The following is a 115,343-nucleotide window of genomic DNA, read 5'->3' on the forward strand; positions in this document are numbered from 1 at the left end:
GCTCATTGAATTCTGATTTTGATACCTTTCGGTATCGAATTGACTGTGCTGAATAAACTATGTTTATTCTGTTGGTCACTCAGTTCAATTGAGACTCTAAATTTGTTTGCGTCATCTAGCGAACTAGAATCTGCTGTTAGAACTCAATCTGTACGAGTGCCCACACAGATGATTGCTTCATATTTTTAAAGAACATTTCGAAACATTTCGTTGCTTCGAGGGATGTGCATTCTAAGCATTCCCAATTTTTTGTCAACACTTAATTTTGAATTTCTTTATCAGAAGTTTCGAACTTAAGTTTTACTTGACGCTAACTCGCTGCTGCTTTGCTTTTCAGCGTAGCGCCCCGTGTCAGTGGGGTCGCATTATAGGGCGATCCGATTTTAGTGCAACCCTTTTTTTAAAGAAAGTTGCGAAAAAACGTTTGTTCGAGCAAAAATAGAGCGAAACGCTTATTTTTGACACTTTTACTTATCTATTTGCAGTTTTTTCGTACTAGAGTTTTACAATTCAACACTCTACACTAGTGACACAAGACACGAGAGATGAGTAATCTAGACATGCTTAGAAGTTATAAAGGTAAATTCCCGCGCTTGGCACAAGGCGTTTATATTGATGAATCATCCGTTTTGGTCGGTGATATAGAAATTGGCGAAGACAGCAGTGTTTGGCCATTGGTTGCAGCCAGAGGCGATGTGAACTACATCAAGATAGGTAAACGAACTAATGTTCAAGACGGCAGCGTACTGCATTTAACAAGAAAGAGCGCTTCAGTACCTGACGGTTACCCGCTTATTATTGGTGATGATGTAACTGTTGGTCATAAAGTCATGTTGCATGGTTGCAAACTTGGTAATCGTATTCTTGTGGGTATGGGTGCAATTATTATGGATAACGTCACCGTAGGAGATGACGTTATCATTGGTGGTGGTGCACTTGTCCCGCCTAATAAAAATCTTGAGTCCGGCTTTCTATATGTCGGTAGTCCGGTAAAACAAGCCAGACCCCTCACCGAACAAGAGCTACAATTTTTAAAAGTGTCCGCCCAAAATTACGTGGAACTGAAAAATGAATATTTAGAGGAAAGCTAAGCTTATCTCTCCCGCCTCATTAAATGAGTCATCCTCTATTAATTGCTCAGCCTGCATTTCATAATCGAATTGGTGCTGAGCAAAGTGCGCTATTGCGGCTTCCTGCTCAAGCTCGGTTGCAATTTTACAGCGGATCAGCTGACCACTGGCCATCGCCGTAAACGTTAATTCTCCCTGTTGATAACTGATGTCATCATTAAACAGTATTGCCTGGTTCATATTTCCCCTCTAATAAGCCTAAATGTTTCGGACGTATCAGGCCTCACCCCTCGCCATTGGTAAAACGCTTCTGCGGCCTGCTCAACTAACATACCTATGCCATCTATCAATTGCGTTTGTTGATTGTGTTGCGCCACCCAGTCTAAGAAACTTGTTTGCTGGTCGCTGTAGAACATATCGTAGGCAACTAAGCAGGATGTAATAACAGTAGGGCTAACGTCTGGTACTTGCCCTGTGATGCTCGATGAGGTGGAGTTAATCACAATATCGAAACCGATGTCGGGGGTATTGTTTAAGCCACACCCTGTAACCTCTCCATACGAGGCAAATTGCTTTGCTAGTTGCAATGCCTTTGACTCAGTACGGTTGGTCACGACGATCCGTTTTGCTCCGGCCTGAAGGAGCGGATAGATACAGCCTTTGGCTGCACCACCTGCACCAATCAATAGTACGGTAGCCCCCTCAAGTTTAGTTTGGTGTTTCACGAGATCTCGTACAAGACCTGCACCATCAGTATTGTCGCCTGTAATACTGCCATCTTGCTGTTTGATTAGGGTATTGACGGCACCAGCGAGCCTAGCTCGTTCGGTGAGGGTATCTGCAAAGGCAAATGCCTGCTCTTTAAAAGGTAAAGTCACATTCGCACCACAACCACCTTGGGCAAAAAATGTCGATGCAGTTTGAATAAAGGCATCTTCTGGTGCCAAAATAGCCTCGTATTCTAATTGCTGCTGGCATTGCTGTGCGAATTGCGTATGGATTGCTGGCGATTTAGAATGTTTTATCGGATTACCGAATACCGCGTATTTGTCCATCGTTATAAGAGCGCCTTGAAAGAGTCATTATGAAGCAGTTAATTAAACGTATCTTTAATAAAGATGCAACCGTAGAACAAACAAATAGTGCCCCCACTCCAGAAAAAACACCTTATGAAATCATTGGTGGAGAACAAGGCGCCCGCGATCTTGCCAACCGCTTTTACGATATTATGGCAACTGATCCCTATGCAAAGCCGCTTTACGATATGCATCCACAACCATTAGACAGGATCAGACAGGTATTTTTTGAATTTCTTTCTGGTTGGTTAGGTGGCCCAGATCTTTTTGCAGAGAAATATGGCCACCCACGTTTAAGAATGCGCCATATGCCCTTTCCTATCGACCAAGATTTACGGGATCAATGGATGCACTGTATGAATAAAGCATTAGACTTAGAGGTAGGAAATCCATTATTAAGAGAAGGATTAAGGCAGTCCCTCGCTCAACTTGCGACACATATGATTAATCAAGAATAAAACTAAAGTATTAGTTGATTAAAATTACACGGCTATTTTGCGCTAGGTCAAACCCCGTTCTTGAGTAGAGATGCATAATTACTGTTCTAATTATGAACAGGTGCGATGCGTGTGAAATCTATTCAACATAAAATTTATGCGTTACTGGCAGTGACGGGTGTCCTCGTTTTGATTGCCAGTATCCTCAGTAGTAGCAGTCAACAAAAGACTCTTGCTGAAGAAACAGTTGAAAGTAACATTAGGTTACTAGCAGATAATTACTTTGACTCTATCAATACTATGATGCTGACAGGCACCATGGCAAACCGTGAAATTTTGAGTGACAAAATTCGTAATCACCCTAATATCGAAGATGCTCACATTATCCGCTCCGAGCAAGTTAATAAGCTTTACGGTCCTGGTAATGCAAATCAAGCACCTAACTCTGAAGCTGAGTTTGATGCGTTGAATGGGAAAGAAACCTTAGTTATAGAACAGCGCGATGGTAGTCGTATCATGACTTACTTAAAGCCAATGATAGCCAAGGAGGACTATAAAGGAACCAACTGCTTGGGTTGTCATCAGGCACAGGAAGGAGATGTGCTCGGTGTTGTGCGGATCAGCTACTCTCTTGCTGGCATTGATAATACTGTACACAACAATACTTGGTTTAGTACAGCACTCCTCTCCGCCATTTTTATAACCACATTTGTGATTTTAGGCGTACTTTTTAGGAAACTATTTATTGTACGACTAAAAACACTAGGCCGAACCATGCGTCTCGCAACGACGAATAAGGACCTATCATTACGAATAGACGACCAAGTCGATGACGAGCTTGGACGCTTGGCGATTAACTTCAATAAAATGATGGATAGCTTTAAAGACAATATTGCGCAGTTATCCAACTCTTCGAAAATACTTATTCACTCAGCAGAATCTATATATGCTTCAGCGGAAACTACCGAGCTGGCCATTCAAGAGCAAAAACAAGGAACGGACTCTGTTGCAGCCGCAATTAATGAGCTTGAAAGCTCTTCAAGTGAAGTAAAAAATACCACCCACTTTGCATCAGAAAAGTCGGACAGCAGCAATCACCTCGCAGAGGAAAGCATGGCTGTTGCTAATCATACTGAGCAAAGTATCAACCAATTAGCACAAGATGTAAGGCAGGCTGCAGAACAAGTTTCTCAGCTTCAAGCACAAACTCTTGAAGTGGGTAAAGTACTCGAAGTGATCAGTAGTATCGCGGAGCAAACCAATCTCTTAGCGCTTAATGCAGCAATAGAAGCCGCACGCGCAGGGGAAGCAGGTAGAGGGTTTGCAGTTGTTGCCGACGAAGTCAGAACACTTGCTACACGTACCCACGACTCAACCGATGAAATCAAACGTACTATCGATAAGCTACAGTCCGAGGCACAGCAAACCGTGGCAGCAATGAGTGCTTCTTGCGAAGAAGCAGATGATCGTGCACAGCAGGTCAAGAAAGTAGCCCAAGCGCTTAAAGACATCTCGACGCAGATGCACGAAATTAATGCCTTAAACCTGCAAATTGCCGATGCCACTGAGCAACAAAACTTGGCCGCTGAAGAAATCAATCGTAGCGTAGTGGCGATTAGCGATAATGCTGAGCGCTCGTTAGTTGATGCCCATGGCTCTAAACAGATCAGTGAAGAGTTGCTCACCCTTGCACGCGATTTAGATGAGCAAGTACGCGGATTTAAATTAAACTAAGTGAACCGCTAAAAGCAAAAAAGGAGCCGAGGCTCCTTTCTAACTCTATTACATCGCCAGCCAATTCTTTGGGGTAAGATAATTATACAGCTCAGCTTCTTTCGACCCCGGTTCGGGCTGGAAGTCATACTCCCAGCGTGCCAATGGTGGCATCGACATTAAAATAGACTCGGTACGTCCACCCGTTTGTAGACCAAACAACGTACCTCTATCCCAGACCAGATTAAATTCAACGTAACGGCCTCGGCGATATAGCTGGAATTGACGCTCCTGTTCGCTATACGGCGTATCTTTGCGTTTTTCAATAATAGGCAGATAAGCATCAAGGAAGCCATTGCCTACAGCTTGCATAAACGCAAAGCTCTTCTCAAAGCCCCATTGGTTTAAGTCATCAAAGAATAACCCACCCACACCCCGAGTCTCATCTCGGTGCTTTAAATAGAAATATTCATCACACCACTTTTTGTAGTCACCGTATACTGCGTCACCAAATGGTGCGCACAAATCCTTTGCAACTTGGTGCCAGTGCTTCACATCCTCAAGAACTGGATAAAATGGGGTTAAATCAAAACCACCACCAAACCACCAAATCGGCTCTTCACCTTCTTTCTCAGCGATGAAAAAACGCACATTGGCGTGGCTAGTTGGAATATTGGGATTCTTCGGGTGGATCACTAAAGACACGCCACAGGCATGGAAACTTCTTCCTGCTAACTCTGGACGGTGCGCCGTCGCTGAGGCTGGCATAGAAGCGCCAAAAACATGTGAATAGTTTACCCCGCCTTGCTCAATAACATCGCCATTACGGATCACGCGAGTGCGACCGCCGCCACCTTCAGCACGTTCCCAAGCATCCTCAACAAACTGAGCGTTACCATCGGCAGCCTCTAAGCCTTGGCAGATATTATCTTGTAGTTGTAATAAAAAAGCTTTTACGGTATCTAGGTTTATTTTACTCATGGTACTTTTTATCCTCGGATCACTTGGCCAGTCATTGCATTTTTAATGACGCTTGGGGTCGTATTACCGCCTAACTCACCTTCAACATAATAGCCGACTTGTGAGCCGAACTGGCGACGCGCTTCCAACAACGAAACAACCGGAGTTTGACCTGTTACATTGGCACTGGTAGATACAATCGGCTTACCAAAGCGTTGACACAACTGCTTTACAATTGGGTGGCTAGTAACACGAATAGCGATAGTGTCGTGCCCCCCTGTTAACCAATGCGGCGTACTGGCTTTCGCCGGCAATAACCAAGTAATGGCTCCTGGCCATGACGAAAAAATATCAGCGCGCTTATCCATCGGGATTATATTGTCATCCACGTAGGGTAAACATTGACCATAATTGTCGGCGATTAAGATTAACCCTTTTTCTATGGGTCGAGATTTGATTGTTAGTAACTTAGTGACCGCATCTTGGTTATCAGGATCACAACCTAAACCATAAATGGCTTCCGTCGGATAACAGATCACTTCGCCGGCTTGAAGTGCTGACTCGGGCGTTTCTATTGCCACGGCATCCGCTTTATTGTCATTACTCACGGTATTTCCACTATCTTTTGACATGATTTCTGCGGGCATTGTAGCACAGCTTTACCCGCTCGGGTTTTCTCCACTAGCACGGGCCAATGACACTCAGGGCAAGCCTGCTCTACAGGCGTGGCGTTCAAGGTATACTTACAACTTGGATACGTGTCACAACTATAAAAGTGTTTACCATACTTATTTTTACGCTGAATTAGATTACCTTTTTGACATTTTGGACACGCGGGTAAGGCCACCGAGGGTGGTGCATCTTCATGACCAATATAGTGGCAATCAGGATACCCAGTACAGCCAATAAACATGCCATAGCGGCCATTTTTTATCACTAGATCTTTGCCACATTCAGGACAAGCCACATCTTCTAATACTTTAATTACATGGCTATCATGATGTGCCAGCGGGCGAATATAATCACAAGTTGGGTAGCTAGCGCAGCCAATAAATGGACCATTTTTACTGTTTTTGATTACCAGCTCAGAGCCACATTCTGGACATACTTCATACTCTTTTTCTAATGCATGTTTGTCTGCATTAAATAATGCATGGTCTATTTTACTCATCGCTTTACCACCGCCCCCTTGTGCAAGTATGCGCCTAATATAATCGCCTTGTTTTTAGGGTCAAGGAAATGATGGAAATTCCCCCCTGCGAATACTTGATATCCGCATTTTTAACGAAGTAAGAAGCGTTATTTGAAAGGCGGTAAGTTGAAGTTTTGACCTCAACTTACCGAGAGAAACTTATCGTGCTAGAGCAGAGCTAATGAACTACAGATGCAGGCTCGGTAAAAATCAGATCTTCCATCTGCGCATAAGCATGCTCTTTACCCGGTACATTAAATAGCACCATTAGTATCACCCACTTTAAATCATCAAGGCTAATATAGGTTTTATCCAAGGCGAATAAGCGATCCATCACCATTTCTCTGGTGGTACTGTCAATCACTCCGACTTGTTCCACAAACATTAAAAAACCACGGCTCTCAACATCTAGCATATTGCATTCGCTATCGGTGTAAATCCGCGTTGCATGGTCCGGTTTAGCATTTAAATAGGGGTTTTCGTCACTGTGCTGTAAATCTGCAAGTTGCTCAAGCCAATCAAGCGCTTTGTATATTTCGCCTTGATTAAAGCCGGCGCGAAGGAGTTCATCGGTGAGTTCGTTTTGTTCGACAAAGATTTCTGCCTCACTGTGAATATAGTTCTCAAATAAATACATTAGAATATCAAACATCTTCTTAACCCCTCGCGAGTTTTATGTAGCCGTCGAGTACACGCTCTACTTTATCTTCGAGTTCTAGGTCCAATAGTCTGGCAATCACCTGCTCTACTGGCCACTGGGTCCTTTGCGTTAAAGTGTCTACAGTCGTCACCTCAAAGCCAAGGTTTTCTAATACAGGACATTGCTCCTCTTTTTGCTCCCCTATTTCTATACTATATAGACTGTTTTCACAAAAAAAGCTCACTTCTTCCAAAATATCCTCAATATTTTCGGTGAGTTTTGCTCCTTGCTTAATCAGGTAATGACAACCGCTACTTAATCGATTTTTAATTGAGCCTGGGATCGCAAACACTTCTTTGTTTTGCTCCAGTGCATAGCGTGCGGTAATCAGCGAGCCACTTTTTATTTCGGCTTCAACCAACAAAACACCCAAAGATAAACCCGAGATTATGCGATTACGCCGTGGAAAGTGATTACTATTTGCTTGAGTGTTTGGTAAGAACTCACTGACTACCAAGCCATGCTGTACGATGTCTTCATAAAGTCGTTGATGGCGTTTGGGGTAAACAACATCAACACCAGTCCCTAGCACAGCAATAGTTGCTCCTTGAACATCAAGTGCACCTTGGTGCGCTGCACCATCAACCCCTCTTGCCATACCCGACGTTACTACCAGTCCCGAGCGACTTAGGCCCTGTGCAAATTCATGTGCAAGCCCAAGGCCGGTTCTCGTTGAACTACGACTACCGACAACTGCAATTTGTGGTTGCTTTAATAACGCAATATTCCCTCTGCAAAATAGCACTAAGGGAGGGTTACAGATCTCTTTTAATTGCTCAGGGTATTCGGGAGAAAACAAAGATACAACATGAATTTGCTGACGTTGACAGTAAGTCAATATGTGCTCGATACGAGACCAATCTGTACACGCTAAGTTGGCTGCAACATTTTCTTGTAGCCCAAGCTTACAAAGCTCAACCTGACTTAATGCGAATAATTGCGCAAGGGGGACTTGATTAAGTAATGCGGTGATAGTTTTGATACCCAGCCCCTGGCATAGGGTTAATGCAAGAGCTTGAGCTTGTTCAGTTTGTTTCATACTCTCTCCTTGAGTTCACTGACTCACTCAAGGAGATATACTACCACCTAGTTACTGGCGGTTTCCTTGAATGCTTGTACATAATCACCTACGCGGATCGGCTCTGAAGTTTCTACAACCATTGCATAGCTCAAGTCTCCGTATACTTTAAAGACCATTACTTCACCGACTTTTTCCTTTGGCATATGCCATACCACACTATCGTCATCGTTTTCCTCACCAAACCAAGATCCCATTTCGGTGATCATCTTGTCGAGTCGAGATGCGTCTTCAATATAGCGCGGACCGTGTTGGCTTTCTATAACTGTAGGCGACTGCCTTATAATATCAAGGACATGCCCCTCTTTTAACTGAGCTTTACTGCCTACATCAAGCACTACAACACTCATGGTACTAAACTCTCTGAGTTTATTATCGCTAGCAATAATACGTCCCGAAGTTTGCTGCTTTGGCCGTGTTATTGAAAACTGTGCTGGATAGCTTTGTCCCGTGGAGATGGGAAGGACAATATCACCAGCTCTAACTTCTTGTTTGGCAACTTCTAACTGTAGCTTTGCCGGACGTCCTGCTGCTAGATCACCTTGCTCGACCACATGGCCTGACCCAACTAACACGGCTTCCAAGCCAAGCTGTTGTTGACTGTCTAAGGTACGATAGGTTTCACCACGACGATAAATAGCATAGTGCCCGCCTTTAACTAAATCACCTTTGATATAAAGAAGGTGACCTGGAGTCGCATTTTTAATATTACGATTAGCCCCCAGCACAATTGGGCTCTCAGAAAACTTAGATTCAGAAAGTGCTTGCTCGAACCGCAAAAAAGGTTCCATGATGGGTAGCGGCAAGGTCGGAATGGCAGCCGCTTTTTGGTTAACAATACGTGTATGTGGTGAAAGCTTCTTCACCCCTTTATCCAGCACCAATATTGGATTACCATTTTCATCGTAAAGTAACTTAAGACTGTCCCCTGGATAAATCAGATCTGGGTTTTGTATGTTCGGATTCCACTGCCACAACTGCTTCCACTTCCATGGAGAACGTAAGTACATTTTTGAAATATCCCACAAGGTATCGCCTTTTTTCACCACATAGCGCTGGGGTGCATCTGCTTTTACAGCCAAAGTGTCCGCTTTCACAGAGAAAACAGAGCAGCTAGCGAGTATTAATGCAGCAATCGAATATTTCATGATGGCTTCCTTGTGGTTATTTTTGGTTATTATCCACCAAAACCTGTTAAAGGGGAACTTGAATGGCTAAAATAAGACCATACACTAGCTTACAACAGCTTACACGATAAATTGATTTAGGGTAATCATGGCCATATTAGAAGTTTTAAAGTTTCCAGATGAGCGTTTACGCACTGTTGCACAGCCTGTAGCAGAGATTAATGACGAAGTACGTCAAATAGTTAAGGACATGCTGGAAACTATGTATGATGAAAATGGTATCGGTCTTGCGGCTACGCAAGTTGATATTCATCAGCGCATTGTTGTTATTGACGTTTCTGAAGAGCGCAACGAACCGCGCGTCTTAATCAACCCAGAAATAACTAAGCGTGATGGTTCTACGGTGAGCGAAGAGGGCTGCTTATCTGTACCATATTCATATGCAAAAGTTGATCGCGCTGAGACAGTCACAGTGAAGGCAACAAACGAACATGGTGAAACATATGAGTTAGATGCTGATGGTCTACTTGCCGTTTGTATTCAACACGAACTAGACCACTTAGTTGGCAAGCTATTTATCGATTATCTATCGCCACTAAAGCGTAATCGTATTCGTAAGAAGCTTGAAAAAGAAGCTAAGCTCGCTGCAAAGCAAGCTTAACCAATGTCTAACTAACTGACTTTAGGATATTTCGTGAGTAATCCTTTGCGTATCGTTTTCGCAGGCACGCCTGATTTTGCAGCGCGCCACCTTGACGCTCTTATACAATCACAACATGACGTCGTGGCAGTATACTGCCCGCCAGACCGCCCTGCAGGACGCGGGAAAAAACTTAAAGCATGTGAAGTAAAAGTACTAGCACAAGAGCATGATCTTCCTGTATTGCAGCCACAATCTCTCAAAACACCAGAAGCACAAGCAGAGCTTGCAGCGCTTGAAGCCGATGTCATGATTGTTGTTGCTTATGGTGTACTTCTTCCGAAAGCCATTTTAGATACGCCTCGGCTAGGTTGTCTAAATGTACATGGTTCGATCTTACCAAGATGGCGAGGAGCCGCTCCAATCCAACGCGCCGTTTGGGCTGGAGACAGTGAAACCGGTGTGACGATAATGCAAATGGACGAAGGTCTAGATACTGGCGATATGTTACATATTGCTCGCTGCCCTATAACCGCAACAGATACGAGTGCGGATTTATACAACAAACTTGCGCTGCTCGGCCCCGATGCGCTTATTGATACGCTAGCACGCTTATCTGCAGGCGAGATCACGCCAGAAAAGCAAGACGATACACTAGCGAATTATGCTAAGAAGCTAAGCAAAGAAGAAGCCGACATTGACTGGCAGATGGAAGCTGCGCAAATTGAACGCAACATCCGCGCATTTAATCCATGGCCGGTTTGCTTTACCAATATGGCAGGTAACAGCGTCAAGATTTGGCAGGCGAAGGTAGTTGACGAACAAGGTGATGCAGGACATGTGCTACGTGCAGACAAGCACGGTATCGTAATTGCCTGTGGCACACAGGCATTGGAAATTCACACCTTACAACCACAAGGTAAAAAGCCCATGTCTGCACAAGACTTTTTGAATGGTCGAGCCGACTGGGTAGCAATTGGTGCTAAGGTTGGTGACGCGTGAGTAATGTACGCGCACTCGCTGCCCAAACCCTATTTCAAGTCGTCGATAAAGGCGCGTCGTTAAGTGCTCAATTACCACTTGCCACCAGCCAGTTAGACGGTAAAGACAGAGCTTTGCTACAGCAAATTTGCTACGGCGTATTAAGATATTTACCGTCTTTAGAGCATTACTGCCAACAACTGCTAGATCAGCCCTTAAAAGGTAAGCGACGTGTTTTCCAGTTTTTGTTGTATGTGGGTATTTACCAACTTCAGCATATGCGTGTCCCTGCTCACGCCGCGGTTGCCGAGACCGTAAACGCATTGACGCCTCTTAGAGCGCCCGGCATGAAAGGCTTGGTTAATGCGATTTTACGTAACTTCCAGCGCCATCAAGTCGAGCTAGAAACCAGTGCTACCGAGATCCCAGCTTGCTTATACAACCACCCTGGCTGGTTTATTAATCAACTAAAAGCAGCTTACCCAACGCAGTGGCAAGCTATTTTAGAAGCGAATCAACAGCAGGCACCAATGTGGCTACGTGTAAACCAATCGCAATTCTCTACTGTCGATTATGCAGCAATGTTAGATCGAGAAGGGATAGCCTATCAGCTTCATAATGAGTATCCAGACGGGATCTTGCTTGATAGCCCAATTGACGTTTATGCGCTTCCACAATTTGCCGCAGGCGCTTGCTCAGTGCAAGATGCAGCCGCCCAAAAAGCCGCGAGATTATTAGCACCACAATCAAGTGAAAATATTCTTGATGCTTGTGCCGCTCCTGGTGGTAAGACTTGCCATATTTTGGAGTTAGCAGACGCTAAAGTGACTGCAATAGATGCTGATGGCGCGCGCTTACAGCGTGTGGAGCAAAACCTTGAACGGATCGGATTGTCGGCCAAATGTCTCGAGGGCGATGCAAGTGACCCTGAAGCATGGTGGGATGGCGAGCTATATGATCGTATCTTGTTGGATGTTCCTTGCTCTGCAACAGGTGTTATTAGACGACACCCTGATATCAAGTGGCTGAGACGAGCTTCAGATATTGATAACTTGGTGACGTTACAGGCACAAATTATTGATAAAATCTGGCCATTACTCAAGCCCGGTGGCACACTAGTTTATGCTACCTGTTCAGTACTGCCACAAGAGAACCAGCAACAGATCAGACGTTTTCTTTCAGTGACTCCTGATGCGGCCCTTGTTCCTTTACATGATGCAGACACACAAACACAACCAGGCTTGCAGCTATTACCCGGATTAAGTGATGGGTTTTACTACGCAAAGTTGACAAAACAATAATAGAAAATCGACCGTAACCAATATGAAAATCATCATCTTAGGCGCCGGCCAAGTCGGCGGGACACTAGCAGAAAATCTCGTCGGTGAAGAAAATGAAATTACCGTTGTCGACATCGATGGCGAGCGCTTAAGAGAGCTGCAAGACAAATACGATCTACAGGGAGTCACTGGCCACAGTGCTCACCCTGAGATCTTGCGTCAAGCTGGTGCCGAAGATGCCGACATGATAATCGCCGTAACCAGCTCAGATGAAGTGAATATGGTTGCGTGTCAGGTCGCCTATAGTATTTTCAATACGCCGACCAAAATTGCGCGGATCCGCTCTGAGCAATACTTAAAGTACAAAGAAAAGCTGTTTCACAATGACGACCTACCTGTCGACCATTACATCGCACCGGAGCAGCTAGTAACGCAATATATTCGCAGGCTAATAGATTACCCAGGCGCTTTGCAGGTGCTGCAATTTGCCGAGGGCATGTTGTCACTCGTCGCGGTTAAAGCTTATTACGGCGGTTTACTCGTTGGCTATGCACTTTCAGCATTAAAAGAGCATATTCCAAACGTCGATACCCGCGTTGCCGCTATTTATCGTCAGGGCAAAGCCATCAAGCCACTCGGCACCACCGTAATTGAAGCTGATGATGAAGTTTTCTTTATCGCTGCGACTAAGCATATTCGAGCGGTCATGAACGAGCTACAAAAGCTTGAACGCTCTTACAAGAAAATTATGATTGCCGGTGGCGGTAACATAGGTGCGGGACTCGCCAGTTCATTAGACAAGAACCATAGCGTTAAGCTTATTGAACGCAATCAAGCTCGTGCCACGCAGTTGTCTGAAACGCTCGATAATACGGTGGTTTTTTGTGGCGATGCCTCAGACCAAGAGCTGTTATCAGAAGAACATATAGAGCAAGTAGACGTGTTCATCGCAGTGACGAACGACGACGAAGCCAACATTATGGCGGCGATGCTTGCAAAGCGCATGGGTGTACAAAAGACCATGGCGCTTATTCAACGTGGTGCCTATGTTGACCTTGTGCAAGGTGGCGACATTGATATTGCTATCTCACCACAACAAGCGACTATCTCAGCACTACTCACCCACGTTCGCCGTGGTGATATCGTTAACGTATATTCATTGCGTAAAGGGGCAGCAGAAGCCATTGAAGCTGTCGCACATGGTGATGAGAACACCTCTAAGGTTGTCGGCCGTGCAATTCGAGATATTAAATTACCACCAGGCGCGACCATTGGTGCCATTGTCCGTGATGAAGATGTACTGATCGCACATGACGATACCATTATTCTCTCAGGCGACCATGTGATTATGTTCCTGATCGATAAAAAGCAAATCGGTGTTGTGGAAAAACTCTTCCAAGTAAGCGCTTTATTTGTTTAAAGCGCCATATTCACTAAGTCTCTTGTTGATCTTGAAAAATAGACAAATCGATTAGGTAATCTTTTAATACACCACGGATTATGTCTGGAGCTGAAGTTAAGTGAATACCTAAAGAGACGATTTGATCATGGCTTTTTATGCGTCGAATATCCCCTTCAAGCGCGATCTGATTCCCTTCTTTGCCTTCAATGAAAACCTCACATTTCAGCCCCTCTTCCATATACTCAGCATCAATAGACGTTAAATCTAACTGTAACCCAGCAAGTGAAATGTCTTTTATCACACCAACATCTTTGCTGCCGTGGCAGTGAAACTTTGCGGGGATTAAGGTTGGTATCCTATTTTGCGAACGGAGTTTATAGGTTTGTACTTTTTCGGGTAGATAAAGAAAAATAAGCCGCGCGGGATGGACTGAAACCGCTTTGATTTGCGATTTGAATGCAATGACTTGGCCATCACTATTTTCGAGCAAAGCTCGAACAATAACCGACGTCCCTTCCATCACATAGTCCAGCGCCGCGCCTAATCGCTTAGGGTTGGGATGGTTAAGAATTAAAAACGCCCCTTGGAGCATACCGACATATTCTGTTTTTATTCTTTTGCTATTTGCCGGTAAGCAAATTTCCAAATCAACAATACTTCCTGCGCTGATTGCGGTGAGCAAAGCTTCTTGCCCAACCTCCTGAGTTTTTAACATGGCTCCAACCCTTCCTGAGTGCACTCTACTACTTTTTTATTGTAGCAGTTTTGGTGGAAGGCCATTTAAAACTGAATTAAGGTTAATTACAACTCTGCGCCTCTCAGTAATGCTAAAAAGTGATCATCATTTTATTAAAAAATGACTTCTTAGCATTATTGCACCGTCTCTTAACGTCATCATTCTACTCTGTATTTCAAGTGAGCTCTGCGCCATGGCAAGCTCTTCACCCTCAATAAACAACATCATAGGTTCGCTGTTTCGCTTAGCAACAAACAATATACCTGAGACATCATGTTTAAATAAGCAACCAGCACCTTCAGCTTCTAGGCAATCAACAATTGCCGGTATTTGGCGCTTTTGCCATAGCTCATTTTCTGAGATCACCTTCACAATAAATCGCGCACCGCTTTCACAGCCAATGTGATGAAACAAGTCATAGGATTGTGCACCACTATCTATGGTTGGTTGGTTGACTCGCAAATACCCAACTTCTTCGATCAAGCTGTTCAGCTGCATTACGCTTTGCTCTATAAGCTGCGCGCCAAAGCCCAGCTCATGGCTAGCAGCAAATCCTTTAATCACTTTAAACCCTTTATCTGAAAAGCGTGTGGCAAGCAAGGTAGTCACCTCCAAGTTAAATCGTTGTAAAAATACTGACACTTGAAAACCCCGAAAATCCGAGTTTTTGAAATTTTTATTAACTTTTTCTTTGCGAAGTTCAAAAATAAGATGACAATTCGTCACACTCAGAGAAGGGGGCTTTGTGCGTGGGCTTTCAGCAACGTAAGCCCACTCGATTTGGCGTGGTTAACCACGCCAGAAGGTAGGAGTAAATAGTACTAACAATGTGAAGATTTCTAAACGACCAAAGACCATAGCCAAAGTAAGGATCCACTTTGCAGCATCGCTAATATCGCCATAGTGCGCCGCAACATCTCCTAATCCGGGACCTAAGTTATTTAGGCAAGCCGCAGTTGCTGAAAATGCAGTAATGTTATCAAGCCCAGTCCCCAGTAATGCAATCATAATAATCACAAATACTAGTGCATAGGCTGAGAAAAACCCCCACACCGCTTCGACTACTTTGTCTGGTAGTGCCTTCCGGCCTAGCTTTATCGAGTAAATAGCGCGTGGGTGCACCAAACGATTCAGCTCACGGATCCCCTGTAAATAGAGCAAAAATACGCGTACAACCTTCATCCCCCCACCTGTAGAGCCAGCACAGCCACCAATGAAACTTGAGAAAATCAAGAGAATAGGTAAAAACAATGGCCACGTTGAGAAGCTATCAGTGGCAAAACCTGCTGTAGTGCTAATTGAAACAGCCTGAAACATCGCTTGATCTAAGGTCTCATCACCCGTTTCATAGACATTGTTTGAAGACAGTACCGCAAAACAAATTACCACCAACGCTAGTTGGATAAACAGAAAGACTTTAAACTCAGGATCTCGCAAATAAGCTTTAATATTACGGCTCGATACCGCAGCATAATGTAGCGAAAAGTTAATGGCAGCAATCAATAAAAAGACGACACAAATAACATTGATAAGTGGATTATCAAAGTAGCCCATAGAAGCATCATAAGTCGAGAAGCCACCGATGGCTATCGTGGCAAACGCATGGCAAATAGCATCAAACCAATTCATTCCCGCTATCCAGTAAGCCACTGTACAAGCCGCCGTTAGCGACACATAGATATACCAAAGGTGCTTGGCGGTATCAGCAATGCGCGGTGTCATCTTCGAATCTTTAACGGGACCTGGTGTCTCAGCACGATATAACTGCATACCACCAACCCCAAGCATTGGGAGAACGGCTACAGCCAAGACGATGATCCCCATACCACCGAGCCACTGCAACTGTTGGCGATAGAACAATACCGCTTTGGGTAAGTGTTCTATACCCGTCAATACCGTAGCCCCTGTCGTTGTCAGCCCAGAAAAAGCTTCAAAAACGGCATCTGCGAGGGATAGATTCGGCTTATCTAGGAAAATGAGCGGCAATGATGCAAACGACCCCAGTACCAACCAGAATAAGACAACGATTAAGAACCCCTCTCTGGCTTTAAGATCACCGTTTTCCTTGCGATTTGGGTAGTACGCAAACAGACCCATTAGCACACTAAAGATGAAAGCTAAAACAAAAGGTACACCACCACCATCTTTGTATATCAAAGATACAATGGCTGGTGGCACCATAGTGATACTAAATAGAGCGACTAACTGCCCGAGTATTTTTATTATGGTACGAAATTGCATTTTGTACGCTGCGCTTTTTGTTATTTAACCAGAGGTTAATGAGTGAATGTAAAGAAGTAGAGCCTACTCCTTGAGTTCCTTAAATAATACAACACCATTAGTTAATTCATAAATAGCATCAATGATTTGTTGTGTTTCACGACTATCTACTGCTATTTGCCAAGTAATATTAGCAGCGTATTCTTTATCTAAATTTAGCACTGTAAACTGACTTTGTAATAGCTGCTCTATCACACCCTGAAGATGGTAATCACTCTGACCAACAATGATAGAAGCCGGTACTTTTTTAGTCGTACTTAGCTGTGCTAGCGCGTTGTTAAGCGTGCCCCCATAGGCTCTGACTAACCCCCCAGTGCCAAGTTTTATACCGCCAAAATAACGCGTCGTCACCGCTGTGATCTCACCAATTCCAGATCCCATCAGTACATTTAGCATAGGCTTACCCGCTGTGCCATTGGGCTCACCATCATCAGAAAACCCTAATACATGACTGCCACCTGGAGCTCCAGCAATATGTGCCCAGCAATTGTGTCTTGCATCAGGATACGCATCATTAATCTGTTTTATGAACGCTTTTGCATCTTCGATGGTTGGCGTATGGGCCAAATGTACGATAAACGTACTTTTCTTAATTTCCTCGTGATGGCTTATAGACTCACTCGGAATGAAGTATTCAGACATAATGTTCCAAACTAAAAGGGAGCCAATCGGCCCCCAAATATACTTGTTTTCAGCGCTAGAAATTAGCTTACTCGAGACCGAAGTCTCGCGTCATGTTTTCTAATCTATCTTCATGCACAATGATATTATCTTCAATACGGATACCACCGTAAGGCTTCAGTGCATCAATCTTATCCCAATTGATATACTGCTTGTTATCTGTTTGCGCCAAGTCTTCTAGCAATGAATCAATGAAATATAACCCAGGCTCAATAGTGAACACCTGATTAGCCTCTATCTTACGAGTACAGCGCAAAAACGGGTGGCCTTCTGGTGGTGCTTGGTGCGTACCAGCTTCATCAGCCATAAATCCGCCCATATCGTGTACCTGCAGGCCAATATGATGGCCAAGACCATGAGGGAAGAAAGTGGAAGTAATCCCCTTCTCGACGATAGCCTGAGCATTAAGCTTAACAATACCAAAGTCACTCAGCACTTGCGCCACGCGATTGTGACAATCGATATGCAGCTCCCCGTACAGTTTGCCCGGTTGCAATGCTTTGCCTAACTCTATTTGGTGATCGTTCATGACTTTCACCAATTCGGCAAACTCACCTTGCTTAGCGAAATCATAAGTACGGGTAATATCTGACGCATAACCGTTAAAGTTTGCACCAGCATCAATTAAAAATGATAAGTGCTTGCTAGGCGCTTTACGCTCAAAATGGGTATAGTGCAAAATCGCACAATTTTCATTCAGGGCAACAATATTGCCGTATGGCGTATCGTTTTCCATATGCTGAGTCGCATTTAGATAAGCTTGTTGAATTTCAAACTCGGAGCCACCAGCAAAAAAGGCATCGCGCGCCGCCGTGTGACCAAGCACACCTAGACGGCTTGCTTCACGTAAACATGCCATTTCATACTGAGTTTTATATGCACGATGATAATGCAAGAAGTTCATCACCGGCTCTGGATTCACTTGAGTAAAGCCAAGTGCTTGTGCAACTTCTAAATATTCACCGATATAGGCATAGTTTGCTTTGTCGTACGGTAGTAACTGTTCGACCTGATCTGGCTTAACCAGCAGTTGAATATCAAAATATTCTGCCCAAAAATCTCTTGGCTCGTCAGGCACTTTATGCCAAAAATCAACCGGGCGATAAAAAATGAGTTTCGGCTTGTCACTACCATTGACCACAATCCAGCAGTGCGGGTTATCGATAACAGGCAACCAAGCTTTAAATTGCGGGTTAACTTTAAACGGGTAGTACATATCATCAAGGAATTGGCGCTTTGCTTGCCCCGAGTGGATCACAAGTCCATCCAGCCCTTCTCTATCTACTATCGTTCTTGTACGCTGTTGCAACGTGGCAATATGCTCTGCGTATAAATTTGCTAACTTATCCATGGTGTACCCATTTTCAAAAATTCACATACTTTCGAGTCTATCATAGCTGTTACCTAAAAACGACGAACTGAGTCTAAGCACCAGCCATGTGCGGTCATTTCACAATTTTCATATCCAAGATGCTTGCCAATATATTGCCATCACGACCAAGGCGAGTATGGTAAACCTGTCGATATGCCATCACATTTTTCACGTAGTCTCGTGTTTCTCTGTACGGGATCAGCTCAATCCAAAGCTCAGCAGGCATGGCCTCTGAAGGCAGCCAACGCTTAATTCTATGATAGCCCGCGTTGTACGACGCTGTCGCCAAAATCTCATTTCCGGCATTCTTACGCTTCAAGTATTCTAAATAACTAGTCCCCAAGCGAATGTTTGTAGCCGGATGATAGAGGCGATTTTTTGCCACGCGTTTGCGGTTGTTGACATATTTGGCGGTGCTTGGCAGCAGCTGCATTAAACCGTGGGCATTCGCACTCGAGCGTGCATCTGGTGCGAAAGAGCTTTCTCGGCGAGCAACCGCGATACTCCATGCGACATCGACTCGATTACGCTCACTATATTTAGTGAACAGATCTTTAAACGCCATCGGGAAACGCAAATCAACATAGTCCCATGCTTTGATCTGTGCAAGGGTAAAAATAGTGCTGTCATACCAATCAAACTCTGCAGCCAATATGGATGCAGCAAGCTTTTCTTCTTTGCTTGAGGTGTTAGTAAGGTAGTTCCACTCTCGGCGTGCTTGAGTATATCTTTCCAGCTCGTATAAAGCCTTTGCCCGCTTGAAGCCTGGCGCATGGGATACCCGTTCTACAATGCTAGGTTCAACATTTAACGGCGCTTCATTCAGTGAGACTGGTAATCCTAAACGTGCAGCAGCCAAAAAGCCGTAGTAATCACGCTCTTGTGCTAATTGCTGCCAAATCTCATTAGCTTTGGCCAACTCGCCACGCTTCGCGAGGCTATATGCAAGCCAGTATTGTTGACCATTACTAAGCTGCTCGTGACCCACGAATAAGGCCGAAATCCCTTCCCAATCTTGCTCTTTCAGCATGTTACTCATCAGCCACTGTAATAGCTTTTTGTCCTGCAACGATTTAGGCACTTTATTGAGCCAAAATCGTGCGTCTTCATGGCCTTTAGACGCAAGCGCCAGAGCAAAGCGATAAGCAACGCTATCCTTTTGCTGCTGAGTAAAGGTAAACATGTCCAGCATCTTCTGCCATGCACGCAGCGCTAAATCGGGGTCACGCCAAATCAGGCGCCTTACGCCATATACCGCTATTTCGGCTTCTTTTTCGGTGCGTTTACTAAAGCGATAAAGCCCAGCAGCCGCACTCGGATCTTGGCGAACCTTTTTATAAAGCTCGGCAAGATAAGCTTCATTTTTTGGTAATAGCTTCTCAAGATAATCTAGCAATGACGCTTGACCGGATTGCGCGGCATTAGTAATTCGCTGCCAGACACGCTCGGGCGTCCTATACCCTGCTTTTTGCCATTGTTTAAAAAGACCATCACAAGCTCTGGGCTGAGACTTTCCCACCGTCCAAATATCTGTCACCTGATCAAGAATCGCTTTTTTGGGGGCGCCCAAATCCAGCTGATACGCCAAATACGTACACTTGAGTTCAACATCACTGGTTTCACGATAAAACTCAATGAATCGTGCTTTCTTTTTATACCGCTTTAAATAATCGAGCCAAGCTGAGCGTACAGGCCATTCTAATGGAGTGTGCTCGTATACCGTTAAAAAATGCTGAATTTCCTGCTGGTACTTGAGCTTAGGATGACGCTTGTAAAACGCCATTTCAACATATGGCTTAAGTGGGTGATCGAGCTGCGCTACCGCAGCTTTAAAATTACTATAATTACCAGACCAAGCGATACGCTCAGCCTCTTTAAATTCGTCGAGAGTGCTGTCGGCTGCACAGAGCCAGCTCACCATACACAAGCTGCCCGCAGCTAAGCGGCGTAACCAATATGTCATGCAAACCCTTTTTTATTTGCCAAAAGAATACACACCTAAATTGAAATACAGCCAAATTATGCTTATCTAAAGATGGCGCTGAAGACCAAAAGCTCGGCCTGTCACTCGCGAGCACGCTCATAAATGACACTAAATGCGAGGTGTGTTAAGCCACCATAGCAAACCGACTCAGGTATTTCAGTAAATGTGCGGTAAATTTTTCATTGCAATTTGCCGCCAAAGGATCCACACTGATTGAAATTACAACTCATCGTACCAGTGTAAAGCACGGGAGAACATGTATGTTAATCAAACGCGAGTCCTTTGTAGTTGATTTTTGCAAAGGCAATATCGCTGAGTTTAAGTTTTGCCTACCAGGCTCAGTAAATAAACTATCTCAGCAAGTACTTAAGGAAAGCCACGAAGCGCTTATCGAATTGAGCCAGCGCGATGACATCGAAGGCTTAATTTTTACCAGTGACAAAGACCACTTTATTGTTGGCGCTGATATTTTCGAATTCCTTCCGACTTTCCAACGCCCAGAAGAAGAACTTGTTGGTTGGATTAAAAGCGCAACCGATGTCTTCGACGCAATAGAAGATTTACCTTTCCCTACACTATCTGCAGTAAATGGCCTTGCGCTTGGCGGTGGCTGCGAGTGGTTGCTCGCCACGGACTACCGTATAGCAACTGACAACGCAAAAATTGGCCTACCAGAAGTTAAGCTTGGCATTATGCCAGGCTTTGGTGGTACCGTAAGACTTCCTCGCTTAATCGGCGCTGACAACGCAATGACGTGGATCACCACAGGCCAAGAAAACCGAGCGAATGATGCGCTAAAAGTGGGTGCGGTTGACGGTGTAGTGCCTGCTGACAAACTCATGGCTGCCGCTATTCGTACCTTAGAGCAAGCTATTGCGGGTAAATTGGATTGGCGCGCAAAACGCCAAGTTAAGCTTGACCCATTGAAAATGAACCGTGTTGAGCAAGGCATGAGCTTTGGTATGGCAGAAGGCATGGTAATGGCAAAAACCAAGGGCCATTACCCAGCACCAATGATGGCGGTACAAACGCTTAAAGCAGCAGCTAACCTTAGTCGCAGCGAAGCGATGGCACTCGAAAATCAAAACTTTGCTAAGCTTGCCAAAACGGCAGAAGCCGCAGCACAAACTGGTATTTTCTTAGCGGATCAATACATCAAAACGGTTGCCAAGAAGCAAGCGAAGCAAAGCAACACCGAGATTAAGCAAGCGGCTGTGCTAGGTGCTGGAATTATGGGTGGCGGTATCGCTTACCAATCAGCCTACAAAGGCACACCAATCGTCATGAAAGACATCCAGCAAGGTGCCCTAGACCTTGGTATGGGTGAGGCTGCAAAACTACTTGGTAAGAAAGTACAGCGCGGCCACATGTCGATGGATAAAATGATTGCCACTTTAGGTAAAATCAAACCAACGCTTAACGACCAAGATTTACAAGGCTCAGATATTATTGTTGAAGCCGTTGTTGAGAATCCAAAGATCAAAAAATCGGTCTTGGCGAGTCTTGAATCGCAACTGCCTGAGGGCACAATTCTAACATCAAACACATCGACTATTCGTATTGATGAGTTAGCAACCGCACTTGAGAAGCCAGAAAACTTCTGTGGTATGCACTTCTTTAACCCAGTGCCAAAAATGCCATTGGTAGAAATCATTCGCGGCGAACAAACATCGGATGAAACCGTTGCCGCAGTGGTAGATTATGCCTTAAAGCTTGGCAAGTCTCCTATCGTTGTTAACGATTGCCCAGGTTTCTTCGTGAACCGTGTTCTATTCCCTTACTTTGCAGGCTTCAGCCAACTTGTTGTAGAAGGTGCTGACTTCGCAAAAGTAGATAAGGTGATGGAAAATGTCTTCGGCTGGCCAATGGGCCCTGCGTACCTACTAGACGTAGTGGGTATTGATACGGCAAACCATTGTACTGGCGTAATGGCTGATGGCTTCCCTACTCGTATGGCACGTAAAGACAAAGATCCTGTCGCTGTACTTGCGGCTGCCGAACGCTTTGGTCAGAAAAACCAAAAAGGCTTCTACCAATACGCACCAGATCGCAAAGGTCGTCTGAAGAAGAGCAAAGACGACAGCGCGCTTGAGTTGCTAAGCAGCATTTGTGACGCACCCACTGAATTTGATAAACAAACGATTATTGAGCGTTGTATGGTGCCAATGATCAATGAAGTATTACTGTGTCTACAAGAAAACATTGTTGCTTCACCGCAAGAAGCAGACATGGCACTGATCTACGGTATTGGCTTCCCTCCATTCAGAGGTGGTGCATTCCGCTATCTAGACCAAATCGGCCTTGCAAACTTTGTAGCAATGGCTGACAAGTACGCTCACCTTGGTGAAATTTATCAAGTTTCTGAGCAAACTAGACAGTGGGCAGATGAAGGTAAAGTGTTCTATCAAGTGGAGGGCCAGTAACATGGAAAACGCGGTAATCGTAGATTGTATTCGTACCCCAATGGGCCGTTCAAAAGGCGGTGTATTTAAGCATAAACGTGCCGAAGACCTCAGCGCACACTTGATGAAAGGCCTACTTGAGCGTAACCCTCAAGTAGCACCAGACTCAATTGACGACATTTACTGGGGTTGTGTACAGCAAACGTTAGAGCAAGGCTTTAACGTTGGCCGTAACGCTGCACTATTGGCAGGTATCCCTCATACTGTACCTGCGGTAACGGTTAACCGTCTATGCGGTTCATCAATGCAAGCATTACATGACGCAGCTCGCGCTATCATGACAGGTGCTGGTGACACTTACCTTATCGGTGGTGTTGAGCACATGGGTCACGTACCAATGACACATGGTAATGACTTTCACCCAGGCCTTGCGACATCAGTTGCACAAGCTGCTGGTGTGATGGGGTTAACGGCTGAGTACTTAGCGCTGATGCACGGTATCAGTCGTGAGCAGCAAGATGAATTTGCCGTACGTTCACACCAGCGTGCACATGCCGCAACCCTTGAAGGGCGTTTTGCAAAAGAAATCCTACCAATGGAAGGTCATGATGCCGATGGCACGCCAGTGCTTGTCGAGCATGACGAAGTTATCCGTCCAGAGACAAGCCTAGAAGGTCTAGGACAGCTACGTCCTGTATTTAACCCAGCATCAGGGACGGTAACTGCAGGTACCTCTTCAGCGCTGTCTGACGGTGCTTCTGCTATGTTGGTCATGAGCGAGTCCAAAGCAAGAGAACTCGGCCTTCCAATTCGTGCTCGTGTTAAGTCAATGGCAGTCGCAGGTTGCGATCCTTCCATCATGGGTTACGGTCCAGTTCCGGCATCACAAAAAGCCTTAAAGCAGGCGGGCATTACTATCGATGATATTGATGTTGCTGAACTAAACGAAGCCTTTGCAGCACAATCACTACCAGTGCTAAAAGACCTAGGTCTACTAGACAAGGTAGATGAGAAAGTAAACCTAAACGGTGGTGCAATTGCACTCGGCCACCCACTTGGTTGCTCAGGTTCACGTATTAGCACAACGCTTATCAACCTAATGGAAGAGAAAGGCGCGAAGTACGGCCTTGCAACTATGTGTATTGGTTTAGGCCAAGGTATCGCTACCGTATTCGAGCGCGTAGATAACTAATTCCAACCAGCTGGTACTGGGCTCTTTAAGACAATACCAGCGCACAACTTCAACTTGGTGACCAAGGCAAAACGGCACAGCTGTTTTGCCTTTTTTATTACCTGCATTTACCTCACCTCGGTTGGCTAAGACTTGAGTTATCCAAACTTGAGCTTACTTACAACATACGGTTAAAATAGCGGTTTTCGTAACTAACAAGGCCACCCACAATGAGTTTTGATAATACCGACCATACCTTAGATGCAGTAGGCTTACGTTGTCCGGAACCGGTAATGATGATTAGAGGCATGGTGAGAAGGATGAACTTAGGTGAGACTTTGTTAGTTATCGCAGATGATCCATCAACGACAAGAGACATTCCGAGCTTCTGTGAATTTATGGATCACACTTTGGTAGCCAAAGCAGTGGCTGAATCTCCCTACAAATATGTGATTAAGAAAGGTCAGTGATCTCCTCTTTAACACTATTTGTATTTGAACTCATGAGTCATAGACAATAAAAAAGCGGCATCTGCCGCTTTTTTAAGATTTTACAATCACCACCTTTGGTGAGCGAGGATTACGATAATCTAAGCGGATTTCGTACCAACCTTTTTTACTTGGCTTGAAACTAAAGTAGTTATACACCGTGTTACAATCCGCGACCAGCGGTTGTCCTAGCGTTAACTGCCCTTCACTCTTATAGCCACAGTTGTAGCCTTCACTCCACTGCTCATCAGCAATTTTAAATTCATACACCTTACCTGGGCTCATGAATCTTGCTTTTGTTGCGTAGATCCCCGGTTGTGTTTCTTCAAGGCGATACTGAGGTTCGGCATCCCACAGAGTGAAGTCACCGCGTAAATACATTGTCTTATCCAACTCGCCTGCAACAACCGGTGAAGTTGACGTTGTTGGCAATTGGAAGTTACTACTACAAGCGGTAAGTGCTAACAGCGCAATCGCCATTGCCCCTTGTTTTTTAATCATAGCTAGACAGCCTTTTACTTGCTTTTACCAATCAGCAAAAAGCCAGCAGTTGCTGGCTTTTGTATCAGCAATTAATTTTGTAACACTGAAATATCTGCAGTATTAAGGAATAGCTTACTCAACTGACTAAGTAGTGCTAAACGATTGGCTTTAACCGCTTCATCGTCCGCCATTACCATAACATTATCAAAGAAGTTATCTACTGCTTCACGTAGACTCGCTAAACGCGTCAGTGCAGTTTGATAATCACCTTCAGCGTAAACAGGTGCAAGCTCAGCAGTTAACGCAGCAACTTGTGCAGCCAATGTTTGCTCAGCTTCTTCTTGTAGGAGTGAGTTCTCCACCGCAGCTTCTGACGCGACGTTATTCTTCGCTAGAATGTTGTTTACACGCTTATTAGCAGCGGCTAACGCTTCAGCTTCCGTCAACGTTCTAAAGTGACTAACCGCTTTTACTCGGCGATCAAAATCAACTGGGCTCGTTGGACGTCTTGCAAGTACTGCTTGGATCACATCCACGCTGATACCTTCATCTTGGTACCAGGCACGGAAACGACCTAACATAAACTCAACCACTTCATCGGCAACATTTGCATTGCTTAGCTTATCACCGAATAACGTCATTGCTTTGGCAACGATATCCTGAATGTCTAATGGTAGTTCTTTTTCTACCATAATACGCAATGCGCCGATGGCAGCACGGCGAAGTGCAAACGGGTCTTTATCGCCTTTTGGTGTCTGGCCGATACCAAAAATGCCAACCAGAGTATCAAACTTATCCGCAAGCGCCACAGCAAAACTGATTGGGTTAGACGGTAGATTATCACCAGCAAAACGCGGCATATATTGCTCATTTTGTGCTAGTGCGACTTCTTCCGCTTCACCATCAATACGCGCGTAATGCATACCCATCACGCCCTGAACGTCAGTAAACTCCATGACCATTTCAGTCATAAGATCCGTTTTACTTAGCAAACCTGCACGCTCTGCTAGCGCCTTATCAGCACCAAGCAGCTCCGCAATAAAACCTGCGAGTGCCGAAATACGCTCTGACTTGTCTTTTAGTGTGCCAAGCTGCTTCTGAAATAACACTGAATCAAGTGACTCAAGACGGCTTTCCAGCGTTTTCTTCTTATCCGTTTCAAAGAAGAACTGAGCATCTGCCAGACGCGGGCGAACCACTTTCTCGTTACCCGAGATCACCACGCTCGGATCTTTACTTTCAATGTTAGAAACAAACAAGAACTTGTTGATCAAGTTGCCTTGCTTATCTAACAGTGGAAAGTACTTTTGGTCGTCTTTCATGGTGTAGATAAGTGCTTCATCTGGCACTTGCAAGAAGGCTTCTTCAAAAGAAGCAACTAAAGTGACTGGCCACTCGACTAGCGATGTAACTTCTTCAAGAAGGTCTTCATCCATCGCGACTTGCGCGCCGAGCTTTTCAGCTTCAGCTTCAATTTGGCCTCGAATTAACGCTTTACGTGCTTCGTAATCCGCAATAACGTATGCACCTTTTAGCACTGCATGACTATCATCCGCATGTTCAACACGAACACGCTCAGGGTGATGGAAGCGATGTCCCTGCAGCTCATTGCTGATAGCTTTACCTAGCACTTCACCTTCAACTTGTTGACTACCAAGTAGTGCAGCCACAGTATGTACTGGACGGATAAATTGCGTCTTGTTCGCACCCCAGCGCATCGGCTTTGGAATAGGTAACTTAGCCAGTGCTTTATTGATCACATCGCTTAGTAACGCTAAGGTCTGTTGCCCCTCTACTTTCGCTTTGTGTAGCAGCCAAGTGCCTTTATCAGTTTCTAAACGCTCAGCATCATTAATATCAATACCACAACCACGAGCCCAACCTAGCGCCGCTTTAGTCGCGTTACCATCGGCGTCAAATGCTGCCTGAATAGCTGGACCACGTTTTTCGACTACTTTGTCGGCCTGTTGCGTTTGTAATGCTTTAACTTGAATACCTAAGCGACGAGGTGATGCATACCAGCTCACGCCTTCATGACTAAGCTCTAATGCTTCAAGTTCTTGCCTAGTATTTTCTGCGAATGACTCAGCAAGGTTGCGTAACGCCTTTGGTGGTAGCTCTTCAGTACCAATTTCTACGAGTAAATTTTCAGTCGACATTATTTATCCTTACAAAGCGGGAAGCCAAGTGCTTCACGTGCATCATAGTAAGCCTGTGCACAGGCTTTTGATAAAGCACGAACTCTTAATATATAGCGCTGACGCTCAGTTACTGAGATAGCGTGACGTGCGTCTAACAGGTTAAATGCATGAGATGCCTTCATTACCTGCTCATAAGCTGGTAGAGGAAGCCCTGCTTCGATTAGCTTTTCGCTTTCTTTTTCACACTGGTCAAACTGCTTGAATAATGCCTCTACATCCGCATATTCAAAGTTATATGTCGACTGTTCTATCTCGTTTTGCATGAACACGTCACCATAAGTTACGCGTCCCATTGGACCATCTGTCCAAACGAGATCATAAATGCTATCTACACCTTGTATATACATTGCAAGGCGCTCTAAACCATAAGTAATTTCACCCGTTACCGGTGAACATTCAATACCGCCAACTTGCTGGAAGTAGGTAAACTGAGTCACTTCCATGCCATTCAACCATACTTCCCAACCTAATCCCCAAGCACCTAGCGTTGGTGATTCCCAGTTGTCTTCAACAAAACGTACTTCGTGCGTCAATGTATCAATGCCCAGCGCTTCTAGAGAGCCGAGGTAGAGTTCCTGAATATTCTCAGGCGATGGCTTCAATACAACTTGGAATTGGTAGTAATGCTGAAGACGGTTAGGGTTTTCACCATAGCGACCATCTGTCGGGCGGCGACAAGGTTGTACGTATGCGCTCGACATTGGCTCAGGACCAATGGACTTAAGGAAGGTCATCGGGTGGAATGTACCCGCACCAACTTCCATATCTAAAGGTTGAGCTACAACACAGCCTTGCTGCGCCCAGTAATCCTGTAAAGCCAGGATCAAACCTTGGAAGGTTTTGATATCGTATTTTTGCATAGTTGGCTTATTTTTATCTGGTACTTATCGTATGTAAACGCCTTCAGTAATTTGGCGCCCACGCTAGATTCAATGATTGAAAATTATGCTCAGTATACCGCGAGCGCAGAAGGGTTTTAAGCTTTAAAGCATAAAAAAAGGAGGGAAAATCCCTCCTTTTTACTAGATGTTTGAGTTTACACGTCTAAGTTAACAACTCTCAGTGCATTTGTTTCGATAAACTCTCGACGAGGTTCAACTTGGTCCCCCATCAAGGTTGCAAACAATTGGTCTGCAGCAATGGCATCTTCAATGGTCACACGTAGCATACGACGAGCATCTGGATCCATCGTTGTTTCCCAAAGTTGGTCAGGGTTCATCTCACCCAATCCTTTATAGCGTTGTGTATACAAGCCGCGCTTAGACTCTGAGATAAGCCATTCAAGACCAGTCTCAAAGTATTCGATTGCTTGAGTCTTCTCACCACGCTGTACGTAACCGCCTTCGCTGATCAAACTACCAATTTGACGACCAGTGTTCGCAATGCGGACATAATCTTTAGATGTAATAAAGTCGAAGTTCAAAGTATGCGCTTTATCAACACCGTGCTGACGAATATTGATCACTGGATAATACATGTGGCGCTCTTCATCAAATGCCACTTCCGCGTTAAAGATAGTAGCATCTTCGTCTTTCTTCACAAGATCAGCTACAAGGCTTTCTGTCCATGCTGTTACTTTTGCTTCATCAGATAAATCAGCCTCTGTCAGCTCAGGCTGATAAAGCAAACGGTTCATGATTGAAGACGGGTACTTACGCTTTAAACGTTCAATGATATCTATCGTATTTTGATAATCATGCACTAAGTTTTCTAACTTGTTACCAGAAATTGGCTCAGCACCTTCTGCTGGGTATAACGCAGCATCGTTAAGTGCCAATGTTGTTAGGTATGAAGTTAGTGCATTATCATCTTTAATATAGCGCTCTTGCTTACCTTTCTTCACTTTGTATAGTGGTGGCTGAGCAATATAGACATAACCGCGTTCGATGATTTCTGGCATTTGACGATAGAAGAAAGTCAGTAGCAGCGTACGGATGTGTGAGCCATCCACGTCCGCATCGGTCATGATGATGATGCGGTGATATCTTAGCTTTTCAGGGTTATATTCATCACGGCCAATACCACAGCCTAATGCAGTAATTAGTGTTGCCACTTCCTGAGAAGAAAGCATCTTATCAAAGCGTGCTTTTTCTACGTTCAGGATTTTACCTTTAAGAGGCAAGATAGCTTGGTTCTTACGATTACGACCTTGCTTAGCAGAACCACCCGCCGAGTCACCCTCCACTATATATAGTTCAGAAAGTGCAGGATCTCGTTCCTGGCAGTCAGCGAGTTTACCCGGTAGACCGGCTAAATCCATGACCCCTTTACGACGAGTCATTTCACGTGCTTTACGTGCAGCTTCACGCGCGCGCGCCGCATCAACGATTTTATTTACAACGGTTTTCGCATCGCCTGGGTTTTCAAGCAAAAATTCAGTTAGCTTTTCAGCCATCATTTGCTCAACAGCCCCTTTCACTTCGCTAGAGACGAGCTTATCTTTTGTCTGTGAAGAGAACTTAGGGTCAGGAACTTTAACACTAACAACAGCGGTCAAACCTTCACGGGCATCGTCACCCGTAGCACTGGTTTTATACTTTTTATTAAAGCCTTCTTTTTCCATGTAGGTGTTAAGCGTACGTGTAAGCGCTGCACGGAAACCTGCTAAGTGAGTACCACCATCGCGTTGAGGGATGTTATTCGTAAAACAGTAGATGTTTTCTTGGAATCCATCATTCCATTGCATAGAGACTTCTACGCTAATGCCATCGTCACGTTCCGTCGAAAAGTGGAAAACATTTTGATGAACTGGTGTCTTCTTACGATTTAGATACGCAACGAATGCTTGAATACCGCCTTCGTATTTGAAGTGATCTTGTTTATTCTCTTCGCGCTCATCACTCAAAATGATGCTCACACCAGAGTTAAGGAAAGATAGTTCACGTAGGCGCTTGGCTAGAATATCGTAGTGGAAATTTGTATCTGAGAAAGTTTCAGCACTTGGCCAGAATCTTAATTCAGTACCAGTAGATTCAGCTTCACCGATAACACCTAGCGGCGCATCTGGAACACCCATAGTGTATTTTTGCTGATGCACTTTGCCATCACGGCGGATTGTTAATTGTAGTTTTTCAGAAAGTGCATTTACAACAGAAACACCTACACCGTGCAAACCGCCAGATACTTTATATGAGTTATCATCAAATTTACCACCGGCATGTAGTACAGTCATGATAACTTCCGCCGCAGAAACCCCTTCTTCTTCGTGAATTGAAGTTGGGATACCACGACCATTATCTCGAACAGATACAGAGCCATCGGTATGAATTGTTACGAAAATATCGTCACAATATCCTGCTAGTGCTTCGTCGATTGAGTTATCAACGACCTCAAACACCATGTGATGTAAACCAGTACCATCGTCTGTGTCACCGATATACATTCCCGGACGCTTTCTTACAGCATCCAATCCTTTAAGTACTTTAATACTCGACGAATCGTAATTTTCCGACATGGTTTCTTCCAATTATTTTGTTATTAAGCTGCCATGTTCCACGTGGAACATTTTAATTTCACGTTCCATTGGTTCAATAACGGCGGCAATACTTTCTGGAGTGATAGCAGTGATAAACAGCTGTGACTGACATTGCGCCAACAGACGCGATACCGCCACCTTAGTATCTTCACTAAGCTCCGAAGGTAAATCGTCAATAAGCAGAATTGACTGCTTATTACTCTCTTGGTCAATCAAACTGTTTTGCATTACTTTGAGTGCATACAGTAATAACTTGAGTTGGCCACGAGAAAAAATATGTTCTACGCTGTTTCCTTGAGTATAAAAGTTAAAGTCAGCCTTATGCGGCCCTTTACTTGTATAGCCAAGTTTTACATCTCGCTCTAACTGATTCGTTAATACCTCAGCTAGTTCCCCCTTCCAGCCCGCTTGAAAGCGAATTTCAAGGCCTTTAAATATAGGGCTTATATCCCCTATCTTATCAAAAAAATGCGTCTGAAACCTACCTATATAAGCCTCTCTAAACATATTTATTTGCTCAGCAAGGCGTACAAACTCCTTATCCCAATAACTTAGCTGGGATTGGAGATCTCTCGGTTTAGATTTCAATAAAGCATTACGTTGCTTGAGCACCTGATTGAACATTTTCCATGTGGAATAGAACTGATGTTCCACGTGGAACACACCTAAATCAAGAAACTTACGACGCTCTTTTGGACCACCAAAAAACAGCTCATAGCTTTCTGGTGTAATAACTTGAACAGGTAAAACCTGCGCCAATTCTGCCACTTTCCGACTTGCCTGCCCCTGAATTCGAAGCTTAGTTTCACCACTGGTATATTTACTAATACCAAGCGGTATAGACAAGTTATGTAGTTGTTTTTTAGCATGAACAACGCAATGAGAAGCTTCATGCTTGATCATTAATTTTTGCAGATTGGTACGGAAAGATTTACCACTGGAGAGAAAGTAAATGGCTTCAAGCAGACTGGTTTTACCGCTACCATTTTCACCGAGAATGACATTAACGGCATTACTAGGTGAAAGCGCCATCGCCTCAATGTTTCGAAACGCATTGAGGCTAAGGTGAGTTAAACTCATAAATCTATAAACGCATCGGCATAACTACATACATTGCATGTTCGTCACCAGCGGCTTCAATAAGCGCACTGCTGTTTGCATCAGAAAGCGTAAATTGCACATCTTCAGACTTTATTGTATTTAACACATCTAATAAGTAAGAAACGTTAAAACCTACTTCAAGATCATCGCCTTGATAACCTACCTCAACAATTTCTTCAGCTTGCTCCTGCTCTGGGTTATTGGCACTAATTTTCAATTGCCCACTACTCAGATTCAATCGCACGCCGCGAAACTTCTCATTAGAAAGAATAGATACGCGCTGAAATGCACTACGTAGCCAATCGCGGTTTGCGGTAACCAGCTTGTCCCCGCCACGAGGTAATACGCGACGATAATCAGGGAATCGCCCATCCACCAGCTTACTCGTAAAAGTAAATTCGCTGTCGATGATACGCACATGATTAGCGCCAAATTGAATGGTGATAGTTTCATCATCCGCAGGCAATAAGCGCATGATCTCTTGTACGCCCTTACGAGGAATGATCAATTGACGTTGCGTTTGTAATGACTCAGGTAATTTTTGCTGCGCAATTGCCAGACGGTGACCGTCAGTGGCTACCGTTTTAATTTCACTATTATCTACTTCGAACGACATACCATTTAAATAGTAACGTACGTCTTGGTTAGCCATAGAGAAATGCGTTGCTTCTAGCAATTTTCTCAGCTCTAAACGCGTTATGGCAAACTCAACCTCACCGTCCCACTCTTCAAGATTAGGGAAATCTTCGGCTGCTAAGGTTGTCAAAGAAAAGCGACTTTGGCCGCTTGTCAGTAGCAATTGATGCTCTTGGCTACTCAGCACTAAATCCGAGTTATCAGGCAAGCTCTTACAAATATCTAGGAGCTTTTTCGCCGGTAAAGTGATCTTGGCGTCTGGCACATTTGTTTCAAGGGCAACAGATGCAACAAGCTCTATCTCTAAATCTGTACCTGTCATATGTAACGCGCCATTTTTCACTTCTAGCAATACATTAGACAAAATAGGCAGTGTATGTTTGCGCTCAATGGCACCCGACACCTGTACCAGTGGCTTTAAAAATAGTTCTCTTGGAATCGTTATTTGCATCATTTAACCCTTAAGAAGACAGCGTTCTAATTAAGTTTTGATAATCTTCTTTTACCTCATGACTTTCATCACGAAGTGCTTTTACTTTTCTACACGCATGTAACACGGTGGTATGGTCGCGGCCACCAAATGCATCACCTATTTCTGGTAAGCTGTGGTTTGTCAGTTCTTTAGACAATGCCATGGCAACTTGTCTTGGTCTTGCAACTGAACGGCTACGACGTTTTGACAATAAGTCAGAAACACGAATTCGATAATATTCCGCTACGGTGCGCTGGATATTATCGATGGTAACGAGTTTGTCCTGTAGCGCTAGTAAGTCACGTAGCGCCTCTTTAACAAAGTCGATAGAAATTGGACGACCAGTGAAGTTGGCATTAGCTATCACGCGGTTTAACGCACCTTCTAACTCTCGCACATTTGAGCGTAATTTCTTAGCGATAAAAAAGGCAACTTCGTGTGGCAAGTTAATATTACTTTGCTGCGCTTTCTTCATTAAAATAGCAACGCGAGTCTCTAATTCTGGTGGCTCAATAGCAATAGTTAACCCCCAACCAAAACGCGACTTCAGTCGGTCCTCAACCCCTTCTATTTCTTTAGGGTAACGGTCAGAAGTTAGAATAATTTGTTGGTTGCCTTCAAGCAGCGCATTAAATGTATGGAAGAATTCTTCTTGCGAACGCTCTTTGTTTGCAAAGAATTGGATATCATCAATCATCAATGCATCAACGCTGCGGTAGTAACGCTTAAATTCTTCAATGGCATTATTTTGAAGTGCTTTAACCATGTCCTGAACAAAGCGCTCTGAATGCATATAAACAATTTTTGCATCCGGTTTTTGTTCAATAATGCCATTACCTACGGCATGTAACAGGTGCGTCTTACCCAAACCTGTACCACCATAAATAAATACGGGGTTGAATGCAGAACCTGGATTATCAGCAACTTGTGTTGCAGCAGCCTTAGCCAACTGGTTAGACTTACCTTCTACAAAGTTATCAAAGGTGTAATTCTCTTTAATATTAGACTTGTGCGAAGATTTAGGAGCCGGCTCAACTTTTTCTGCCATTTTTGGCTGAGTGCCTTGCAGCATCGACATGTTATCCGCTGCATGACCTACACTTGCAGCCTTTTCGCTGGATACACTGGGTTGTGCAGCCAACACAGGTTTGCTACCTACATCAAAGCGTAGTTCTGGCGCTTCATCACCACAGATCTCAATCAGTAGTTCATTGATGCGGTGGAGATACTTTTCCCGTACCCAATCTAATACGAAACGATTTGGCGCATAGATAGTTAGCGTATCATCAGTACTTTCTGCCTGTAGTGGTCTAACCCACATGCTAAATTGCTGAGATGGCAATTCATCTTGCAAAACATATAAACAACTTTGCCAAACCGACAGATACACTCTGAACTCCAATAGGTTTTGATTCCCGGGAATAAAAAATAGAGCATTCAGATCTAGAATAGTCAGATCTAAATGAAAGGATCGCCGGAAATACTTAGTTTTTATTACAAAATCACTGGTGGAAGCGGGGTATTATGAAGTGATCTTATCCACAAGTTCAATATTGACATTTAGAAAAAGCAAGATCTCACCCTAGTAAAAAAATAAACGCATGAAATTTAAAGGTTTTTATTTTTTACCCACAAGTAAGATCATAGCAAAAAACTCTCCCGATCTCACCCCAAAATTAAGATCAAATTTAGTTTTCCAGAGCTTTTCCTATTCTTACTAAATGCTATAATGCCACCCATCAGATCAGATCTATGCAGATCGATTTCGTATTGATCCTACTTTATGTAGATCGTCTATGTTTGCTCGATAGCTTTGCCAAGTTTTGTCTATATAAAGGATATAGAAACCTCTCGCTGTGGATTATTTAGCCACAGAGAACAGATTTTGATTGACTTTAGACGCGCTCAGCTTTAATATCTCGCGCTCGCAATGGCACCTGTGCCAGGATCGCGACCTGCATAGGATGTTTTAACTTTTAACCGATCGGATGGAATTGTTATGAAAAGAACTTTTCAACCTAGCGTACTTAAGCGCAAGCGCACTCACGGTTTCCGTGCTCGCATGGCGACTAAGAACGGTCGTAAAGTATTAGCACGTCGTCGTGCTAAAGGCCGTAAAGTACTTTCTGCTTAATATTTAGTGGAAGACTTTAGCTTTAGCAGGGAGTTACGTCTGTTAACTCCCTCGCATTACTCCCGCATATTTCAAGAGCCAGCTCGCGCTGCTACGCCTTATTTTACTCTACTTGCAAAACCAAATGATGTTGGTCATCCAAGACTCGGTTTAACTGTAGCTAAAAAACGCTGCAAAAAAGCATGTCAACGAAATCGTATCAAACGACTAGCCCGAGAAAGCTTTCGATTAAATCGTCATAAACTTGATAACATCGATATTGTGCTGATGGTCAAAACTGGTGTTGACGAACAATCTAATGAAGAGCTAACTAAACAGCTCACTAAGATGTGGCGCAAAATAAATGAACGTTGTAAGCCAGGTGCGCCTAAACCACCTTTTAAGCCAAAGCCTCAGCACAAACGTTCAAAAAATCCTCAAGCTAACGCGAAAAAACAATAATCTGCTTTAGCCTTTCCTTTTTACGACGCATTTACCCTTGCTAGCATAGTAATTTTACGCCAATTAAGGTAAGGTTAGCTCACCTTTTAATCAGCTATATCAATGGAAAAATAGTCTGTTTTTTCCCACTTGGGTTGAAGCAGTAAATTGAGGAAATTGATATCTACAAAGCCATGAATTCAACTTCAGGGCGTAGCAAGATCAGAAATCAGTTCAAAGCAGTTTGTTCGCTTCCCAAGCACCTGCTTATATTGCTGATCCGCGGTTATCAACAATGGATTAGCCCCCTGCTAGGGCCTCATTGTCGCTTTAACCCGACCTGTTCTAGTTATGCAATTCAAGCAATTAATTTACATGGAATTGCAAAAGGGAGTTGGTTAGCGGTTAAACGCATATTAAAATGTCACCCTTTGAGCGCAGGTGGAGATGATCCTGTACCTGTGAAGTCGACTAAAGTTAAACAACACGAGAAATAAGAGCTGTTATGGAATCGCAACGCACGTTTTTATTTATCGGTTTGTTGTTGGTTTCGTTCCTATTGTTCCAAGAGTGGACACAAGAACAAAACCAGCCACAAGCTGATACCAGTGCCGTCACACAACAAGTGGCGAACTCAACCCCAACAGAAGAGCAAGCTGATGTACCAGCATCAAGCCAATCCGATGTCCCAGTTGTAGCAACTCAGGCAACACGTTCTGTCATTAGTATCACTACCGATGTATTTGCGGTAAAAATTGATACCAAGGGCGGTGACATCGTTGAAGCTAATTTACTACAACACGCAGAAACCCATGGCAGCGACACGCCTTTCATGTTACTTGGTGAATTTGAAGGCAAACAGTATGTTTCACAAAGTGGTTTAATTGGTTTAAACGGCCCAGATGCAAACAAAGCTGGTCGCCCAGTATACGAGTCTGCACAACAGCAATATGAGCTTAATGGCGATACATTACGTGTACCACTGACTTTTACTGATGAGAAAGGCGTACAGTACACAAAAACTTATGTATTTAAAGCAGGTAAATATGACGTTGACTTAGAATACCAAGTTAACAACACCACCTCATCACCTGTTCAAGTACAACTGTACACACAAATCAAACGTACACGCCAAGATAAAGGCAGCATGGTTGATCAGACCTACTTAGGCGCAGCCTATGGTACCGCTGAAGAACCTTATGAGAAATACAGCTTCTCTGATATGGCGGATGCAAACCTAAATAAAAATACCCAAGGCGGCTATGTTGCTTTCTTACAGCACTACTTCGTCAGTGCTTGGGTGCCAGATCAGCAAACCAATAATACGATTTATACCACGCTTAGAAATGGTAATGGTATTGTTGGTATGAAGAGCGAGCCAACTAATGTTCAAGCAAATAGCACGGCAACTATCCATGCGGTGTACTATATGGGTCCTAAAGACACAGAAGCGCTTGAGGCAATTCAAGAAGATCTAGATCTCACTGTAGACTACGGCTGGTTATGGTTTATTTCACAACCGCTACTGACATTGCTTAAGTTCCTTTACGGTATTTTAGGTAACTGGGGTCTGGCAATTATTGCTATCACTTTGATTGTGAAAACGGCGCTATACCCACTAACTAAAGCGCAATACACCTCAATGGCTAAGATGCGCATGCTACAGCCTAAGATGCAGGCACTAAAAGAGCGTTATGGCGATGACCGCCAGAAGTTCGGCCAAGCGATGATGGAAATGTACCGTAAGGAAAAAGTGAACCCAATGGGTGGCTGTTTCCCACTATTACTACAAATGCCAATCTTCCTAGCCTTGTTCTACGTATTCCTTGAATCAACAGAACTACGTCATGCTGAGTTTATGTTGTGGCTAACGGATCTTTCAGCTATGGACCCGTATTACGTACTACCTGTGCTTTTTGGTGCAAGTATGTTCCTAACACAAAAACTACAGCCAATGACGGTTACAGACCCAATGCAACAAAAGATGATGACTTATATGCCAGTCGTGTTCTCAATCTTCTTTATTTGGTTCCCATCAGGTCTGGTACTTTACTGGTTGGTTTCAAACCTTATCTCTATCGCTCAGATGCTTATCATCTACCGTGGCATGGAGAAAAAAGGCATGAAAGTACGCGGTTAATTCTGACGTAATATACTAAGAAAAACGGCTCTCCTCTGAGCCGTTTTTTGATCTTGCCGCTCTCACTATTGATACTACTCACTTATACCAATTGAATTAAGTAATACCAATTTTCCTAATTGATTGATCTATTCAGAGGCTAGAAAATTTTGTCGCTCACGAAGCAAAAGTTTGTCCAATTCGTCCTTCAAACAGATTAGAAATTAGTTTCAATTGGATTAGAAACAGTAAAATACACTAAAGCACTTCTCTCAGAGCTATTCACACATAGGAATAGAAAAGGTCTAAGAACTCTATTCAAACCCACTAATTCACTTATTGATACCACTTAAACTTACCTATATTTGTATAAACCTTAGTAAAGTGATTGGATTTTGTTCAGTTGTAAAACCAAAAAATAAAGGTAACCAAATGATTATTATAGTTTTATTAATTTTATATCTTTTTTGATTATATTTAAGCGGCTCTTGATAGCTTAATATCACCATTGCGCTACTTTGTTCTTAACCACTAGAACATAAGCTCGAAAATGTAATGGAAGAACAGCTTTTTTTATCCGCACTACAATATGAATCCCCCAATATCATTTGGTTATTAAGTGCCTTTTTGTTGGGTATTTTGACGAGCTTAACACCCTGCGTTTACCCAATAATCCCCATTACGGTTGCTACGCTAGGGCAACAATCAAAGTACTCAGTAAAAGTAAGAACCGTTTTATATTGTGTTGGCTTTGCAGTGGTCTATTCCGCTTTGGGCGCTATCGCAGCACTTACCGGCCAAATGTTTGGCGCGATAGCAAGCAATCCAATTGTGATGATTACATTTGCCAACCTACTATTACTATTCGCCTTTATTTTAAAAGGGTGGATCCCAGTTCCAACTAGATTGCAATCATTCAGTGGCCAATCTAGTAACTCAGCTTTCACCATGGGAGCACTGAGCGCTCTCGTTGCTGCACCATGTAGCTCGCCCGTTTTAGCAGCAATTTTACTTTTTGTAGCTGAGCAACAAAGTCCACTCTGGGGTACCTCTCTTTTATTTTGCTTTTCTTTAGGAATGTGTTTGCTGCTTTTTGTTGCGGGCATATTTAGTGGGTATCTCTCTAAGTTACCAAGGTCAGGCAAGTGGATGTCAACCATTCAGTGGCTGATGTTCCTATTACTCCTATTCATGGCCCAATACTACCTAATCAAAGCAGGGCAACTGATTTACTTTTAATAATACGAGGAAGTGAAATGAAATATCCAATCCACACCGTGCTCTTATGCACCACAATAGCATGTACCGCACCCGTTTACGCTAACTCACCATCTCCCGTTTCATTTGAAGCAACAGGCATGAATGGTGAATCTCTACCTGTTGGTGATAAACCAATTTACCTAAAATTTTGGGCAACTTGGTGTAGCTATTGCCTAGAAGAAATGCCGCACTTGCAGGAAACGTATGAAAAAACAAATGAAAAGTTAGAGGTGATCTCGGTCAATGTCGGATTTAACCAAAATGAGCCTTTAGTTCGACGTTTTTTGGATAGGCACAACTACACGATCCCGACCATTTTTGACCAACGAGGACAAATGGTTGAAAAGTTTAAAATTGTGGGCACTCCAACACACATTTTACTAGACGCTCAAGGAAACGAAGTGTTTCGCAGCGCCTTGTTAACCGATGAGCTCAAGGAAAAACTAAAGCGATTACAATAAGAAGGAAAGTTAAATGAGAACGCTAACACTCACTACATTGGCATTATTGGTAAATAGCTGCGCCACTTGGGCTGTAGACATCCCTCAACAGGGTAAGGCTGAGCTTATCTTTATAAACCTGTGGGACGAATATGCAGAGCCTATTAAATTACCAAAACCAAAAGATAATATTAAACGCGTATTATTGCAGCCCGATTTTAATGTCAACGCTGGTGCCATCGACGACTTTGTAGGCTACTACCCCCAGTTTGAAGGCCTCGAAATAGATACTCAGCAATCCTTAGCATTAAGATACAAGATCTGGCAAACACCAACGCGAGTACTTTTAAACAATGGAAAAGTAGAAAGTATCACGCCGCTACGGCCCCATTCTGACGCAAAAGTGAGTCATGAGAATATTATCAACAAAGTAGCAAAAAAGAGCGATACCTTCGCTTTGACAAAACCTGATGGTTCGACAGCGAGTATAACTCTTAATGGTAAAAAGCAGGTGCTGTTTTTCAGTGATGCATTATGTCCTTTTCAACACTTACCTAATTGCGAAGAAAAGATAAAACAAAACAATGGGTTGATAGAGAAAACAACGCTTCCGATCACCACAATAGTAAAGCCTTTTTACATTACTAACCATGAAGTCAAATCTTATCAACAAAGGTTCCACGTGAATCATCCTATCTTTATGGACTCAACTAATAGCCTGTTTCAGAAGTTCGAGATCACAAGTCTCCCTTATTGGCTTGTTATTAATGAAAAAGGTAACCCAACATATCGTGGTGAAAAACCCCCTACTTTTTTCTAACCTTAGTGGGTTAAGTAGCAGTGAGCAGCACCTCTACTTAACCCTCGGTCCTCAGAATTAGTTTACTCCACAACTCATTAATCCAAGCTACCCACTAACCGTGCAGCAACATGCTCCTCAAAGCCTGTGATTTGGTTTCCTCCACCCCACAAGTTACCTTCTTAAGCATGGACAGGTGTGATACCGTTCTCACTTTCACTAGCTCAAGTCAAAGCAGTAACTATGACCTCACAGCGAACGTGAATATCGGAATCTCACCGCTTATAGCAAGAAGTGGTAGCGGTGTTATTGACTAGATTTTCTAACCTCAAAATAGCTCACTTAATTAGCGTTTATTTTTGCGGCATAGCTCCACAGACCCAAATCGAATTACTATGTGATATGAGCAATAAATGAAACCGTTAGAAATAAAAAACCAGTGATGTAGAAACAATCACTGGTCTTTAGTAGCTATAGAGGTATGGATCTGTATCAACAATTAACCGATAACTTGATGACCTAAGTTTTCGGGCTTATTGCGATAAGAGCTTTCACTATTTTTAGGGAAACAGCGAGTAAAGCCATAGTCCGTTAACGCTAGAATTCTCAAAGGCTCAGAGCCAGTATTAACGGTATAGTGATCATACCAACGAGGCACGTATGCCAACTCTCCGGCGACAACATCAATGGCCTTTTCATCAATGTGTACACGGCCCTGGCCGCTGAGAATATAAAATACCGACTCATGGGCGTGATTATGTTTTTCATTGCGCTTGCCTACTGGGATCTCTAAAAGTCTAGGATCAATCACTTCACTGGCAACTTTAAAACGAGTTACTTCAAAGTTTACTCCACCAGCTTCGTCTTCTCGCTGGTATAAGGTTATCCCTTGTTTTTCTAGTACATTTGCATGTAATGCGCCAGAAGCCTCTAAATCTGCATAAGGTTTATCTGAAGTCACCAAATCAATTAACGATTTTGCTTTGGCCATTTTGAGCTCTTCATACAATTTCGTGAAATATGCATCTCGAAGTGATAGAGAGGTGTCAATTGCCTCTTCGATCGCCAGCCAATGCTGTTCAGTATCGCCGTCACATGCATCTAGGGCAATTTTTTCAATTACCTCAGAGTGTTCATCATCACACTCCATATGCAGGCTTAAATAGAGTAAGTCCGATTCGGCCACTCCTTGGTTTACCAATCCATTAAAAAGATAACTGTAAATCTTAGGCACAACCCCTTCGGTGCCCCAACCTAAGAATGCCGCCGCTCTGACAATGTCAGAATGCTTTAAGTAATTAAGACAATCGTTAAAGTACTGTACCGTGTAGTCTCTAAATCGAGTTTCATCTGGGGCAGTCACTCCAAACACATTACCAAGCATATTACGTAGCAAGTTCGAATGGCATTCTTGTTGCTCTTCTTCGCCCGCTTCTTCCCACAAGTTATGGGATAAAGCGACACGGTGCAGATCGTTTTCACACTGCATCATTAGTGCAGAGAGTAATCGGGTAAAACCACGCGAATAATAAAAATGTTGGGCAATTACAAAACCAAACTCAGAGATGGTTAATTGATTATTTTCACATGCTTTAAGCAAAGGGTTTTGCCAGATACGGTGTTGTTGGACAAAGTCTTCAAAGCGCGCACCAATGCGATTTTCCATTGATAAAACAGAGCTAGTTGATGTGTTCATTAGTTGTGTTCCTTACCTTTGTTGTGGTTACCAAGCGAGTTCATTACCATCAAGAATAAATTTGCGATGAAACTGTTTTCCATCGCCCTTAACTGCCATATAGATACTCTGTGCACCCTCAATCGCAGAACGAGGTGCTTTGTCTGTACCCATATCTGTTTTACACCAGCCTGGAGAAACAACCGTCACCGCTATCTGAGTATCATCACACTCTTTCGCTAATGCTAAGGCATACATATTCAACGCTGATTTAGAAATACGGTATGCTAACCCGTTGATAGGAAAATATTCATGCTCAGGATCTGCCGCATAATTCAGCGAACCTAAATCACTACTAAGGAAAATCACTTTGCCATTCTCAGACGCGAGTAACAGCGGCATGAGTGCTTTGGAAATTCGAGCAGATCCAATCACATTTGTCTCAAACGTCGCACTCAATTCACTCAAGTCGATTTGCGATGCACTGTTTTCCCAATCAAAGAAAATTGCAGCGTTATTGATCAGCACATCACACCGACCATAACGCGCCATTAGCGCTTTCATAAACAGATCAACACTCTCGTCCGAGGAAATATCCAATGGTAAAAAGTCAACTTCGGTACCGCTTTCAGCCAAAGCCAGCTGGGCTTGTTGGCCAGCTTTCTCGGACCTAGCTGTTAGTACAACTTGATGGTCTCTCGCCAAAAGCTTCGCAGCTTCTAACCCTAACCCCTTAGCACCACCTGTGATCACTGCTACTTTATTTAAGCTCATTGTTTGCTCATTCCTTTCTAACTAAGTTCAGGTTGTCCAGCAAACCCCATTAACTGCATCATTAGTAATGTGCCGTTATAGTGGAGTTTTTTAGTAATAAATTTTTCTGTTGATTGACGTGTGATATCCGAAACAACTTGTGCTGTCGCGTTCAAGTCTCCCTCATTTTCACTAAGCAATCGCGCAGCTCGAGATTTGAATTGAGTTAACCCCTGTAACGCACTGGCCGCAGCAACATTTGCTGGTTCACCATACAAAACACCGTGATGTCCTAATACGAGACAATTCACATCTAATGCTTGCAACTTTCGTAAAGAATCTTGATAGGCTTGATAATCTTGGAAGACAAGTGGTTCCCACTGTGTCGGTGATACCATTTCCCCCAAAGTATCTGAGACATACAGGCGCTTGAATTTCGGCTCATAAAAGCTCAGTAAACATTTTGCATGTCCAGGTGTGGCAACAGCGACCACTTGATGTCCTGCGCTCAGCGTCACCTTATCTCCATCAGCTAAGCTAATGATAGGGATATCAGCAAAATCTACTTTCTTTGCTTCCATTGCAGCAGGAGCATGCTCGGCTTCAGGTAAGATGTTATATAGACTGCTAGTTAATTTAGCAGTCACTGCATGCGCTTTGGGGTTTTTCAGCGTGTTACTCGTTGCCGCAGAGGCGTATACCTTGACCGCCGGTAACCACGGATAAAGCAGCGCTAAAGTGCCAATATGGTCATAGTGAGAGTGCGTTATAAACCAATGGGTAATCGTGGTTAGATCACCACATATCGCCTCTAGCTGCTGTAAAATTCGCGGCGCGAGAGGCTCCACGCTCGCATCTACCAAGGCCCATCCGGCATCATGTTTTATCAAGAACATAGGTATATCAATGGTACCCAATAAGTGTAAACCATCTTGCTGCATGCCCATTTTTTGTGACCAAGTCATCGCCCCGACTCCTAAAACTGTAATAGGGCACCAGCCCATGTCGCACCGGCACCATAAGAAAGCATCAATACTCTGTCGCCGGCCTTAATCGTTTTGTTGTGGCAGTTTTCGGCTAACGTAACCGCTGTTGATGCGGATGCCATATTGCCGTAACGCGTCACATTGATTGGTACTTTCGCAGGGTCAATATCTAACCTAGCCTGGATTTCCTCAAGCATTCTTAGATTTGGCTGATGCACAATAAATTTATCTATATCAGCAACCTTCAGATTGTTTCTTGATAATATCTGAGTCGCAACTTCACAAAATTTACTGACGCCATGCTGGAATACGTTAGGACCATTCATGCGCATATAAAAATGTCCTAAGTCACCATCGTCTGGTACATGAAATTGACGTTGTGCAGTACCTGGCGCACGTGTAACTAAGCTTTCCCACTGACGACCATCACCACATAACTGAATGTCTTCGATCTTTGCACTTGCCCGAGCGTCTGAATGCTGTTGTCCAACCACGGCAGCCCCACACCCATCTCCAAGCATCACCGCAAGGTTTCGCCCTGCATCACTGGTGTCCATACGCTTAGATAATAGCTCTCCTGCTACCACTAAAACGTATTTAGCTTCTCCCATTGCCACGAAGTTTTTCGCGATATTAACCCCATAAATAAGGCCACTACATTGAGCTCTAATATCAAAAACAGGTAGCTCGGCTAGACCTAGTTTGCTTGCCAACACACAAGCCTGTGATGGGTCATGAATATCAGGACTTAGCGTATTCACTATTAGCATATCGACCTGCTCTAAAGTGATCCCAGCGTCTGCTACAGCCTGCTGTGCAGCCATAAGCATGAGATCGCTAGTCGCTTCAGTGCTTTGTGCATGAAATCTCGTTTCAACACCGATACGTGCACGAATAAATTCATCCGAGGTGTTAATGACTTCAGAGATCATGTGATTATCAACTTTCCGTTTTGGCAAGTGATAACCAGTGCCAAGAATATATGTGTCCTTCATTAGGGTTGGTCCTTACGATTAAATTTGATAGTGAACATTGGATGAAAATTTTGGCACTTTACCAAGTTGCCAAATCTGTGCCCCAAATCCCCAGCCGATTGAAGGGCTAGCAATCACAATTTTGCTATTATCGGCGATGGCTTGTTGCTGTAGCGCGATATTAAAAGCAAGAGGCATTGCTGCCGCGACGGCGCAACCAAACTCTTCCATAATTTTTAACACCTTATGCTCAGGAATACGCAATAAGGCGCACCATGCATCAATTAACTTTCTTGCAGGTTGATGAAAAACAAAGAAGTCGATGTCGTTTGAGTCGAGCTCTACTTTTTTCATGGCTGCATTTACCAGTTTTGGTAAGGACTTTGGTACAAACTGCCCCATCACTCTAGCCCCTTGCTCGGGCATATCGAAACACAGACCAAAATAGGTATCTACTTTGTCGTTCCAACAGATAGTTGCTAACTTGTGGTGCTTAGGAAAACTTTGATAATGCTGCGAAACAATACCGAGAGTTGGATCTGATGATTTAGACACAATCATCGCAGCGTAGCCATCACCAAAATTCATTCCGTTTACACAGCTTCTATCCATGATGGCACTACTAATTTCTTGCGTAAGAATTAACACATGCTCAGCTTGACCAGTCATAATTGCGTTGGCCGCTAATTGCAGCCCGTCCATCATACTTGAACATTCATTTTGGATATCGAACTCGGCTGTCGCATTCTTTAATTGCAGTCTTTGCTTCAACGTATGACTGATCCGAGGATAAAATTGACGCTCCGGAATTTGCACAGCCAATGACGAAGAAGTGATAAAAAGATCGATATCATCGCTGTCTAATTCAGCCAACTGCAACGCTTCTTGTGCCACAGATACCGAAATATCCATTGGCATCGAAACACTTAAGTCTGTGTAATAACGCTGCTTGATTCCCCACTTTTGTTCCCACTCTTCTCTATCTGTACTACTAATCTTTGAGAACCACTGTGGATCTTCATTTTTTACTGCTAATGTTGGCACTTTGGCTGCCACAGCCTTAATCTCTACACCACACATATTCATCCCATTCTCCTAAAACATTGTTCGCGCTACTATTTTTGCCCTAAATGGACAAACACTTAGCCAAATTTGAGGCAATGCCTCTTTGAGCTGAGCTTGGGTGTCATTCCAACTTGACCAACGTAATTGGGGGGCATTGAATTGCAATGCTCTGATAAGTTGCGCCTCAAGATAGTGCGGTGCATCAATCATTACGGCTTGCCCATCACCTTGTAATGCTTCACAAAGTTGTACTATTTGACTTACCAAATGGTCGGTTAGCGCATGTTTCGCAGGGAGCTGAACAGACAACTCAAGCTTGCCCTCAGTAGATAGAGATAAAGTATTTGGCTGATATCCAGCGATCTCTTGTTGTACTATTTGACACTGAGACACTGCATCTGAAGCGCTTAACAGAACACTTCGTGCGCCAGCTTCCAAAGTTGGAAACTGCTTCACATCATGTGAATTTGCTTCGGCAATTAAAATATTTTTCATCCCGGCAGCGACAAAATAGCCATTCGCAACTTCTAGTGCCTGCGCCCAAGTTGTGTCTTGTAAATCAATTACAAATGCATTGTCTGCTTGTAGATGCTCTTGTAGTGCATACCCAACTCTTGGTGTCTGCTGCTCGTTACGTTCAATAATACGGTCGATACTGGTTGAGAGCGTAATAATCAAATCTAATGCTTGTGCATCAACTTGCTGATCGGAAAATAACGTGCCAGTCGAATCTCTTAGCCAGTCAATGCAACTAAGGCGCGGCTCATCAAAACTGCGCAAGTAGACCGACATTGCTTGTAGTTGTAATTTAGAGTTTATCTTTTTAATCATGCGCTTAACTGCTCCACTTTATGCTCGGAAGCGATTAAGTTTGCACAGTAGCCAGCGCGATTTATTAGTAATTCACGTAACTGCAACTCGTAATGATGCGGCAAAACTTTAGCTACGAGCTTTGCGACTGCAACACTACTTTTTTGATAATTTGGATAATTTCTGATCTGTGGTATCGCACTGCTGAGTGCTTTGTTTAGTGCGCAATCAAGGTTACGGATAACACTACATAACACCAGCTTCCACACATCAACGAGTGTCGATACGTGCGTAACTTCTTCACGCAGTTCTTGATGTAAAACGGGTAAAATAGTGCTGAGCTCATTGATCCCAGTCTGGAAACTTTGCTCGCTTTCACTGCGAATGATTGTAGAAACAGCACCATGAGCTTGTTCTATTAATTCCATAAGCTCTTGTTGCTTTGCTTTTTGCCAGGCATTACGAGATAACAATTGCTGCTCTTGGTATACCTCGGCTAACCAGCGAGCAATAACGCTAGACTCTGATAGCGACTCAATATCGACTAACAAAGTAGGAACTTTACCCATAGGTGAATGCTTTAATAAAGCAGCCGGTTTTTGAGTATAAACCTCAACGTTGGTATAACTGTAGTCTAAATGCAAGACCTCAAGTAACATTCTGATCCGAATAGAAAATGGGCAAATGTCATACCCATACAAATGTAGTTTTGGTGACATAGTGTGATCCTTACTTATGCAGCTTTTAGCTCACGTAATTGACGCTTTAATTTTTTTCCTGTTACTCCGGTATATTCATGACCGGACTGAAAGGTGAGAGAGACAACTTTTATCAAATCATGCTGTTGCAAAACGGTGTTAACTTTATCGAGCAAACAATCGGCCGCTATTTCAGATGCAGACCGTGATAATTCCACACAAACATGTGGTAGATAAAATTCTGGGTTTTGAGGGTCAGGCTTAGCAAAAACACTGCATTCAAAAATTTCAGGTAAATACTTCAGAATGACTTCTTCAGCCAAGCAGCTGTAAAGCACACCATCTTTGGTATAAACAGGATCAGTCGTACGATCGACGTGGAAAAATTTACCCGTTTCATCAAAATAGACTAAGTCGCCTGTTAACCAATAACCACTGAGCTTTGCATCCTCAGTTAGTTGGGGAGCATTCCAATATCCTGCCGTCACAGATTCTGATTTAACGCCCAGTAACCCCACTCGATTGGGGCCAAGCTGCTCTCCTTTATCGTTCAATACTGCTGCATCTACCCACTCAAACGCGCGACCGATACAGCGGTCAAATTGGTGCTGCTCCAAGCTATGAATATTTCTGAATATGGCGAACCCAAACTCTGATGACCCCAAGTTGTCAATGAATATAGAGCCTGATTTACGCTTACCATCAGCATAATGTTTGCCAAGCGCAATCAACTTTCTGATATGCGACTCATGATTTGCATCACCTGTAGCAATCCAATAACCCACTGAGGAAAACTGACGTTCATCTAAGGTTTCACGACACAAGTCGACATAGGTTTTAGGGAAAGCAACGATGAGTTCAGAGCGTTCTTGCTCGACTTTTTTTGCTAAGTTTTGCGCAGACTTATCAGATAAAATATAGGTGCTCGCGCCTCGCAATAAGCTCGACATCATGACGGAGATAGCAGAACTGTGAGAGTGTGGCAAAGCGCATAACACTCGCTCACCTCTTTGTTTTAATAATTGATTTTGCACACCAAAAAAGAAACTATGGTGGGTAAAAGTTACTGCTTTGGGCACACCCGTAGTGCCCGAAGTATGTGCTAGTAAAATCACATCATCTGCAGCAAACTCGGGCATTGCTGGCAATTCAGTATTAGCCAAAGAGAGTAACTGCGTTACCGTAAATAGCTTTATTGTTTTTAACGATAAATTGATAAAGCACTGTGCTTTATTATCCGAGTAAACAAGTCGCTCCACGGCAGCATTACGGCAAAAAGCAATGACAATTTCAGGGTCTAGCTTGTCATTAATACATACTGGAATAGCGCCAATTCTGTTTAACGCAAGGTAGTGAATGAAGTAGCTTAGATCATCGTTAAGATACAAACCTACCGTTTCTTTGGCACACACCCCCATCGCACAATATTTTCCCGCGATGAGTTCGCTCAAATACAGAAGATCTGCAATGGTAAAATGACGTTGAGTACAATATTCACTGATCGGCTGTTCAACCTTTATCAAGTCCTGATGTGTATCTGGCACTATCTCGTTTAAAACAGTAAGAAAGTTACCTGCACCAATTTTGGGATGTTGTTGAATAGCCTTGACAACTTGAGTGGAAAACATTGCTTTTTCTCCTTATGCAGCGACTTCATTAGCAGTATCAAGCTCTGGTGATACTAGCCCACTTTCTACCAACCAATTGCGCAGCATATCCAGCCCTCTTTCAGTTGCGATGGACTCTGGATGAAACTGTAACCCGAATATTGGTAAATACTTGTGTTGTAATGCCATAACTTCAGCTTGACCCGAAGGCGTTGCCACCGACAAAGCCGTGACTTTTAAGCATTCAGGTAATATGCTAGATACACATAAGCTGTGGTAACGCACGATGTCTAACGGAGAAGGTAACCCAGAAAATAGCCCTGAATTGTCGTGTGTAATTTGCTTCACTTTGCCATGCATTGGAGCCTGTGCATGACACACTACCGCGCCGAAAACATGGGCGATGGCTTGATGCCCCAAACAAATCCCTAGTATTGGGATTTTTCTTGAAAAGTATTCGATGGCTTCGCATGAAATGCCAGCTTGCTCAGGGCCGAAGGGCCCTGGTGAAATAATCAAACCACTTGGCTTTAACGCTGCCAATTCATCTATCGTGATTTCATCATTTCTCACCACTTTAACCGTTTGGCCTAACGCGAAGAAATAGTGCACAAGGTTATAAGTAAATGAATCATAGTTATCTATCATGACTAACATGTGGCAGCTTCCTTATCCTGAGATTCGGCAATGCCCAGTGCAACCAGCATTGCCCGACTTTTATTCATAGTTTCTTGCCATTCACTTTCAGGGTTTGAGTCGGTCACAATGCCAGCCCCCGCCTGAATGTTGAGATAGCCATTTTTGATGTACGCGGAGCGAATAATAATTGCCAGATCAAGTAGCTGGTTATTCAATATGCCAACCCCGCCACCATAAAACCCACGCCTGACTTGCTCGTATTTATCCAACAGCTGCATCGCACGTATCTTTGGTGCACCACTTAATGTACCTGCTGGCAATGTGGCTTTAATCAAATCAAAATTACTATGCTGTTTGTTTAGTGATGCACTCACCTGTGATGTGATATGCATCACATGAGAAAAGTGCTCCACAGTCATTTTGCGAGGAACACTGACAGTAGCAGGATCAGACACTCGACCGAGGTCATTTCTGGCTAAATCAATCAGCATCAAGTGCTCAGCAAGCTCTTTTTCGTCTTGCAATAGTTCCTGCTCTAGCCGCGCATTCTCGACCTCACAGGCTTGTCTGTGGCGAGTGCCCGCCATTGGAAAAGAAACAAGCTCGCCATTATCATTACGCACAAGCGTCTCTGGCGATGCGCCAAACAAACACCCAGCATTTAAACGAATATAGAATTGATAAGGAGAAGGGCTTACTCTTCTAAGCTGTGTAAAAAAATCCAGCCCACATCCAGACACAGGGATCTGCATTCGCTGTGATAAGACGGCCTGCATGATTTCGCCGTCTTTTATGTTTTGTTTGAGCTTATCTACTGTTTGCTTAAATTCGTCTTGCTTGAAATTAAACTGTACTGGGCCATCAACCGAATCTTGAGGCCAAGAGTGTAACCGCTCAATTAAGCCAGTATTACTGTGTTGTGGGACAGATGAAAAAGTGACAAGCTTGGCCTGCTTTTCCTTATGGTCAAAAATCGCCATCTGCTGTGGAAGCATTAACTCAACATCCGAAGATTGTGTTAAGTCTGGCAACTCTGGATCAGGTAACTTATGTGGCTCAAAGTAACGGATGCTTTCATAACCCCAAATACCTAACCAGCCAAACTCAAACAGCTCAATCTCTGGGTTAAGTACAAACTCTGTATTTGCAGTTAATTCCTCTAATTTGGTCCAAGCCTGTGTTACACAATCAAACTGCTGTTCGAAAATGACATCATTGCCACAGCAATACATTAACTTGTTATTTTTAAGTACAATTTTTGCCAAAGAGGATAGACCTACCAAGCTGTACCGAGGCGGAATAGCTTTGGTTGCGGCGTTATTAAACTCATATACAAACGAGTAGCTATCCGCTGCAAAGCGACGATAAAAGCGCATTACATCACCGTCACCATAATCAAGTGTATCGACTTGGCTATAAATTTTCTGCAACTCAGTCATGTTATGCCACTTCCTCTAAATGCATGAGGCGTTTGCGAACCACTTTGCCATTATCATTTCTTGGTAACGCATCAATCATCGTGATCAGGTTTGGACGTTGATAGCTTGATAGGTTTTGTGAACACCAGTGATTAACTTCGCGCTTCAAAGAGTGGCTATCGACCCCCTGGCGAGGCACCACCCAAAGGCTTGGTTTAATGAAACCATCGTCTGCTTCATAAGGAACCATGGCGAGTTCAAGAATGGTAGGAAAGTTATGCGCTAACTTAACTTCTATTTCAGAAGGCACAACCCAACGGCCATTTACTTTAAAGAGATCGTCCGAACGGCCTTTGAAATGCAGTTCTCCATTTTCGTCAATGGCAGCTAAATCACCAGAGTTATACCAACCATCAACGAACTTGTTCTGAGTGGCGGCCGAATTTTTCCAATAACCCAATGCCATACTGGGCCCTTTCACCCATAAGTTCCCTGTTTTCCCCTGCGCAACGGGCTGCTGATTTGCATCTCGGATAGACACTTCATATCCTGATAGCGGCTTACCTAGGCTATTACAACTCGCTGTTTGTGGCGTATGTGAGCAAAATATGTGGCACAACTCCGTTGAACCCAGACCGTCAACGATCCGAAGCCCAAACTGCTGATCCCAACTATTGAAAATACCAGAAGGCAATGCTGAGCCCGCTGAAATAGCTAATCGCACGGAGCTAACGATAGCATGGCTATTATGAAGTGAGGCTAAGCCGTGATATATAGCGGGAACACCAAAGAATAAAGTAGGCTGATAGCGACTCAAGTTTGCCGCTACACGTTCTATTGTTGGCCACTCACTATCGAGCACGACTGTCGCTTGAAGCTCTAATGGAAAAATCAAACTATTGCCCAAGCCATAACCAAAGAATGACTTAGCAAGCGAATAGAAAACATCTTGTTGGGTTGCACCCAGAGTGTTTTTGGCAAAATACTGTGCAATGTACAGTGCATTTTCGCTAGAGTGCATCACACCTTTTGGATTGCCTGTCGTGCCTGAAGTATATTGCATAAACGCAACATCACTGGGATCACGGAAAAAATAGTTATTCCAAGCTACATCCCCATAACTAAGCATGGTTTGGTAAGTAACTTTGTTGGTTTTATTGCCTTGATGAAAAAACTGGAAAGTGGTTCTGCCATTTTCCTCAGATACATAAATACTCGCATCGCTGTCGCCAATAATGTAAGTAAGCGCAGACTCACTCAGCTTCGGGTTGATCACGATAGGGATCGCGCCAAACGCCAAACTAGCTAGAAAACAAGTGTGTAGTATTGGACTGTCATTTAATCCGATAACGACACGGCTGTCTTTTTGTAGACCGATTTGTTCAAAGGCACTCGCCAACTTAGCCATCGAACTTTTTAATTGCTCATACGTAATTTCGCAGTCCTGATGAGCAATTGCTATTTTCTCTGGTACTTCACAATGGTGCAGCCAACGCTCGGCTAAGTTAATTGTATTACTCATCTTAACCATTCCTTCGAGTTGTCAAAGAAGGTTCTTATTACTGTCTTAACCACCCTGTTGTTGCCATTTAATGTAATCATTTCCCCGTCCTTTAAAGTTTCCGCTTCTATTGACCACCGCGCCAAAAGACACAAAAAATAAACAATAGAAACCTTCAACACACAAAATTTACAACACAACCTGTTGTTTATTACTAAACACCCTCATTCCCAGGCCATGTAAAGTGCGCACATAAAGTAGCGGAGAATGAACACCCATAGCGACAAAAAAGACATCAAAGATATCTAAAATAGATAAAAAGCCCATAACCATGATTAGTTAAAAACTAATAAACGCATGATTAAAAAGCTTTTATTTGTTTTTCTTTTTTGTAGCTAAGTTTTATTAAAAATCTAAAAAGACAGCCTAATGAAGCGCTGATTAATTCTAAGGGGAACTCACCAATACGCTTTTTTATATAAATTTACGCAAGAGATGACAATTAACAAAACACAAAACGAATTAACAAAAACAAAACATTGATAAGGTAACGATTGACTGGATAGTAAATGTCTAAAAATTTAGGAATGAGAAATTGAAATGCCAAATAGGCTACTCGAGTTAAAAAATGACACAGAGCAAGGAAGGCTAGTTTACGAAGAAAGAACAAGGTTTAGCGTACCAAGTCGATTAAGTTTCTGGTCAATTGAGAGAGTAAACCCGGTACTAGGCACATTAAAAAATGTCTTATGTAGAACTAAATTCCAAGCCTAAAAATAGAGCTGAGAGGATAAAACACAAAGACAATAACACTTTGACTTTATGTGTGTTTTTAGTTTTATAGGTGAAAGTGCGGAGCAATAAATGCGTGTTTTCACGATATCTAGACCTCAAGAAGAAAGCGCTCGATAGCACTCGCTTCTTGTTACCAGCTCATACCTATTCTGTAGGTAAAGCGGGCCTATAAATTTATCGTCAAACGCCCCCTTATCCAAAGCTTATGCTTCTAGAGGCATCACTAAAAACCAAGTGGGGATTACATTCCCCACTCTGATTCACAGTAAACGGAGTAAGGTTTTTGCCACTGATCTATCAAGGTACTTATTGAGTTGTCATTTTGGATCGGCATGACACGCGTTGCAAAGCCTAATAAGCGCTCATCTTGCTCTCTCCACAACCCAGAAAAGCTTGATTTACTTTGCAGCAACAGCTTTTCTGCCTCATCAAACTGCTCCAGCTGTAAGTGTGCGATCGCCGCATAATCAAATAATAACTTTTTATTCTTGCTATCATCAAACAGTTCAATAGCCTTGCTGTAATTACCTAGCTGCAAATAAGCGTACATTAAAGAATAATCCGCATACGCCTTAGAGTCATTTAATCCTAAAGATTGGTATTTAATCTGTGCTCTCGTTAATTTAGGTAATGCTTTTTGATACTCCTGCTTGATCAATAATGTCCACCCATGTAATAAGTGTGCGTCAGCCTGTATGTGAGGATAATCTCTGACATTGGATGATTCCATTTCAGTAAAGATACCGTCGGCAGCATCAAGTAAATCAGGATCGACTAAACTAATCCCCAGATCCATTTTCCCCATAGCTTCAAGCAGGCGATTGCGATAGTAAAGCGGCGAGTTTTCTAGTCCAGTATTAAACTCACTTTGCGCAATTTGCAGATACTTTAATGCTCGCTGCCCGTCGTGAAGCTGAATGTAAAAGAAGCCAAGATAATTTGCGATCTTAATCTTATAAATGATTTCTTCTTGCTCTATTGCTAGCTCCAGCGCCTTTTTTAAGGCCTTCGCTCGGCTGTTAATATCAGCAACAAAGTTCTGACCAATCGCAAAATACGTTTGCATTAATAAACTCAAGTTATTATTTTTTTGATAATAACTAAGAGAGCGGTGCAAGCTTTCTAAGCTTTCGTTTAAATTAACATCGGTGACCTGCTCAGGCCTCGCAGCTGGTGGACTACCAATGTAGTAAAGCCGCGTCGCTTCTGTGCTGACATCATTTTGTAAGTTAATACCGACTTTCGATAGATTGACGTAATCTTTGTACAGTTCCCATTTTTGCTGTTTTGACGCAACATCTGAAAGTACCAAATAAATACGTGAGCGGATCACTTCATTTGAGAGCTCTTCACTATTTGCCAACGCCAACTTGAGCAGTCTTTCGGACTCTTCGTAATTCCCTAATACTTGTTCCAATTCCCCCCAATAAAACAACAACCGTACACGTAAATTAGACTGAGCCTGCAGTTCTGTATCTTCTTCTAGCTTTGCAAAAAGTGCTTGTGCTTTCTCAACCTGTCCTGTTCGCCAGTATGAACGAGCCAACTCTATCAATGCATGGGTATTACTTGGATCATGCAAGCTAGATGCTTCAAAATATCGAATAGCTAAACCAACACCATGAGTCTCTAGTGCGTGCAGCCCTTCTAAGTAATCTTTGGTTGAGAATTGATTATCAGACACCTTAAAAGTACTTAATTTATTGGTTCCTTTGTTAAATTGTTTGATAAAGCTATTTGCCAAATCAGGAAGTGATAAGTCTAGCCCCTCACTATAAATCACTCCTTCTTTCCGCTCCCCATTTGGCTGCGATAGCTGGTACCTAAACACAAATCGGCCAAACTCTTGAGAAACTGATGCTAACATCCACTGATCAGCTCGACCACTTACCACAATACTATCTAAGGCTTGTTCCTGATTACTAAATTTGGGGCTTTCTGCCGCAAGCAACTGTAAAGCGGTATTATCAGGGACAACATTATAATTTGGTAATTCCTTTAACCCTTCGATCAGCATATGCCTGAGGCTATAATTCAACCAATCAAGTTTTGTTTCGCCAGTTTCATTAATAAATGGCGCGATTAATATTCGACGAATATGGTTTTGCTGGGTTTGTGCTGTAGAATTTATAATCGAGTTTGTGTTTGATTGATAAAGTAATCCAGCCGATACAACCAAAGCAAAAATACCCACGACCATAAAAAGAATATAGGGATTTTTATGTCCTAAATTAGATGTTTTTTGATTGACCGGTTCGGGCTGTGTTTCTTCTTGCTCTAATTCAACTTCCGTTAGCCAGATATAACCACGCTGAGGGTACGTTTTAATGAATACGGGGTCATGAACGTTGTCGTTTAGCTGTTTGCGTAGCTCCCGAATACTCTGAGTAAGTGAACTTTCTCTATATTCACCATTGATCCAGATTTCGGATAACAATTCTTCTCTGGTGATTACACGGCCCGCATTAATAAGAAAATATTCGAGTAACTGAGCAAGTTTAGGGCGTAATTGAATAGAGCCTTCTTGGTGGTACAACGCGCCAAGCACCGAATCAAAAGTATAGCCCTTGAATTTATACAACGTAATTCCTTAACATTATTCATCTAGCCAACTTGGCTTTGGGTTACAAAACGACGTCCAACATGACACACAATTTTAACAAAAATACACTGTATTTAAAGTAAGACATTCAGCTAGCATTATATGCCTGCTTCAATGAAGTTAATACTATTTAACTATCTATTAAACGAACAAATAAAGTCTTTTTTATTAAAAATGAGATAAACGACCATTTTTTTGCCGTTGTCTTGATCCAGTACAAGTCTTCATGCTTCACTACATATCCATTTTTGCTACAGTTTATAACAGCAAACACGCCCCAGCATGGCTGAGTCTGTTGCTTTGCTGTACAATTCATTTATCACCTCGTATTTCCATTAGAATTAGTAAATCATGATTGCACAAGACACCATAGCAGCACAGGCTACCGCTCCGGGTCGCGGTGGCGTTGGCATTATTCGAGTATCTGGTAGTAAAGCCAAAGAGGTCGCCGAGCAAATCTTAGGTAAATGCCCTAAAACTCGCTATGCCGAATACCTGCCATTCAACACCCTAGCAGGTGAACAGCTTGACCAAGGCATTGCGCTGTTCTTTCAAGGACCAAACTCATTCACAGGAGAAGATGTGCTTGAGCTACAAGGCCACGGTGGTCCGGTTGTCCTTGATATGCTGCTAAAGGAGATAAGCCAAATCGAGCAAGTGCGCTTGGCAAAGCCTGGTGAGTTCTCAGAACGTGCTTTTATGAACGACAAGCTAGACTTAACGCAAGCAGAAGCTATCGCAGACTTGATCAACGCCACCAGCGAGCAAGCTGCAAAAAGTGCACTACATTCACTGCAAGGTGACTTCTCTAAACATATCAACGCATTGGTCGAAAAAGTAATTCACCTTCGTATGTATGTTGAAGCTGCAATTGATTTCCCCGATGAAGAAATTGATTTTCTATCAGATGGTAAAGTCGCAGGGGATCTTGAGAGCATTATTCAGCAACTCGCTGAAGTGCGTAAACAAGCCAAGCAAGGCAGTATTATGCGTGAAGGTATGCGCGTGGTGATTGCAGGTCGTCCTAACGCAGGTAAATCATCGCTACTCAATGCCTTAGCTGGCCGTGAAGCCGCGATTGTTACAGACATTGCAGGTACCACACGGGATGTACTGCGTGAGCACATTCATATCGATGGTATGCCGCTTCATATTATCGACACTGCAGGACTTCGTGATAGTCCAGATAAAGTAGAACAGATAGGCATAGAGCGTGCTTGGGAAGAGATCCGTGGTGCCGATCATGTACTGTTTATGGTAGATGGCACAGAAACCCACGAAACCGATCCTGCGAAGATCTGGCCTGATTTTATCGAACAACTACCGCAAGGTATGGAGATTACGGTGATCCGCAATAAAGTCGATTTGAGCGGTGAAGCCATTGGCACAACAACGAGTGATGGCCATACTCTTATTCGCCTGAGTGCCAAAGATATTCAAGGCATTAATTTATTGAGAGAACACCTAAAAGCCTGTATTGGATTCACAGGTGCAACTGAGGGCGGCTTTATGGCTCGTCGTCGTCATTTAGACGCCCTAGAACGCGCTGCTGAGCACCTAGAAATAGGCCAAACTCAGCTAGAGATGCACATTGCCGGTGAAATTCTGGCAGAAGAGCTGCGCCTAACCCAGCAATACCTCAATGAGATCACCGGCGAATTCACCTCAGATGATTTGCTAGGCAAAATCTTTAGCTCATTCTGTATCGGTAAATAACCTGAGCTTCGGATAAATAATCCAAATATTTGAGTTGTCATACGCCCGATGTTCGGGCGTATGACTATACACTAACTACAGTAATGGCTTACTGCTTCTTTTACCTTACGAGATTTGTCTTTTTTCAATGGAGCTAGCAATACTTCAGCATCTGCTTCTTGGCTTAATATTTCAGGAAGTTCAGCGCGGCGACCCGCGTGTAGGTAGCTCAAACTCTGTTTAAAACTGCCATATTGGCCACGAGCATGTGCCACAATAAACTCACGACACACGTCAAAATGGCTGCGCTTAATACAAAACAGCATCAGGTGTTCGGATTTAACGCCGATATCAAATAACCAGGCGAGTAAAAATGCCATACCGGTCTCGGATGCTTCACCTTCATACTCATCGCTGTTTGATAGATAAGTCTCAAAATCAATTTCATTGTGTGCCAGTTGGTGTAACAACCAAGGTTGCTCCATTTGCGCTTCAATTAATTTAAAGCCGCGATAGTCATGATTAAGAAGCAGACGTACCAGTTTGTTGCGACGCTTAACATCTAGCATCCACACAAATTGACGCAGACTATACATGTGGTATTCATCGGCATCGATACGCATAAACTCGGTGGATATTTGCTCTTTGAACAGCGCAGCCATGGCGTCAAACTCTATTTCGTTATCTAGATAAGCCATCGTTTGTTCAACAATCCCGTTAATACGATTGGACTGCACTTGAAGTTCAGCAACGCGCTTTACAATAGCAGCACGTTCAACCTGCTCTGAGAATACCAATAAGGGTCCCGATGACAGTCTGTCTTCATACCAAGCAAGCGGCACCTCATGATCGGCCATCACAATCACATAATTGTCTCCTTGCTGCTGCAACACAGTGCAGGCTTCCCAACTTCGACCATCAACATGACAAGGTTTATCATGTATTGAAAGACTATCTGCCACAATGGCTTTATGCAGCTTCTTTGGTAACTTTTCACCTTCACCGAAATACAGACAATCCTTACCTGACTCGTGTGCCAACGCATGCTCCCAAGAGTGCAGATTTAATTGCGCAAAAATATCTATCGCACGGCGCAAGTTATGATCAAAGTCGACTGCAACTTCAGGATGTTTGAGCGAAACATGATGTAAAAACTCAACTTTCGTGCGCTCATTAATATACGCAAGCCCCCGCTCCATGGCTTTGGCTTTTTTACGCCCCATGCTGCCAAACATACTGGTATCATCACTGACTATTTCGCTGTAAATCTCTATCCAATTTACGTAACGCCCGAAGTCATAACGTTGATAACTCATTTCATAGGCATTCAGAATACCGCTATCTATTCCAGCTTTACTTAAGTGCTCATAGACATCAATCCCATCGAGTATATTGTTAAACTCTATATCCCAATGATCATCTGAATAAGCACGAAGCACATTGCGTGCAACCCTAACTGGCGCCAATGCAATAATAAATTGCCACAAACGATCTGCTTTATTTTGTAAGGGTAAAGGTAATTGCCGCAACCAAAATGCGGCTAAGGTAAAGCGCTGAAAGTCATCATCATGATCTTTAAAAAGCTGATAACTGGGTTGCTGCTCACTAAATTTGTTTAAGTAAAGATCGCCGCGACAGCACTCATCTCGATACAAGTGTGGCTGTACTAGTGCCAATATACTGACCAAATCATCTCGCGGCGTGTCTGCAGTAAAGTGATCACAGATCCGCGCTATTTGTTCCTCAGATAACCCTAGGTTTTCAGGGTTATAATGGTCTGACTTTTTATGACATTTTTGAATTATGTGCTGGGCAGCGAGTTGCCAAATATGATTGTCGTTAAGATAAGTTACCAGTGCCTCTGTAATATCGTCGCCAATACGCTGATTGTAATCACAATGAAGGTGATAGCTGGCCAGTGTCATTAAGCCCATATCCGATTGTGGCCACTGCTCTGGATGGCACAGCGCACGGGATGAGCGAAAATGCTCATCAACCAACTTAAGATGCTTGCGGCACAGTAATTCATCTTGGTTGGTGAAGTGATGAAATATCGATTGGATGTTTTTGGCTTTGGCACTTTCTGCTGCGCTCTCAATATCAGATAAGGAGAGTTGAGTGTAGCGCTGATAATAGGCTTCTCTAGAAAGTAGCGCCTCATCACCTTCGGTAAGTGATGTCATCATATATTTACTAAACTCACGTTTACCTAGAGCATAATAAAATACGTCAATCACGCGCAAGTATTGCTGAGCGCGAGCTTGTAGTAAGCTCGTTTCTGTGTCTTTGCGTACCGTAAGCGTCAGCACCATGCCATTTGGTTGTGTATATTCAACTTCTTCACTGAAGTGCTCAGTCAGTAAATCGCCCCGTACAAGACTGAGCACCGACTCCAATTCGTCGGCTATACCTTGGTTATTGCGCTCGAAACTACTCAATTGATCAATAAGATGCTCAGCCATGTCACTGGCATGCAGTTTCGCTAATTCAAGTACATCAACTTCACAGAGTGTTTCTAACACGGTGTGTGGCTCACCACTTTCAATATAGCGCCACAATGATTCACCTTGGGGCATAGCTAGCACTAAGGGCTTCAATAAATTGCTACCATAGTTAAGCTCATATTTTCTCTCGTCTCTGGCGAGATAGGCGCGATAGTTTGCACGCGCAGTAATGGCACTCTGTGCTATTTTAACGAGCGGCCCTACAACCTGTGATTGGACTTTTTGCTGTAAATCATACGCTTCATTTTCGAGCGTGCTGCCAAAAAACGGCATTGCCATAAAGCTATCTTTGGCTTCTTCATCGTCATAAAAACAAGTATGAGGGAATAGCGATTGGTATAGAGACACGACGGGTTGATAAGTACTTAAGTCTTCTTCTTCATCCTCATCGCACATAGTATCGACATGCTCAAGTAATACAGGCTCTGCTTGGAAACGTGCAACGACTAATGCTTTAAATTGTTCGTAGTGCTCGGGGTGCTGGCATAAATATTCCCCCAATGGCTGGTAGCTACAATCGTCACTATATCGATCATTTTGGAACATGCCAGATCTAAAGCTCTCGTTGTCACACCATATAAATGCTTTGATTATTTCTTTGTGCCAGCCATGCTCATGAAGCAATGAACTTAAATAGCTTTCGTAACCGCAGGCATGCTCATCATCCCAGTAAGGCACAAAAAACTGTGCAAGCAAGAAGGTGTACCGTATATCCGTCTTTGCAAGCATATATAATGCTTCTACGCCAAATACCCGCATATCATCAAGCCACATTTCGTCTGTGTCGTTTTGGCGTCGACTATAAGCAACGATGGCTTCGGCGGTTTCTACAACAACCTCTTTAATTTCAGGATATTGCAGAGCTGCTGCAAACAGAATGACTTCAGAAATATAAGTTTCAGTATCATCATCTATAGGATGGTTATAGTGGTGCGATCCGCCTTCTTGGCCTAAGTTTAACGCAGACTGCAGCAACTTAAGGTTGTTGCCGCTATCTTGTGGTTGTAGGCGGCGTTTACCGTCTTTTCCCAGTTGCTTAAACTCAACATCAAATTGACTATCGCTAAAAGCCCTATCCTCATCTAATAAAGCTTTATATTGTGTTAATGCTAGTTTGATTTGTTGCGGGTCTTGAATATCCAGCGTGATAATCTGGTTTTTATCGAATTGATTCATGTCGTTATTTCTAATTGAATTTAACGTATAGCCGCACTAATCGGACTATAGAGTAGAAAAATAATGAAGCACAGCTCTGTAAACTGCGGTAATTTCAAGTAAATATTTAAAATCAGCGGGTGTCGATTACGAGCTAGTATCGTCAGCTTGCAGCTCTTTTAACCTATCGATATCTATTTGGCAGTCCTGCTTTGCCTTTTTCTGTTGATCGGGTGTCATATCATTCCAATGAATATAACCACCGTGCGCGTGTGGTGCATTGTATAAATAGTTAGCGAATTTCTTGTTGCCACTACCTGAGACTAACCCCCTCACAGAACCCTGTTCATCAGCGGCCCATAGTGCAACACGTTTAAATTCCAGCTCTCCAGAAGCGCTAATACGAAATGAATACCAATCTTCAGCAGCACTAATGTGCAGTTCCTTATCCATGCTTTACCTTTTATAGTTCCTTAAAGTCGAAGCTATTATTTCCAATCTTAATGATGAGGTCAATACAACAGATAAATTAAGTCTTTGAATTATATTAATAAAAAGTAAAATGTAAGGTAATATCGTTGGCAACAACACATATACCAACGCATATCAATTCAATGTATTAGATGGGTTTAACAGGGTGTAGTACCGAAGATTCAGGTCTAACAGGATGCAATACTGAAGACTCAGGTCTAACTGGGTGCAGTACTGAAGATTCAGGTCTAACAGGATGTAAAACAGACGACGCTGGATCTAATGGATCCAAAACACCACTACCACCAGAAATACTAGATAGCGCACTTTTTTCAATTAATTTTTTCATCTTTTTTCCTTAATTTTGCGGTTATGTAACAGCTATTAGTAAGCACTTTGTTTATATGGCTCTCTCAAGTACGAGAAGTAAGCCATAAACACTTCATTGTTCAACCCAAATCCAGTTTTGAGGTGGAAATAGATACTATTACCAGAGCAATCCTTGCCGTGTTGTTCAATTCACCATCAGTATTAACATCAAAGCGAATGACATAACAAGTAATGAGGAAAAAAATAAAAACTATAAATATCAATAACATGAATAAATAATAAAAATACTCATATTGCAAAAACTAACTCTAACTGCATAAAAATAATACATATTTTTTTAAATAACATTTTCACCTTACTTTTTCGTGAAAATGTGTATCAAAATGTTGAGTGCCAAATTTGGCCAGTCCAACATCCATAAACTGCGTACCCTAAGTGTGTCAACTTAGGAGAAATAAAATGGATCAACGTACAACTTTTAAAGCCCTTCATCAAAACACTAGCCCGCTCTTTATCGCTAATTGCTGGGATCCTTTATCGGCACTTATTATTGAGCAGGCTGGTGGCAAAGCTGTTGCGACAACAAGTTGGGGCATGTCAAATCATCAGGGCTATAAAGATGGAGAACAACTCACATTTGATCATGTACTACAAACAGTAAGTGCCATTCTTAAGGTGATCACTATTCCATTAAGTGTTGATATTGAGGCAGGCTACAGCGCGGATCAAAATCAGATCATCAAACATATTATCCAATTGGCCGACCTTGGCGTTGCAGGTATCAATATTGAAGACAAGCCCAGTCACCAGAGCAGCTTACGCGATATAGCATCACACCAAGCGCTATTGCAGGCAATCAAACAAGCATTACATCATCGCGGTTTCAAACACTTCTTTATCAATGCACGTTGCGATCTTTGCTTACAACCACATTGGACGGAAGCGACGCTTCATGAGCGTGCGCTCGCTTACCAAACAGCAGGTTGCGATGGCTTTTTTATTCCTGGTTTAACCGACACCGCGATGATAAAACGCCTAACAGCCCTGCTTTCAATTCCAGTCAATGTGATGTTGTTGCCCGGATTTAGTGATAAACAGGCGTTAGCTGAGTTAGGAGTCAAACGTATCTCATCAGGTAATGCACTCAGCGATCATGTGATAGCACAGCAAGAGTCAGCCACTAAAAAACTGCTCGAAGAGCATACGGTTGAGTTCTTATTTGAGCAACCAGTTCTCACAACTAGGCTGTCAAGCTAAATTAATCCCGAAATCTGACCGGTTTTTTAGACTCTTTTATTATATGGATCTAACTAAATAGATCTAAAAGTCTGGATCGACTTCTGGCTTTTAGATCGTTATCCACAACTCTTCATCCACAACCTCAAAATCCATTCAAAAACAGCGAAGTTCTTACTTCTTCAATCGTAGTTCCAGCGTTATAAAAGCACTTTTAAGCGCAGCTATCCCATAGATTATCCACAAATAGATCACCAAGTTAAGCTCAGGAATATTTTATTTTTCTCTTTCCTTTCATATAGATAAATAAAGAAAATAAAAATCACACATTATTTGTGCAAATATTTTTATCCAATAACTTCAAAGCCCTCTTTACATATTCATGTTAAACGCTAAGATGACGCGCAACACGACTTAGGTAAGGGTAATAATGCAAACTTTAGATCTTATTGTAGGCAGCCAAATGGGATCAGCAGAATACGTTGCTGAACAGCTAATGGAATCGCTTGAATCTCAAGGCTATACCGTAAATTTGCATGAACAACCTGAGCTTGAAGCTTGTCAGCAAGCACTGTGGCTGGTGGTGACATCAACCTATGGAGCCGGTGACTACCCAGAAAACTTACTACCTTTTATATCAGCGTTAAAAGCGAGTTCGGATCTGAGTCAGCTACGCTTTGCAGTAGTGGGAATTGGTGATTCAAGTTACGACACCTTTAACCACGCAGCTATTAATCTTGCTGATTTACTTAAAGAAAAAGGTGCAACACAGCTGTTAGACATAGAAAAGATCGATGTTTTACACCCAGATCTACCAGAAGATACCGCTATTGCTTGGTTACCTAAGTTTGTTGAATGTGTCGCTTAACGCTGCGACATTGAAATACACAGAAGTTATTCACAAATTCAGTCTATTTTAGATCGCATTGTGGATAACCTATGATCTAACTGCTGATCTATGCTTACTTATCCATTGGATAAAAAAATTCAGATCTAGCCCTGTGAATAAAGTGGCAAATTGATCAAAGGTTTTAGGCCTGTTGATCCGATCTAATTCACATCAATTGATCTTAGTTAAGCAATTGGATCTCAACAGGAATACAAAACTATTCACAGATCAAAGGATCAGTAATAGTAAGATCAATAAAGATCTTTAAAAAGATCCTTATATATTTTAAGTGATCTCTTTTTTGCGTTGTGCAAAGTTTAACCATTTCACTTCTGGTTAATTCTAGGTAGAATACGCATCCTTTCTAAATTTGCTCGGTTGTTTTAAGTAGGATCCCGTAAATGATTTATCATGAACATTTTGATGTCATCGTTGTTGGTGGTGGACACGCAGGCACTGAAGCTGCACTTGCAGCTGCTCGTATGGGTATGAATACCTTATTGTTAACACACAATATGGATACCTTAGGCCAAATGTCGTGTAACCCAGCTATTGGTGGGATTGGTAAAGGTCATTTGGTTAAAGAGATTGATGCACTTGGTGGTGCAATGGCCAAAGCAATCGACAAAGGTGGGATCCAATTCAGAACACTTAATTCATCGAAAGGCCCAGCAGTACGAGCGACTCGTGCTCAGGCAGATCGCGCATTGTATAAAGCTGCGATCCAAGACATCCTGCAACAGCAAGAAAACTTAAAGATCTTCCAACAGTCTTGTGATGATCTTATTGTTGAAGGCGATCAGGTAAAAGGTGTCGTGACCCAAATGGGTTTGCGTTTTAGCGCTTCGTCAGTAGTACTAACCGTTGGTACTTTCTTAGGTGGTCAGATCCATATTGGTTTAGAAAACTTTAAAGGCGGCCGTGCTGGCGATCCACCTTCTATTGCTTTGGCTGAGCGTTTACGTGAAATGCCTTTTCGAGTTGATCGTCTAAAAACAGGTACACCGCCACGTATCGATGCAAGAACGGTTGATTTTTCAGTGATGCAAGAACAACCAGGCGATAGTCCGACTCCGGTTTTCTCGTTTATGGGCAAAGTGTCTGATCATCCAAAACAGATCCCTTGTTATATCACCTATACCAATGAAAAAACCCATGATGTGATCCGCAATAACTTACATCGTTCGCCTATGTATGCAGGCGTGATTGAGGGAATTGGTCCACGTTACTGCCCTTCAATTGAAGATAAAATTGTGCGTTTTGCTGATAAAGAAAAGCATCAGATCTTTGTAGAACCTGAAGGCTTAACATCATACGAGCTATATCCGAATGGTATCTCCACCAGCTTACCATTTGATATCCAACTGGAGATCGTGCGTTCTATTAAAGGCTTTGAGAATGCGCATATTTGTCGTCCTGGCTATGCAATTGAGTATGACTTCTTTGATCCGCGTGACCTTAAGCAGTCATTGGAAACAAAGTTTATCAATGGCTTATTCTTCGCAGGTCAAATCAATGGTACAACCGGTTATGAAGAAGCCGGTGCACAAGGTTTGATTGCGGGTATGAACGCAGCACTTCAAGTTCAAGGCCGTGAAGCATGGACACCGCGCCGTGATGAAGCTTATGCAGGCGTGTTGATCGATGATTTAGCCACGCTTGGTACAAAAGAACCTTATCGTATGTTTACCTCTCGTGCTGAATACCGTTTGTTACTGCGTGAAGACAATGCGGATTTACGTCTAACAGAAAAAGGTCGCGAATTAGGTTTAGTTGACGATGAACGCTGGGCTGCATACAACGATAAACTTGAAATCATGGAACAAGAAGCACAGCGTCTGCGCAATACTTGGATCCATAAAGATCATCCAGCACTTGATGCGGTAAACGAACTGCTGAAAAAGCCACTAGTACGCGAAGCCAGTCTTGAAGATCTGATCCGCCGTCCAGAGGTTAATTATCATGACCTAATGGCAATTGAAGGATTAGGATCTGAGTTTGATAATATTCCAGCCCTTGAACAGGTTGAGATCCAAACTAAGTACGCCGGTTATATTGCGCGTCAACAAGATGAGATTAATAAACAGCTTCGTCATGAAGAGACATTACTGCCTGCTGAGTTTGATTATGCTCTGGTAAGCGGTCTGTCAAATGAGGTTGTGGCAAAGCTAACTGATGCTCGTCCACAAACGATTGGCCAAGCTTCACGTATTTCTGGTATCACCCCTGCTGCTATTTCGCTATTATTAGTGTATCTGAAAAAGCAAGGGCTATTACGTAAGTCGGCGTAATAGCAGTGGAACACTGTGTTATTAGAACAATTGAATGAATTACTCGCTGATACCTCAATCGAGCTCAGCGAACAACAAAAGCAGCAGTTGGTCGAATATGTCCAGCTGCTGGATAAATGGAACAAAGCCTACAACCTCACATCCGTTCGCGACCCAAAAGAAATGATGGTAAAACATATCATGGACTCTTTGGTTGTTGCGCCACACCTAACGGGCAGTCATTATATTGATGTAGGCACCGGACCGGGTTTACCGGGTATGGTATTAGCGATAGCTAGACCGGACATCAATTTTGTTCTTCTTGATAGCCTTGGTAAAAGAATTCGATTTTTAATGCAGGTAAAACATGGGCTTGGTATTGAGAATGTTACCCCTGTACAGTCTCGAGTTGAAGAATATCAGCCAAGTGTTAAATTAGACGGTGTACTCAGCCGTGCTTTTGCATCACTACAAGATATGATCCAGTGGTGTTCACATTTAATCGATAACCAAGGTGTATTCTTAGCACTTAAGGGGCAATACCCTGCGGATGAGCTAGAACACCTACCAAACGGCGTGAGTTTATCGCAAGATATTAGTTTAGTGGTGCCCAAGCTTGAAGGTGAGCGCCATTTAATCATTCTTTCTAAAGATTAATTGTCGAGGACAATGTGGCAAGAGTCATTGCAATAGCAAACCAAAAAGGTGGTGTTGGTAAAACAACCACGGCGGTGAATTTAGCCGCGTCCATGGCGGCGACTAAACGTAAAGTTCTGTTGATCGATCTCGATCCTCAAGGCAATGCAACCATGGGCAGTGGCGTTGATAAATACGCCGATGTCGCAACGGTTTATGATTTGTTGATCGAAGAAGCGCCAATGGATCAAGTGATCACCACAGAAACCAGCGGCGAGTATCATTTGATCGCAGCGAATGGCGATGTAACCGCGGCAGAAGTCAAGCTGATGGAGTTGTTTGCGCGCGAAGTGAGACTACGCAACGCCCTTGAGACGATAAAAGATAAATATGAATATATATTCATCGACTGTCCACCTTCATTAAATATGCTAACGGTAAATGCCATGGCTGCCGCCGATGCAGTTTTAGTTCCGATGCAGTGTGAATATTATGCACTGGAGGGATTAACTGCTTTAATGGACACCATTACCCAACTCGGTAAGTTGGTGAATCCAGGATTGCAAATTGAAGGCATTTTACGCACTATGTATGACCCGCGTAATCGTCTAGCTAACGACGTATCTGAGCAGTTAAAACAACACTTTGGCGATAAAGTGTACCGGACTGTGATCCCTCGTAATGTGCGATTAGCGGAGGCGCCAAGTTTTGGAGCGCCTGCGATGTATTATGATAGAGCATCAAGCGGTGCGAAAGCTTATCTAGCGCTAGCGGGTGAAATGCTAAGACGCAAAGAAAAGCAAGCAGCTGCGGTTGCCTAAGAGGATAAAAAGAACATGTCGGTTAAAAAACGTGGTTTAGGCCGAGGGTTGGATGCCCTACTCAGCTCAGCTAAACCTAATCCAAGTACTGCAGCACCTGTACCTAATCAACAAGAAGCCGTTGCGACAGTCAGTGAAGCGCCTGCTGAATCGGCGGTTGAACAAGAGTTACAACGATTACCTATTGAGTGGCTAACGCCGGGTAAGTATCAGCCGCGCAAAGATATGTCAGAGCAGGCACTTGAGGAACTGGCTAGTTCGATCCGTTCGCAGGGGATTTTACAGCCAATTGTGGTGCGTAAAGTTGCCACGCAAAGCTTTGAAATTATTGCCGGTGAAAGACGCTGGCGTGCGGCACAGTTGGCTAAGCAAGATACCGTTCCTTGTTTAATCAAAGATGTGCCGGATGAAGCGGCTGTTGCTATTGCGCTTATTGAAAACATTCAGCGTGAAGACCTCAATGCAATGGAAGAAGCAATTGCGCTAGATCGCTTGCTTAATGAATTTGAACTCACGCATCAGCAAGTTGCCGATGCGGTTGGCAAATCGCGTACGACGGTCACCAATTTACTTCGTCTCAACAATCTCAATGATGATGTAAAAATCTTGTTGGAACATGGCGACATAGAAATGGGCCATGCTCGCTGTCTACTTGCCCTAACTGGTGAAGCGCAATCTGAAGCGGCGAGAACTGCTGTGGCTAAAGGATTAACTGTAAGAGAAACCGAAAAACTGGTTCGTACCATTTTAGAGCCTGTCGAGAAAAAAGAAGCGAAGCAAAAGGATCCTGATGTGAAGCTGCTTGAGCAGCAATTACAGGAAAACTTAGGTGCTAAAGTAGAGATCAACTACAACCAGAAAGGCAAAGGTAAACTGGTTATTTCCTATGCTAGTTTGGATGAACTTGATGGTATTTTGGGGCGTATTAACCCTGAAATGAATGAAGCTGACTAATTGTAAACTTAACTAATTGACTAATACGTGAATGCGGTGCTTGCTTTTGCGCCGCTATTTCCGTACCGATATGCTGTGAAATAGCGAGAATACTAATAACTTTGATGGAAAAATAGCCACTCTTGTATAGGCTTTAATTTAAGCTTTCTTCCCTACCAAATTTTGACCTATTTGGCGTCCAAAAAGCGTCACATTTCGTCTCGTCAAGTTGCAAATTAAGCAGAAACAAGTATAATTTCGCCAGTTTTCATACCCTGATAAAATTTAACGTCATTAAGGTTAATATAAAGTGACTCATTCGTTAGCCCGCCCATATCGGCGAGCCGCATTAAAAGGTGTTTTGATTCAGGGTATCGTAGCATTAGTCGCTGCAGTAATCGTTTTTATAGGTTGGGGAGTACAAGCCGGAGTTTCAGCGTTAGCTGGCGGCGCTGTGTTGGTACTCCCTAATTTTGTATTTGCTGCTTACGCCTTTCGATTTATGGGTGCGAGCAAAGCAAATCAAGTATATTCCTCGATAAAACGAGGAAATGGATTAAAATTTTTGCTAACTGTTGTGCTCTTTGCACTGATTTTTAAGCATTTTTCAGTAATGATGCTGCCTTTTTTTGGCGCTTATATGCTCGTGATGCTGACACAATGGTTGGTCCTGATTTTTTTTAATCATTAACTTTTGGGATAAAACATGGCTGCAGAAGAAGTTACTCTATCAAGCCATATTCAGCACCACTTGACCAATGCCAAGATGTGCTCGACCGATGCCGGTCTTGCCTTCAACAAAGCATGTGCGGATAGTGGTTTCTGGACATGGCATGTAGATACCCTCGCATGGTCAATCGGTTTAGGTCTAATATTTTTATGGATCTTCCGAAGTGCCGCTAAAAAATCCACTATAGGTGTTCCTGGTAAATTCCAGTGCTTTATCGAAATGGTTGTTGAGTTCGTTGGTGCCAACGTTCGTGACACATATCACGGTAACAGCAAGTTAGTTGCACCTCTAGCCCTAACGATTTTCGTTTGGGTATTCTTAATGAACTTGATGGACTTAGTTCCAGTTGACTTCCTACCTGCATTTGCTGGCTTTGTTGGTGAACAAGCATTTGGTATGGATTCACACGATGTGTACATGAAGATTGTACCTACAACAGATTTAAACATGACCGCAGCACTGGCGCTAGGTGTGTTTATTCTGATGATCGGTTATTCAATTAAAATCAAAGGCATCGGTGGCTTTATTGCAGAATTAACATTGCACCCATTTAGCTCTAAAAACAAACTAATGATGGCAGTGTTGATCCCGTTTAACTTACTACTTGAAACAATCGCATTGGTTGCTAAGCCATTCTCGCTAGCACTACGTTTGTTCGGTAACTTATACGCAGGTGAGATGATCTTCATCCTTATCGGTGCAATTGGTTTGATGCAGTTACCACTGCACTTCGTGTGGGCAGTATTCCACATTATGGTAATCGTGCTGCAAGCATTCGTATTTATGATGCTGACTATCGTTTACCTCAGCATGGCTAGTACAGAAAGTCACTAATCAGCTGAATAATAAAGATTTTTACAACTTAAATTTAAACTTAAACTTTAATTTACTATTAAAACTTTGGAGATAAAAATGGAAATCGCAGTTGCTATTAAACTTATCGCTGTTGCACTACTAATCGGTTTTGGTGCTATCGGTACTGCACTAGGCTTCGGTAACATGGGTGGTAAGTTCCTAGAAGCATGTGCTCGTCAGCCTGAGCTTGCGCCTTCACTACAAGTTAAAATGTTCATCCTAGCTGGTCTTATCGATGCCGTTGCAATGATCGGTGTAGGTATCGCTATGTACATGTTGTTCGCTCTTTAATATTGCAAAATACCTGAAACGAACAACTGTCAAGTAAGGAGGAGCGGTCGTGAACTTAAACGCCACTCTAATAGGTGAATTAATCGCATTTGTGGTCTTCGTATGGTTCTGTATGAAGTTCGTATGGCCACCACTAAATGGTGCGATTGAAGCTCGCCAAAAGAAAATTGAAGATGGTTTAGCAGCATCTGATGAAGCTGAAAAAGAACTTGAGCGCGTACGTGCACAAGGCGCTGAACAGCTGAAAGAAGCGAAAGCACAAGCGGCTGAAATCATCGAACAAGCTAAGAAGCGTGCTGCGCTAATTGTTGACGAAGAGACAACTCGTGGTCAGCAAGAGCGTGAAAAAATCATTGCTCAGGGACACTCTGAAATTGAGTCTGAGCGCAACCGTGTGAAAGAAGAGCTGCGTTCACAAGTCGCTGCACTTTCTATCGCAGGTGCTGAGAAGATTTTAGAGCGTGAAATCAATCAAGCCACACACAGTGACATCGTTGAAAAACTTGTCGCTGAGCTTTAAGCAGGGGGTATGAGCATGTCTGAATTGACTACTATCGCTCGCCCATACGCTAAAGCGGCTTTTGAACTTGCCGTTGAAAAAGGCACAGTTGAAGCTTGGAATGAAATGCTGTTCTTCGCTGGTCAAGTTACCAGCGACGAACAGGTTCAGGCGCTACTTGGTAGCATTGCTACTGAAACACAGCAGTCTGAAATCATTATCAAGTTATGTGCTGAGCAACTCAACGAACAAGGTCAAAACCTTATCAAGCTGATGGCCGAAAATGAGCGTTTAGCTGCCATTCCAGCTGTTGCAGAGTTGTTTGCTGAATTTAAAGCAGACTATGACAAAGAAATCGAAGTAGATGTGGTTTCGGCAACAGCGCTTGCGGATGATGCGCAAGCAAAATTGGTCGCGGCACTTGAGAAACGTTTCGCACGCAAAGTTAAGCTGAATTGTAGCATCGACGAAGCCATTGTAAGTGGCCTTGTGATTAAAGCCGGTGACACCGTAATTGACGGTTCTGTTCGCGGCAAATTAGATCGTCTTGCGACGTCGCTACAATCGTAATTGGGAAAAAGAGCATGCAACTTAATTCCACAGAAATTTCTGCACTGATCAAGCAACGCATTGAACAGTTTGAAGTTGTAAGTGAAGCGCGTAACGAAGGTACTATCGTATCTGTTACCGACGGTATTATCCGCATCCACGGTCTTGCTGACTGTATGCAGGGTGAGATGATCGAGCTTCCTGGCAACCGTTATGCTATCGCACTAAACCTTGAGCGTGACTCAGTAGGTGCTGTAGTAATGGGTCCATACGCAGACCTTAAAGAAGGCGTAAAAGTTAAATCAACTGGTCGTATCCTTGAAGTACCAGTAGGCCGTGGTCTACTTGGTCGTGTTGTTAACACACTTGGTGAGCCAATCGACGGTAAAGGCGCTGTTGATAACGATGGTTTTGAACCAGTTGAAAAAATCGCACCTGGCGTAATCGAGCGTCAATCAGTAGATGAGCCAGTACAAACTGGTTATAAGTCTATCGATGCGATGATCCCAGTTGGTCGTGGTCAGCGTGAGCTTGTGATCGGTGACCGTCAGACTGGTAAAACAGCACTAGCAATCGATGCTATCATCAACCAAAAAGACACAGGCGTTAAGTGTGTGTACGTAGCGGTTGGTCAAAAAGCGTCAACAATTGCAAACGTAGTACGTAAACTAGAAGAGCACGGTGCACTTGCAAACACTATCGTAGTAGTTGCTTCTGCATCAGAATCTGCAGCACTACAATTCCTAGCGCCGTTCTCTGGTTGTACTATGGGTGAATACTTCCGTGACCGCGGTGAAGATGCACTAATCGTATATGATGATCTGTCTAAGCAAGCTGTTGCTTACCGTCAAATCTCACTACTACTTAAGCGTCCACCAGGTCGTGAAGCATACCCAGGTGACGTATTCTACCTTCACTCACGTCTTCTAGAGCGTGCGTCACGTGTAAACGCTGACTACGTTGAGAAGTTCACAAATGGTGAAGTTAAAGGTAAAACAGGTTCATTGACGGCATTGCCAATCATTGAAACTCAAGGTGGTGACGTTTCTGCATTCGTACCTACCAACGTTATCTCAATCACTGACGGTCAGATCTTCTTGGAAACTGACTTGTTCAACGCAGGTATCCGTCCAGCGGTTAACGCTGGTATCTCGGTATCTCGTGTAGGTGGTGCAGCGCAAACTAAAATCGTTAAGAAACTAGGTGGTGGTATCCGTCTAGCGCTAGCTCAGTACCGTGAACTAGCAGCGTTCTCTCAGTTCGCTTCTGACCTTGACGATGCAACGCGTGCACAACTTGAACACGGTGAGCGTGTAACAGAGCTAATGAAGCAGAAACAGTACGCACCAATGTCTGTTGCTGATATGTCATTATCGCTATTTGCAGTAGAGAAAGGCTTCTTAAAAGGCATCGAAATCAACAAGATCCTTGATTTTGAAGCAAGCCTAATCGCATTTGCTAAGAGCGAGTACGCAGAGCTAATGGCTCAAATCAATGAAACTGGTAACTACAACGCCGAGATCGAAGCGCAGCTTAAAGAACTTCTAGAGAAGTTCAAATCTACGCAAACTTGGTAATGTGTTATTAAGGTGAGTAGGGAACTACTCACCGAGATTCGGAGAGAGAGTCATGGCCAGCGGAAAAGAGATAAAAAGCAAGATCGGGAGTATCAAGAATACTCAAAAGATCACCAGCGCAATGGAGATGGTTGCCGCTTCTAAAATGAAGAAGGCACAAGAACGCGTAGCGTCTAGTCGTCCATACGCTGAAAACTTACGCAAAGTGATCGGTCGTGTTGCTCAGGCTAATCTTGACTTCACTCATCCGTTCTTACAAGAACGCGAAGTGAAGCGAGTTGGTTATATTGTTATCTCTACAGACCGTGGTCTATGTGGTGGTTTGAACTCAAACGAGTTCAAAAAAGTAGTAAGAGACGCAAAAGCGTGGAAAGACAAAGGGGTTGAGGCAACGTTCGCAGCTCTAGGCAGCAAGGCTGCTGGTTTCTTTAAGCGTTTTGGCGGTGAGCTAGAAGCCAAGAAGACCGGGTTAGGAGATACGCCTTCAGTTCAGGATATTATTGGTCCTGTAAAAGTAATGCTTAAAGCATTTGAAGAAGGCAAAATTGACCGCTTATTTGTTGTGTACAACCAGTTTGTCAACACAATGAAACAAGAGCCTGTTATCGATCAGTTATTACCTTTGCCAAAAGCTGAAGAAGATGTATCAGCTCACGCTTGGGATTATCTATATGAGCCAAGCCCAGAGGCGATTTTAGAGACGCTATTAGTGCGCTTTATTGAGTCTCAGGTCTACCAAGGTGTAGTTGAGAATGCTGCCTCTGAACAAGCTGCCCGTATGGTTGCGATGAAAGCCGCAACAGATAATGCAGGTGGCCTGATTGATGAGCTACAGCTGGTATACAACAAGGCACGTCAGGCCGCAATCACACAAGAAATTAGTGAGATTGTGAGCGGTTCGGCTGCCGTATAACGCTTCGGCAAAGTTTAATAAGAGGAATAGACATGAGTTTAGGTAAGGTCGTCCAAATTATCGGCGCCGTTGTGGACATCGAGTTTCCACAAGACAACGTGCCAGCCGTATATGACGCACTAAAAGTTACAGAAGGCGACTTAGCTGGTTTGACACTAGAAGTGCAACAGCAGCTAGGTGGCGGTGTGGTACGTGGTATCGCACTAGGTAGTACTGACGGTCTACGTCGTGGTACTCCAGTACAAGGTACAGCTGAGCCAATTAAGGTTCCAGTTGGTACAGCAACACTAGGTCGTATCATGAACGTACTTGGTGATGCAATTGATGAAGCGGGCCCTATTGGTGAAGAAGAGCGTTGGTCTATTCACCGTGCAGCACCATCATACGAAGAGCAGAGCAACTCAGTTGAACTTCTAGAGACTGGTATCAAGGTTATCGACCTTGTATGTCCATTCGCTAAAGGTGGTAAAGTTGGTCTATTCGGTGGTGCGGGTGTAGGTAAAACCGTAAACATGATGGAACTTATCCGTAACATCGCAATCGAGCACAGCGGTTACTCAGTATTCGCAGGTGTTGGTGAGCGTACTCGTGAGGGTAATGACTTCTATCATGAGATGAACGACTCAAACGTACTAGACAAAGTATCACTAGTATACGGTCAGATGAACGAGCCACCGGGTAACCGTCTACGTGTTGCACTAACTGGTCTTACAATGGCTGAGAAGTTCCGTGACGAAGGTCGTGACGTACTATTCTTCGTAGATAACATCTACCGTTATACACTAGCAGGTACTGAAGTATCAGCACTTCTAGGCCGTATGCCTTCAGCAGTAGGTTACCAGCCTACACTAGCTGAAGAAATGGGTGTTCTACAGGAGCGTATCGCATCAACTAAGACAGGTTCAATCACTTCAATCCAAGCGGTATACGTACCTGCGGATGACTTGACTGACCCATCTCCAGCAACGACGTTTGCTCACTTAGATGCGACAGTAGTACTTTCTCGTGATATCGCGTCTCTAGGTATTTACCCTGCGGTAGACCCTCTAGATTCAACTTCACGTCAGCTTGACCCACAAGTTATCGGTCAAGAGCACTACGACACAGCACGTGGCGTTCAGACAGTTCTTCAGCGTTATAAAGAGCTGAAAGACATCATCGCAATTCTAGGTATGGACGAGCTATCTGACGAAGATAAGCAAGTAGTATCTCGTGCACGTAAGATCCAGCGTTTCCTATCTCAGCCATTCTTCGTTGCTGAGGTATTTACAGGTGCACCTGGTAAATACGTATCTCTTAAAGACACAATCTCTGGCTTTAAGGGCATCCTAAACGGTGATTACGATGATATGCCTGAGCAGGCATTCTACATGGTTGGCTCAATCGACGAAGCAGTTGATAAAGCTAAAAACATGTAATTAGGAGGTTGTTATGGCAATGACAGTACACCTTGACGTAGTAAGTGCAGAGCAGAGTTTATTCTCTGGCGAAGTGGCTACGATTCAAGTGACAGGTAGTGAAGGTGAACTTGGTATTCACCCTGGCCACGCGCCACTACTGACTGGCCTAAAACCTGGTATGGTACGTTTGGTTAAAGCAGATAGCTCAGAAGAAGTTATCTACGTTGCCGGCGGTACGCTTGAAGTTCAACCGAAAACAGTTACCGTCCTTGCGGACGTAGCTATTCGTGCGGATGAAATTGATGAGCAAGCTGCTGAAGAAGCTAAACGTGAAGCGCAGGCGCAATTAGCTTCTGGCACTGCAAGCGAGCTGGATTATCAGCGTGCGGCATTGCAGCTTGAAGAAGCTCTTGCTCAACTACGCCTTCTACGCCAGCTGCGCAAATAAGCAGCCGCCTATCTGGTTATCAAAAACCCACGCATTGCGTGGGTTTTTTGTTTGTTATTCAATCCACTCTTAGCTATCCCCAACATAACCCTATATTATTTCCTCACTTTTGCAATTAAGCTCAAAACACTGTTGCTTTTAGGTAAAAATTAGCAATTTAATGGGTGTATTTGAAACTCATTGTTATTTTGTTGGTATGTATTCGTCAATTATAAGAGAAGAGTTGTTCACATTGAGAGCTATTTAAAATAGTATAGTTTAAAGGCCTTTTGATTGACTAAATATCGTGGCGTGCATAACTTGGATGTATTGTATTAAAGCACCAGCTCTAGTCGCTGTTGAGGCGCTTTTACATACTTACTCTGCTTTTATTCCTGTATCCTCAAAAATAATATGAATATTGTTGCGTTTTGTAAAAATATAGAAAAAATAAAACTGGAATCTTGGACGATATATCCAGATAGACACTTACTTACTGACAACGATAAAATAGAAAGGGAGTTAGAACCGTTACTATTTAGGATGCTGTTATACTTTATTGAAAACAGCAATCGTATTGTCACGCGCCAAGAGTTATCGGACGAGGTATGGCAACAGCCGTATGTGGATGATAATGCGATAAACCGCGCAATTTCAGAATTGAGAAAAGCACTTAAATCAGAAAAGCAACGTGGTCAGACATTAAAAACTCACTACCGTACTGGTTACAGCTTTGTGCTAGATGCTGAGGTTATCTATAAAGGTACGCAGACTGACGCTAGTAATACTAGGCCAGAACCCATAGCGCCAACTATCACTCACAAGCCAGCTCCTAGCTCTGCAAATTTATCGCCGTCACGCACGCCCATTACTAAGTACATCTGGGGAGGAGTGGCTATAGCCATCTGTGTGGTCGCAGGCGTCATGCTCAAAGATCAATTACCTCTAATAACAGAAGAAATTGATCCTTCCTCTGAGCTTGTTAAAAACAAAGAGTACATCACGCAATTAGATAAAGAGATACTAACGTGGAGCAAAGGCTCGGTCGCGTTTCAAGACTTATCTTTGGGTGGAAGGTTTTTAGCTTATTCATTTCTAGCTGAAGGCGATCGTAATTCAGCCTTATACGTGAAAGATATGAAATCCCTACAGAACATCAAACTGGTAGAGCGAGAGGGCGCTAATGTGATGCCGACAGGATGGGCGGCAGACAGTTTACGTTTGTACTATCAGATCAGTAGGATAGGTGAAAATAAGGTATGTGAGCTGTGGTCTGCCACATTCATGCCTGACTCAACAGATGCGGAGCATACTAAAGTTTGGGATTGCCATGCAGAGCGCAGAATGAGTGTGACCAGTGTAGAAAATACACTGTTATACACAAAGTATGACTATCGTGATCGACCGTATATTTCAGCTATCTTTAGTAAAGACCTAGTCAGTGGGACAGAATTTCAAGTTACCTCACCGAATATTCGCTTTAGCGGAGACTTTTACGTTAAGTTATCTAATAGTAAGAACGAAATCTTATTTTTACGCTCTATCAAAAATGGCACGGCTATTTTTAAGGCTAATGCAGATGGCAGTGATCAAGAAATATTAGTGCGATTAAACTACAGACTGCGCTCTGTCGACTGGTCTGATGATGATGCAAAAGTCATGTGGTTTGATGACAATGAAAACAAGCTCATGACATATGAGCTTGCCAGTAAAATAGTATCTAGTGTGTATTTTCCACTCGAAAAGGAAATGCATAGCGCTATGGTGGTGTCAGCTGAGCAGTTAATATTTTCGACAAAATTACTGGATGGTAATATTTATCAGGTTGACGAAAGTACCTCAACGCCGTTACTCACCCCTTTCTCAGTGTCAGATGTAACTGAGTCCTTGGTGGCACCATTTAACCGTGCAAATGGCGGTATCTTCCTAACAAGGGGCGCAAGAAATCAGTCGCTTTGGAAAATGATTGATGGGGCGCGTACCAAATTGCTTTCACTACCAACGACTGAGATAGTGGACATTGTTTTGTCACCAGATGACAGTCAGCTTCTAGTTGCCTATCAAAATCAATTAGAAATAATCTCAATGGATAATCTTAATATTGTAGAGAGCATCACAGTGAATGACACCATCGCAGATGCAAGTTGGGGGCTCAATGACAATATCCTGATGACGTTGATTAAAGATACTAGTGATGCATGGAGCTATAGCCTAAAAGAGCAAAAGTTTGTGCGTCTAACCAAAAAAGGTATTCATTCTGCTCGAATGATAGATGAAGACTATTTGTACTACTTTGATAAAAGTTACAGACTAATAAAACGAGAACTTGAAAATGGTAGTGAGCAGGTGTTGTTAGACTTGTCTGATATCACGCATCTAAGCTGGTCTATGACGAATGAGTTTGTTTACTTCAGCTCGGGGAATAGTATTAGCAAGATGGATTTGAGAAGCTTAACGGTGACGAAGTTATTGGATGTTGAGCGCAAAACGGATTCTTTTTTTGGTATTTTTACTGGTGCAGTGAAGGGGCAGGTCTACGTTTACGCAAAGCGACTGCAAAATAATCATCTATTAAATGTTTCAGTAGCGAAATAACCTGAAAGTGAGCGAGCTCCAGACTGAGTAGAGCTCGCGAGGTCGCTATTCGTAGCGTAGGCTGTTTGCAGGCCTTGTTGATGCTGTTTTATAAGCGATACTTGCAACCGTAAGCCAAACTATTGTACTGACTAGCATCAGTGCAGTGATATAGATAAACCAAGGTTGCTCAATCCTGATATTAAACCCAGCTAACCAATCCGATGTGACCATATAGGTGAGAGGGAATGCAATTGCTGCACTGATCACGGTCAGCACAACGAATTCTTTTGCAAGTAAGTTCATTAACGATAATTTAGAAGCACCTAATACCTTACGTACTGCAATTTCCTTTTGACGACGATTTGCTGAGAATGAACATAGACCAAAGATACCAACACAAGTCAGTATCACAACTAAGACGGAGAATACTGCGACAATATGGGCCGTTTTACGATCTGATTTGTACAGATTTTCATAGTTGTAATGAACCTCATTCATTGGCAGGTTAAACAAATTGAATCTCGTCTGAGCGAATTCCGTTACTTCGCTTTTATGGATTGGAGTGATAGGGGTGTTAAAATTCAGGACAACATTCCCTTCATTCATCCAGCTATAACCACAGATGAAGAAACTAGGGGATGCTCCATGCTTTGCGGAACCAATTGTCAAATCTGAGACGATACCGACAACCTTTACACGGATCATCAGATCAGATTCCTCGCCAGTGGTAAATGTCCAAGTTTCACCCACTAAGCTTGCCAGATCACTGCCGCCAGCCATACGTGCGACAGATTCACTGATAATAATGCTTGCTGTCTCATTTCCTTGTGTATCAACGGCATGCCAATCAGATGTGTAGGTCGCACTGAAGTCTCGGCCATGAAGTAAGGTTAAGCCTTGTGTTTTCACTGGATCAAAACCTGTACCAATAAAAGGTAGAATAGGCACATCCTGATCTGCACCAGGCCAAAGAAGTCTGGCAGAGGTGTTTATTGATTTAGTCAAAGAGGTGTCAGAAATTGTCGCTGAGTCGACAAATGGTAATTGCGAAAATGCACGTGCCAGGTTGCTGTCCGGGTTATCGAAAAGAACAGCGCGATTGATACCAGAGATTTCTAGACGATTTTCTTTTTGATAACCCGTCTCTATGGTAGTCATATAATTTAATTGCTGATGTAAGATAAATGCGCCAATAATTAGTGCAATGGATAAAGACGCCTGTAATATCATAAGTGCTTTTCTGATCCTTACAGCAGTGGTTCCACGAGTGAGATCACCACTTAAAACACGTTTGGCATCAAATGCCGTTAAGAAGAAGGCTGGGTATAAACCCGCGATTAAGCCGACCACCAAATCAATCCCTAATAAGAATAAAATGCTTACTGGCGTGATATCAAAGCTAAGTTCCTTTTCAATCACTGCATTAAACCAAGGTAATAATGTAATGGCCACAATGGCTGCAAGTATGGTTGCGATGGTTGAGATCACCAAAGACTCACATAAAAACTGTGTGATCAGGCTCTGTTTAGAGGCCCCCATTGCCTTTTTTACACCCACTTCTTTGGCTCTCAATACCGCCTGAGCAGTGCTCATATTGATAAAGTTAATAGAGGCGATAGCGATGAGTAAAAATGTCAGGCCAATGCAGACATCAACGATAAACTGAGAACCATGAACTTTCATCTCAAATCGAGAGTTCGCCGATAGGTAAATATCACTCAAGCGTTGGAGTGAAACTTCAACCATATTTTCGCCACGATAAACTACATCGTTGTATAGCTGCGTGTACTGTGCGGCAATGTTTGCAACGTACTGCTGTTGTTCAACTTTGACATAGGTGAAACTGTCGTTGCCAAGTGGATTTGGCTCACCTAGCAGCTGTACTTGTATGCTTGTCAAAAAGTCTATTTTCAAATGAGTGTTTTCTGGCAAATCTTTGAATATAGCACCTACGGTCCATGTAACTTGCTCATTATCAAGTGTTTTACCCAATACTGACGTTTCACCAAAAAGGCGCAAAGCTTGCGATTGGGATAATGCTATATAATTTGGGGTAGTAAGGGTTTTATCGAGATCACCTGCTACCACTTCGAGTGTAAAGAACTCAGCAAAATTTGCCGTGGTTGCATACAAGTTCTCTAATTTGAGAGGACTATCATTGATTTTAATTTCATTGTTAATCACTGGGCTCATGTGGATAAGGTTTAAGATATCCGTAACGCCTTCTACAGCCGAGAAGTGTGGGTTCATTGCGGAACTGCTTACCGGAGCGTTTAGTCCCAGAGAAGGCCAGTTTTGCGCTACACGGTATGTGTGCTCTGGGGCTGGATGAAATTTGTCGTAACTCGTTTCATAGGAAGCATATAAAAAGACTAAAATTGCTGCAGCTAAGCCAAAAGCGAGACCTATAATGTTTAAAATAGAATGTTGGCGGTACTTGTTTAGTAGTCGAACAGCCGTGATGAATTGTAGCTTAAGCACACTCCACCTCCAGCACCTCAATAGGGCGATTATGGTGAATCTTACCATCGAGTAGTTTGATGATTTTATTACCATACTGCGCGTCTTGTTCTGAGTGCGTCACCATTATAATGGTCGTTCCTTCTCTATTCAGTTCACTGAGTAGCTTCATTACCTCAGCACCATTTTTTGAATCTAGGTTACCGGTAGGTTCATCAGCTAAAATTAGCTTTGGGTTTGTTGCCAGAGCACGAGCGATAGCAACGCGCTGCTGCTGACCTCCTGACAGTTGCTGCGGTAAATGATTTGCTCTGTGGGCGATATCAAAGCGTTCAAGCAAGGCATTGACGCGTTCTTTTTGTAGGGCTTTATCTGCGTTGTTATACATCAAAGGCAGTGCAACGTTCTCAAACACCGTAAGTTCATCAATCAGGTTGAAGCTTTGGAAGACAAAGCCTAGATTCGCTTTGCGAATATCGCTTAGCTGACTTTCTTTTAAGTTGGCCAAGTTCTTATCATTAAATAGATATTCTCCCTGGCATGGGCTATCTAGCATGCCCAGTATCGACAGGAGAGTTGACTTACCACAGCCTGAAGGGCCCATAATTGATACAAAGTCACCGCTGTTTATTTCCAAATTTATATCATTAATAGCAGTTGTTTTTATATCTTCGGTTATATAGCTTTTTACAAGATTTTTTAATTTAATCATTCTCTTTATTCCATTTGTTATTTTAATATTAACTTTTCTGCGTTGTTGAAATGTGCATAACTCGATGTGATGACTTTTTCACCATTTTTTAATCCGTCTTTAATCTGGAAGTTGCTTTTATCTTTCCCTGATATTTTTATTTTTCTTCGTTCTGCGGTGTTGTCATCATTTAAAACAAAAACCCAATTTCCACCAGTGTCAGAAAAAAACGCGCCTCTTTTTAATAGCATCGCATTTTTATTTTCATCACCAATCACTAACTCAACGTCCAAAGTTTGTCCTCGTTTTATATTCTCAACGCCAGTGGGAATATCTACTTCAATATAAAATTGGGAGTTATCAACTTGGCTATCTATTTTAGATACCTGCGTTGTGTACTTTTTACCTGCCACATCAATGTTAGCTTGCATGCCTTTTTGGATGATGTTTAAGTAATATTCGTCTACTCGAACTGAAAGGATATTGTCATTGGGTAAATCGATTTGCCCAAGTCGAGAGCCTGACACTTTTGATTCTCCGATCTCGGCATCAAGTTGACTCAGATATCCCGAAGTGGGGGATTTGATAACTAAGTTTTCTAAATTTAGTCTGGCGTACTCTAAATTGCGTTCAAGCATCTGTTTGCCGCTCTCTAGTTGCTCTCGCTGAACGGAGCGAATTTTTTCATCAGCTTTTTGGCGCTCCAAAGACAGTGCTAATTGCTTTTTGTAATACACTAACTCATCTTGACGCTCGGTAAGTTCTTCTCGAGAGACTAGGCCTTTTTTTGCTAATTTTTCAGTATGAGCCAGTTTGCGTTGCAACTGCGTTACCTGAAACTCCAGCTCGATAATGTCGCGTTTAATGTTCAGACGGCTTGTTTCCATCTCCATTTCTGTATTACGCAAAAAATTCAATTGCTCAGTAACTTGTGCTTCTCGACTGATCACCTGAAGCTGTAGATCTGTATTGGATAGTCTCGCGATAGGTGTTCCCGCTTCTACGGATGTGCCTGGCTCAACAAAAACCTCTTCAATCACACCGCCAGATTTAACATCAAGATAGATTGTTTTACGCGGCTCTACTTGACCTCTAAGCGGCAAGTTATTGGTAAATGAGCCCTGTTTCACGGTACTAATTGAGATACTGTTGAAGGGAACTGATTGCGTGCTACTTGGGATTGAAAGTGCTTGCATAGAGTACAGGGCTATCATCGCGGTGGATGTCCCGAACAGGCCCATAGCGACTTTCAATCTTTTCTTTGACTTTGGTTTTTCGATCTTGGTATCCATATTTACCTTCAATGTCATATGATGATGAACTGAGATACAAGATTACTTTTTGTGCTTAGGGTATATAACTGGTAGAAATGACAGCATTTTATAAGGCTCTAAAAAGAGCCTTATAAAACAAAAGATTATATTTTTGAATTTACAAAGTTTGCGGCTAGCTGAGTCTCTATTTTGGTTCGGTCACCGATCAGTATCCACTGTGTATTGGTGGCGTTGGTTAAGGTTTTCATCGCTTCAGAGGTGCTCTGCAATGAGATAGCCCGTAGTGTAGAATCAAAATCAACCAACTCATTTAAAGTATTAAGCTCAGCAGATAGGGCTAAAAATGAACTTAAATTAGCTTTATTGCTCAGTAAGTTAGTGAATCTAACCTTACTCTGGCGTTTGCTTTGAGCCAATTCGTTTGGAGTAAGTTCGCTACTGAGGGGGGATTGTAGAAGCGCTTTTAGTTCAGTCAACGCTGCGCCCATAGCATTAGGTGTAACGGGTGCCATCAAGGTAAATAGGGTGTGTTGGGTTGTGAGAGGTGTAAGCTTGGTTACTCCTCCATAAGACCATTGCTTTTCGCTCCTAATCAGCTGGTTTAATCGTGATGTTGGACCACTGCCAAGCAGTGCGTTTGCCGTTCTCGCTTTTTGATTGACGCCATTACTTAACACATGTGCCGCGACAATAAGGGTTTGTTTCATCTCTGGTCTATCGATGATATGTATATCAGGGTGTGGGTGCTGATGATCCGTCAGTAAACGCGTAATGAAAGACTGCTTGGTGTCAGCTCTATGCTGATGAAGTGGTGCAATATAATCTAATTGTTGATCGATGTTCTCATTACCCACAGAGGTATACGTGGATAAGCTCTCATTGAAAAGTAAGCGAAGGTAGTTATTGGCATCGCTCAGCTGTAGTTCTTTGACCGCCTCTACGCGTCCAAAGCCGGATAGCGGTGCTAAGGTAGCATCAAAAAGCAATACGTTCGATATTTCATCGAGTGCCGTGCTTTCCATATCTCCTTGTAGACGTGCAAGATAATTTAGCACATGTTGTTTAGCTTCATTAAATTGAGAGTTGGAGAGCTGGACCTTGCCACTTTTGAGACTGAAAAGGTACTGCATCACTTTATTTTTATGCTGATTTGGAGCGACAACACTGAAATGTGTAGTATGGGCATGGCGGTTTGTATTCAAGTTTATGCCTTGTGTTAGCGCATTTGCTTTTAGTGCTTTGGCTAATATCGCGGTTATACCCTGCAACTGAGTTGGCTCGTTTAGAAATCCAATATTCGATGATAGAGTTAGAGCAAACTCTGTATCGCTTGACTGTTCAAGGTGCACAAGTTGCTTGTCACCAATATTTTTTGAGTGTAACGATTGTAGCGCTGGTCCTGGTGTTTCGATAATTGCTGGTGGAGTTGTTATCAACTCGGTGGTTGGTATCGTTAATTGTTCAGGTAGGTAAGAAATCGTGAGTGCTTTTGACGGCTGCAACCAAGTTTGTGTTGCGTCAACGAGATCATGCCATGTCAGATTTTGATGCTTTTGCTGTCGAGTAAAATAGTAATGCGGATCGTTATAGTAAACTTCACCCGCAGCAAGTAAGTGTGCTCTGCCAGACTGTCCACTAATCATATCGCTCTGTTTGGCAACTTCAATGGCATATTCTTCAGCCGCTTTCGCTAATGCGTCAGCCATATCTTGCTCACTTTGCAACGCTGTGAGCGCTTCAAACAGCGCTTTTTCTAATTGCTGTGTCGTGATATTTGGTGCCAACTCTGCAGCTATGACAAACTGGCTTGAGAGTTGGCGCTCGGTGTGCATAAACGAAATAGAATGAGCAAGCTTAAGCTCTTCTACAAGCTTTTGGTGAAGGTAGCTACTATCTGGATTATTTAACACTTTTGCCAGTAAGTTAAACGTTTCGTTATAACGCGTATTCCGGCCTGGCACATGCCAAGAAAAAAGTAGCTGGCGTGTATCCAGTGTATGTGTGGTTACAAGGTGTTTTTTAGCAACACTTGGAACGGCCAATTGCTGGTAGCTAATAGGGATAGGTCCAGCTGAGATGGCGCTAAAATGTGCCTCAACCTTTTCGATGGCATGGATAGGATCGAGATCTCCGGACAACACAAGCACTGCGTTATTGGGCTTATAATATTGCTTAAACCATTGAGTTACTGTATCCAACGAAGCGGTTTTAACATCGTCGATATTACCGATGGGTGGTAAATGATAAGGATGTGAACTTGGGTACGCTGCTTGTGCCATTGTTTGCATCATGACATTAAAAGGATTGCTATATCGTTGCTGATACTCTTTTTGCACGACTTGCTTTTCAGCCTCGAGCTTTGTGTTGTCGAGTGCTTGAGTTAAGTGCTGCATCCTATGGGCTTCTAGCCATAACGTGTAATCTAAAGCACCTTTTGGGATAGTCTGAAAATAACGAGTGCGATCGTGATTGGTTGTGCCATTCACTTCTTGCGCTCCTAAACTTTGCATAGCGGTGAAGTGATTATCTGGAGCATGCTTAGATCCCGTAAACATTAAATGTTCAAACAAGTGGGCAAAGCCACTCTGTTTTGCTTGCTCATCTTTTGCACCCACCTTGTACCAAAGATTTACGGTTACCAATGGCGCTCGGCTATCTTGGTGCGCTATTACCGTTAACCCGTTACTTAACTCTTTTTTAATAAATTCAGGTTTGTATTTATTTAATTCATTACTTCTTATATTTGATGTGTTTGAACATCCAGATAAAGTTATTGCCAATATTAATATTGCTTTTATATGTTTTTTCATTTCGTTCTCCTTTTTTGTTTATTCTATTTTAATGTTTTTATATATCTTCCTGTTGTTTTTGACAGGTTTTTTATTTTTTATTTTCTCTGTAAGAAATAACAGTTACTCGATTTTTGGTTTTTTAATAATATGATTTTGCTCGCTAAGCACAGGTGGTAAGAAAGACGTTTAAAAACAAAACATGTCAATTCTTACAGTTTAATAAAAATTAGGTTTTGTCATCATGTTTAGCAACAAACGAAAAAACTAAAATGGAATATAGAGAACGAAAATGAACAATATTTTGAAATTACAGCAATTACCGCAAAGCAATAAGCCAGAAGATAACCTTTGGAGTATTCACAGCGTAATTTGCCAAACAGTAACTTAACTAAACATTCAATACTTTGGAGAAAAACATGAATAACGTATTAAAACTACAAGAAATGACATCGACTTCTGAAGCAGACGTTCAAAGCTGGTCAACGCTAAGTGGTATTTGCCGCACGCTAGCTGCACAAGCTGCAAACGTTCAGCCGTAATGTTTGCTCAGGAGGGCTGCGCTATAAGCCGCAGTATATCTCCTGAGAGCCAGCGACGCGCCAAATGATTTGTCGCGTCGTCCTTGGCAACTTTTTCTAAAACAAATTAAAAAAATGAGAACGAAAATATGTTGGATAATTTGTACACCTTTGGCGATAAGGACTTCTTCTCGCTACCGTCAGAGTTAGGTGCTGATAAGGAATACAGTGAAGTTATAACTAGTTTGCTTTCGAAAGATTGGACAGTAAAAAGGCACAATATCTGGCTGGCCGCTGCACCACTTGACGTGGAAATTCCGCTGCAAGGGTTCAAAATTCACGTATCGGCCACGGAGGAAGAAGCCATTGAAGTGATCCGTAAAACCGTACAGGTATGCATGGATTATAAAGCCGCATTCAAAGTTATTTGTCGTAAAGACTTAGCCAACCAAATGGCATCTAAATCAACCGGTCGCAGCGGCTCTGGCAAGCTGATCACAATTTACCCCGTGAACTTCGATTCGTTTAAGGCCATGATCCATGACCTGTATCTGGCGACGAAAGACAACAACGGCCCATACATTCTCTCTGACAAGCGATATAAAGATAGCAAAGTCGTGCACTATCGTTATGGTGGTTACAAGTTGATCCCAAGGCCTAAGCCCGATGGAACTGCGGATGCGTGCTTGATCCAACCGGACGGTACTTTGGTGAAAGATGAGCGAGAAGCGTTTTACTCATTGCCTAGCTGGATTGATGAGCCGTTCAACGATGAAGCCCTCAGCGAGGATGATTCTGAAATTAAGCCGTTGGCTGGTAGATATCAAATATCAGAAGCTTTTTCCTTCTCGAACAGTGGTGGTGTGTATAAAGCGACAGATTTAGCAACGGGCGAAACTGTAGTAGTTAAAGAGGCACGTCCTTATGTGCAATTCTCCTCGCTCAATGCAAAGTCGATATATGCTGACACGGTATTAAACAATGAATTTAAAATACTTGAGGCGTTGCAAGGTAGTGACTACTTCCCTAAGCCCGTCGATTGTTTCACCGAATGGGAACACTCCTTCTTAGTTGAAGAGTTTGTACAAGGAGAAGCAATACGCTCATTTAGGGCAAAAGAAGAAGTCACTTTGATCCCATTTACAGGCAACTTGGCGACGGCAGAAAAGTTTAAACAACAGTTTACTTGGATCACCAAAGCGTGCATTGAAGCCATCTCATATGCTCATAGCCAAGGTATTGTATTGGCAGATATTTCACCAAATAACATCATTGTTGATAGTGACAATAAACGCATCAAATTTATCGACTTTGAAGGTTCGTTTAAATTAGATACAGCGAATGAACATAGAGACAGCATTCCGATTTTAGCAACCCCCGGTTTTACCGAGCAATCGAACTTGATTAAAGAAGGCGCAACTTTTAAGGGGGACTGGTATGGTTTATCCATGGTGTTGTACAGCATGTTGCTTCCTATTCAGCAAGCCTTTGAAATGAATGCTGAGTTCAAATGGTCGCTGCTAGAGAGGTTGGTACAAGATAGCGGATTACCTAAGCATGTGATTGAGATTGTAGACCGTCTATCTAAGGGCTTAGTTGATGAAGCTAAGGTGCTTTTACATGAGTTGGAAAACATTACATTATCAGACGAAGTAGCAGAGAAAATAGAAAGAATAGAAGCGCTTCCTAAGATATCGGCAGACTTTAGTGAAATTGAAAATACACTACAGCGCTCACTGAATAACATAACCCGACTACTGAGAAGTGGTATCGAGCGAAAAGGTCATAATTTTTATCTACCAGTGGATTTCCAAGCATTTGATACTCATATGAGTTCACTCGCCTACGGTTATTCAGGACCTGCGCTATTACTCGCCCGTTCCGAACATAGTATTCCAACAGGTCTTGCAGCAGAGTTAGAGCAGGGTTTTAACGAGCAGGAAGCATCTCCTGGTCTATTGGTTGGATATGCCGGTATGGCACTGACCCAACTAGAGTTGGGTAACTACGATGTTGCACGTGAATTACTGACTAAATCCATGGCTGTACCGCATGAATTACAAGCGAGTAACTTTGCCCACGGTTTGGCAGGAATAGGGCATGGCTTTATTAAGTTGTATCAGAATACACAGCGAGCAAGCGACTTACAGCAGGCTATTGAAGCGGCGCAGTTACTAAGAAATAGAAGAACTTTTGAGCGTGGTGGATACAAGTATGCGTCAAGTGTAGAGGACAGTGATGGCGTTGGCTTCATGTACGGTAGCACAGGAATCGCGTTGTTTTTAATCCAACTGTTTAACGTGACGGATCAAGAGAGCTATTTGGAAGAAGCTAGATTGGCGCTGCAATTCGACCTGAATGTGGGGCTAAAGCCTGAGGGACATTATCAATGGGGCGACTCCGAGAGCAGTCAAATGGTACTGCCGTACATCGAAAATGGGTCCTCGGGTATTGGTTCGGTGGTACTGCGCTTATATCAAGCAACTGAAGACGAATACTATTTGAATATTGCCCGTAAAATTGCATTGAGCTCATACTCGCTTTATGCAGCTCAGCAGGGATTATTCTCTGGTTCGGTGGGGATCGCTGACTTTTTATTCGATATGTATCAGGTTACCCAAGAGCTGCAGTATAAGGAAAGTGCATTTCATATATTAGCGCGTTCGGCACTGTTTTCAATTTCACGCGATGAAGGAGAGTTATTCCCAGGGCGCACCTTGATTAGGCTGTCGACTGATCTTGCTATGGGTTCTTCGGGCGTTGGGATTGTCTTTGACCGAGTGTTAAATAATAAATCTCGCCCATTGTTTGATATCTAATGAGGTTGGCGGCTTAGGCCGCCTCACTAAGGAATTGATTATTATGATTATTTCAAAAGAAAACCTTAGCACAGCTAAAGATATCTTGAAGCCACATCGCAAGAAACTCGGTTTACTGTTTTTCTTAACTGCTATTCAAGCAGTAATGTTTTCAGCGGTAGACCCATTGGCAATGAAATTCTTAATAGATGCGCTTAGTGAGGGTGATGTACAAACATTTATTTATTTGGCTGTAGGTGTGACATTCATTGCGACGTTTGGTAGAGCGCTAATCTATTATACAGCGTTAACCTCGCAAAAAATAAAAAATGATGTACATCAATACCTTACTGTTGAAATGGCTGAGTCTATCTACAATAAGCCGTATGCAGAAATTGCTGAGAAAGGTCGTGGGTACTTTACTTCTCGTTTGCATGATGAGGCACGTCAGCTAAGTGGAGTCGTTGATGTGTGTACAGGCTTGATATCAGGGGTTTTAGTTAGTGTTATTGGATTAAGTGTAGCGATTTGGTTGAGTTGGGAAATTACTTTGGCGTTAGTTGTCATAGTACCGTTTCTATACTTTTTAGCACACCGCTTTAGTGGCAGGATCTCAAACTGTACAGAGCGTTTGCATGAGACGGAAGCGCAATTTAAATCCATTTTAAATAAAGCCATTGATAGCTTTAAGTATGTAAAAACTCATAGTCTAATCAACCAAGCGCAGCACCGCATTGAAGAGGGGATCGCTGAGCCTTTGGATGCAAGATATAAAAACACCAAAATAGCTGCCATGTATCAATCTATCAGCAGCGTGTTTTTAAGTTATGCCGAACTGTCTGTTTTGATTGCGGCTGGTATTCAAGTGATATTAGGTGTGTTTACGATAGGTTCATTGTTTGCGCTAACCCGAGCATTCGGCATGATCGTTGGTGCAGTACAGCAACTGTCAGCAGTGATCCCTCAAATTGCTGCGTTGAACGGGCTACTTGAGCGTTATCGTGTCTTTACTCAAACGGTTGAGTTGCCTCAAGTCTCCACTGGTACTGCAGAGCACAATGAGCTTGAACTACACAATGTTGGATTTAGTTATGGTGATAAGCAGATCCTTAAAGACGTATCTTTTAATGTGAATCATGAAGATAAGATCTTGATATCTGGTGGAAATGGGGTAGGAAAAAGTACGTTTTTGAATTTGTTGGCGGGCTTTTATCAACCACAGCAAGGCCGGATCACGCTTGCACAAAACAAAGAAATGAGTTCCGCGCTTTACCCATTTCAATTTCTGCCAGGCACGGTGAAGGAGAACTTCAATACCCTAAGCCTGAAATGGAATAGCTCAATACGTGCAGAGGCGTTAATCAAGGAGTTGGGACTGCAAGAGTGTTTGGATATTAATTATGACGACCTGTCTGAAGGTCAAAAGAAGAAATGCCAAATTGCCGCTTGCTTACTAAAACCTGCAAATATCTATGTATTAGATGAACCGCTGGCTAACATTGATGATCAGAGCAAAGAAAGTATTTTGGGGCTCATAGAGCAATACACCAAAAATGCAGCTGTGCTTATGATTATGCACGAGGGCAACACCTTTAAAGACAAGTTTACGCGATTTATTGACTTGAAAGGAGACGGTAAAGTCGCAGTAAGTTAAGTCTGCTAGGGCTATCGGATGGATACTAAGTTTGGCTCACTAACAGTAAAAATAATACAGAGTGAAAGTTAGTAATGACAAGGAAGTCATATTTTGAACCGCTTTCTATGCAATTTTGCTGTTGTTTAAGAAATGAACAGCATGATGATATTTATTTTTCGTTCTCTGGCAGGGATGCCAGCCTTACTCAAATAGTAAGGATCGCTTGGAGGCGAGGACTTGGCAGATAAGATGCCTAATGAAAGTACACACTGACGTGTACATACCGATTTATTTTTTCGTTCTTGGCAGGGATGCCAACCTTACTCAAATAGTAAGGGTCGCTCGGAGGCGAGGACTTGGCAGATAAAATGCCTAATGAAAGTACACAATGACGTGTACATACCGATTTATTTTTTCGTTCTTGGCAGGGATGCCAACCTTATTAATATTCGTTCTTACCCTGCCAGATCTAGCAGCTTGTTGACGGTGAATTAGTTGTTTATATTTAACTCACACACAACATAACAACAGGGTAACATAATGAAAATTAAACTAAAAAAACGTGAAATGAAAACACTTTCTGCTTCTAGTTCTGGGATCAAAGCACAGCAAACAATGCTTGTTGCAGGTGGTATAAAAGAGCAGGTTGCATCCGACTACAGCTGGACAGTGGTGACGTCACATATCAGTGACTGTCCAATTAATATCCGCTAAAACATTCTGCAACCCCCTCCTTTCTTAAGTAAGAGCCTGTAGGCTCTTCTTCTATTTCTAAAGCCCGTTCAAGCGTTACAAGACAAACTACTCTAATATTACATATGACTAAGTGCTTGAATTTGAGGAAGGGTATTTTGTTAGATTTGTGAACTTAAGAATTATAGCTCGACCTTAGACATGTGAACTAGGTTTATTGCTCACATGTTTGGGGTCGATTTGTGGCTTTGTATAGGATATAAAATCATATAATGGATTACAGGGTGTGATTGAACAGGTACTTTACGATGGCTTGCTGTCGATTTGCACTATTGGTTTTTTCAATGCAGTTATTTAGGTGAAAATTGACAGTACGTTCCGAAATCCCGAGTATTTGGCTAATCTCCCACGATGTTTTTCCTTCTGATGCCCAAAGAATACAATCGCGTTCACGTTTGGTGATCTTTATTTTGTCTTTGGAGAAGCTGCGCTTTAAAGCTTGTAATAAGTGAAGCCCCAAAATACTCCAATGCCACTCTTGTTGGCGTGAGTCTATGTAACTATCGCTGGTGATAAGCACACACCCTACAATACCGCTGACTCCGCGAAGCGGGACCATCAAGCCATACTCACTGCCTTTCACTTTTATCGCGTAGGGGGTGTGGCTCTCTTTACAATTTTCATAAGCAGCATCTAAATTAAGGGTATCTTCCATAATGTGGTGGTTCGGTCCAATCACATGATGTTGATAAGCCGTTGGTGAGAGTGGCTTAAAGCCAATTAAATGAATTGAATCACACCGAATAGTCGTTCCTATCTCCATCAGCCACTCTTCGATTTTAGCGGGTGAGTGTAAGTTTCCAGCTTTATCTATCAGGGGTTTAAAACTCAATATATCTGCAAACGTATTTTCTATGTTGTTATTAGTCATGTTATTTCCGCAATTAATGAGCATTGATGGAAGTATAGTGGCGCTAAACAAGCAACATTGCAAATTCCTGAATTTAATTTAATAAGCAATAAAAACAATGTATTAGTCTTGTTTATTATCGTGGAAATGGTTGTGAAATGGATTTTTCATAAGTATGTTAGTGGAGGCTATGATTTGTTAAGGTCTGTCGCTTTTTGAGGTTTATGTTTCCGGGGAGCAGTATGTGTTTGGCTTGCGTAGTTGTGTTGTCTGAGTGACGCGATTCCACATGATAGTAGAATAAGCAGTAAAGTTATAAGCTCTTAAGTACAAAGGGTAAATACTAAAAACTTGCCCGCCTTGGTTTTGGTTGAGCGCTATATTGCTACTGTGCTGCGAAAGGAAGGTGAATACGTATACTTCTCTACAAAAGTGCTTGAGCTTCAAGAGCGAGCATCTGAAACATGAATATCTATAGCGCCACCTACTTATTGATGCGGTTCACTATCTCAAGCAGAATGAGTTTGGCGTTGGTATTCAATACCGATAATAAAAAGAAAAGAGTATTATTTTGGCTGTAATTGATTTTAATCACCACGTCTGCTATGAAGGATTTTTAGCGTATTTTTAAACTCTTTTATGAGATATAGCTTTCGAATTGGCTAATGTATATCTGTGACTTTACATAACCTATGTCTAGATAAGCTTCATTCAAGCGTTATGTGACTTTCAATGTGCCAACATCCTCACTAATTTGAAGCATTAATTGTCAGGAGCTGATTATTGGTGTGTGAGCACGTTCACCAAGCATGATTAAGGACTGCTACAAGGTTTTAATTATCAGAAGCTTAGGTTGTTCAATACTTCATGTGTGATAGTTACTTATGCACAGCATTATTCAGTCCTTTTGTTTGGGGATATGGATGCCATTTGCGGACTCAATGTGAGTTCATATAGAGAAAATTGAAGAGGTTTAGCTATGCCAAAATATAAAAAAGCGCTCTTGAGCAAGCAGCGGACACGGGTGCTGCTTGTAGAGCGCTTAACAACAAGTTAGGAAAAAGGTTAAAGTAATTCTGTGAACTTAAAAGACTCTCCAATACCTAGCACACGTACTTTAAAGTTTGGCTTTAACTCCTTAGCTGCATAGGCAAGTCTTCGCAGTGGCTCATTAACATGTTCAAAGCCAAGCTGCCATGTCCCATATCCCCAAGGAATAAATATTTTACAATGCAGATCTTGCGCTGCTTTTAATGCATCTTCTGGTGATAGGTGCACGCTTCTAAAGTGTTTACCATAGGCTGTTATCGGCATCATACATATATCAATGTCACCATGTTTACTATGTATATCTTTGAATATTGGGCTGTAGCCTGTATCACCCGCAAAGTAAATTTTTAACTGGCCTGTATTGATGATCCAGCCACCCCATAAGCTTTCATTTTGGTCGAATATACTTCGGTTGGAGTAGTGGTGTGCTGGCACAAATTGGATTTTGTTTTTCTTATATTCAACCTCGGTATACCAATCAAGCGCGAATACGCTGTTAAATGTGCCATCAAGCTCATGCTGCATACCGATAGGTAAAAATATATCTAAGTCACTTCCTAACTCTGACAGAGTTTCATTGGAGAAATGGTCGTAATGGTCGTGAGAGATCAATACACTATCAACAAAAGAAAGTGCTTTTGGCTCTACTGGCGGTGGCCCTAAACGCTTTAATTCGTCAAAAAGCATGGTTCCAACAGTGCCCACCATGCCATCAAACTCACCAAATACAGGGTCAGTCAAAAAGCTATTACCACTTCCGTCTTGGATTAAAAAGCTTGCATGGCCTAACCAAGTAATCGTATTACGTGATTGGCTGTTTAAAGCGGTCGGATATAAGTGGTCTTGATAATTGTAACCTTGAGTTTTATCAAACCCAGAATAAGATAATTTGAATATGCTGTCCTCTACAGGCTTCTTTTCTTCAGGAGTCTTAAAATCTATCGTATCAATCTCATGATAAGGTCCCAGATCTTTGAAAGGCGAAGCATACAGGTTTTGATAAGACTCCATTGACTCCGCGTGTAGTGTTTTATTCACTTTTACAACAGGTAGCGGCTTTCGGTTTGTATTACACGCTGTCAGCGCTAAAGTGGCCGCAAACAATTTTAGATATTTGAGAGATCGCATTTTATTTCCTTTAAAATTTAAATGATGTTTGTCACGACGCACTTCGCGATAGCTTGAAGTCGGTTTGAGCTATTAGTCTTTTCAATACAATTGGATAGATGGAAATTTACGGTACGTTCAGAGACTCCCAATATTTGACTAATTTCCCATGAAGTCTTTCCTTCACAGGCCCAAAGTAAACAGTCTCGCTCGCGTTTGGTGATAGCAACAAGGCGTTGTTTAGCTAGCTTGATATAAGCGTGTATGAGATATGTAGCAATGGACGACCAATACCAGCAAAGGTGCTCAACGTCATGAGGGTCTTGAATTTGTAAAAGAAATGCACCGTGTTCATTGTGTCCAGCATGTACAGGTAATAGATATAAATGCTGAGGATATAAGCTGCCAAACTGACTCAGTGAAATGGGAGAGGACTCATTGTGACAGTATTCATGTATCTCTTCGCTGAGCAGTAGTTGGTTTATTGCACTGGGCGGATTGCCATATAGTTTGCATTCAACAGATGTTGGTGTTGTGTGCTCAAAAGCGATGAATGCTAAAAAGCTAGGTGCTGACATCGCTTGTAGCTTTGTGACTAGACTGCGAAATTCAACTTCATTTTTTACGTTGTTTATCTCGTTAATCATCTCATTAAACACGGTCTGGTTGTAAATCCCTGCTGTTGCCGGTGTCATGCTTACTAAACTCATGCGTGATGCTCCGCTATTTGAAAATATATTGTGTTTACGCTTGATGGTGCGGATCACTGGCTGCTGTGAGTTATCGCGCCTCGAAAGCGTTGTTTTCAAAAAATGTATTGACGTTACACCACTATTAATGAGTCGAGTCATACCAGCTGGTAAACGTTTGTTGTTTAGGCTTTGGCCTTTGTGCTGTTAATTAACGCCTGTTTTATGGTTGTATTCTCTACAACGAGTACCCCTAGCACTTAAGTGATAGGTTTGCTCTGTCAATGTCCTACATTAGTGAATTTGAGCTGATGGCAACGTAACCGTTGTATCTGAGCTATCGCCTGGCAATTTTGTTATGGTGCCGCCGTTGATTAACTTAGTCATATTGACAGGAAGGCACTTGTTGTCTTGGCTTAAGTTTTTGATGCGTTTCTTTGTGATTGCTAGTTTCATGGTCGTGTCCTATGTATTTTGTTGTTTTTATTGAATGTTGTTATTGAGTTTATCGTTAGCGTATTTGAGCTGATTGCAATGTAACGGTAGTGTCTGAGCTATCGCCTGGTAACTTTGTTATGGTGCCGCCGTTGATTAATTTAGTCATATTCACAGGAAGACGTTTGCTGTCTTGGCTTAGGTTTTTGATATTCTTTTTAGTAACCGTAAGTTTCATTTTCTTATCCTTGTTAATTATTTATTGTTGTGTAGAGCTTATAAATTTTTATTTCTTAGCTTGTTAAGTGAGGAGTTGCTGTACCCCGTAACTTGATTCTTAAGTTAGCAAGGTTTTTTCAAAAATTGATTATTAGAAAGTTATGATTTGTATATAAGGTTCTGGTATAAGCTTTTGTTTTATAAGCTTTGTTATCTTACAAAAGAGTTTAATTAGAACTTTCCAGTGAGTTTTTCGCTGTATTTTTGCTTTTTATCGCTCTCGTACAACTGTCAAAGTGAAGTCTTGAATGTAAAGAAGTTAGTTGAGGCGTTAGGAGAAAATAGCGTATTGAGCTAGAGATATTGCAGTAAGAGCTAACGGTGCACTAAGCGTCATTGTGATAAGTAACGGTACCTTAGTTATATCACTTTAGTAATTTCTTATGTGCGAGCAGCCGCTTTTGGTGAACATTCAGCTTATGACTATCAATTGAGGTAAATTTAGTTAAAATATTCGCAATCATTTCTGAAGCAAATTATACACTGCGAGTAAGTTTGGCTGGGCACATGGAGTGGCAGTCTTAAAGTGTGTGATATGTGTAGGGGATAGCAAATAAAAAAGGATTCATCATAGATGCCATTAAATACAATTATTTTAGCTGCGGGTAAAGGCACGCGCATGCGCTCTAAACTACCAAAGGTACTTCATCCTATTGCTGGAAAGCCGATGGTTCAACATGTCATCGATAATGCTGTGTTTCTTGGGGCGCAATCGACCAATTTAGTATTCGGACATGGAGCGCAGCAACTACAAGCTGCCTTGGCACATAATGAAGTAAACTGGGTTCATCAAGCAGAGCAATTAGGTACAGGTCACGCGGTAGCGGTTGCGAAAGAGCATATCGGCGACGATGACAAAGTGTTAATCCTCTATGGTGATGTACCACTGACAAAAAAGAGTACGTTACAGCGTTTGCTGGATGTGACGCCAGATGACGGCCTTGCTGTACTCACTGTTGATTTAGCAAACCCAGCGGGTTACGGCCGTATGCTGCGGGAAAATGGTAAGTTAGTGGGCATCGTCGAACAAAAAGATGCTTCTGATGAACAGCTCGCTATTACTGAAATCAACACCGGCATTATGGCTGCTAATGGTAAGCTTTTGAAAAGGTGGTTGGGGCAGCTATCAAACGAGAATGCACAGGGCGAATATTACCTCACTGACATCGTTGCAATGGCACACGATGAGGGAATAGAAATTACCTCAGCACAACCAGACGATAAGATGGAAGTTGAAGGTGCGAATAACCGCGTACAACTTGCTGCCTTAGAGCGTGCTTATCAGGCTTGGCAAGCAGAAGCCCTGATGATTAACGGTGCAAGTCTAGCTGACCCTGCTCGTATTGATGTGCGTGGACAGGTAACAACCGGCGAAGATGTTCAGATTGATGTTAACGTGATATTTGAAGGTCATGTTGAAATTGGCGATGATGTCGTCATTGGTCCTAACTGTGTACTCAAAAATTGTAAAATCGGTAATGGTGTTGTGATTAAAGCCAATACTCTTATTGAGGATGCGTCAGTCGCTGATAAATGTACTTTAGGCCCTTTTGCTCGTTTGCGCCCTGGTGCGATCATGGAAGAAGACTCTCATATTGGTAACTTTGTCGAGATGAAGAAATCTCGCCTTGGTAAAGGTTCTAAAGCTAATCACTTAACCTATCTTGGGGATGCTGAAATTGGTGAAAAAGTGAATATTGGTGCAGGGACTATTACTTGTAACTACGATGGTGTGAATAAGTCTAAAACTATTATTGGCGATAATGCGTTTATTGGCTCAAATTCCTCGCTAGTTGCGCCAGTTGAAATTGGTAGCACAGCAACGGTTGGTGCAGGCTCTGTGATTACTTCAAGTGTTAAAGATGAACAACTAGCAGTTGCGCGTGGAAAGCAGCGAAATTTAGATGGTTGGCAGCGTCCAATTAAAAAGCAATAAGCTGATTTTATATTTATTATCATAGAGATAGTATAACACTTCTTAGAATAGAAATAAGGCAAGTATGACTTGCCTTATTTCATTCCTTTCTGTTACTACCCGTGGTACATTGTATTTTCAATAAAAAAATATTAACAATAATATTACCCAATAAGTGCTATGGAAAATTTATTTCGCCGTGAGGTGTTAGAGCATAAGCAGCACCGCTTAGAGGGCACAATTAGCTTGATCCAACCGCCTGTATTTAAAACGTTAGGGTTACTTATTCTAGTGGTTGTGGTTTTAAGCATCGTGTTTCTATCTAGTGGTAGCTATACCAGAAAGGAAAGAGTATCTGGCGTCATCGAACCCAGTGGCGGATTGCTGCGCGTTGCAGCGATGCAACAAGGTGTTGTGTCTGAGGTGTTGGTTAAAGAAGGTGAAGAGGTGATTGCGGGGCAGCCGTTGCTGCGTATTGCATCTGCAAAACATAGCACCGAAGCCACCGAATTAAATCAAGCTTTACTTAATCAGTACCGGTTCCAACAAAAAAATCTATTACAACAAATAGAGCAATTGCGAGGTCAATATCAACTTGATATTGAGGAGTTGCAGCAGCAAGAAAGCACTGCAAAAGAAAAGTTAAGTGAACTTGAGAGTCAAGCCACTACGTTCCAAGAGCGGCTACTACTTAATCAAGATTTAGTATCGCAAATTGCAACACTAAAAGGCACCGGATACATCTCTGAGCTTGAGTTGCAGCGCCAGAAAGATACTTTGCTGTCGCTAAAGCAGCAATCGTCTTCCATCCGATCGGAACGCATTGCACTGGAATCGCAACTTAAAAACATCAAAAATCAATTGGCTAAACTGCCCATAGAACACCAAAACCGAATTTCTCAGCTGCAATCGCAACAAGCTGACCTGCTTATCCAAATCTCATCCATTGAGCAGGAGCGACTTGGTGAAGTTCGTGCGACTCAGTCAGGGGTAGTGACAGGATTACTGGCAAAGTTAGGTAAAAATGTTTCTATGGGTCAACATTTACTTACCCTGATCCCCGAGCATAGTGATATGCAAGCGATAGTTTATATCCCAACCTCGGCCTTTGGTTTTATCAAAGAAGGACAAGAGACAAAACTGCGTTATCACGCTTTTCCTTATGAAAAGTTTGGCATTTACAAAGGAAAAATTGTAGAGCTCAGTAACAGTGTGATTTTACCTGAGGAAACTAATATGCCGGGTATTATTAAGGAGCCTGCGTATCGCGTGGTTGTTGCACTTGATGAGCAAGCGGTTAAGGCATACGGTAAAGATACCGCATTGAGAGCAGGAATGACACTTGATGCCGATATTGTGGTAGAAGAACGCTCATTATTGCGCTGGTTGTTTGACCCAGTATTTAGCATCAAAGGCCAATTATAAGAAGTAAAAGGGTTGATATGGAAATGGAACACGAAGGCGCAGCCAATAAGTTAGAGTTTTGGTCGCGGAAATCTTTACCAGTGATCATTCAATCAGAGGCAGCTGAGTGTGGTCTTGCAAGCCTTGCCATGGTTGCGGGATATCATGGTTACCATACTGACTTAACACGCTTAAGACAGCGTTTTAGTATTTCAATTGAAGGTTGTACGCTACTCGACATAATGCACTTTGCTGAAAAGCTGCACTTAACCTCAAGACCGCTGCGAATTGAACTTGAGGATTTAGATGCGCTGCAAACACCGGCAATTTTGCATTGGGACATGAATCATTTTGTGGTGCTTAAAAAGGCCAACGAAAAGCGCATAGTGATCCACGACCCAGCTGGTGGCGAAAAGACCTTTACTATGGAAGAAGCTTCTAAGCACTTTACTGGAGTGGCGCTTGAGTTAACGCCAACCAAAGAGTTTGAGAAGAAAGAGCGAAAGGCCAGTTTGAAGTTCTCCGATTTTTGGAGTCGTATTACTGGCTTAAAACGTTCATTGCTACTTATTTTTATGCTTTCCATTTTGCTACAAGTATTTACGCTTGCAGCGCCTTATTATATCCAACTCGTTATAGATGATGTCATACTTACAGGGGATACCTCATTATTAACCGTGCTTGCAGTTGGTTTCTTTTTAGTCCTATTGTTTGAAATTGCCACCAATGCACTGCGAGGCTTCACCTTGCTGCATTTTGGTAATCAGATGAATATCCAATTAGGTGCAAATTTATTTCATCACTTAGTGCGTTTACCCATCGCTTATTTTGAAAAGCGCCACATGGGAGATGTTGTTTCTCGCTTCAGTTCGCTACAACAGGTAAAGCAGCTCCTTACAACTGGTGTCATTGAAGCGATTATTGATGGCTTAATGGCGATTATCACCTTGGCGATGATCTTTTTTTACAGCCCCATGCTATCGGCTGTCGTGTTGGTAGCCGTTATCGCTTACGCTATTATTCGTATCGCTATGTATAAGCCATTTCGCAATATCAGTGAGCAGGAAATTATGGCTCGCGCAGAAGAAAACTCTAACTTTATGGAAACAGTGCGCGGGATCCAAACGATTAAATTATTCGGCTCTGAGGTAAAGCGGGAAGGACAATGGCAAAATCGCTATGCTAGCGCAATTAACCACAATATCCGCTTGGGCAATTTTAAAATCGGCTATGATGCGATTAACCGCGCGTTATTCGGTATCGAGAATATTATTGTGGTTTATTTGGCGGCACATTTGGTAATTGCTGGTGGATTTAGTACCGGTATGCTATTTGCTTTTATGTCGTATAAGCGTCAGTTTATGGATAAGACTGCAAACCTAATAGAAAAGCTGATTGAATTTAAGATGCTTGGTTTGCACTTTGACCGTATCGCCGATATCGCTTTGACAGATAAAGAAGAGTTGCAACCAGATCAATACCGCAAGCTGAATATTGAAGGCAAGATTGAGGTGAAAAACATCTCTTTTGCATACTCAGATGCGACCCCTAATGTCATAGACAAGCTTAACTTGACAATCAATGCGGGTGAATCCGTTGCAATTACTGGGCCCTCTGGTTGTGGTAAGTCGACGTTGCTCAAACTAATGTTAGGTCTGAATAAGCCCTCTAGTGGAGATATATTTGTGGATGGTGTGCCGCTTAGCCAAATTGGGGCGAGACAATACCGTCAGCAAATCGCCGCGGTAATGCAAGACGATGAGTTATTATCAGGTACAGTGGCTGATAATATCGCCTTTTTTGATACTCCGATTAATATGGAAAAAGTGGTGCACTGTGCCCAGCTTGCAGCCATTCATGACGATATTAGCGAAATGCCTATGGGCTATGATAGTTTGATTGGGGACATGGGCTCGAGCTTATCTGGGGGCCAGAAGCAGCGGATCATCTTGGCACGTGCCCTGTATAAAGACCCTAAGATTCTGTTTATGGATGAAGCGACAAGCCACCTTGATACTGGTTTGGAAGAGGATATCAATGAAGCCGTATCACGGTTGAAAATTACCCGCGTGATCATTGCACACCGTAAAGAAACCATCGCCTCGGCAGATCGGGAAATTAAGCTCAAAAAGCCAGAAAAAATAGACGCGGAAATGGAAACGTCTGCGTCTGAATAGGCTGTGGGAGCAAGCTGGTCCCAAGCTTGCTCCCGTTTAGTGTTCTTAAACCGTTTATCACGCTAATTCACCATTTATCTTAACATTCTTCTTTTTATCGTTTGGCCCCCAATTGGTGGTAGCAAGTCGTATGCTACTCACATTTGGAGGGCATAATGCAAAAACTAATCAACTACTATTTACTATCAGCCATTCTCACTTTGTTAAGTTACTCAGCAAATGCGACCGTGGAGTTTGATACTGCTTGGCGCATGAACGTACAAGAGCTCAATGCCAGTAACAGCCGAATCTTTGATGAAAAAGACACGACGTTCTGGTTTACTGCTCTCGATGTTAGTACTGAGTTTAATGGGATTAGAGTTGCGGCCACTGCAAACTGGATGACAATGGCTGGAGTGTCTGAACTCGATGTAGACGTTTCGGAGGCTTATTACGATTTGATGTTGGGCGATTGGTTTGCGTCAGTCGGCAAGAAAAAACTGGATTGGGATGTTGGTTATGGTTTTCGACCTCTCGATATGTTTTCTCCTACCGATTCCCTTGCGGTCTATACCGCAGTGCCGCCTGGCACTTGGATGGCGGTGGGAGACTATTTCACCGAAACAGGTAGTGTCAGCCTATTGTGTAACGAAACTGTCCCTGATTATTTAGAAAAAGGGGCGAAAGTGGCAGCAAGCTTTGGCTGTGGTGGTCGTTATTATCGATACTTTGAAAATTTTGAAGCTCAGGCCGTTGCGCACTATGACGAGAAATTAGGCGCAAGAGTAGGCGGTAGTGCTGTTACTGTTATCGGTGATAGCATGGAAATTCATGGCTCATTACTTTGGCAGCAAAGGCACAGGATGCCAGTTTTTGACCCCCACACTTTGCAATCAGACAGCTTTCTTCCTTCAGTTCAAACGCAATGGCGGCGTGGTAGTCTTCAAGCCTTAATGGGTATCAATTACAGTTTGCATTTTGGGGTGACGTTAATTGCTGAGTATTGGTACGATGGCCGAGCACCGAGTAATGGGCAGTGGCGCAACTTGATTGCGGCTGCAGATGGTAATATAGAAAGTCATCAATTACGGGTAATGCGCGGGCATTTTGCAACCCAAAATTTGTTTAGGAATAATCTGATGCTGCACCTGAGAACTACCTCATCGACAGTGTGGCAGCCTGCGTTGACTTGGGTTGTAAACCCTAATGATAACAGTATGTTGATTGATGGGAAGCTATGCTACAGTGGCTTTAAACATAACTCACTGTGTGGCGGTATTCGGCAGTATGCCGGTGATAATGAAGCTATCTATAAGCAGCTTAGCTTTGGCAGGACATGGTACTTTTCTACGGAACTAAAATTTTAATATGAGTCAGACTGAAGGGGCACCGATTAGTGGTAACCATTGGAAAAAAAATGTTCGATTGGCATTGATATGTACACTCATCGGGTTTGCGATTTACGCCATAGGCTGGGCTAAATATCCGATAATTTCGGTGCTAATATCGCTCGGGATTGGTTTTACCATTCGATTATCACGAATTTGGCTGGCGACAAATTACCCTAACATGAAGTTGGCTACACAATATTCGGTCGCATTGGTTTTATCATTTTTAGTTTGGGGTGTAACACCTATCCTTTTAAATGTAATAAAGAACTCAGGTGGTTATGTCGATGACTTACAGCAGTACTTAGGGGTGTTTGTTGTTGGTGGTTTTTTCATGATTGTGGTTAGCTTTATTTATTACCGCAATGAGCAAACCGCACAATTAAGACGCGCTCTTTATCAGTTCGAGCTAGACCAAGTGCAAAAAGATAAGTTATTACTAGAAACCCAGCTGAGGCTACTTCAATCTCAGATTGAGCCGCATTTTCTTTTTAACACACTGGCGAATATCCAAGCGTTAATTACGATTGACGCGAAACAAGCGAGTAAAATGCTGTCAGCATTAACTGCTTTGTTGAGACATAGCCTAGACCGGACACATACACAGTGGCTGACACTTGGTCATGAACTCAGATTTAATCAGGCTTACTTGGACATACAAAAAATTAGACTAGGCGAACGTCTGCATATTGAGTACGATGTCACCGATAAAGTCACAGATGATATTTTGTTTCCGCCAATGTTGCTGCAACCGATCATAGAAAATGCGGTAACTCATGGTATTGAGCAGATTAAATCCGGTGGTATGCTGAAGCTAATAATACAGCGCACTGAGCAGAATGTGATTATTGTTGTGTCGAACGATTGTAATATCGGGGGCAGTAAACGAAAGGGCACGAATGTCGGCCTGAAAAACGTGCAACAGCGAATGGAACAGCTTTATGGGGATCAAGCTAAGCTGGTTTATGACGATAGCCAAGTGGGACAGGTTCGCGTAACTTTGGAGGTACCCATTAATGTCTCAACGGATAAAAGCGGTAATCGCTGACGATGAGCCTATTTTAAGAGCACATTTAAAAATGATGCTGGAAGCCGTCTGGCCAGAGCTGGATATTGTTGGTCAAGCTGCGGATGGTGAAGAAGCATTAATGCTCGTTGAGGCTTTTTCACCTCAAGTTGTGTTTTTGGACATTAGCATGCCTGGCATAGATGGGTTAGAAGTATCGCGGCAACTGTGTGAACACGCACAGCCGCCTTATGTTGTTTTTATCACGGCTTATGATGCGCATGCAGTGGTGGCTTTTGAGAATCAAGCGATTGATTATCTATTAAAGCCCATCGAAGAATCTCGTTTAGAGCGAACTGTTGAACGTCTGCAAAAGCTAGTACTCCAACAATCTCCCGACTTAAACCAAAAAGCTCAACTCAGTGAGATGCTTGAAGAATTGATCGGAACCACTCAGGCAGCCGCAACAAGCAGCCACCTGAAATGGATCAAGGCTAGCAAAAATAATGAGCTTCACGTCGTTAACACCTCAGATATTGAGTATTTCATTGCTGATAATAAATACACTGAAGTGCATACTGCGACAGATACTTATTTGATAAAAACAGCAGTTACAGCACTGGAAAGTGAGTTAGATCCAGAAGTGTTTTGGCGTATCCATCGTAATTGCATCGTCAAAGTTGAAAAAATTCAACGTGTTACTAAAGATGAGCTTGGTCATGTTTACATAGACTTAAAAGATAGCAGTGATAGATTGGCGGTAAGTCGAAAATATCAATCGCTATTTAAGCAGATGTAATATCCTTTCAGATGCTAAAAGTGTGATCTTTAGCATCTCATATCTATATATTCCGCGAATTGAATCATGGATAACGGCGGATCCGATCTTAGATTATTTCAATTTTTTAAACTGCACTTCACTTTATCTTTAATATTTACCATTTATCCCACCTAAGCGCAGGTTATCACCTTATTTACTGTTATCGGTTTTCTTTTCTTATGATGTTCATATCAACAGAAAAACACAGGGTAATAGTGATGACAAACCAATTAATCATAGCAAGTGCAATAACAGCAATGGGCTTCTTAAGCTTAAACGTCGAAGCCTCAAATGCTATTCCTGAGCAGGTAATCGAAGCCTACCAAGCGGGGCTACAAGGCTCGCAAGAACAAAATCAACTCGCTTTTAATGCACTGAAAGAAATTAACGAAAAAGCACCAAATCCAGTTGCTCTGGCGATGTTAGGTAGCACAGAGACGACACAAGCTCGTTATACCAATAAACCATGGCAAAAAATGCAATACGCAGAAAAAGGGATTGCGAAGTTGTCTAGAGCAATCAAGCAGGCTAAGTCTTTACCTTATTCATTGCGAGCACGAGTTAATGTAACTGCCGGTTGTACTTTTGCTCAGGTTCCAAAAATGATGAATCGCGCAGAGCATGGAAGTTACTTGCTGAACAAAGTAATCAGTGAAAGTGAGCAGTTTAAACAGTTAGAGCCTGCTTTACAGGTTAGTGCGTACCGTTGTGCGGCAGCAGCTGCTGAAAAATTAGATGATGCTGAGCAAGCAAAATCGATGGTGGAGCTGGCACAAAAGCTCCAGTTAGTTAGTACTAAATAACCACAAGGATGCTTCTATGCTTCGTTTTGAAAATATTCGAAAATCTTATACGACAGGTGACGTAACTGTCGATGCACTTAAGGGGGTTGCTGCGCATATTCATGCTGGTGAAACCGTTTCTCTGTGCGGGCCATCGGGTAGTGGCAAATCAACGTTACTCAATATATGTGGATTACTTGATGAGCGGTATCAAGGAGAGATTTGGATTAATGATCGGCCAATTCCAAAGCAGAAAAGCGCATTGACCCAAATTCGAAGAGAAAAACTGGGGTTCATATTTCAACGCTACAACTTAATTCCTGTGATGTCGGTGTTTGAGAACATCGAATATCCGTTGTTAATGTTAAACCTTAATAAACAGCAAAGAATGGATAGAGTTGTCGAAATTGTTCATAAAGTTGGCTTGAAAGATCATATATCTAAACGTCCTGACCAGCTTTCTGGTGGTCAACAACAACGTGTCGCGATAGCTCGAGCATTAGTAAAGAAACCTGAATTAGTTATCGCAGATGAGCCCACAGCAAACTTGGATACACCCACAGCGAACATGGTGATGGATCTAATGCGTGATCTAGGTAATGACATGGGTACAACATTTATTATTGCTACTCATGATCACCGGATGACGGATCGCTGCCATCGAGTATTAAATCTTGCTGACGGGCACATCACAGAACAGTTACAACAAGCAGATAACAGGAGAGCAGGATAATGCGTTGGGTTGTATTTGCATTTTTTAACGTACTGAGAAACGGACGACGTTCACTGTTCACAATTTTGGTTGCCGCGGTAGCGGTGGCGTCTATTTTAACGACTAGTGGATTTGCACTGTTTACCTACCAATCTTTAGCTGAGAAAGCAGCAAGAGATGAAGGTAACTTTATAATTACCCATAAAAAACAGCTAGAGCAAGAAGAAGATATGCCGTTGCAGTACGGTTTGGCAGATACTGAACTGCTAAAAAATCAATTATTAGAAGATGAAAGGGTAAAGAGCGTTTTACCTCGAATCAACTTTAATGGACTCGTTTCAAATGGTGAAAAAAGTTCTATTTTCATTGGGTTAGGAGTTGAGCCAGAAGAGTTTATGGTGAAAGGGCCGTTCTTAACAATGCTATCTGGTCAGGCATTATCGGATTTTAGTGACTCTGAAGCCGAGTCACAAATTGTGCTAGGTAAGGACTTAGCTCGGAGTTTAAAAGTGGCTGTTGGTGATTATGTGACGCTAATGTCGACGACCACGGATGGTGCGCTAAATGCCTTAGATTTTGAAGTTCGAGGGATTTATACAACAGGTGTGCCGGACTTAGATAAGCGCCAGCTATACATTAAACTGAGTGACGCCCAATCTTTACTCTACACTGATAAGGTTAGCTCGCTTTCTGTCTACTTATTTGACTTGAATAATACTCAAAGCGCGGTCGCGCAATACGAGCCAAGAGTTCCGGCTTTGGCCTTTGTCCCTTGGTGGGAAAGAGCATTTTACTATCAATCAGTTAAAGATTTATATAACCGTATCTTTGGCCTATTGGGTGGAATAATGGTGTTACTGGTGTTCTTTTCTATCTCAAACACAATGGCGATGACGGTGACTGAGCGCACTAGGGAAATCGGGACGGTAGCAGCAATGGGATCTTATCAATGGGAAATCATCAGGAACTTCATTCTTGAGTCCAGCATCATTGGTTTCTTGGGCGCAACAATTGGCATTGCTATCTCGGCCCTCGTTGCTTGGGGTCTCGTTTATTTGGGGTTAGAAATGCCACCACCTCCAGGCAGTAATCAAGGGTATCCACTTACTATTACGTTTTCATGGGAAATTGCGTTGAGTGTAATGTTAATAATGATTTTAGTTTGTGTATTAGCGGCATTTAAGGCGGCATACAAAGGTAGCACGAAGCCAATAACGGAGGCATTAAGCCATGTTTAATAAACTGACCAAAACTTTACTAACTTTAGCAATATTAGCGGTTGCCTCATCTAGTGTTTATGCTTCACAGCTTATCAAAATAGATGCACAAACCGTGTTATCAAAAGTCGATGCATTTAGAAATGAGTCAGCTTCAGTGAAGGTATCAGCCACAGTGAAAGCTTTTGATGACGACATTCTTAAGCATACAAAACAATATGATGTGTATTCATCGTCATCAAAACGCGCTCTAGTGATTTTTAAATCTGACTCTGAAAAGGGTCAAAAGGTACTGATGAAAGGAAGCGATTACTGGATGTTTATGCCCAAAAGTCGTCGTCCAATTCGAATTACTCCGATGCAAAAGCTGCTTGGTGAAGCATCGTTAGGTGACATTGCAACTTTGAGTTGGAGTGAAGAGTATCAAGTTAAAAGTGTTGCTCAAGTTAAGGGGGTTATTCAACTTGAATTAAAAGCTAATTCAACCAAATTAAGTTATCAGCGTATCCTACTGGAAATTGATCAAAAAGATTATTTCCCAAAAAAAGCTGAGCTTTATTTGCGCTCAGGTAAACATGCAAAAACGGCATTTTTTGAACGCGGGAACCGCGATGACAAAGTCAAAGTGGTAGCAATGACTTTACAAGACAAAGTGCAAAAAGGACAAAAAACCGTAATTGCTTATGACGCAGTGCAACAGATTGAAGTGCCGGATAAATTATTTAATCCACAGATACTGATCCGTAGTGATTTAGACCAGTTACTTACCGAGTAAGAGCAGGATGTGGAGCCGCCATTAATGAAAAACAAATTGATATATGGCAGACCACTGTCAGCCTATTTCGAAGTGATAATTCCTTAATGCGTTTTAGGTTAAAGGTAATGATTGCTTAAATCGCTTGGAGTGTGGACCTATAACTACTATCCAGCATAGTTTAAATGTAAAGCGAGTAGAGAGCTCCTCCACTCGCTCAATATTGGTTATGGCATTTGGCATGTATGCTCATAGCATGAGCGTGCTTTACCAGTCCAACATTCAATATAAGTGCAACGGTTACTACCTGCTGGTGAAAGTGCTTGCATATCACCACCTACTACTTGTGGGGTCATTTCAACAGGTACTGACTTTCCGTCATTTGAAAGCGCTTTAATGTTCTTTTTGTTTAGCTGTAATTTCATGTGTTTTTCCTTACCAAAATTAAATAGTTAAAAAGTTCCCTTTGTAAATATCCTTTTCCGGACGCTCAGAAAAATAGAGCGGTCAAAAACTAACCTAGTTCCTGTTATAGGTTTTGTCAATATTTATGATAAATGTTTTTTTTGTGTTTTATATTTGTTTTTGTTTGTGTGCAATTATGTGGTTTTATAGTTAAAGCCAACGTTTGAATTTATTTACACAAAAGGGTAACTTAGCTACAGCGAAGACAAAAATTAAGACGATAGAGTTTTAACAAGGAAAAGTATGCTTAGCTCACTAAATATAGAAAAAAAACAACAAATACAGTCGATAGTCTCAAGCTTGGTTAAGCGAGTTGAATCAGATCTCGATGCGGTTATAACTAATGGTTTACTCAGTGGTTTAGCTGGACATTTATTATTTTTATATCGCGCTTCAAATTACGATGATAGCTGGGTTGACGAAGAAAAATTTCATCAAGCATTAGAAAAATTACAAAACGAGCTAGCGGAGCAAACACCTGAATTAAGCTCCGGGCTGGCGGGTCAAGCTTGGGTGTTGGAGTATTTAAACCAATACAATGATGAAGACTACGACCCTGAACTATTAGATGAAATAGATAGCTTTTTTACCTCTGCACTCGACTTTTCTCCGTGGACTGGAGAGATAGAAATGGTGCTGGGACTTGCAGGCTATTCACCCTATATTGCTCGCCGAGCTAGAAAAACCAAGCAAAGCACGCTATTTAATAGGCTTGTAACTGGATATGAGTCAGTTGCTATTACGATTGATGAAAAACAAATAGCTTGGTCTCAGCCAAAACAGTCGGTTTATCGTTTTGATAAAGAAAACCTTGAACAACATGAGTTTAATCTTGGATTGGCACATGGTGTACCTGGTATTATTGCGGCATTGATCCCTGCACTTTACGATGATGAAGTAAAAGAGCGGGCGCAAAAGCTCGTGGTTTCTGGTTGTGATTGGCTGCTTGAACAACAGAGTCATGCAACTGATAAAAAGGCTTGCTTTGGATCTTGCGCTGGAGATGATTCTCACTCCCGACTGGGTTGGTGTTATGGCGACCTTACAATCGCATTAACACTTGCCAGGGTAGGGCACGCGCTAGATAAACCAAGTTACGTCGACCGAGCATTAGAAATAGCCCTTTTCAACGTTGATAGAGATGAGCATCAAGGACATATTAATGACGCGGGGCTGTGTCACGGCTTCTTCGGGCTCGTCACTATTTATCAGCTACTAAATCAGGTTATGCCACACCCTAAACTTGAGCAAGCTGCGTTACGCTGGCTTGATTACGGTTTGCAGAAATACCAACAAAGTGGCATCGCTGCTCTGTACTCTTACAATGGTCTTGATAAAGCCCACCAAGAAGACTTTAGTTTCTTGATGGGCTTCGCTGGTATTGGTCTTGCGCTAATTGGTGTGCTAGATGATGACCTCGATTGGACCGACTGCTTATTGATGAGTTAAGGAATACTATGTCAGCAAAAATAATAACAGACTCTTTTTTTGTTTTAAGAGCGCCAAAGCTGCCAGTTGAAACTCTGTTCAACCAGCAAGATACGAATGTCATGCTGAGTACATGGCTTGCAACACCGGGTGTTATTGAAGCGCTTTATGTCGCTAGCCCGTCTTTACTCGAACGCTTGGATCAGTGGCGTGAAAAACCCCATTCTAAGCAAGGAAAAAAAGTCGCGTTGGCACTACTACGATATCTCATTCGAATGTCTTCTCGCGCTACGCCATTTGGTTTGTTCTCTGGCATTCATATGGGGAAAATAGGAGCTGATACTCGACTTGTGAGCGAGAGTGCAGAGCATGATTCCCGTAAAACACGCTTAGATATGTTTTTATTATCGGCGATCCGCTCACATCTTGCTGAAACTGAAGCGAAGTCAGATAAACTGACATATATGCCAAATCCATCCCACTACTTTATTGCAGATCAATGTCGCTATATTGAAACTTATCTCTCGGATGACACCATGCAATATCGTCTTAGCGCCGTGGATAGCGATGAGTATTTCACGACGATGCTGAACTTAGCAAAGCAAGGGCTGAGTCATTCTCAATTAATAGAGCAGTTCTGTAAGCATTACAGTGAAGCTGAGTATGATGAGGTGAGTGGATATCTGGAAGAATTGATCAATGAGGGCATTTTGGTCCCCGATATTCCTTTACCACTGACGGGAGAGAGTCCTGATGTGGCGTTAATTAAGTCGCTGAAGACATTTGCACCACCAGAGATTTCGGCGAAGTTGGAGCGGGCGGTTAATGATCTTGCTGTGATGGATAAAGCAGGAAGTGCCACACCTGAGCAATATCAAAGTATTTTTACTCATCTGTCTGAGCTTCCGGTTAAAGTGCAGGAAAACAAACTCTTTCAATCAGATACTTACCGCGCTTTTTCTGCCTGTGAGCTTTCGCAACAGGAACTCTTAAGAGTCAACAAACAACTGCAAATCGTGGCGAGCTTAAGCCAGCGAAGCAAGCATAATCCATTGGAAAGCTTCATTAACAAATTTAATACCCGGTTTGAAGGTCAGTTTGTACCACTAGATATGATCTTGGATGATGAATCTGGGATTAGTGTTTCCACCGAAACGGGTTATGACGCCCCCTTAGTTGGTGGGTTGCAATTAGGTAATGCTGGTGGAGGACAAACAAATACACCTGAATATAGCGAGCTTGATTACATTATAGATCAAGCGGTTTCTCTCCCGAGTAACTTGGGTAAAAGCAGTATAGTACTTAAGAGTAATGAGCTTAAACAGAGAATTAAAAGTAAGGTCGAGCTTAATTTTCCGCGCTCGATGGCTGTGATGCTGAGTTTATTTGAGGATGATAAAGCTAATCCAATCATGAAGTTTAATGGTTGTTATGGACCATCTGCGGCGAACTTGTTGGGGCGTTTTTGTCATCTAGATGACGCTTTAAAAGATTCGGTGATTCAACATTTAGAGCAAGAGCATAATCATAGTGAGCATGTTATTTTTGCTGAGATCGTGCATATGCCTGAAGGACGGCCGGGAAATGTCATTGCGAGACCTCATTTACGTCAGTATGAAATTGTATTTATGGCTGACAGCGCACTAGATCCTGAGTACCAGATCCCGCTCAGCGATCTCTACGTGTGGGTGGAGAATAGACAAGTAAAACTCTGGAGCAAGCGTTTGGATAAACGCGTTATTCCACGCCTATCTAGTGCACACAATTTTTCAGCAAGGAGTTTGAGCGCCTATAAGTTCCTTTGTATGTTGCAGCACCAAGAAGTTGAAACGCCAAGGTTTTCATTGCCTGCCAGTCTGAATAACGCGGCCTATGTACCCCGTATTATGCTGGATAATCTCATCTTAAATGAGAGGACTTGGCGTGTAGAGCGCAAAGAACTGGAAGCCTTGCTGGTTAATCAAAGTGTAGATCAGGATAAATTGAGCCAGCTTAAAGAAAAATACTTGTTGGACGAGTGGGTAAGTTTTGCGGCGGGAGATAATATTCTCACGCTGAATTTAAGCCAAAGTGCGATGTTAGAAATTCTACTGATGGAAACTAAAGGCCGAAATACCGTCGAACTTACTGAAGTACTGACATCTCAACTTACTTCACGAGTAACCGATCAACAGGGCATGCACTATGCCAATGAAATCATTGTGCCTCTACTTAATGAAAGCGCTGCGCCGCTGAGTCATTTTAATGAAAAACCATTAGAGAATATTACCGCGCAACCGATAGCGAGGCGTTTTAGTGCGGGCTCTGAGTGGCTAAGCTTAAAAATATACTCAGGTAACACTATCGTAGAACAGCTGCTCTACGAACAATTACTGCCGTTAATTGAACAAAACAGCACTTTATACGATAAATGGTTTTTTATTCGCTATGGTGATCCTGATTGGCACTTACGCTTGCGTTTCCATGGAGAACCACAGGTGCTTTGTGGTGAGTTACTGCCAAAACTCAATCAATTACTAGCCCCAATGATAGAAAGCACTCAATTACATAAAGTTGAACTCATGACTTATGAGCGAGAAGTCGAACGTTATGGCGGTCCAAAGTCAATGACGTTGGTAGAAAGCTTGTTTATGTTTGACAGTGTACTTATCGCTAAAAGCTGTCAGCTGGTAGAAGAGTTTGGCGAAGATATTCGTTGGCGCGTTGCATTGGCTTGTACTGATAGACTGTTAACGCTGTTTAGTTATGATGCTGAACAAAAGCTCGAGTTGATTTCTTCATTGCGCGCCGGATTTGGTAAAGAATTTAATGAAAGTAGTGTGTTGAGAAAGCAGTTGGGTAATCGCTATCGTGATCACCAAGCACAACTTGATGATGACTTTGCAAAGCTCAACGTGTCGAGTGTGACCCAGTGTGACGAAGCTCAACAGGCTATTTTAGCCTTGCTAGAAACGTGGCAGAAACAGGCTGAGCCAGTGGTGAAAGACATTTTGAGCTTAGATCATGAGGGTGCATTAAATTTGAGCATACAATCCCTGCTTAGCTCGCTTCTGCACATGCATAATAACCGCATGTTTAAAGCTTATGGCCGAGAACAAGAGCTTGTTATTCATGATATGTTGAGACGAAAGTACTTTTCGGAGTCTAAAGTTTCTTAAAGGACGACCCTGTAACAGGTTGGCGCACTGCACTAGCCAACCTGTTTATTTTTAGTAAATGGCTTCCTTTGTATAATCAATTACGCAAATACCCTCATCATCACTTATACTTTGTGCGCGTCAGTTGACAGGAACTCACAGTATAATGAACAAACTTATCCTTACCACTTTGCTTATTGTTAACACTTATGCTTGGGCTAATCAGCCCTTAAACGAAGAGCTTGAGGTCTTTTCGCCTTATCTTGGCACTTGGGAGTCTCGTTTTGAAGTGCCTAAAGGGCAGCCAGCAATGCGAGATGTTAGTCATTGGGAGCGTGCTCTAAACGGTACCGCTATTCGTACGTTACACTCAATCAATGACGGGGTGTATGGAGGGGAGTCATTAATTTTCTGGGATAAAAGTAAAGAGAGTTTAGTTTTTTACTATTTTACGACTGCAGGGTTTTACACCCAAGGTACGATGAAAGCCCAGAGCCAAAGTGAGTTTGTGGCTTACGAAGAGGTCGTCAATAACAAAGATGGCATTACAAAGGTGAAATCAACCAGTAAGTTTGAGGATGGTCAATTTACGGTGTCGACGCAATACTTTAAAAACGGTGAGTGGACTCAACCAGAGTCGCGCATTTATACGAAAAGCGACAAAAAAGTTAAATTTAAGTAAGCCTTAAAGTGCCTCCAATGAGGCACTGAACCGTGTTATTTACTCTCGATTAGTAAACATCAGGGCAAGTATGACGACCACATGTATTGGCAACACAATGCGTCAGTCTGTCTTGGCTGAATCGAAAACCACCACCTGCAACCTGTGGGGTCATTACTGCTGGTACAGTTTGTTTATCAGCTGATAGGGCTTTGATTTTCTTTTTATTTAACGATAATTTCATTTCAGTATTCCTTCTAAATCATAGGCTCATTTTGAGCTCATTATATTGTGTTTATGTCGTCTTTTTAATTCTAATAGAACAAAAAAGTAACACAGCAACCAAGCTAAAACATATTTGTTACTTTTTCAACATTTTGCTATTAATTACATTTTATCAACGCCTTTTGGTGCTTGATAAAGGTGCCAAGAACTAAGTAGGGCTTAGCATCACATATCGATCTAATTCGTTATTTATTCTCTAAACTCAAAGCTCGCCCTTTGCGACCTGAGCTTGGGTGCACTGCTCTAAGCGCCTGTACTTGATTAAGTGAGGCATTGAAGGGCACCCAGTTTCCGTTTTCAAGTTGTGCTTCGATAACAAAACCTGGAATGGCGGTAAAAGCGTCGAGCTTTGCTCCAGATTGCTGTTTTGCAGCGACGACAGGGATGCGAAATTCAATTCCGGCTTGTGCTAATTTAGGTAGTTCTTGATAGCCTAAAATAGCCACGAATCTTTGCCAATCAGCTTCTCGCTGCGCTTTTAACTTAGCAGTAAAATATCCACTAGATTGGCTGTATATTCGGCCAGCTTGGTAGGGTAATTCCCACTCGGCATGGTGCCATGCACGCTCTGCAAGGGCTAATAGCCGTGGATAAAGCATGTATTCGGCTTGTGCATCACTGCGCAGCATTTCACTCCATAAGTGTCCTTGGAGCCCGGCAAACTTAACCCCTTTGTTTAGTGATGAGTCGCTGTCGTTGGCTATGTAGGCGTGGTGATTGGTATTTTTCCAGAATTCAGCATGTGCAGGAAGGTTGTCTGGCATAAATTCAAACATCTTCTTACTTTCAATAGCGCGGCTTGCCCAGTGATTACCACGCTCTTCTGGGTGAGATTGATATGGAAAGTCAAAGTAGGTTACATCAGGGCTAGACAAGACAACCTGCCAGCCCTGATTGGCGAAGCGATGCGCGACCGCGTGCCCGTTTTCGCTTAATGTCGCCCAAGCATTGCTCTGTACGTTTGCTGGCATATTTGCAGCACGTACATCACCTAAACCGTCGCTCCACCCTGCAACCTGTATTCCTTTTTTATCTAGTAACTTTGCGATCCGTTCAATGAAGTAACCGTTAAAGTTGGTAAAATCTTTCACGCTTGAGCGCAATTTTTTACAAGCCGGTGACTCTAGCCAAGCACCTGCGGTTTCATCGGCACCTATATGGTATGTATTGAGTGGTACACCCGCACGGTCATGCAGCACTTTTACTTCGCTTAATACTTTGTCGATAAAAGTATAAGTGTTTGAAATACAGACGTTTAGCGTGTTGTCGTTGTAATGTTGAATGGAGCTG

99 protein-coding genes (1 of these 99 running past the window's edge) are annotated in these 115,343 nt (G+C 42.7%); 51 read left to right on the top strand and 48 right to left on the bottom strand.

Annotated elements, in window-relative coordinates; translation table 11 throughout:
- Positions 1–545: 545 nt before the first annotated feature.
- Complete coding sequence (locus DRB05_RS11880) at positions 546–1,091, top strand: gamma carbonic anhydrase family protein (RefSeq protein WP_128727141.1); 546 nt, start codon at positions 546–548, stop codon at positions 1,089–1,091.
- Here DRB05_RS11880 and DRB05_RS11885 read toward each other — a convergent pair.
- On the bottom strand, positions 1,077–1,310 hold the full coding sequence (locus tag DRB05_RS11885) for a DUF1488 family protein (RefSeq protein WP_128727142.1): 234 nt from the start codon (positions 1,308–1,310) through the stop codon (positions 1,077–1,079). The genes DRB05_RS11880 and DRB05_RS11885 overlap by 15 nt on opposite strands.
- The gene (gene aroE, locus DRB05_RS11890; protein WP_128727143.1) at positions 1,307–2,125 is read right to left on the bottom strand and encodes a shikimate dehydrogenase; all 819 of its coding nucleotides are present in this window, start codon (positions 2,123–2,125) and stop codon (positions 1,307–1,309) included. The genes DRB05_RS11885 and aroE overlap by 4 nt, the downstream gene beginning before the upstream one ends.
- Before the next feature lie 29 nt (positions 2,126–2,154).
- Here aroE and DRB05_RS11895 point away from each other — a divergent pair, with 29 nt between their 5' ends.
- Positions 2,155–2,604 carry a group II truncated hemoglobin gene (locus tag DRB05_RS11895; RefSeq protein WP_010379482.1) on the top strand — a complete coding sequence of 150 codons (450 nt, stop codon included), beginning with the start codon at positions 2,155–2,157 and terminating at the stop codon, positions 2,602–2,604.
- A gap of 105 nt (positions 2,605–2,709) precedes the next feature.
- Positions 2,710–4,317: a HAMP domain-containing methyl-accepting chemotaxis protein gene (locus DRB05_RS11900; RefSeq protein WP_128727144.1), complete on the top strand. Its 1,608-nt coding sequence runs from the start codon at positions 2,710–2,712 to the stop codon at positions 4,315–4,317.
- A gap of 48 nt (positions 4,318–4,365) precedes the next feature.
- On the opposite strand, the gene hemF is transcribed toward DRB05_RS11900, so the two are convergent.
- The 6 genes from hemF to DRB05_RS11930 all read right to left on the bottom strand — a co-directional run bounded on the left by hemF (position 4,366) and on the right by DRB05_RS11930 (position 9,374).
- The gene (gene hemF / locus DRB05_RS11905; RefSeq protein WP_128727145.1) at positions 4,366–5,277 is read right to left on the bottom strand and encodes an oxygen-dependent coproporphyrinogen oxidase; all 912 of its coding nucleotides are present in this window, start codon (positions 5,275–5,277) and stop codon (positions 4,366–4,368) included.
- A gap of 8 nt (positions 5,278–5,285) precedes the next feature.
- Positions 5,286–5,864 (bottom strand): L-threonylcarbamoyladenylate synthase, encoded by a 579-nt coding sequence (locus tag DRB05_RS11910; RefSeq protein ID WP_128727323.1) that lies wholly within the window; start codon positions 5,862–5,864, stop codon positions 5,286–5,288.
- Entirely contained in the window at positions 5,861–6,427 is a 567-nt protein-coding gene (locus DRB05_RS11915; protein ID WP_128727146.1) for a type I DNA topoisomerase, read from the bottom strand. Before DRB05_RS11915 ends, DRB05_RS11910 begins: the two co-directional genes overlap by 4 nt.
- A 199-nt stretch (positions 6,428–6,626) precedes the next feature.
- Complete coding sequence (locus tag DRB05_RS11920; protein ID WP_010376797.1) at positions 6,627–7,100, bottom strand: DUF494 family protein; 474 nt, start codon at positions 7,098–7,100, stop codon at positions 6,627–6,629.
- Positions 7,101–7,104: 4 nt separating this feature from the next.
- Positions 7,105–8,187 carry a DNA-processing protein DprA gene (dprA, locus tag DRB05_RS11925; RefSeq protein ID WP_128727147.1) on the bottom strand — a complete coding sequence of 361 codons (1,083 nt, stop codon included), beginning with the start codon at positions 8,185–8,187 and terminating at the stop codon, positions 7,105–7,107.
- Positions 8,188–8,234: 47 nt separating this feature from the next.
- Positions 8,235–9,374: a LysM domain-containing protein gene (locus tag DRB05_RS11930; RefSeq protein WP_128727148.1), complete on the bottom strand. Its 1,140-nt coding sequence runs from the start codon at positions 9,372–9,374 to the stop codon at positions 8,235–8,237.
- A gap of 127 nt (positions 9,375–9,501) precedes the next feature.
- Between DRB05_RS11930 and def the strand changes: the two genes are divergently transcribed.
- Genes def through trkA form a run of 4 tightly spaced genes read left to right on the top strand, consistent with a single transcriptional unit; the run spans position 9,502 to position 13,674 of the window.
- Complete coding sequence (gene def, locus DRB05_RS11935; RefSeq protein ID WP_128727149.1) at positions 9,502–10,014, top strand: peptide deformylase; 513 nt, start codon at positions 9,502–9,504, stop codon at positions 10,012–10,014.
- 33 nt (positions 10,015–10,047) lie between these two features.
- Positions 10,048–10,995, top strand: coding sequence for a methionyl-tRNA formyltransferase (gene fmt, locus DRB05_RS11940; protein ID WP_128727150.1), 948 nt, complete (start codon positions 10,048–10,050; stop codon positions 10,993–10,995).
- Entirely contained in the window at positions 10,992–12,275 is a 1,284-nt protein-coding gene (gene rsmB / locus DRB05_RS11945) for a 16S rRNA (cytosine(967)-C(5))-methyltransferase RsmB (protein WP_128727151.1), read from the top strand. Before fmt ends, rsmB begins: the two co-directional genes overlap by 4 nt.
- 22 nt (positions 12,276–12,297) lie before the next feature.
- Positions 12,298–13,674: a Trk system potassium transporter TrkA gene (gene trkA, locus DRB05_RS11950; RefSeq protein WP_010604175.1), complete on the top strand. Its 1,377-nt coding sequence runs from the start codon at positions 12,298–12,300 to the stop codon at positions 13,672–13,674.
- Positions 13,675–13,687: 13 nt separating this feature from the next.
- On the opposite strand, the gene DRB05_RS11955 is transcribed toward trkA, so the two are convergent.
- The 6 genes from DRB05_RS11955 to DRB05_RS11980 all read right to left on the bottom strand — a co-directional run bounded on the left by DRB05_RS11955 (position 13,688) and on the right by DRB05_RS11980 (position 20,688).
- Positions 13,688–14,371, bottom strand: coding sequence for a flagellar brake protein (locus DRB05_RS11955; RefSeq protein ID WP_128727152.1), 684 nt, complete (start codon positions 14,369–14,371; stop codon positions 13,688–13,690).
- 126 nt (positions 14,372–14,497) lie between these two features.
- Positions 14,498–15,034 (bottom strand): hypothetical protein, encoded by a 537-nt coding sequence (locus tag DRB05_RS11960; protein ID WP_239965713.1) that lies wholly within the window; start codon positions 15,032–15,034, stop codon positions 14,498–14,500.
- Between the two features lie 147 nt (positions 15,035–15,181).
- Positions 15,182–16,633: a TrkH family potassium uptake protein gene (locus DRB05_RS11965; RefSeq protein ID WP_128727153.1), complete on the bottom strand. Its 1,452-nt coding sequence runs from the start codon at positions 16,631–16,633 to the stop codon at positions 15,182–15,184.
- A 63-nt stretch (positions 16,634–16,696) separates the two neighbouring features.
- Positions 16,697–17,314, bottom strand: a complete 618-nt coding sequence (locus DRB05_RS11970; RefSeq protein WP_128727154.1) for a YigZ family protein — start codon at positions 17,312–17,314, stop codon at positions 16,697–16,699.
- A gap of 67 nt (positions 17,315–17,381) precedes the next feature.
- A complete protein-coding gene (gene pepQ, locus DRB05_RS11975; protein ID WP_128727155.1) occupies positions 17,382–18,704 on the bottom strand; it encodes a Xaa-Pro dipeptidase in 1,323 nt (440 codons plus the stop codon).
- Positions 18,705–18,798: 94 nt separating this feature from the next.
- The gene (locus DRB05_RS11980; RefSeq protein WP_128727156.1) at positions 18,799–20,688 is read right to left on the bottom strand and encodes a transglycosylase SLT domain-containing protein; all 1,890 of its coding nucleotides are present in this window, start codon (positions 20,686–20,688) and stop codon (positions 18,799–18,801) included.
- A gap of 281 nt (positions 20,689–20,969) precedes the next feature.
- On the opposite strand from DRB05_RS11980, the gene fadB reads away from it, so the two are divergent.
- The 3 genes from fadB to tusA all read left to right on the top strand — a co-directional run bounded on the left by fadB (position 20,970) and on the right by tusA (position 24,752).
- On the top strand, positions 20,970–23,132 hold the full coding sequence (gene fadB / locus DRB05_RS11985; protein WP_128727157.1) for a fatty acid oxidation complex subunit alpha FadB: 2,163 nt from the start codon (positions 20,970–20,972) through the stop codon (positions 23,130–23,132).
- A 1-nt stretch (position 23,133) separates the two neighbouring features.
- On the top strand, positions 23,134–24,303 hold the full coding sequence (fadA, locus tag DRB05_RS11990) for an acetyl-CoA C-acyltransferase FadA (RefSeq protein ID WP_128727158.1): 1,170 nt from the start codon (positions 23,134–23,136) through the stop codon (positions 24,301–24,303).
- Positions 24,304–24,512: 209 nt separating this feature from the next.
- Complete coding sequence (gene tusA / locus DRB05_RS11995) at positions 24,513–24,752, top strand: sulfurtransferase TusA (RefSeq protein ID WP_010376829.1); 240 nt, start codon at positions 24,513–24,515, stop codon at positions 24,750–24,752.
- Between the two features lie 72 nt (positions 24,753–24,824).
- On the opposite strand, the gene DRB05_RS12000 is transcribed toward tusA, so the two are convergent.
- The 7 genes from DRB05_RS12000 to dnaA all read right to left on the bottom strand — a co-directional run bounded on the left by DRB05_RS12000 (position 24,825) and on the right by dnaA (position 34,528).
- A complete protein-coding gene (locus DRB05_RS12000) occupies positions 24,825–25,271 on the bottom strand; it encodes a hypothetical protein (RefSeq protein WP_010376831.1) in 447 nt (148 codons plus the stop codon).
- A gap of 71 nt (positions 25,272–25,342) precedes the next feature.
- Positions 25,343–27,412: a glycine--tRNA ligase subunit beta gene (gene glyS, locus DRB05_RS12005; protein WP_128727159.1), complete on the bottom strand. Its 2,070-nt coding sequence runs from the start codon at positions 27,410–27,412 to the stop codon at positions 25,343–25,345.
- Positions 27,412–28,314: a glycine--tRNA ligase subunit alpha gene (gene glyQ / locus DRB05_RS12010; RefSeq protein ID WP_010376835.1), complete on the bottom strand. Its 903-nt coding sequence runs from the start codon at positions 28,312–28,314 to the stop codon at positions 27,412–27,414. Before glyQ ends, glyS begins: the two co-directional genes overlap by 1 nt.
- 176 nt (positions 28,315–28,490) lie before the next feature.
- Positions 28,491–30,908 (bottom strand): DNA topoisomerase (ATP-hydrolyzing) subunit B, encoded by a 2,418-nt coding sequence (gene gyrB / locus DRB05_RS12015; protein ID WP_128727160.1) that lies wholly within the window; start codon positions 30,906–30,908, stop codon positions 28,491–28,493.
- Between the two features lie 12 nt (positions 30,909–30,920).
- A complete protein-coding gene (recF, locus tag DRB05_RS12020; protein ID WP_010604162.1) occupies positions 30,921–32,009 on the bottom strand; it encodes a DNA replication/repair protein RecF in 1,089 nt (362 codons plus the stop codon).
- Positions 32,010–32,013: 4 nt separating this feature from the next.
- On the bottom strand, positions 32,014–33,117 hold the full coding sequence (gene dnaN, locus DRB05_RS12025; RefSeq protein WP_128727325.1) for a DNA polymerase III subunit beta: 1,104 nt from the start codon (positions 33,115–33,117) through the stop codon (positions 32,014–32,016).
- A gap of 10 nt (positions 33,118–33,127) precedes the next feature.
- Positions 33,128–34,528 carry a chromosomal replication initiator protein DnaA gene (dnaA, locus tag DRB05_RS12030; protein WP_128727161.1) on the bottom strand — a complete coding sequence of 467 codons (1,401 nt, stop codon included), beginning with the start codon at positions 34,526–34,528 and terminating at the stop codon, positions 33,128–33,130.
- Positions 34,529–35,137: 609 nt separating this feature from the next.
- Between dnaA and rpmH the strand changes: the two genes are divergently transcribed.
- The 7 genes from rpmH to DRB05_RS12065 all read left to right on the top strand — a co-directional run bounded on the left by rpmH (position 35,138) and on the right by DRB05_RS12065 (position 40,331).
- Entirely contained in the window at positions 35,138–35,272 is a 135-nt protein-coding gene (gene rpmH / locus DRB05_RS12035; RefSeq protein WP_010376846.1) for a 50S ribosomal protein L34, read from the top strand.
- A 6-nt stretch (positions 35,273–35,278) separates the two neighbouring features.
- Positions 35,279–35,713 (top strand): ribonuclease P protein component, encoded by a 435-nt coding sequence (gene rnpA, locus DRB05_RS12040; RefSeq protein ID WP_010376847.1) that lies wholly within the window; start codon positions 35,279–35,281, stop codon positions 35,711–35,713.
- 173 nt (positions 35,714–35,886) lie between these two features.
- Complete coding sequence (yidD, locus tag DRB05_RS12045; RefSeq protein WP_010604158.1) at positions 35,887–36,189, top strand: membrane protein insertion efficiency factor YidD; 303 nt, start codon at positions 35,887–35,889, stop codon at positions 36,187–36,189.
- A gap of 8 nt (positions 36,190–36,197) precedes the next feature.
- On the top strand, positions 36,198–37,832 hold the full coding sequence (gene yidC, locus DRB05_RS12050) for a membrane protein insertase YidC (RefSeq protein WP_128727162.1): 1,635 nt from the start codon (positions 36,198–36,200) through the stop codon (positions 37,830–37,832).
- A 534-nt stretch (positions 37,833–38,366) separates the two neighbouring features.
- Positions 38,367–39,050, top strand: a complete 684-nt coding sequence (locus DRB05_RS12055) for a cytochrome c biogenesis protein CcdA (RefSeq protein ID WP_128727163.1) — start codon at positions 38,367–38,369, stop codon at positions 39,048–39,050.
- A 17-nt stretch (positions 39,051–39,067) separates the two neighbouring features.
- The gene (locus tag DRB05_RS12060; protein ID WP_128727164.1) at positions 39,068–39,532 is read left to right on the top strand and encodes a TlpA disulfide reductase family protein; all 465 of its coding nucleotides are present in this window, start codon (positions 39,068–39,070) and stop codon (positions 39,530–39,532) included.
- Between the two features lie 13 nt (positions 39,533–39,545).
- Complete coding sequence (locus DRB05_RS12065; protein ID WP_128727165.1) at positions 39,546–40,331, top strand: hypothetical protein; 786 nt, start codon at positions 39,546–39,548, stop codon at positions 40,329–40,331.
- Positions 40,332–40,809: 478 nt separating this feature from the next.
- Here the strand turns inward: DRB05_RS12065 and DRB05_RS12070 are convergent, their stop codons facing one another.
- The 12 genes from DRB05_RS12070 to DRB05_RS12125 form a co-directional block, all read right to left on the bottom strand.
- Positions 40,810–42,006 carry an iron-containing redox enzyme family protein gene (locus DRB05_RS12070; protein WP_128727166.1) on the bottom strand — a complete coding sequence of 399 codons (1,197 nt, stop codon included), beginning with the start codon at positions 42,004–42,006 and terminating at the stop codon, positions 40,810–40,812.
- Positions 42,007–42,033: 27 nt separating this feature from the next.
- Positions 42,034–42,759 carry an SDR family NAD(P)-dependent oxidoreductase gene (locus DRB05_RS12075; RefSeq protein ID WP_128727167.1) on the bottom strand — a complete coding sequence of 242 codons (726 nt, stop codon included), beginning with the start codon at positions 42,757–42,759 and terminating at the stop codon, positions 42,034–42,036.
- A gap of 17 nt (positions 42,760–42,776) precedes the next feature.
- Positions 42,777–43,703, bottom strand: a complete 927-nt coding sequence (locus tag DRB05_RS12080) for an MBL fold metallo-hydrolase (protein ID WP_161568683.1) — start codon at positions 43,701–43,703, stop codon at positions 42,777–42,779.
- Positions 43,704–43,714: 11 nt separating this feature from the next.
- A complete protein-coding gene (locus DRB05_RS12085; protein ID WP_128727169.1) occupies positions 43,715–44,719 on the bottom strand; it encodes a ketoacyl-ACP synthase III in 1,005 nt (334 codons plus the stop codon).
- Positions 44,720–44,737: 18 nt separating this feature from the next.
- Positions 44,738–45,784 (bottom strand): 3-oxoacyl-ACP synthase III family protein, encoded by a 1,047-nt coding sequence (locus DRB05_RS12090; RefSeq protein WP_128727170.1) that lies wholly within the window; start codon positions 45,782–45,784, stop codon positions 44,738–44,740.
- 9 nt (positions 45,785–45,793) lie between these two features.
- Complete coding sequence (locus DRB05_RS12095) at positions 45,794–46,594, bottom strand: hypothetical protein (RefSeq protein WP_128727171.1); 801 nt, start codon at positions 46,592–46,594, stop codon at positions 45,794–45,796.
- Complete coding sequence (locus DRB05_RS12100; RefSeq protein ID WP_128727172.1) at positions 46,591–47,292, bottom strand: glutathione S-transferase family protein; 702 nt, start codon at positions 47,290–47,292, stop codon at positions 46,591–46,593. Before DRB05_RS12100 ends, DRB05_RS12095 begins: the two co-directional genes overlap by 4 nt.
- Positions 47,293–47,306: 14 nt before the next feature.
- A complete protein-coding gene (locus tag DRB05_RS12105; RefSeq protein ID WP_128727173.1) occupies positions 47,307–48,899 on the bottom strand; it encodes a class I adenylate-forming enzyme family protein in 1,593 nt (530 codons plus the stop codon).
- Positions 48,900–48,911: 12 nt separating this feature from the next.
- On the bottom strand, positions 48,912–49,535 hold the full coding sequence (locus tag DRB05_RS12110; protein WP_128727174.1) for an aminodeoxychorismate/anthranilate synthase component II: 624 nt from the start codon (positions 49,533–49,535) through the stop codon (positions 48,912–48,914).
- Entirely contained in the window at positions 49,529–50,956 is a 1,428-nt protein-coding gene (locus tag DRB05_RS12115) for an anthranilate synthase component I family protein (RefSeq protein ID WP_128727175.1), read from the bottom strand. The genes DRB05_RS12110 and DRB05_RS12115 overlap by 7 nt, the downstream gene beginning before the upstream one ends.
- A 1-nt stretch (position 50,957) precedes the next feature.
- Positions 50,958–52,457 (bottom strand): AMP-binding protein, encoded by a 1,500-nt coding sequence (locus tag DRB05_RS12120; RefSeq protein ID WP_161568684.1) that lies wholly within the window; start codon positions 52,455–52,457, stop codon positions 50,958–50,960.
- 1,015 nt (positions 52,458–53,472) lie between these two features.
- Complete coding sequence (locus DRB05_RS12125; RefSeq protein ID WP_128727177.1) at positions 53,473–55,812, bottom strand: winged helix-turn-helix domain-containing protein; 2,340 nt, start codon at positions 55,810–55,812, stop codon at positions 53,473–53,475.
- A 372-nt stretch (positions 55,813–56,184) separates the two neighbouring features.
- Here DRB05_RS12125 and mnmE point away from each other — a divergent pair, with 372 nt between their 5' ends.
- Positions 56,185–57,549 (top strand): tRNA uridine-5-carboxymethylaminomethyl(34) synthesis GTPase MnmE, encoded by a 1,365-nt coding sequence (mnmE, locus tag DRB05_RS12130; protein WP_128727178.1) that lies wholly within the window; start codon positions 56,185–56,187, stop codon positions 57,547–57,549.
- 71 nt (positions 57,550–57,620) lie between these two features.
- Here the strand turns inward: mnmE and DRB05_RS12135 are convergent, their stop codons facing one another.
- The 3 genes from DRB05_RS12135 to DRB05_RS12145 all read right to left on the bottom strand — a co-directional run bounded on the left by DRB05_RS12135 (position 57,621) and on the right by DRB05_RS12145 (position 62,007).
- Positions 57,621–61,208 (bottom strand): hypothetical protein, encoded by a 3,588-nt coding sequence (locus tag DRB05_RS12135; protein ID WP_128727179.1) that lies wholly within the window; start codon positions 61,206–61,208, stop codon positions 57,621–57,623.
- Positions 61,209–61,334: 126 nt separating this feature from the next.
- Entirely contained in the window at positions 61,335–61,640 is a 306-nt protein-coding gene (locus tag DRB05_RS12140) for a hypothetical protein (RefSeq protein ID WP_128727180.1), read from the bottom strand.
- A gap of 166 nt (positions 61,641–61,806) precedes the next feature.
- On the bottom strand, positions 61,807–62,007 hold the full coding sequence (locus DRB05_RS12145; RefSeq protein ID WP_125253654.1) for a hypothetical protein: 201 nt from the start codon (positions 62,005–62,007) through the stop codon (positions 61,807–61,809).
- A 440-nt stretch (positions 62,008–62,447) separates the two neighbouring features.
- Here DRB05_RS12145 and DRB05_RS12150 point away from each other — a divergent pair, with 440 nt between their 5' ends.
- From DRB05_RS12150 to DRB05_RS12225, 16 genes are all read left to right on the top strand, one after another.
- Positions 62,448–63,245, top strand: a complete 798-nt coding sequence (locus DRB05_RS12150) for an isocitrate lyase/phosphoenolpyruvate mutase family protein (protein ID WP_128727181.1) — start codon at positions 62,448–62,450, stop codon at positions 63,243–63,245.
- 409 nt (positions 63,246–63,654) lie between these two features.
- Positions 63,655–64,092, top strand: a complete 438-nt coding sequence (gene mioC, locus DRB05_RS12155) for an FMN-binding protein MioC (protein WP_128727182.1) — start codon at positions 63,655–63,657, stop codon at positions 64,090–64,092.
- Between the two features lie 422 nt (positions 64,093–64,514).
- Positions 64,515–66,404, top strand: coding sequence for a tRNA uridine-5-carboxymethylaminomethyl(34) synthesis enzyme MnmG (mnmG, locus tag DRB05_RS12160; RefSeq protein ID WP_128727183.1), 1,890 nt, complete (start codon positions 64,515–64,517; stop codon positions 66,402–66,404).
- A gap of 15 nt (positions 66,405–66,419) precedes the next feature.
- A complete protein-coding gene (gene rsmG, locus DRB05_RS12165) occupies positions 66,420–67,040 on the top strand; it encodes a 16S rRNA (guanine(527)-N(7))-methyltransferase RsmG (protein ID WP_128727184.1) in 621 nt (206 codons plus the stop codon).
- A gap of 14 nt (positions 67,041–67,054) precedes the next feature.
- A complete protein-coding gene (locus DRB05_RS12170; RefSeq protein ID WP_010376876.1) occupies positions 67,055–67,840 on the top strand; it encodes a ParA family protein in 786 nt (261 codons plus the stop codon).
- A 15-nt stretch (positions 67,841–67,855) separates the two neighbouring features.
- Positions 67,856–68,794, top strand: a complete 939-nt coding sequence (locus DRB05_RS12175; protein WP_128727185.1) for a ParB/RepB/Spo0J family partition protein — start codon at positions 67,856–67,858, stop codon at positions 68,792–68,794.
- Positions 68,795–69,083: 289 nt separating this feature from the next.
- A complete protein-coding gene (locus DRB05_RS12180; protein WP_128727186.1) occupies positions 69,084–69,464 on the top strand; it encodes an ATP synthase subunit I in 381 nt (126 codons plus the stop codon).
- Between the two features lie 15 nt (positions 69,465–69,479).
- Positions 69,480–70,337 (top strand): F0F1 ATP synthase subunit A, encoded by an 858-nt coding sequence (atpB, locus tag DRB05_RS12185; protein WP_010376880.1) that lies wholly within the window; start codon positions 69,480–69,482, stop codon positions 70,335–70,337.
- A 78-nt stretch (positions 70,338–70,415) separates the two neighbouring features.
- Entirely contained in the window at positions 70,416–70,649 is a 234-nt protein-coding gene (atpE, locus tag DRB05_RS12190; RefSeq protein WP_010376881.1) for a F0F1 ATP synthase subunit C, read from the top strand.
- 49 nt (positions 70,650–70,698) lie between these two features.
- Complete coding sequence (atpF, locus tag DRB05_RS12195; protein ID WP_010376882.1) at positions 70,699–71,169, top strand: F0F1 ATP synthase subunit B; 471 nt, start codon at positions 70,699–70,701, stop codon at positions 71,167–71,169.
- A 15-nt stretch (positions 71,170–71,184) separates the two neighbouring features.
- Entirely contained in the window at positions 71,185–71,718 is a 534-nt protein-coding gene (atpH, locus tag DRB05_RS12200; RefSeq protein ID WP_125253645.1) for a F0F1 ATP synthase subunit delta, read from the top strand.
- Positions 71,719–71,732: 14 nt separating this feature from the next.
- Positions 71,733–73,274, top strand: a complete 1,542-nt coding sequence (gene atpA, locus DRB05_RS12205) for a F0F1 ATP synthase subunit alpha (RefSeq protein ID WP_128727187.1) — start codon at positions 71,733–71,735, stop codon at positions 73,272–73,274.
- Positions 73,275–73,326: 52 nt separating this feature from the next.
- Positions 73,327–74,187, top strand: a complete 861-nt coding sequence (gene atpG / locus DRB05_RS12210; protein ID WP_125253643.1) for a F0F1 ATP synthase subunit gamma — start codon at positions 73,327–73,329, stop codon at positions 74,185–74,187.
- 32 nt (positions 74,188–74,219) lie between these two features.
- On the top strand, positions 74,220–75,605 hold the full coding sequence (gene atpD, locus DRB05_RS12215) for a F0F1 ATP synthase subunit beta (RefSeq protein WP_125253642.1): 1,386 nt from the start codon (positions 74,220–74,222) through the stop codon (positions 75,603–75,605).
- Between the two features lie 13 nt (positions 75,606–75,618).
- The gene (locus DRB05_RS12220; protein WP_125253641.1) at positions 75,619–76,035 is read left to right on the top strand and encodes a F0F1 ATP synthase subunit epsilon; all 417 of its coding nucleotides are present in this window, start codon (positions 75,619–75,621) and stop codon (positions 76,033–76,035) included.
- Between the two features lie 393 nt (positions 76,036–76,428).
- Entirely contained in the window at positions 76,429–78,609 is a 2,181-nt protein-coding gene (locus DRB05_RS12225) for a winged helix-turn-helix domain-containing protein (RefSeq protein WP_128727188.1), read from the top strand.
- A gap of 45 nt (positions 78,610–78,654) precedes the next feature.
- Here the strand turns inward: DRB05_RS12225 and DRB05_RS12230 are convergent, their stop codons facing one another.
- The 4 genes from DRB05_RS12230 to DRB05_RS12245 form a co-directional block, all read right to left on the bottom strand.
- Entirely contained in the window at positions 78,655–81,072 is a 2,418-nt protein-coding gene (locus DRB05_RS12230; RefSeq protein ID WP_161568685.1) for an ABC transporter permease, read from the bottom strand.
- Entirely contained in the window at positions 81,065–81,763 is a 699-nt protein-coding gene (locus tag DRB05_RS12235) for an ABC transporter ATP-binding protein (RefSeq protein ID WP_128727190.1), read from the bottom strand. Before DRB05_RS12235 ends, DRB05_RS12230 begins: the two co-directional genes overlap by 8 nt.
- Positions 81,764–81,780: 17 nt before the next feature.
- The gene (locus DRB05_RS12240) at positions 81,781–83,034 is read right to left on the bottom strand and encodes an HlyD family efflux transporter periplasmic adaptor subunit (RefSeq protein WP_128727191.1); all 1,254 of its coding nucleotides are present in this window, start codon (positions 83,032–83,034) and stop codon (positions 81,781–81,783) included.
- 125 nt (positions 83,035–83,159) lie between these two features.
- Positions 83,160–85,826, bottom strand: coding sequence for a M16 family metallopeptidase (locus DRB05_RS12245; protein WP_128727192.1), 2,667 nt, complete (start codon positions 85,824–85,826; stop codon positions 83,160–83,162).
- Between the two features lie 398 nt (positions 85,827–86,224).
- On the opposite strand from DRB05_RS12245, the gene DRB05_RS22785 reads away from it, so the two are divergent.
- The 4 genes from DRB05_RS22785 (at position 86,225) to DRB05_RS22640 (ending at position 91,474) form a co-directional block, all read left to right on the top strand.
- Complete coding sequence (locus DRB05_RS22785) at positions 86,225–86,347, top strand: class III lanthipeptide (RefSeq protein WP_193554547.1); 123 nt, start codon at positions 86,225–86,227, stop codon at positions 86,345–86,347.
- Positions 86,348–86,475: 128 nt separating this feature from the next.
- On the top strand, positions 86,476–89,145 hold the full coding sequence (lanKC, locus tag DRB05_RS12250; protein WP_128727193.1) for a class III lanthionine synthetase LanKC: 2,670 nt from the start codon (positions 86,476–86,478) through the stop codon (positions 89,143–89,145).
- Between the two features lie 43 nt (positions 89,146–89,188).
- Positions 89,189–90,778, top strand: coding sequence for an ABC transporter ATP-binding protein (locus tag DRB05_RS12255; RefSeq protein WP_128727194.1), 1,590 nt, complete (start codon positions 89,189–89,191; stop codon positions 90,776–90,778).
- A 522-nt stretch (positions 90,779–91,300) separates the two neighbouring features.
- A complete protein-coding gene (locus DRB05_RS22640) occupies positions 91,301–91,474 on the top strand; it encodes a DUF1173 domain-containing protein (RefSeq protein WP_138524557.1) in 174 nt (57 codons plus the stop codon).
- A gap of 256 nt (positions 91,475–91,730) precedes the next feature.
- Here the strand turns inward: DRB05_RS22640 and DRB05_RS23095 are convergent, their stop codons facing one another.
- The 5 genes from DRB05_RS23095 to DRB05_RS22650 all read right to left on the bottom strand — a co-directional run bounded on the left by DRB05_RS23095 (position 91,731) and on the right by DRB05_RS22650 (position 95,882).
- Positions 91,731–92,384 carry a helix-turn-helix transcriptional regulator gene (locus tag DRB05_RS23095; RefSeq protein WP_275669083.1) on the bottom strand — a complete coding sequence of 218 codons (654 nt, stop codon included), beginning with the start codon at positions 92,382–92,384 and terminating at the stop codon, positions 91,731–91,733.
- Positions 92,385–93,428: 1,044 nt separating this feature from the next.
- A complete protein-coding gene (locus DRB05_RS12265; protein ID WP_128727196.1) occupies positions 93,429–94,541 on the bottom strand; it encodes an MBL fold metallo-hydrolase in 1,113 nt (370 codons plus the stop codon).
- 17 nt (positions 94,542–94,558) lie between these two features.
- The gene (locus DRB05_RS23100; protein ID WP_128727197.1) at positions 94,559–95,230 is read right to left on the bottom strand and encodes a helix-turn-helix transcriptional regulator; all 672 of its coding nucleotides are present in this window, start codon (positions 95,228–95,230) and stop codon (positions 94,559–94,561) included.
- Positions 95,231–95,503: 273 nt separating this feature from the next.
- Positions 95,504–95,665 carry a hypothetical protein gene (locus DRB05_RS22645; RefSeq protein WP_161568686.1) on the bottom strand — a complete coding sequence of 54 codons (162 nt, stop codon included), beginning with the start codon at positions 95,663–95,665 and terminating at the stop codon, positions 95,504–95,506.
- 55 nt (positions 95,666–95,720) lie between these two features.
- Positions 95,721–95,882 carry a hypothetical protein gene (locus DRB05_RS22650; protein WP_161568687.1) on the bottom strand — a complete coding sequence of 54 codons (162 nt, stop codon included), beginning with the start codon at positions 95,880–95,882 and terminating at the stop codon, positions 95,721–95,723.
- Between the two features lie 615 nt (positions 95,883–96,497).
- Here DRB05_RS22650 and glmU point away from each other — a divergent pair.
- The 10 genes from glmU (at position 96,498) to DRB05_RS12320 (ending at position 108,098) form a co-directional block, all read left to right on the top strand.
- A complete protein-coding gene (gene glmU / locus DRB05_RS12275; RefSeq protein WP_128727198.1) occupies positions 96,498–97,859 on the top strand; it encodes a bifunctional UDP-N-acetylglucosamine diphosphorylase/glucosamine-1-phosphate N-acetyltransferase GlmU in 1,362 nt (453 codons plus the stop codon).
- A gap of 159 nt (positions 97,860–98,018) precedes the next feature.
- Positions 98,019–99,263: an HlyD family efflux transporter periplasmic adaptor subunit gene (locus tag DRB05_RS12280; RefSeq protein WP_128727199.1), complete on the top strand. Its 1,245-nt coding sequence runs from the start codon at positions 98,019–98,021 to the stop codon at positions 99,261–99,263.
- Positions 99,264–99,280: 17 nt separating this feature from the next.
- Positions 99,281–101,419, top strand: coding sequence for a peptidase domain-containing ABC transporter (locus DRB05_RS12285; RefSeq protein ID WP_128727200.1), 2,139 nt, complete (start codon positions 99,281–99,283; stop codon positions 101,417–101,419).
- 155 nt (positions 101,420–101,574) lie between these two features.
- Complete coding sequence (locus DRB05_RS12290) at positions 101,575–102,765, top strand: hypothetical protein (RefSeq protein WP_128727201.1); 1,191 nt, start codon at positions 101,575–101,577, stop codon at positions 102,763–102,765.
- 1 nt (position 102,766) lies between these two features.
- Positions 102,767–103,834 (top strand): histidine kinase, encoded by a 1,068-nt coding sequence (locus tag DRB05_RS12295; protein ID WP_128727202.1) that lies wholly within the window; start codon positions 102,767–102,769, stop codon positions 103,832–103,834.
- Positions 103,803–104,591: a LytTR family DNA-binding domain-containing protein gene (locus DRB05_RS12300; protein WP_128727203.1), complete on the top strand. Its 789-nt coding sequence runs from the start codon at positions 103,803–103,805 to the stop codon at positions 104,589–104,591. Before DRB05_RS12295 ends, DRB05_RS12300 begins: the two co-directional genes overlap by 32 nt.
- A 239-nt stretch (positions 104,592–104,830) precedes the next feature.
- A complete protein-coding gene (locus DRB05_RS12305; RefSeq protein WP_128727204.1) occupies positions 104,831–105,415 on the top strand; it encodes a hypothetical protein in 585 nt (194 codons plus the stop codon).
- Between the two features lie 16 nt (positions 105,416–105,431).
- Positions 105,432–106,127 carry an ABC transporter ATP-binding protein gene (locus tag DRB05_RS12310; RefSeq protein ID WP_128727205.1) on the top strand — a complete coding sequence of 232 codons (696 nt, stop codon included), beginning with the start codon at positions 105,432–105,434 and terminating at the stop codon, positions 106,125–106,127.
- On the top strand, positions 106,127–107,344 hold the full coding sequence (locus tag DRB05_RS12315; protein ID WP_128727206.1) for an FtsX-like permease family protein: 1,218 nt from the start codon (positions 106,127–106,129) through the stop codon (positions 107,342–107,344). Before DRB05_RS12310 ends, DRB05_RS12315 begins: the two co-directional genes overlap by 1 nt.
- On the top strand, positions 107,337–108,098 hold the full coding sequence (locus DRB05_RS12320) for an outer membrane lipoprotein-sorting protein (protein WP_128727207.1): 762 nt from the start codon (positions 107,337–107,339) through the stop codon (positions 108,096–108,098). The genes DRB05_RS12315 and DRB05_RS12320 overlap by 8 nt, the downstream gene beginning before the upstream one ends.
- 206 nt (positions 108,099–108,304) lie before the next feature.
- Here DRB05_RS12320 and DRB05_RS12325 read toward each other — a convergent pair whose 3' ends face one another.
- Positions 108,305–108,502, bottom strand: coding sequence for a hypothetical protein (locus tag DRB05_RS12325; RefSeq protein ID WP_128727208.1), 198 nt, complete (start codon positions 108,500–108,502; stop codon positions 108,305–108,307).
- Positions 108,503–108,785: 283 nt separating this feature from the next.
- On the opposite strand from DRB05_RS12325, the gene DRB05_RS12330 reads away from it, so the two are divergent.
- The 3 genes from DRB05_RS12330 to DRB05_RS12340 all read left to right on the top strand — a co-directional run bounded on the left by DRB05_RS12330 (position 108,786) and on the right by DRB05_RS12340 (position 113,789).
- Complete coding sequence (locus tag DRB05_RS12330) at positions 108,786–109,991, top strand: lanthionine synthetase C family protein (RefSeq protein ID WP_128727209.1); 1,206 nt, start codon at positions 108,786–108,788, stop codon at positions 109,989–109,991.
- 8 nt (positions 109,992–109,999) lie between these two features.
- Entirely contained in the window at positions 110,000–113,128 is a 3,129-nt protein-coding gene (locus tag DRB05_RS12335; protein ID WP_128727210.1) for a lantibiotic dehydratase, read from the top strand.
- A gap of 145 nt (positions 113,129–113,273) precedes the next feature.
- Positions 113,274–113,789 carry a hypothetical protein gene (locus DRB05_RS12340; RefSeq protein ID WP_128727211.1) on the top strand — a complete coding sequence of 172 codons (516 nt, stop codon included), beginning with the start codon at positions 113,274–113,276 and terminating at the stop codon, positions 113,787–113,789.
- Between the two features lie 49 nt (positions 113,790–113,838).
- On the opposite strand, the gene DRB05_RS22745 is transcribed toward DRB05_RS12340, so the two are convergent.
- Together DRB05_RS22745 and DRB05_RS12345 are read right to left on the bottom strand one after the other, a co-directional pair.
- Entirely contained in the window at positions 113,839–114,012 is a 174-nt protein-coding gene (locus tag DRB05_RS22745; protein WP_162847788.1) for a hypothetical protein, read from the bottom strand.
- 226 nt (positions 114,013–114,238) lie between these two features.
- Positions 114,239–115,343: the final stretch of a family 20 glycosylhydrolase gene (locus DRB05_RS12345; RefSeq protein WP_128727212.1), read on the bottom strand. The gene runs 1,442 nt beyond the window's last position; the window shows 1,105 of its 2,547 coding nt (coding positions 1,443–2,547); the start codon falls outside the window, past its right edge; it ends in the stop codon at positions 114,239–114,241.

Source organism: Pseudoalteromonas sp. A757 (genome assembly GCF_004103285.1).
In the GTDB taxonomy this organism is placed as follows: Bacteria; Pseudomonadota; Gammaproteobacteria; order Enterobacterales; family Alteromonadaceae; genus Pseudoalteromonas; species Pseudoalteromonas galatheae.

Excerpts from the sequence above, each read along its gene's own strand:
- DRB05_RS11880 (WP_128727141.1), top strand. The coding sequence starts at position 546 with ATGAGTAATCTAGACATGCTTAGAAGTTATAAAGGTAAATTCCCGCGC.
- DRB05_RS11885 (WP_128727142.1), bottom strand. The coding sequence starts at position 1,310 with ATGAACCAGGCAATACTGTTTAATGATGACATCAGTTATCAACAGGGA.
- aroE (WP_128727143.1), bottom strand. The coding sequence starts at position 2,125 with ATGGACAAATACGCGGTATTCGGTAATCCGATAAAACATTCTAAATCG.
- DRB05_RS11895 (WP_010379482.1), top strand. The coding sequence starts at position 2,155 with ATGAAGCAGTTAATTAAACGTATCTTTAATAAAGATGCAACCGTAGAA.
- DRB05_RS11900 (WP_128727144.1), top strand. The coding sequence starts at position 2,710 with ATGCGTGTGAAATCTATTCAACATAAAATTTATGCGTTACTGGCAGTG.
- hemF (WP_128727145.1), bottom strand. The coding sequence starts at position 5,277 with ATGAGTAAAATAAACCTAGATACCGTAAAAGCTTTTTTATTACAACTA.
- DRB05_RS11915 (WP_128727146.1), bottom strand. The coding sequence starts at position 6,427 with ATGAGTAAAATAGACCATGCATTATTTAATGCAGACAAACATGCATTA.
- DRB05_RS11920 (WP_010376797.1), bottom strand. The coding sequence starts at position 7,100 with ATGTTTGATATTCTAATGTATTTATTTGAGAACTATATTCACAGTGAG.
- dprA (WP_128727147.1), bottom strand. The coding sequence starts at position 8,187 with ATGAAACAAACTGAACAAGCTCAAGCTCTTGCATTAACCCTATGCCAG.
- DRB05_RS11930 (WP_128727148.1), bottom strand. The coding sequence starts at position 9,374 with ATGAAATATTCGATTGCTGCATTAATACTCGCTAGCTGCTCTGTTTTC.
- def (WP_128727149.1), top strand. The coding sequence starts at position 9,502 with ATGGCCATATTAGAAGTTTTAAAGTTTCCAGATGAGCGTTTACGCACT.
- trkA (WP_010604175.1), top strand. The coding sequence starts at position 12,298 with ATGAAAATCATCATCTTAGGCGCCGGCCAAGTCGGCGGGACACTAGCA.
- DRB05_RS11955 (WP_128727152.1), bottom strand. The coding sequence starts at position 14,371 with ATGTTAAAAACTCAGGAGGTTGGGCAAGAAGCTTTGCTCACCGCAATC.
- DRB05_RS11965 (WP_128727153.1), bottom strand. The coding sequence starts at position 16,633 with ATGCAATTTCGTACCATAATAAAAATACTCGGGCAGTTAGTCGCTCTA.
- DRB05_RS11970 (WP_128727154.1), bottom strand. The coding sequence starts at position 17,314 with ATGTCTGAATACTTCATTCCGAGTGAGTCTATAAGCCATCACGAGGAA.
- pepQ (WP_128727155.1), bottom strand. The coding sequence starts at position 18,704 with ATGGATAAGTTAGCAAATTTATACGCAGAGCATATTGCCACGTTGCAA.
- DRB05_RS11980 (WP_128727156.1), bottom strand. The coding sequence starts at position 20,688 with ATGACATATTGGTTACGCCGCTTAGCTGCGGGCAGCTTGTGTATGGTG.
- fadB (WP_128727157.1), top strand. The coding sequence starts at position 20,970 with ATGTTAATCAAACGCGAGTCCTTTGTAGTTGATTTTTGCAAAGGCAAT.
- fadA (WP_128727158.1), top strand. The coding sequence starts at position 23,134 with ATGGAAAACGCGGTAATCGTAGATTGTATTCGTACCCCAATGGGCCGT.
- tusA (WP_010376829.1), top strand. The coding sequence starts at position 24,513 with ATGAGTTTTGATAATACCGACCATACCTTAGATGCAGTAGGCTTACGT.
- DRB05_RS12000 (WP_010376831.1), bottom strand. The coding sequence starts at position 25,271 with ATGATTAAAAAACAAGGGGCAATGGCGATTGCGCTGTTAGCACTTACC.
- glyS (WP_128727159.1), bottom strand. The coding sequence starts at position 27,412 with ATGTCGACTGAAAATTTACTCGTAGAAATTGGTACTGAAGAGCTACCA.
- glyQ (WP_010376835.1), bottom strand. The coding sequence starts at position 28,314 with ATGCAAAAATACGATATCAAAACCTTCCAAGGTTTGATCCTGGCTTTA.
- gyrB (WP_128727160.1), bottom strand. The coding sequence starts at position 30,908 with ATGTCGGAAAATTACGATTCGTCGAGTATTAAAGTACTTAAAGGATTG.
- recF (WP_010604162.1), bottom strand. The coding sequence starts at position 32,009 with ATGAGTTTAACTCACCTTAGCCTCAATGCGTTTCGAAACATTGAGGCG.
- dnaN (WP_128727325.1), bottom strand. The coding sequence starts at position 33,117 with ATGCAAATAACGATTCCAAGAGAACTATTTTTAAAGCCACTGGTACAG.
- rpmH (WP_010376846.1), top strand. The coding sequence starts at position 35,138 with ATGAAAAGAACTTTTCAACCTAGCGTACTTAAGCGCAAGCGCACTCAC.
- yidD (WP_010604158.1), top strand. The coding sequence starts at position 35,887 with ATGAATTCAACTTCAGGGCGTAGCAAGATCAGAAATCAGTTCAAAGCA.
- yidC (WP_128727162.1), top strand. The coding sequence starts at position 36,198 with ATGGAATCGCAACGCACGTTTTTATTTATCGGTTTGTTGTTGGTTTCG.
- DRB05_RS12055 (WP_128727163.1), top strand. The coding sequence starts at position 38,367 with ATGGAAGAACAGCTTTTTTTATCCGCACTACAATATGAATCCCCCAAT.
- DRB05_RS12060 (WP_128727164.1), top strand. The coding sequence starts at position 39,068 with ATGAAATATCCAATCCACACCGTGCTCTTATGCACCACAATAGCATGT.
- DRB05_RS12065 (WP_128727165.1), top strand. The coding sequence starts at position 39,546 with ATGAGAACGCTAACACTCACTACATTGGCATTATTGGTAAATAGCTGC.
- DRB05_RS12070 (WP_128727166.1), bottom strand. The coding sequence starts at position 42,006 with ATGAACACATCAACTAGCTCTGTTTTATCAATGGAAAATCGCATTGGT.
- DRB05_RS12075 (WP_128727167.1), bottom strand. The coding sequence starts at position 42,759 with ATGAGCTTAAATAAAGTAGCAGTGATCACAGGTGGTGCTAAGGGGTTA.
- DRB05_RS12080 (WP_161568683.1), bottom strand. The coding sequence starts at position 43,703 with ATGACTTGGTCACAAAAAATGGGCATGCAGCAAGATGGTTTACACTTA.
- DRB05_RS12085 (WP_128727169.1), bottom strand. The coding sequence starts at position 44,719 with ATGAAGGACACATATATTCTTGGCACTGGTTATCACTTGCCAAAACGG.
- DRB05_RS12090 (WP_128727170.1), bottom strand. The coding sequence starts at position 45,784 with ATGAATATGTGTGGTGTAGAGATTAAGGCTGTGGCAGCCAAAGTGCCA.
- DRB05_RS12095 (WP_128727171.1), bottom strand. The coding sequence starts at position 46,594 with ATGATTAAAAAGATAAACTCTAAATTACAACTACAAGCAATGTCGGTC.
- DRB05_RS12100 (WP_128727172.1), bottom strand. The coding sequence starts at position 47,292 with ATGTCACCAAAACTACATTTGTATGGGTATGACATTTGCCCATTTTCT.
- DRB05_RS12105 (WP_128727173.1), bottom strand. The coding sequence starts at position 48,899 with ATGTTTTCCACTCAAGTTGTCAAGGCTATTCAACAACATCCCAAAATT.
- DRB05_RS12110 (WP_128727174.1), bottom strand. The coding sequence starts at position 49,535 with ATGTTAGTCATGATAGATAACTATGATTCATTTACTTATAACCTTGTG.
- DRB05_RS12115 (WP_128727175.1), bottom strand. The coding sequence starts at position 50,956 with ATGACTGAGTTGCAGAAAATTTATAGCCAAGTCGATACACTTGATTAT.
- DRB05_RS12120 (WP_161568684.1), bottom strand. The coding sequence starts at position 52,457 with ATGAGTAATACAATTAACTTAGCCGAGCGTTGGCTGCACCATTGTGAA.
- mnmE (WP_128727178.1), top strand. The coding sequence starts at position 56,185 with ATGATTGCACAAGACACCATAGCAGCACAGGCTACCGCTCCGGGTCGC.
- DRB05_RS12135 (WP_128727179.1), bottom strand. The coding sequence starts at position 61,208 with ATGAATCAATTCGATAAAAACCAGATTATCACGCTGGATATTCAAGAC.
- DRB05_RS12140 (WP_128727180.1), bottom strand. The coding sequence starts at position 61,640 with ATGGATAAGGAACTGCACATTAGTGCTGCTGAAGATTGGTATTCATTT.
- DRB05_RS12145 (WP_125253654.1), bottom strand. The coding sequence starts at position 62,007 with ATGAAAAAATTAATTGAAAAAAGTGCGCTATCTAGTATTTCTGGTGGT.
- DRB05_RS12150 (WP_128727181.1), top strand. The coding sequence starts at position 62,448 with ATGGATCAACGTACAACTTTTAAAGCCCTTCATCAAAACACTAGCCCG.
- mioC (WP_128727182.1), top strand. The coding sequence starts at position 63,655 with ATGCAAACTTTAGATCTTATTGTAGGCAGCCAAATGGGATCAGCAGAA.
- mnmG (WP_128727183.1), top strand. The coding sequence starts at position 64,515 with ATGATTTATCATGAACATTTTGATGTCATCGTTGTTGGTGGTGGACAC.
- DRB05_RS12175 (WP_128727185.1), top strand. The coding sequence starts at position 67,856 with ATGTCGGTTAAAAAACGTGGTTTAGGCCGAGGGTTGGATGCCCTACTC.
- atpB (WP_010376880.1), top strand. The coding sequence starts at position 69,480 with ATGGCTGCAGAAGAAGTTACTCTATCAAGCCATATTCAGCACCACTTG.
- atpE (WP_010376881.1), top strand. The coding sequence starts at position 70,416 with ATGGAAATCGCAGTTGCTATTAAACTTATCGCTGTTGCACTACTAATC.
- atpH (WP_125253645.1), top strand. The coding sequence starts at position 71,185 with ATGTCTGAATTGACTACTATCGCTCGCCCATACGCTAAAGCGGCTTTT.
- atpA (WP_128727187.1), top strand. The coding sequence starts at position 71,733 with ATGCAACTTAATTCCACAGAAATTTCTGCACTGATCAAGCAACGCATT.
- atpG (WP_125253643.1), top strand. The coding sequence starts at position 73,327 with ATGGCCAGCGGAAAAGAGATAAAAAGCAAGATCGGGAGTATCAAGAAT.
- atpD (WP_125253642.1), top strand. The coding sequence starts at position 74,220 with ATGAGTTTAGGTAAGGTCGTCCAAATTATCGGCGCCGTTGTGGACATC.
- DRB05_RS12220 (WP_125253641.1), top strand. The coding sequence starts at position 75,619 with ATGGCAATGACAGTACACCTTGACGTAGTAAGTGCAGAGCAGAGTTTA.
- DRB05_RS12225 (WP_128727188.1), top strand. The coding sequence starts at position 76,429 with ATGAATATTGTTGCGTTTTGTAAAAATATAGAAAAAATAAAACTGGAA.
- DRB05_RS12235 (WP_128727190.1), bottom strand. The coding sequence starts at position 81,763 with ATGATTAAATTAAAAAATCTTGTAAAAAGCTATATAACCGAAGATATA.
- DRB05_RS12240 (WP_128727191.1), bottom strand. The coding sequence starts at position 83,034 with ATGGATACCAAGATCGAAAAACCAAAGTCAAAGAAAAGATTGAAAGTC.
- DRB05_RS12245 (WP_128727192.1), bottom strand. The coding sequence starts at position 85,826 with ATGAAAAAACATATAAAAGCAATATTAATATTGGCAATAACTTTATCT.
- DRB05_RS22785 (WP_193554547.1), top strand. The coding sequence starts at position 86,225 with ATGAATAACGTATTAAAACTACAAGAAATGACATCGACTTCTGAAGCA.
- lanKC (WP_128727193.1), top strand. The coding sequence starts at position 86,476 with ATGTTGGATAATTTGTACACCTTTGGCGATAAGGACTTCTTCTCGCTA.
- DRB05_RS12255 (WP_128727194.1), top strand. The coding sequence starts at position 89,189 with ATGATTATTTCAAAAGAAAACCTTAGCACAGCTAAAGATATCTTGAAG.
- DRB05_RS22640 (WP_138524557.1), top strand. The coding sequence starts at position 91,301 with ATGAAAATTAAACTAAAAAAACGTGAAATGAAAACACTTTCTGCTTCT.
- DRB05_RS23095 (WP_275669083.1), bottom strand. The coding sequence starts at position 92,384 with ATGACTAATAACAACATAGAAAATACGTTTGCAGATATATTGAGTTTT.
- DRB05_RS12265 (WP_128727196.1), bottom strand. The coding sequence starts at position 94,541 with ATGCGATCTCTCAAATATCTAAAATTGTTTGCGGCCACTTTAGCGCTG.
- DRB05_RS23100 (WP_128727197.1), bottom strand. The coding sequence starts at position 95,230 with ATGAGTTTAGTAAGCATGACACCGGCAACAGCAGGGATTTACAACCAG.
- DRB05_RS22645 (WP_161568686.1), bottom strand. The coding sequence starts at position 95,665 with ATGAAACTAGCAATCACAAAGAAACGCATCAAAAACTTAAGCCAAGAC.
- DRB05_RS22650 (WP_161568687.1), bottom strand. The coding sequence starts at position 95,882 with ATGAAACTTACGGTTACTAAAAAGAATATCAAAAACCTAAGCCAAGAC.
- glmU (WP_128727198.1), top strand. The coding sequence starts at position 96,498 with ATGCCATTAAATACAATTATTTTAGCTGCGGGTAAAGGCACGCGCATG.
- DRB05_RS12280 (WP_128727199.1), top strand. The coding sequence starts at position 98,019 with ATGGAAAATTTATTTCGCCGTGAGGTGTTAGAGCATAAGCAGCACCGC.
- DRB05_RS12285 (WP_128727200.1), top strand. The coding sequence starts at position 99,281 with ATGGAAATGGAACACGAAGGCGCAGCCAATAAGTTAGAGTTTTGGTCG.
- DRB05_RS12290 (WP_128727201.1), top strand. The coding sequence starts at position 101,575 with ATGCAAAAACTAATCAACTACTATTTACTATCAGCCATTCTCACTTTG.
- DRB05_RS12295 (WP_128727202.1), top strand. The coding sequence starts at position 102,767 with ATGAGTCAGACTGAAGGGGCACCGATTAGTGGTAACCATTGGAAAAAA.
- DRB05_RS12300 (WP_128727203.1), top strand. The coding sequence starts at position 103,803 with ATGTCTCAACGGATAAAAGCGGTAATCGCTGACGATGAGCCTATTTTA.
- DRB05_RS12305 (WP_128727204.1), top strand. The coding sequence starts at position 104,831 with ATGACAAACCAATTAATCATAGCAAGTGCAATAACAGCAATGGGCTTC.
- DRB05_RS12310 (WP_128727205.1), top strand. The coding sequence starts at position 105,432 with ATGCTTCGTTTTGAAAATATTCGAAAATCTTATACGACAGGTGACGTA.
- DRB05_RS12315 (WP_128727206.1), top strand. The coding sequence starts at position 106,127 with ATGCGTTGGGTTGTATTTGCATTTTTTAACGTACTGAGAAACGGACGA.
- DRB05_RS12320 (WP_128727207.1), top strand. The coding sequence starts at position 107,337 with ATGTTTAATAAACTGACCAAAACTTTACTAACTTTAGCAATATTAGCG.
- DRB05_RS12325 (WP_128727208.1), bottom strand. The coding sequence starts at position 108,502 with ATGAAATTACAGCTAAACAAAAAGAACATTAAAGCGCTTTCAAATGAC.
- DRB05_RS12330 (WP_128727209.1), top strand. The coding sequence starts at position 108,786 with ATGCTTAGCTCACTAAATATAGAAAAAAAACAACAAATACAGTCGATA.
- DRB05_RS12335 (WP_128727210.1), top strand. The coding sequence starts at position 110,000 with ATGTCAGCAAAAATAATAACAGACTCTTTTTTTGTTTTAAGAGCGCCA.
- DRB05_RS12340 (WP_128727211.1), top strand. The coding sequence starts at position 113,274 with ATGAACAAACTTATCCTTACCACTTTGCTTATTGTTAACACTTATGCT.
- DRB05_RS22745 (WP_162847788.1), bottom strand. The coding sequence starts at position 114,012 with ATGAAATTATCGTTAAATAAAAAGAAAATCAAAGCCCTATCAGCTGAT.